A 115,343-nucleotide genomic window follows, 5' to 3' on the forward strand; every position below is an offset into this window, starting at 1 on the left:
TCTGTCAAGTTCTCATGTAGATAAAGAAAAGCGAATAGCCAAACGATTATATGAAGTCCCAGCCATATCCAGTATGATTTCATCTTCTTTTCTCACTCCTTATCTTTCATATATCGTACCAAACAGACAAATTTTCAACAACTGGTATTAGAAAAGTGCTATTGCACATCCATCATGTTATTTTCTTTATCTAAAAGGGATCAATACCAAAATCAATAATGGAAATATATGATGAAATGTGGTAGGACAACTAGCTGGCGAAGGAAAACACGGAGACTCCTGTGGGAAAGCGTTGTGTTTTTCCGTAGCGGTGCCTAATATCAAATTCAATATAGTTTGTCAACTATAGATTTTGGTGAAGAGCTCTAAAAGAAGTATAAATCTTTGCCTTATCCGTTCTAATCATTTCCCGATTTTTGTTATAATAAAGAAATGAATGTAATAATGGAGGATCAGTAACTAATATGAATATAAATGAATGGAAACATATGTTTAAATTAGATCCGGCAAAGGAAATATCTGATGAGGATTTAGATAAGGTGTGTGAGTCCGGTACGGATGCGATTATTGTCGGCGGCACAGACAATGTCACATTGGATGGTGTTTTAGATTTATTGTCGAGAATTCGCAGAGCACACATGGTACCGGTAGTTTTGGAAATATCTAATGAGGAAGCATTAACGCCGGGATTTGATACTTATTTTGTACCCATGGTATTAAATTCGAAGGAGAAAAAATATGTGATGGATATCCAGCAAAAAGCGATCAAGGAATATATCGACATGATGGAGTATAGTGAGGTATACTTTGAAGGCTATTGCATTTTAAATCCAGAAGCAAAAGCTTTCCAGCATACGAATTGTGAGCTGCCGGAAACAGATGATGTGAAAGCATATGCTTATATGGCAGAGCACGTTTTTCATCTGCCGATTTTTTATGTGGAATACAGCGGTACTTATGGTGATCCAGAAGTCGTTCGTGAAGTAAAAGCAGAGCTTGATAAGACAAAGCTTTTCTATGGCGGCGGTATTGAGACGCCGGAGCAGGCGAAAGAAATGAAAGAGTACGCTGATGGAATTATTGTTGGAAACAGCATTTATACGAATTTAAATCAAGCACTCAAGACAGTGGAGGCAGTTAAAGCAGAATAAGCTCAGGAAGGAAGATGTAACATGGAGCAAACGCTGGAAGCGATGATAAATACATTGAACCCGGAGCAGCAGAGAGCTGTCCGGCATACAGAAGGCCCGCTCTTAATAATGGCAGGAGCTGGCAGCGGAAAAACACGCGTATTAACGCATCGGATTGCTTATTTGATGGGGGAAAAGGAAGTAGCTCCACGAAATATATTAGCGATTACCTTTACCAATAAGGCTGCCCGGGAAATGAAAGACCGTGTAGCGAAATTAGTTGGTCCCGGAGGTGAATATATGTGGGTTTCTACATTCCACTCCATGTGTGTCCGAATTTTACGCCGGGATATTGACCGGATTGGATATTCCTCAAATTTCTCCATTCTGGACAGTGGAGATCAATTATCCGTTGTGAAGCAAGTCCTTAAAAATTTAAATATTGATCCAAAGAAATTTGATCCCCGGGCGATGCTTGGACAAATCAGTGCGGCAAAAAATGAGCTGATTACCGAAGAAGAATTTGCGAAAAATGCCGGTAACTTCTATGATCGGCAAGTAGCACAGGTCTATGAAGGCTATCAAAAAATGTTACGGAAAAATCAATCTCTGGATTTTGATGATTTGATTATGCAAACCATCCATTTATTTGATCGTGTACCGGAAGTATTGGAATATTACCAAAGGCGGTTCCAATATATTCACGTTGATGAGTATCAGGATACGAACCATGCCCAATATTTTCTGGTAAAACAGCTTGCCGAGAGGTATCAAAACCTATGCGTTGTCGGTGATTCAGACCAGTCTATTTACCGTTGGCGCGGAGCTGATATTACAAATATCCTGTCCTTTGAAAAAGACTATCCGTCTGCGAAAACGGTCATGCTGGAACAAAATTACCGTTCTACCAAGTCTATTTTGCAGGCAGCGAATAAAGTGATTGGAAATAACTCTGGACGTAAGCCGAAAAATCTTTGGACGGATAATGATGATGGAAAAAAGATATCCTATTATAGAGGAGCAACGGAGCAGGAAGAAGCTTTATATATTGCCGATACGATTCAGCAATTAACCCGCAGCGGAAAATATCAGCCGAGTGATATTGCCATTTTATATCGTACCAATGCACAGTCCCGTGCGATTGAAGATACATTTGTAAAGTCTGCTATCAGCTATCAGATGGTGGGCGGTACGCGGTTCTATGACCGGAAAGAAATCAAGGATATGATTGCTTATTTAAGGTTAATTACCAATCCAGATGATGATATCAGCTTCCAGCGTGTGGTGAATGAACCGAAAAGAGGGATTGGAAAAACATCCATTGAACGCTTGCAGGCGTATGCGGCGACGCATGATATTTCTCTCTATGAAGCTGTGAAGGAAGTTGATTTTACAGGTGTTTCCAAAAAAGCAGCCAACGCATTAGCCGGGTTCCAGGATCTGATCCGTTCGCTGACCCAGCAGCAGGAATTTTTAACAGCGACAGACATGGTAGAAGCTGTGCTGGAGCGGACCGGCTATGAGGAAATGCTGAACAATGAACGTTCCATAGAAGCGCAATCAAGACTGGAAAACTTAGAAGAGTTTAAAACCGTTACACAGGAATTTGAAAAAGCAAATGAAGATAAAACACTCATTGCCTTTTTGACAGATTTGGCATTGATTGCAGATATTGACCGTGTCGATGAAGAAGATCCGGATCAATCTCAAAAAATCACGCTGATGACACTGCATGCAGCTAAAGGATTAGAGTTCCCTGTTGTTTTCTTAATTGGAATGGAAGAGAATGTCTTTCCCCATAGTCGTTCCATGTTTGATGAAGAAGAAATGGAAGAGGAACGTCGTCTGGCCTATGTCGGCATTACAAGAGCAGAGGAAGAGCTCTATCTGACCCATGCACAAATGCGTACACTATATGGACGTACCAATATGAATCCGGTCAGCCGTTTTATTAATGAAATCCCTGAGGAATTGCTGGATGGGATGGAAACGGCTCAAAAATCTTCATTTGACGGTGGCAGCAGAATGCGAAACAGCTTTGGTACGCACCAGCAGCAGGAGTTGCCTCCGAAAAGACGTGCTGAAAAGATGCAAAGCCCTAAATCCAGCGGTGCAGAATCTAAAAGCTGGTCCGTCGGGGAAAAAGCAGTCCATAAAAAATGGGGAACGGGTACAATTGTAAGAGTGCAGGGAGAGGGAGATAAGCTGGAATTAGATGTGGCGTTTCCTGCTCCAGTCGGCATCAAACGTCTTCTTGCAAAATTTGCCCCAATAACAAAGGAGTAAAGACGAATGAGCACACAAGAAATAAAAAAACAAATGGATTCGCTGGTTGAGATTCTAAATAAATACAGTTATTCCTACCATGTGTTGGACAATCCGACTGTACCCGATGCAGAGTATGACCAGAAGTTACGGGAGCTTGAAAAGCTAGAGGAGGAATATCCTGAATTCGCAAGAGAGGATTCTCCTACCCGGCGTGTTGGCGGCGAACCGCTCGATGCTTTTCAAAAGGTGGCGCATGAAACACCAATGCTCAGCCTTGGCAATGCTTTTAACGAACAGGATTTACGCGATTTTGCCAGACGGGCATCAGAAGGGGTATCCGGTAAGGTTACTTTTGTATGTGAATTAAAAATAGATGGATTAGCCATTTCTCTGAAGTATCAGGATGGGAAATTTGTTTTAGGCTCCACCAGAGGAGACGGAAGAATTGGTGAGGATATTACATCTAACCTGCGTACAATACGCAGCATTCCATTGAGTATCCAAGAGACAGGAACTTTAGAAGTTCGCGGCGAAGCTTTTATGCCCCATAAATCCTTTTTAGCGTTGAATAAAGAGCGTGAAGAAAAAGAAGAAGAACCCTTTGCCAATCCAAGAAATGCAGCAGCAGGGTCGTTGAGGCAGCTGGATCCGAAAATAGCCGCAAAGCGTCATTTAGACATCTTTCTATATGGAGTCGGTGAATGGGATAATAACGAGATAACAAGCCATAGTGAGCGTTTAGAAGCTTTACATCGTCTTGGCTTTAAAACAAATAAAGAATGGAAAAAAGCAGAAAGCATTGAAGAAGTCTTGGAGTTTGTTGCATACTGGACGGAGCATCGCAAGGATTTAAATTATGAAATCGACGGCATTGTTGTTAAAGTAGACAGCCTGGATCATCAGGATGAACTTGGTTTTACTGCGAAAAGTCCACGTTGGGCAGTTGCTTATAAATTTCCGGCCGAAGAGGCGATAACGACCTTAAAGGATATCGAACTGAGCATCGGCAGGACAGGTGTTGTGACACCGACAGCTATTCTTGAGCCTGTCCGGATCGCAGGCTCAACTGTTCAGCGGGCATCCCTGCATAACGAAGATTTAATTCGTGAGCAGGATATCCGGATTGGCGACCAGGTAGTTATCAAAAAGGCGGGAGATATTATTCCTAAGGTTGTCCGTTCGATTATCGAACAGCGCACGGGAGAGGAAAAAGAATTTCATATGCCTGAGGAATGCCCCGAATGCGGCAATGAACTGGTTCGTTTAGAAGGAGAAGTAGCTTTACGGTGTATCAACCCGAATTGCCCGGCGCAGTTAATGGAAGGTCTCATTCATTTTGTGTCCAGAAATGCGATGAATATTGATGGCTTAGGAGAAAAAGTGATCATCCAGCTTTTCCGCGAAGATTTAGTTCATACAATTGCTGATCTATACCGATTACAAAAGGAAGATCTTTTGAATCTGGAGCGAATGGGTGAGAAATCTGTTACCAATCTTTTGAATGCGATAGAGGCTTCCAAAGAAAATTCTTTAGAAAGATTATTATTTGGACTTGGCATCCGTTTTATCGGATCAAAGGCAGCACAGACATTAGCAATGGAATTTGAAACCATGGAACGGCTTCAGCATGCCAGCCTGGAAGAACTTGTAGCCATTGAAGAAATAGGCGAGAAAATGGCAGACTCGATTGTGCATTATTTTGAGGAAGAAAAAGTGACACAGCTATTGAAGGAATTAAGTGAGTTAGGTGTGAATATGACCTACACTGGTCAGCGAAAATCAGAAGTGGCAACAGACAGCTTGTTCTCTGGAAAAACAGTTGTATTGACTGGTAAAATGGAACAATATACGAGAAAAGAAGCGAAAGAGCTAATTGAATCCCTGGGCGGTACAGTAACAGGCAGTGTAAGTAAAAAAACAGACTTAGTTATTGCCGGAGCAGATGCCGGTTCAAAGCTGGAAAAAGCTGAAAAACTTGGTGTAGAAGTATGGAGCGAAACAGAGTTAAAAGAAGCAGCTCAAGGAGAGGAGTGATTTGCTTTGAAAAAATGGATCATGTTAATTGTTGTCGTGGCATTGTTTTTAAGCGGATGTGTACAGCGATCAGCAAATGAGGAAGAAGTTGTCCAAGAGGATACTGGTGAGGAAGAGACCTCCATTGTGCCGAGTCACAGACTTTCCGGGGAAAATTATCGTATGATTTTACCATATAAGCCGAGTGAAGCAAGAGGAGTTATTACAAGACAAATAGCGAATCGTGTAGATATTGACGAAATGGAAGAGGGACTGCGCCGTCTGTCAAGAGATGTATATGATCCTGAAGATTATTATTTCCAGGAAGGACAGTATTTTGACAGTAGCCGTGTCAATAATTGGATTGATGACTTGAATCCGGAAGTGAACCTTGGCGCAGATGAAGAAACATTCCGGGAGAATCCACGCTATTTAACACATGTATTAGAGCAAAATTATTTGAGACAGACAGAAGAGGGGGGAAATGTTCGGTTAGAAGGAATTTCCATAGGTCTTGCCATGAAATCTGTCTATCAATTCCAGACGGATGTCGGAGAGCCTTATCAATATGAGAATATCTCTGAGAGTGATATGATGGATAAAGCAACTGAGATTGCACAGGATATCGTCAATGATATTCGTGAGAATGACGAGGAATTAAATGATATCCCAATTATGATTGCCATCTATCGGGAAGAAGAGCAGTCTTCTCCTGTACCGGGAAATTTTGTTGCTAAAACAAATGTCGCAGGAGGAAGCAGTTCGGTGGATGGCTGGGAAGAGGTAGACGAAGAAAATATTCTGTTCCCATCTGATGAAGGACAGGAAAAGTATTATGATGATCAAGAGCGGGTAACCAATTTTGGAAATGAAATACGCGATTTCTTCCCTAACTATGTCGGCATGGTAGGAGAAGGCTTCTATATGGAAGGTGAACTGCAGAAATTACGTATTGATGTTCCGATAGAATTTTACGGCAAGGGAGAAGTTATCGGATTCACTCAATATGTACACGGTCTGATTGAGGATATGTTCCCGAACTATTACGATATCGAAATTAATATTACCTCCAGCCAAAAGAATGAAAGCTTACTTTACCGTTATGCCGGTGAAGACGAGATTCATGTTCATATTTATGATTAAAACATTAGAAAATTTACTGTTACTAGCAGTTTTATCAGCTAGTGACAGTGAATTTTCTTTTTTTGAGAAAATTTTTCAGAAGAACGAGCGTTAATTAACGTTTTTACTGTTTATTTTCCCAAATTGAAGATACATAGATTATGATACAATAAGTGTATAGAACTTATAACACAAAGGAAAAAAAGCAGTTTTTATCTGGAGATATTTTTCAAGAACTATTGAACTATTTTCCTTATTTACGAAAAAAAGGTAGACATGGTAAGCTATCAGCCAAAAATTTGAAAGGAAAGCTTAGCGGAAGGTTATTCTGTAATAAAAGTTTAATAATGGTGAGGTGAAAGAAAACATGATAGCGATTGGGACATATATTAAAATTCAACGTACGAAGCAAAAAATGACTTTGGGGGAGCTGTCGGAGGGGATTGTCTCTCTATCCTATTTATCAAAGATCGAGAATCAAAAAACAGAGCCTAATGAAGATATTATTAAAAAGCTGTGCCACAGACTTCGTATTACCATAGATCAAAGCCAGGATGAGAAAATTGGTGAGCTGTGCAAAAATTGGTATGAGATACTTGACGAGAGCAGCGATAAGGAAGATATGGAGCAGGCATACAGAGAAATTCAGACGTTAATGGATAAAAATTATTCCAATCATCTTATTATGTTTGAAATCCATAAGATTAAATATTTTTTGCTGATTGATAGGAAAGATTTAGCTGCCAATAAAATTAGCCAGTTAAAAGAGGCTGTGAGTACATTCAGTGTGGACGAGCAATATTACTGGTATTTATTTAATGGACGCTACAGCTTTTTGGAGAAGAACTATTATCACTCCATGTATCAGTATAAAAGAGCAGAAAAGGTTACAGAAAGCTATCGCTTAAGTGAAAAAACAGAAGCAGATTTAAAGTACTATATTGCTATGACGCATTCTAAATTAAGGAATTCTCTGGAAGCCATTGAATATGCAAGTGAAGCGCTGAAAATGTATATGGAGCAATATAGCTTCCTGCACTGTGCACGTGTTCACAATATTTTAGGGATTTGTTATTGTCATATTAAGCTTTATGATAAGGCAATTAAAAATTTTACACTAGGGCTGCAGCTGGCAGAAACGGTAAGCGATAAAACTGTTATTCAAACCATTCATCAGGACTTTGGTTATCTGTATGCTTCGAAGGGTGATTCGGCACAAGCGATTAAATACTATAAAATGGTTTTGAACAATCCAGACGTACCTGCCGCTATCAAGGTGGAGGTAACTTCTTCTCTGGTACGTGAATATTACCTTTCGAATTATTATGATGAGGCGGAAGAGTATATTAATTATGGATTGAAGACATTCTTTGACTTAAAGGATAAAGAGCCGTATCTCGTGTATAAATACATCCTGCGCAGCTACATTTATTTGCTGGATGAGCAATTTGATCATTTTGAACCACTGTTAATTAATGATCTTTTGCCACTGTTAAAGCAGGAAAAGTACTACGGGCAGTTTATTTTTTATTCTGAGCTTCTGGCTAAGCACTATGAAAGCAATGCCAATTACAAAGATGCTGCAAAATATTATAAACAAGCAAGTCAAATGTATAAGCATGTAGCACATATTTAAAGAAAAAACTTGGCAAGCTATGCCTGAAAGGTGCAGGGTTGATCGCCTTCGTTATACTTATATCTGGTACTTAAAAATCAAAATCTTGACTATTTCGAATCACTTCTTTGGGACTGGGATTACTCGCCCCACCGAAGAGCTTTTGTGATTATTCGCCTCAACAAAATCATCGTTAAAATGTAATATTTTCTCGAAGTGCATTCAAATTCTAAAACCAAGTTATTCTATACTAATTCTAAATTATAGAATAACTTGGTTTTTTCTGTGCAAAACGGGCTGATAAACTTGCTTTGGATCAGTTGATTTTGCTATTATCAATAGTGTTAAATAAAATGATATAATATACAAGAGAAATTATGATATAATATTGATTTGTTGAACATTATAAGCAATTCTTAGATCTACGCTGGAATATAAGTGCTATTTCTATAGCATATTATAAAATATAAATACTCTTTACTGGAGGTTAAACGAATGGCAGAAATTTCAAAAGAGCAAGTGAAGCATGTAGCTAATCTGGCACGCTTAGAATTTGATGATGAAGCAGTCGAGCAGATGGCAAATGAGCTAAGTTCTATCATTGGATATGCTGAGCAGCTGAATGAATTAGATACAGAAAATGTAAAGCCGACAACACACGTATTGGATTTGAAAAATGTAATGCGTAAAGATGAGCCAAAAAAATGGATTACGCAAGAGGAAGCATTAAAGAATGCTCCAGACCAAAAAGATGGACAAATTCGTGTGCCATCTATTCTGGAATAAAAGGAGGTAGCACTATTCATGTCTTTATTTGACTCTACTATCAAAGAATTAGAAGCAAAATTACATAATCAGGAGATTACTGTAGAAGATTTAGTAAAAGAATCCTACGGGCAAATAAAAAAGGTGGACGGGGATGTACATGCATTCTTAACACTTGATGAAGAAAAAGCATTGGAAAAAGCCCGAGAATTGGACAAGCGCGAGGATAAATCTGGTGTCTTATTCGGTATTCCAGCTGGGATTAAGGATAATATCGTAACAAAAGGGCTTCGTACGACTTGTGCAAGTCAGTTTTTGGATAATTTTAATGATCCATTATACGATGCAACGGTTGTTGAAAAATTAAACGCTGAAAATCCGGTTGCTGTCGGTAAATTGAATATGGATGAATTTGCAATGGGGTCTTCCAATGAAAATTCCGGATATGAGCCGACTCGTAATCCATGGAATACAGACCATGTTCCCGGCGGTTCCAGCGGCGGTTCCGCAGCAGCAGTAGCGGCAGGAGAAGTATTATTCTCCCTTGGGACTGATACAGGCGGGTCCATTCGTCAGCCGGCAGCATTTTGCGGTGTTGTGGGAATGAAGCCGACATATGGCCGTGTATCCCGCTTTGGTCTGGTTGCATTTGCATCTTCTCTGGATCAAATTGGACCTTTAACCCGCACCGTGGAAGATAATGCACGTGTACTGGAAGTGATTGCAGGGCATGATAAAATGGATTCTACTAGTGCGGATGTAGAAGTTCCGGCTTATACAGAAGCATTAACCGGTGATGTAAAAGGTTTGAAAATTGCAGTTCCAAAAGAATACCTGGCAGAAGGTGTTTCTGAAGAAGTGAAAAATGCTGTTTTGGAAGCATTAAAGGTTTATGAAAAACTTGGTGCAACCTGGGAAGAGGTATCTTTACCACATTCTAAATATGCACTGTCAACCTATTACTTATTATCATCCTCTGAAGCATCTGCGAATTTAGCCCGTTTTGACGGCGTCCGCTACGGTGTTCGTTCAGAGAATGCAGAGAATATGCTCGATATGTTTGTAAAGTCCCGCAGCGAAGGCTTTGGTGATGAAGTAAAACGCCGTATTATGCTTGGAACGTTTGCACTCAGCTCAGGCTACTATGATGCATACTATAAAAAAGCACAAAAAGTACGTACATTAATTAAAAATGACTTTGATAAAATATTAGCCGACTATGATGTGATTGTAGGACCGACAACACCGACACCAGCATTTAAAGTAGGCGAAAACACAAGTGATCCATTAACCATGTATCTCAATGATATTTTAACGATTCCTGTCAATCTGGCAGGTGTGCCCGGCATTTCCATTCCGTGCGGTTTCTCTCAGGAAGGATTACCGATCGGTTTACAAATTATCGGAAATTACTTTGACGAAAGTACGGTTTACCGTGCAGCACATGCATTTGAACAAGCAACCGAACATCATAAAAAACGACCTCAACTGGGAGGTGCCAAGTAATGAATTTCGAAACAATTATTGGACTTGAGGTACACGTAGAATTAAAAACAGCATCAAAAATCTTCAGCCCGAGCACAAACGAATTTGGCTCCGCACCGAACACGAATGTGAATCCAATCGATTTGGGCTATCCGGGTACATTGCCTGTTTTAAACGAAGAGGCAGTAAACTTTGCAATGAAGGCAGCCATGGCGCTTAATTGTGAGGTTGCTACTGATACGAAATTTGACCGTAAAAACTATTTCTACCCAGATAATCCGAAAGCTTATCAAATCTCGCAATTTGATCAGCCGATTGGTGAGCATGGCTGGATTGAAATTGAAGTGAATGGCAAGAAGAAAAAAATCGGTATTACCCGTCTGCACCTGGAAGAGGATGCGGGAAAACTGACACATGGAGAAGATGGCTATTCTTATGTCGATTACAATCGCCAGGGAACACCATTAATTGAAATTGTGTCTGAGCCGGATATGCGCTCTCCGGAGGAAGCTTATGCATACTTAGAGAAGCTGAAAAATATTATTCAATATACTGGCGTTTCTGATGTGAAAATGCAAGAGGGCTCCCTGCGCTGTGATGCTAATATTTCTCTCCGTCCCATCGGACAAGAGGAATTTGGTACAAAAGCAGAATTGAAAAACTTAAACTCCTTCTCCTTTGTACAAAAAGGATTAGAATTTGAAGAAAAACGTCAGGAAAAAGTATTATTATCAGGTGGAGAGATTTTACAGGAAACACGCCGCTATGATGAAAAAACAAAAGAAACCATTCTTATGCGCGTCAAAGAAGGTTCGGATGACTATCGTTATTTCCCGGAACCGGATCTTGTCCCGCTGTACATTGACGAGGCATGGAAGGAACGGATTCGCAGTGAAATCCCTGAGCTTCCTGATGCAAGAAGAGCACGCTATGTGAGTGAATTAGGATTATCTGAATACGATGCTAATGTCTTAACTGCATCGAAGCAGATGTCTGATTTCTTTGAAGAAGCAGCAGGTCTCGGTGCAGATATCAAACAAGTATCCAACTGGTTAATGGGAGAAGTTTCTGCATACATGAACAAGCATTATAAAGAAATTGAAGAGCTTGCCATTACACCAGCTGCCTTGGCAAAAATGATTAAACTGATTGAAGATGGTACAATCTCTTCTAAAATTGCGAAGAAGGTATTTGCCGAGCTGGTTGAAAATGGTGGCGATCCGGAAAAAATCGTCGAAGAAAAAGGTCTGGTTCAAATCTCTGATCCGGAGCAATTGAAACAGGTTGTAAATGACATTCTTGATCAAAATGAACAATCCATTATTGATTTCAAGGATGGAAAGAAAAAAGCAAAGGGCTTCCTTGTCGGACAAATTATGAAAGCAACGAAAGGGCAGGCGAATCCACCGCTTGTTAATGAGATTCTTGCAGCTGAACTGGAGAAAAGATAAGCTCCTGCAATAAATAGTAAGTAATTGAATAGAAAGAATGGAAAATAGGCTGTCGCGGGAATTTTATGTGGCAGCCTATCCAGTAGATAAGCTTTATTTTATTTTTTCTGCGTTCAGAAAAAAGTCATATTTTATCGAAACCGGTTATTTTTCTGTTCATTTTGCTTTTCAAACATATAAAAAAGGTCTATGATATTGGCTAGATGAATTATATATCATGTGCGCTTTGTACAATGAAAATAAGGAAGAGAAAAATTTCAATAATCGTATAATACGTGTCTGAAATGGAATCGTTTGTGATCTGGACCGTATGGGGAGGAAAGAACATGAAAAAGGCCCGAATCATTTATAACCCAACTTCGGGACGTGAAGCAGTCAAAAGGGAATTACCAAATATCTTAGAAAAGCTGGAAACAGCCGGTTATGAAACATCAGCACATGCAACAACCTGCGAGGGGGATGCGACTGTTGCTGCAAGAACGGCTGTGGAACGGGGCTATGATTTAATTATTGCTGCTGGCGGGGATGGTACGATTAATGAGGTTATTCACGGAATGGCAGAACAGGAGCATCGTCCCAAGCTGGCCATATTGCCTGCAGGAACTACAAATGATTTTGCCAGAGCACTCCATATTCCAAGGGATATTAATGCAGCGGTAGATATTATTTTAGAAGATAATTCCATGAAATTAGATATAGGAAAAGTCAATGAGCATTATTTTATTAATATCGCCGGCGGTGGAAAACTGACAGAATTAACATATGATGTTCCGAGCAAATTAAAAACAATGTTAGGTCAATTAGCATATTATATGAAAGGTATTGAAATGCTTCCTTCCTTAAAAGCAGCCAGGGTCAAAATAGAATATGATGATCAGGTGCTGGAAGAGGATATTATGCTTTTTCTAATCTCTAATACGAATTCTGTCGGCGGCTTTGAAAAGCTGGCACCGGATGCACGCTTAAATGACGGATACTTTGATGTTCTCATTTTGAAAAAAACAAATCTTGCAGAATTTATTCAAATTGCTACACTGGCACTGCGGGGAGAGCATTTGAAAAGTAAGAACATCATCTATACACAGGCAAAACGAATTAAGGTTACGAATGAAGATAAAATGCAGCTGAACATCGATGGGGAATATGGCGGGCTGCTTCCAGGAGAGTTTATTAATCTTCAGGAGCATATCGAATTTATGGTTCCAGATGATTTTATCGAGCATCAGGAAAATTTAAAATAATAATCAAAGTCTCTAAACGTGATGGTGTTTGGAGGCTTTTTTGTTTGCAGGTTGGATAACTTAAAAATAAAACCAAATAAAAATGAAAAAAGATTGAATGCAGCTGATTTATGACGATATATAATAATAGATCTTGTTTAAGAGAGGCGGAGAACGCATTGAAAATTCGAAAGTTATTAAAAATCAGCAGTGTTCTTATTTTGATTTCGATAATCGTAACTATAATCAGTTTGAGTTATTTGAATAATTCGATTAATGAAGAACGAAAAGTGAAAAATACGCAACTGGAGTTAGAACGTCAAGCATATCTGTTATATGATGCTTCGGAGTATTTAACAGAACAGACACAGCGCTTTGTGCAGTACGGAGAACAGGAATATTATGATAATTATTGGCAGGAAGTAACTGAAACACAACGGCGTGAAAATGCCATTGAACGTTTGCGGGAGCTGGGAATAAGTGAGGAGAACTTTCAAATCCTTCAGCAGGCACAAAATGAATCAAATGCTTTAGTAGAAGTGGAAGAAGAAGCGATGCGCTTAGCTCAAAATGAAGAGTTTGAAGAAGCGCGCGCATTAATATTTGGTGACAGCTACAATAGTGTGAAGAACGACATTAGCAATTTAACAGATGAGTTTATTGAAGCAATAGAAGCAACAGCATTAGCAGAGGTAGAAAATGCAACAGAAACAGCTATAGTCTGGATGTTCGTTGTATATGGAGCACTTATCCTGTTAACCATTGTTATTGTGATCACCTTTTTGGCGTTGGCTAAGAAAGTAAAAGGGCTGACTCTCATCACAAATAAATTAAAGGAATTGGCAACAAGTGATGGAGATTTAACATCACGCGTCGATATACAGAGTAAAGATGAAGTGGGAGACATTGCAGCGAGTTTTAATACATTTGTGAAAAAAGTACATGATATTGTGGTGCATCTGGCTGAAGTAGCGGAAACGGTTGCCGCCTCGGCAGAGCAATTAACAGCCACAACAGATGAATCTGCACGTGCTGCTTCTGATGTGGCAAGGGTGATGGGAGAAATCTCAGAAGGCGCTGAATCACAGGCACTTGATACAACAAATGGAGCCGAGGCGATTCAAAACTTAGGAGAACAAATTGAATTTGACCGCCAAGTTTTAGAGCAGTTTAATGAGCAATCGGCAAAAATGAACAAAATGGTTGAAACAGGACTTCAGGCAATTGAGCAATTGAACAAATCTGCAAAAGAGAATGAAATCATCGCTACCAATGTAGGCGAAACGATTATGGAAACAAATCAATCGGTGGAAGCTATTGCGAAGGCAAGTGATATGATTCTCAATATTGCTGAACAGACTAACTTGCTTGCTTTAAATGCAGCAATTGAAGCAGCACGCGCCGGAGAATCAGGAAAAGGGTTTGGCGTAGTAGCTGATGAGATTAGAAAATTAGCGGAGGAGTCCCGCAGTTTTACCGATGAGATTATGAGAACGATTGATAAGCTTACGGATAAAACAGGAAGTGCTGTTCATTTAATCGGACAGGCAAAAGAAATTGTCGATGTACAATCAAATAGTGTGCAGGAAACAACGTCACAGTTTAATACCATTCGACATGCGATTGAGGCAATGGAGGATCACGTAGGAGCATTAAATGGAAGCTCAGAAAAAATGAACAGTCAAAAAGACAATGTTATTCAAATTATTGATAATCTGTCTGCAATTTCACAGGAAAATGCTGCGAGCACAGAAGAGGTTGCCTCAACCGTTCAAGAGCTGAATGCATCTGTAGAGGAAATTGCCAGTGCCAGTGAGGAGCTGTCGCGACAAGCAGAAGAAATTCAGGATAACGTCAATCAATTTCAATATGAAAAATAGCATAAGGAGGAGCAGTTGTTGATTTCTAAATTCCTGTGATAAAATAAGGTAAACAAAATCGATTACGGAAACAGAGGAAGATGAAAATGACGAAATCAACTGGTACACGCACACCTGTCCAAAAAAATGAGCAAATAACTATCACGATTGAAGATATCACCCATGAGGGAAGCGGTGTAGGAAAAGTAGACGGTTATCCCTTATTTATTCCGAAGACCCTGCCAGGAGAAGAAGCAGTGATTAAAGTAGTTAAAGTAAATAAAAACTATGGCTTCGGAAAGCTGTTGGAATTAAAGAAAACAAGTCCTGAACGTGTAGATCCGACCTGCCATGTGTATTGTGGCGGATGTCAGCTTCAGCATATGAGCTACTCCCTTCAATTACAGATGAAACAGAATCAAGTGCATAATGTGATGAAAAAAATAGCGCATCTGGAGCATGTTCCTGTCCATCCAATTATCGGTATGGAGGACCCGGCTCATTATCGAAATAAGATACAAATCCCTGTCGATGAAAAAAATGGCGAATTAATTACAGGCTATTATCAAAAAAGAAGTCATCGGATTTTAGAAAATCAAGACACATGCTATGTACACAATCAGGCAATGAATGAAGTGCTGCCGTTTGCCCGGCACTTAATGAATAAATATGGCATCAAAGCCTATGATGAAAAAACGCATCGCGGAGAGCTGCGCCATATTATGATCCGCACAGGTCATTATACAGGTGAAATGATGGTTGTTTTCGTTACCCGGACTGCCAAATTGCCTGCTAAGGAACGAATTGTGGAGGAGCTGACAGAGAAGTTTCCATTTATTAGTTCCATTGTACAGAATATCAATGACCAGCGCACCAATGTCATTTTAGGGAAAAAGACAAAAGTGCTATGGGGAGCAGCCTATATTCACGATACAATAGGCGACCTGACCTTTGCAATTTCACCAAAGTCCTTTTACCAGGTAAATCCCGTTCAGACGAAAGTGCTTTATGATAAAGCTTTGGAATATGCAAACATTGATGAAAATGATGTCGTGATTGATGCATACTGTGGAATAGGGACAATTTCTCTTTTCCTGGCTCAAAAAGCAAAAAAAGTCTATGGGATTGAAGTGGTTCCGGAAGCAATTGCAGATGCAAAGAAAAATGCGGAGCGTAATGGAATAGATAATGTTGAGTTTACAGTTGGACAGGCTGAAACAGTCATGCCGACATGGAAAAAAGAGGGCTTGAACCCGGATGTGATTGTCGTAGATCCGCCTAGAAAAGGCTGTGATCCAGAATTTTTGGATGCGATGATTGGAATGGAACCGGAGCGGATTGTTTATGTTTCCTGTAATCCTTCGACACTGGCACGGGATTTGCGGATTTTGGAGGATGGCGGGTATGAGGCGAAAGAGATTCAGCCGGTTGATCTTTTTCCGAATACTGGGCACGTGGAGGTTATAACGTTGCTATGTCGTCAGAATACGTAGAAATCCTTAGTTTCAAGGCGTTTTACAAGCATTCCTACTTTGAGACAAATGGTGAAAATGGCAGAAAAAAAGTGATAAAAAACCACATTAATGTTTCAGTAGGAATTGACCTGGTGTGAGGAGACATGTGAAACTAAATATTCTATCATGAATTGATTTTATCTATTTAGACGTTCAAATAAAATGAACGTCTATTTTTTTATGTCAAAATTGGAAATTACTTTGGGATTTAATGGATTTTTAGTGCAAAAATGAATCTCAAATAAATTAGATAAAGGTCGTGAACTTATATGACACTTCTTACATTAGGAAGTTTATTTGATGGAATTGGAGTATTTCCTTTAGCTGCTACATGTTATGGAGTAAATCCGTTATGGGCAAGTGAAGTAGAGAAAGCTCCTATTACAATTACGAAACGTCATTTTCCTAACATGTTTCATCTTGGAGATATTACAAAAATTGATGGCGGGAAAATACCGCCAGTTCACGTTATTACATTTGGTTCACCATGTCAGAACCTATCAAATATAGGAAAGAGAGAAGGCCTTGAAGGGAGTCAATCCAGTTTGTTTTATCAAGCATTGCGAATTATAGAAGAAATGAGGGAAGCAACCAATGGAGCATATCCAGTTATCGCTGTTTGGGAAAACGTCATGGGAGCATTTTCATCAAATGACAGGATGGATTTTAAAGCCGTCTTGGAGTCCTTCACAAATACCGAAGTTCCAATGCCTGCTTCTGGAACATGGGCAAACGCAGGAATGGTCCGAGGGAGTAAGATTGATATGTGCTGGCGGCTCTTGGACGCCCAATATTGGGGAATACCCACTCTCGCTCAAAGAAGAAGACGTATCTTCCTCGTGGCAGATTTTAGAGGAAAGCGTGCCAAAGAAATACTATTTAAAGCCCGTGATTTGCAATCGTTTCCTGCGTCTGGCGGAGAAAACAGGCTGTCCACCGCCGGAACCGGTCGAATACCTTTTAAAGAAACAAGGGGGAGAATACCCGTCATCTGTCCCTTTCAAGAAAGACGCATGCGAAGTGCGGCAAAAGCCAAAAATCAGAAAGGGTTCATCGGAAGTTTCGGACGATCAAGTGACCCTTTTCCAACTTTGCTAGCAGCAGGCGTAAATTATTTCTCTTTTTGGTATGAAGGGAAAGAAAAAGAAGGATTTATCCGGCAGCTGACACCATTGGAATGCGAGCGTTTAATGGGGTTGCCTGAAGAATGGACCGCCTATGGTTATGAGGGAAAAGTCATTAGTGATAATGCCAGATACAAAGCACTTGGAAATTCGATTGCTTTACCATGTGCGCAATATATAATGGCTGGAATTGCAGAAAGTTTATAGGAAATCAATCTCTTTGTTTGTTGGATTAATCTCACCTGACAAGCTTTTTTTAATGGTGTAAAAGTAGGAAAGGAGAAAGATATATGATGTCTTTGGAGGAACAGGAAATATATGAAGAAAAGGTAATGGAGTGGATTGAGGACCATTTTGTGCTGAATGAGATTGAGATTGAAGAGTATCCGTTTTTTCTTCATGGAAAATTAGTGCGGGATAAAAAAGGAGAATCCATGATTGTTTTTTGGTGTGTAATATACGGACGTGTTGATTATCATTTTCAAAACGCATAAGGAGTGATTTACATTGACTATTTTTCGCTCTAGTTCACCTTCAGTAAATTTCTTGGTCTTAGCTGGAATTTTTCTGGACATAAAAAGCCTTCTTTCCGTTTTAATTTGAAAGCAATTGCTTTCAAATTAAATATACCGAAAAGAGGCTATGAAGTGGACTTGAGTTGTGAAACAGTGAACTTCAAAAGCGGAGTCAATCAGATGTACAGGTGGACTCGATAGGGATATTGGTGGACCTATTTATGTGAAATAATCAGCGTAAAAGCTAATGCAGATAAACAGTTGGGATAAGCGAAGAAGGCTGGATTTAAAGATGCGTTTGTGAAGTATGAGTAAATTGAAAAACCCCTGTAGCTAGTTTACTAACTAGGTAGGGGTTTAAAAATATTTATTAATAATAGAATTAGTATAACAAGAATAATAAAGATAATAGACATTAATAATATGTTAAGTAGTCTGTGTAAACCGGTTTTGTTTTTCAAATTCATTATGTAATGACTAACGTGGTTATTTAAATAGCCGTATCCATTACTTTGAGAAATTATATGGTGTAAGAAATAAGCGATAGTTAAAGTTAATCCTAATAATAAGGAAATACTCCATAAATTTTGAATTAAAAAATCCGGCATATACGCTGGTGGATTTGTTTTAAAATAATGAGTTAAAGTTGCTGCTGAAATACCAAAGATAAACAACAACGTATGTGAATATACCGGGTATTTAGAGAAAACTGTTACTGGGTGATAATAGATAGCAAGATCTTTATCCATTAACTTGGAAATACTATGTAACAAAATAAATAGTATTGAAATGAGCCCAAATAAACCAAAACAACTTATAATAATAATAATTGTTAAACTATAATTGTTTTCATTAGAGAAAATGGCTGTGAATCCTTGAATTGCTCCAAATGTAGCCATCATAATAGCTGCAAAAATCCCTAGGATAGAGATGAAATTGCTCATCATATTATTGTATTTTTCAGTTGCAGAATATACATTGTCAGTTAAATTATCAATATCATCTTTTAAACTTTGATATAGACTTCGTTTTTGAGAGATTGCAAGTTCAGCATGTTGTATGATTTTATAAATAACTAGAAGTGCATTTTGATAATCTTTGTCAATAATTAATTTAGTATTTTCGTGTTGGCTAATAGATGTGAAAATATCATCATTTTTCTGTAGTTTATTTTCTGTTTTTTCAATTGAAAATTTAGTGATGATATGTTTTTCAAATCTGCTCTTAAAAACTTCACTAAAAGATGTTTCATTAATACCGTTATCATAATAATTTGCAAAAATAACGTTCGTTAATTCAGAATAAGGTATTAGTGTAGGGGTGATTTCTTTCGAAGCTTCGAACAGTTTATCTATTAATTTATTAACCTCTTTTTCTTCAAATTCATAGTATTGGTATTGCTCAAAAATTTCTTTGAAAATGAAGGAGATCTCACCACCTTTATTATCAGATATTTTGTTAAATTCCTTAAAGTCATTTAAAGAATTGAACTCCATCATTGGGTGAACTCCTTTCTTAAAACCTTATATGGATATATAGGTTTTTGATTTTTAGAAATTTGTTGCTTATGTTCTCTCCAAAAATAATGATTGTGACTAATTTTTACTAAATCAAAAACATCATGATTTACTAGATTTAATATCATTTCGTTAACTTTAGGGAGTTTATCAACTTCATCAAACTTTTTACCTTTACTAAGTATAGGCATGTTATTATACTTTTTAAATTTTTCATACACACTTGGTATTACAGGACCATATGTCCATGCTTGAAATTTTTCATTGTTATATAATTTTTTTGCAATAGACTCATGACCTTCTCTGATTAAGTATCCAAAAATAAAATAAGATATTTTATGAATTTGTAAGTGGGTAATTTTTTTGTGATTATTTTTTGCAACATATAAAATATGATCAACTAGTTGCATCATTTACGATCACCTGCCTTTATCGCTTTAGAGAATAGTCTCTAAATCAATTATATGATTAATTATCCTTTTTAGCTATATTGAAAGCCTATATATTCCGTTGTTTTTAAGGAGTGATATGATGGACCCCATTGTCAAGACACAAATTAAATATTTTTAAGGTGGGGGCAGAACCAACATAAAAGGTATCTGCTCAAGGAGCTAGAGGTGCTCACTGGGGCGTTCGTGGTTATAAAATTCAAGATAGTGATCAATGCCTTTTCTAGCTTCTCTTGGATTGGCGTACGCTTTTAAATACACAAGCTCATGTCGAATCAGGCATGGGCTTGTTGTTATATTTAATTGACCGAAAATTTTAATAGTTATAGAATATAGTAAATGATATTAGGTGGGGTGGTATTTTTGTTGTCAATTTCTAGGGAAGATTTATATGATGAAGTCTGGTCAATTGGATTGACAAAAGCAGCTAAGAAACTTGATATACCTTATGATAAGTTGAAAAAAGCATGTGTTAATCATGATATTCCATTACCAACTCAATCATATTGGAGTAAATTATATATGGGAAATGAAAAGCCATCCCAGCCTGAATTGCCGAATGCAGAAGATTATCTAGTGATTACAATTGAGAAAGTGAAAAAACAACAAGTTAAATTAGCACCAAAGAAGATTGTTAAATCTGTTAAACCAGAAAAACTAGAAGGGAAAGAAGAAACACCCTCTTTAAAAACAAATCATGATAAATTATCAGAACAAGAAAAGGATTATTTTGCTTACTTTAAACAATATGAAGATAAGTTAATAGGAGTATATAATAATTTAAAAATAAATAAAACTCTATCTTCAAAACCACACAAGGCAATAGTTGGATACCGTAAAAAACCTCAATATTATCGAGAGGATAAATTGAGAATAAAATCAGCATCTGGAGAAATATTTCCAGAAGTATTACCTTTTGTTGATAGTTTATTTAAAGCCTTCGAAAAAGCAGGTGCCAAGATTGTTCCAAAATATGATGAAACTGAAGTTATACTGAAAAATAAATATATCATTACACTAAATTTTAAATTGCCATGTAGGAGAATTAATTTATCGCCAGAGGATGAAAAATATTCTACATATCATACTTTTGAATATGAAACTAAAGGAACAATAAATGTGGAAGTTGGTTATAAGTTATATTGGCATAGCTGGGGTAGAAGTGAAAAGTCTATCAATCAAACAAAAAGAATGTCGACAGAAGATCTTCTAAGAAAAGTATTTGTCTATATTTTTTCATTACCAGAAATAATTGATGAACGAGAAAAGGCATATATAATAAAAGAAAAACAACGTCTAAAAGAGGAAGAAGAAAGGTTAATATTACAAGAAAAGCGAGACAATGAATATGAAAAAACACAAGAACTAATAAACAATTCCTTGAATTATTTTTATTCTAAATTAGTCCAGGAGTATGTTGCTGCTGAACTTGATGAAGAATCAGAGGAATATGAATGGGCAATGAGAAAAGCGAAATGGATTCGTAACTCAGGAAAATATCCAGATGAGTTGTTAACAGAAAACGAAAAAGAAAAACTATTTAATAAGAAAACCAACCGTACGAATCTTTAGTGAAATAACCCAATCAACTCCAAATGAAAAGTATGAATATATATATAAACTAGCATGAGGTGACAAACAAATTGAGAATTGATAAAGCATTAGAAGATATTGATAAAAAAATTTGTAAGAATATTGAACACTTTAAATCAATTGATCGTGGGTTTTTATCGCAAAATATTTTGTCTGATTTACGAAATTTAGTAGAACATACCTCTCTAAAGGCATTTAGTAATGGAGTCGACATAGAAACTACATACGAAAATATTCAAAAAGCTAATGAATATGTTAAAACAATTAGCTATTTAAATTTTTTACACAAATTTCACAGGTTCCTTCAAACAACAACCTCACATTACACTCTTGATGAAGGAAGTTCTGAACGATTAATGCTTAAATATTATAAATACATGATACAAATAAAAGAACTATTAGAAAAGAGATATAATATAAAAATTTTATCGAATATTGAGGAATTTCCATTAAAACTTGATCCACACTTAAATGAATATTACGAAAAAATAGCGGAAAAGATCAATGTTTCTACAATGAGCGGTTATAATGATGAATACAATGACAGATATTATATACGGAAAATAAAGCCATTTTTTGCAAACCAAAAAGTATACTATGAAGTAACATTTACAACAGCAAATGATTACGTAAGTAAATTTGATAGAATTATAGCCTTTACTGATATTGATATAATATCTAATTATGCAGTAAAATTTTGGATTAGGCATGACGTTATAGATGTCTTAGGAAAAAGAATGCCAATTAGGATTATAGAAAGTTACGAGGTATCTATCCGACCATGTGAATTAAACAATTTTGCTCGTATTTTTGATTTGGAACTGAAAATTTCAACGGGTCATGTTGAGTATAAAGAATTAATGTTATTTATATTCAGCTCTGGTATGGATCTGAGTCAATTTGTAAGTATGCCGAAAAGTTACTATAGGCAAATAAAAGAGAAAATAAATTCAAAGTCAAAGAGTTCAAGAATTTTCGATTTGTTAGATAAGTGTAGAGGAATAATACTTAACAGTTCTCCTGGAGCAAATATGTTAAAGTACTTACTATATAAAATGAACAATAAAATAATAAAAAATCAAATAAATTACAGAACCTGTCATCTTTTATCGGACTTAAATTTAGATTATGGATGTATACCGTTTGACCAGATGCCATTTAATACTTCTTTAAAGAGTCATAATCCTAGATTAGTTGATTTATTTGCTTGTATCGATATTGAAGATAGAGAACATGAGTTATTTGCTAGAATGGTTAAAAATAATACTGAGATAGAAGGACAATTGTTTACAAGTAAAAAGGATATAATTAACTTTGAAAACATTGATTATTTGATATCAAAATATAATAACAGACTATACTACAAACATGAAAATCGCAAAATACAAGAATATAAGGAAAATCTTTTTATTAAAGGCTACGAGGAGAATGCAGTAAAAATCATTGAAGAGTTAAATGAGTTAACTAATCAAGGTATCGGGGGATACGAGTTATCTGTTGATTATTGGCTAGACAGTACTTCTCACGTGATTGATTGTGAAGAAAAGAAAAAAGCTTTAAGAAGTATTTTTGATAAATCTAGCGTTGCCTTAATATATGGTGCAGCTGGAACGGGTAAAACTACTTTAATTAACCATATTTCTAATTTTTTTAATGATGAAAAGAAAATATATCTAGCCAATACTAATCCAGCAGTAGATAATTTAAAACAAAAAGTACATGCTTCAAATTGTTCACATTACACAATAGCGAAATACTTAACATACTCTCATAATGATACAGATTGTGATGTGCTGTTTATTGATGAGTGTAGTACGGTCAGTAATGCCCAAATGTATGAGGTTATAAGTAAATCAACGTTCAAATTACTTGTGTTAGTTGGCGATGTATTCCAGATAGAATCAATAACTTTTGGAAATTGGTTTAATATTATACGTTCATTTGTTCCAAAAACATCAGTTTTCGAGTTAGAAAAGCCATATCGAAGTAAAAACGATAATCTCCTTAATGTGTGGAAAAAAGTTAGGAAACTTGATGATGATATACTAGAACATTTAGCCCGAAATAATTATACATCTAATTTAGATGAATCAATTTTTCAACGCACAATAGATGATGAAATTGTACTTTGTTTGAATTATGATGGGCTTTACGGAATAAATAATATTAACAAATTCCTTCAAAGTAGTAATCCTAATACTGAGATTATATGGGGTGTGCAATCATATAAAATAGGAGATCCAATACTTTTTAATGAGTCTAACAGATTTCATCCCTTAATATATAATAATTCAAAAGGGAAAATAGTAGATATTAAGGTATTTGATAGGGAAATCGAATTCGACATATTATTAGATCGGCCAATTAATGAATTACAAGCATACGGATATGACTTTGAACTAATAAATAAATCTGAAGATGCAAACTCAATTATCCGATTTACTGTAAATAAATATAAAAGCACTGATGAAGATGATGACGGGAGCACCGATGATATTGTTCCATTTCAGGTAGCATATGCAATATCAATTCATAAAGCTCAGGGCTTAGAATATAATTCGGTAAAAGTTGTAATAACTGATGAAGTTGATGAACAAATAACCCATAACATATTTTACACAGCTATAACACGAGCAAGGGAGAATTTAAAAATATATTGGACCCCTGAAACAGAAAAAACAATTCTGTCAAATTTTAATAAAAAGAAGATTGAAAAAGATGTCGCTTTAATTTCAGCGAAAAATGATTTAAAAAAACAAAAAGTCAGATAACAATTTTTTGGACATGTTTCCATGAATGAACGTACAAATTAGTCGATATGTTTCTGCATACGACCATTTCGTTAAAAATCACAAATACATCAATTCTATCAATTCGTCCCACGTGAAGGGTATAGTTTCGATACAACGGAAGAATACGTCGAAATCCTTAGTATGAAGGTGTTTCACAGGTATTACCAATTTTTACCTGATGGTCAAAATGGACGAAAAAAAGTGCTGAAAACCCATGTTGACGTTTCAGTGGGAATCAATCTGGTATATGGAGACACAACAAAATAAAAATTCCATAATAAGCAAGTTTAAAAATTTTAGGCGTTCAGAAAAATGAACGTCTATTTTTTTATTGGTCGAGAGAGAAATCTACCACCGTACTCGGTTTCAAACTCATTGTAATTCTTTCCCTATTACAAAAGAGCACACAAAGCCTTCTAGACATGTAAGAGAACTACTGCAAAACAATGAAAGCTTTGTGAATTCAATTGACAAATCAGACATATACCTATAATATAATTAATAATGATAATCATTATCAATTGAGGTGAGTACATGATACATATAGAAGATGTGCAAGTCGGATACGGTGATGCACTTATTATAGATTCTTTGAACCTTACAATTCCAAAAGGGAAAATCACCACAGTGATCGGACCGAATGGATGTGGGAAATCTACATTAATCAAAACAATTGCCCGAATATTAAAAGCGAATAGTGGTGTGATTTACTTAGATGGAAAAGTCATTAGTCGAACTTCTACAAAAGATATCGCACGTAAAATGGCTATTTTGCCACAATCAGCGGAAGCACCTGCTGGTTTGACGGTGAGAGAACTGATTGCATACGGTCGTTTTCCTCACCAGTCAAAGTTTGGTAAACAAAAGCGGGAAGATTTGGATGCGATCGACTGGGCTCTTGAAGCAACCGGGTTAACGGACTTAGCAGCCCGTCCAGTTGAAGCGTTATCTGGCGGCCAACGTCAACGTGTATGGATTGCTATGGCACTTGCTCAGGATACCGAAGTCGTGATTCTGGATGAACCGACAACATACTTAGATATGGCTCATCAGCTTGATATTTTGCAGTTGCTGGATAAGCTTAATCAGGAACAGAACAAAACCATTGTGATGGTGTTACATGACTTAAACCATGCTTCAAGATTCTCGCATAATCTTATTGCGATGCGGGACGGAAAAGTATTACAACAAGGAGCACCACATGAAGTGATGACAGCACCGAATCTGCAGGATGTGTTCCAAATTCAGGCTATGCTGACTGTCTGTCCATTTAGTCAAAATCCAATATGTCTTTCATACGGCATGAAGGAGGCATAGCCCATGTATGATGTAACCATCATAGGTACCGGTCCAGCAGGTTTATACGCATCTTTTTATAGCGGATTGCGTGGCATGAAGACGAAGCTCATCGACAGCCAGGCTGTGCTAGGCGGAAAGCTGCATGCTTATCCAGAAAAAATGATTTGGGACGTTGGGGGGATGCCGCCAATATTAGGTGAGCAACTTATTTCCCGACTATCTGAACAGGCCGTTTTATTCGATCCAACTGTCGTACTAAACACAAAAGTCGAAGGGATTTCACAACAAGAAGGTGGATTTCTATTGTCTACCGCAAAAGGTGAGAGTCATACTAGTAAAACGGTTATTCTCGCAACAGGCAGTGGGATTCTTACACCGAAAAAAATCGGCCTAGCAGGTGAGGAGAAATTCATTCAAACAAATTTACATTATACAGTGAAATCTTTAGCCCGCTTTAAAGATAGAGTCGTGCTGATTTCTGGTGGAGGAAATTCTGCAGTTGACTGGGCAAATACCTTAGAGCCAATTGCTAAAAAGGTGTATGTCACATACCGTAAGAATCACCTGACAGGCCATGAAGCAGAAATCGAAAGACTCATGAATAGCTCCGTAGAAGTAATCTATCAATCTGTTATTACAGGATTAAATGGTACAGAGTATATTGAAAGTGTGACCTTGAATGGGACAGAACAGCTCCCAGTTGAGGAAGTGATTATTAATCATGGCTACGATAGTCAAAACGATTTGCAGAAGCAAAGTGAAGTGGATATCAAGATGCACCCTGAATACGGGATTCAAGGAACCAGCATGGCAGAGACCTCTGTTCCGGGAGTGTTTGCAGCAGGAGATGCGATTAATTATGATGGAAAAGTCCATTTAATTGCGGGTGCGTTCCATGATGCAGCGAATGCTGTAAACCGTGCAAAGCAATTCATTGAGCCTACTGCTGTTAAAACAGCGATGGTTTCTTCTCACCATGAATCATTTAAAAATAAAAACAAAAAAATATACGCAGAATTGGAGTTATAAGAAATGAAAAAGATCTTATTTATGTTATTAGTTGGGGTTCTTGTATTAGCAGGGTGTATGCAAAAAGATGAAGAGGATACTAGCTCCTCCAAGTCAGAAGATACAGTAAGTGAAAAAATTGTTATTGAGGATGGCTTTGGTGAACAGGAGTTTGATCAGGCACCAGAAAGGGTTGTTGCAATAGAATGGAGTATTGTTGAGGAATTACTGGCCGTTGGTGTACAACCAGTCGGAGTTACGGATATTGAAGGCTTTAATAAATGGGTTACCATTGATGAGCAGTTAGATGACAGTGTAACAGAGGTTGGACTAAGAACAGAACCAAATATTGAAGAGATTGCGAAGCTTGAGCCAGATGTCATTATAGGTATGAAAGGGTATCAAGGCGAACTAAAAGAAGAGTTAGAGAAGATCGCGCCAGTTGTTATGTATGAAAACACAACTGATGAAGCAATAGAAGAAGACTTATATGCTGATATGTTAAAAACATTTAAGCAAACTGCTAAGTTAGTTGGGAAAGAGCAAGAAGCAGAAGAACAGATTACCCATTTAGAAGAACGTATGGCTGAAGCAGCTGAGAATATTGAAACAGCAGATTTACCAACGAAGGAATTTGTTTTCACACAAGCCTATACTGTAAATGAAGCACCTACGTTTCGCTTATTTACTGAAAATTCTACTGTAAGTCATGTATTGGAAGGTCTAGGGCTAACAAATAAAATCCAAGATCAGGATCCTCAGCCGAGTGGTTTTATTGAAGCGAATGCAGAGGGCGTATCCAATTATGACGAAGCACTCTTTATCCATACGGTGCAGGAGGATGATCCATTATTCGATAACCTTGCAGAAAATAAGGCGTGGAACAGTCTGAATTTTGTGAAAGAAGATGCCATGTATGATGTTGGGGCTGGAGTATGGACGTTTGGTAGTGTCTTATCAATGGAGACATTAATTGAACATGTAGAAGAAGCACTTGTGGACTGATGCTATGAATGTAAAAGCTACGATATATTTCATTGGAAGTATCCTATTGTTTCTTGTCCTTGGGCTCATTCATGTGAGTCAGGGACAAGCTTCAGGTGGTTTTTTTACATTTTGGACAGAGGTTTGGCATGATAAGAAGCAAATGGATTTCTTAATACATAGTCGCATGCCCCGCTTCGTGATAGGTTGTCTGGCTGGTGCTGCATTAGCGGTAGCTGGCATGCTGCTGCAAACGATGACGAAAAACCCCCTTGCAAGTGCAAGTACGTTAGGTATCCACGCAGGCGCCTACTTCTTCGTTGTCTTTTTTGCCATTTTCCTCCCAGGAATTAGTGGTGCTTTTCCAATTGCTGTTACGATGGCGGGGGGCATATTGGCAGCACTCTGTGTGACATTTCTTGTCGGGAAGTCATTGGACCCTGTTCGTATCGCATTAACAGGGATGATTGTGACAATGTTGTTTTCTTCGTTTACAAGCGCATTGCAGCTACTATTTCAAAATGAAGTTTCCGGACTTTTTCTTTGGGGAGCTGGGACTCTCCTGCAGCTTGACTGGGGCGGGGTCCAATTCGCAGCACCATGGATTCTCATTACGCTCTTAATAGCACTGCTAGTAAGTCGACGGTTTGATATTTTGTTATTAGGAGATGAAACGGCGATTGGGCTAGGACAGAATATTACCTTAAGTAAGTTATTGGGCTGGGCGATTGCTATATTGCTTGCTGCAGTTACAGTAACCGTTGTGGGACCGATCGGGTTTGTCGGCATTATTGCGCCACATTTAGTACGCCTAATGGGATTCAGAATGCATCGAACCATGATCTTTGGCAACATCGTCATGGGGGCAAGCTTGTTAATTGCGGCAGATATTTTAGTCCGTATCATTTCGCAAACTTCTGAGGTGCCAGTTGGGGCCATGACGGCTATTGTTGGAGCGCCATGGCTTGTCTACTTAGCATTGAAAATGAGCTCACAGTCCCGAGCGGCAGGTAACGCTTTAGAAGGAAAAATACGTATTACACGTTACAAATTGTTTTATCCAATCCTGGGTGTTGCAACACTTTTAATTGTTATTACAAGTCTATCCTTCGGTGGAACAAGCTTTACGAAATTACTAGCTTTACCTCACGAGATTATGTATAACAGCTTTGTTTGGGATTTGCGTGTACCTCGAGTATTCGTAAGCTTTGGGGTAGGGATGATGATGGCAGTAAGCGGGCTATTATTGCAAACAGTATTGCGTAACCCGCTTGCGGAGGCTTCAGTATTGGGGATAACATCAGGGGCTAGCGTATTTGCGATGTTATTTATTATCGTCTTCCCACAAGCCCCCTTTGTGTTAGTCCCAATCGGTGCATTACTTGGTGCTTTTATCACCATGGTCATTGTCTTAGCAATTAGCGCGCGTAGTGGATTTCAACCTATGATTCTCCTATTAATGGGGATTGCGATCTCTGCTGTTGGATCTGCTATCATTCAGGTTTTGTTGGTTAAGGCAAATGTGCATGCCACTCAGGCTTTAACATGGTTAGCAGGTAGTACATATGGTGTGGACTGGGGTCACTTTATTATATTTCTTATCGCAATTGTTATTATCCTGCCAATTGTGGTTTCCTCGGCTACAACATTTGATATTATGTCCTTTGGCGATGCTATCTCAATTGGCTTAGGGGTTAAAACAGATCGTACGCGATTACGGATGATTGTCCTTGGGGTTGTCTTATCAGCTGTTAGTGTATCGATTGTTGGGGCAATCAGCTTTGTTGGGTTATTGGCACCACATATTGCCAGGCAGCTTGTCGGCCCTAAGTTGCTGCGTTTGTTGCCATTAACATTAGCTGTCGGTGGGATACTACTTCTATCTGCTGATTTCCTTGGTCGCTTTATTCTTGCACCTAAAGAAATTCCAGCAGGGATAATTGTTTCCTTAATCGGTGCACCATACCTTCTTTATTTATTAAAGAAAACCAATTCTGTGAAGAGTAAATAAAAGAACATACTATAGAAAAAATCCGCCGACTGGTGATCTGCACCCTGTCAAGTAGACAGTGAAAAAAACAAAAAACCGATGCAACGGTCTGATGCTGATATTCCAACGGTGTCAGGCTGTTTAATTTCTCCTGATAACGTTCTTCAGAATGGTTTTGATGGAGCGGGTAATCGCAGTCTCAGTCCTAAGGAAGTAATTCAATGTAGTTATAAATATAACAATGGCAATCCAGGCCTTGAAAAGACCCAGGATTGCTATGTTTTTTTACTCTACTACTTCAAAGCCTTGGTTTTCCAGCATTTCCACAGATTCCTCTAAGCTGATAGAGTCTACATCACTATCAACGGAAGCACCTGGAAGATTTGCTGCTTCAGAAAGATCTACTACAGTAAGGTCGACTGACATCGTTTCAACCGCTTTATCGTCCTGATAATCGATGTTGTGTTCGATTCCTTCCACTCCTTGAAATTCGGCAACAATCGGATCGAGAATAGCCTGAGCCTCTTCTTTTGTTGTTACCATTAAAGAAGAATAGGGTATTTCACTCTCAACAGATTGTTCAATGACTTCGTCTCCATTAGCTACATAAGTCACTTCCAAAATGATTCCGTTCTGTTCTCCTTGAAGTGTAACCGATTCTTCGGAGCTGCAAGCCATTAGTCCAGCTAAAGCAATGAATAAAACTAGTAATCCGGCAATTCTATACGTTGTCTGTTTTTTCATGATGATTCTCCTATCCAATATGTAATAGAATAAGCTTACCGGTCTTAGATGCTAAAGTCAAAGCAAATATTCTCTCTGTCCGATGCAAATGTTGTTCACAAACTTTTTGAAAAGGTAAGTGGGGGAGGAATTTTAATTGAAACCTCACAATAAATAAGTAAACAAAAATTCTGCAATGATAATAGGATTGAATAATAGTCTTAATCTGATGAATGATGTTCACTTCAAGATAACAAGGGGAAGGATACATGGAGGCTGTATGTTGACACAACAAAAGCTATATAGAAATGCTTCTCACTCGGCTCTTTCACAAATATGATTACTTATAACGGTTGGTGAAATTGGATGAAAAATATGATTATCCAATTATTTTTTACGTAATTAATTTCTATTATTAGATTATTAGGTTAATATAGCATTGTAAGAACAATTTAATACAGAACAAACCCTTCATCCTGGATGAATAATTTCAGATGAGGTAAGTTCCATCGGAGGAGAGTGTGCAGCATGTTCAAAAAGATTGCTAGTGACGCATTAGGATTAAGTGATATTGGTAAAATTATTCGACCGGATGACTTTGATAAAACGGAATCAGATGACTACGTATTACATGAAGAAGGGGAACAAATTCATTTTCTGATTAAATCAAAATCAGATGAATATTGCTTTACAAATCGTGCTCTCATCCACTTAGATGGGGAAAAGGCAACAAGCAGTAAACGGAATATTTATCGCTACGATTACTATCGCTACCCCATTCAAAATGTTTCCGTTGAAACGGCTGGTACGATTGATTTGGATCTGGAAATAAAATTTACAATTGGCAGTCAGTCTATTTCTGTAGATATTGAGAAAAAAGAAGGCGAGGCTATTGCTGATTTATATAAATCATTAGTTACTATTTCACATATTCAGGACAGTGATGCACGTGTTAAAAGCTATGCAAAAGATAGTCTTGAATTATCCAAAACATTATTCACGGATAACCGTTTCCAGGAAGGTACCATTGCTAATGAATTTGAAGAAGCTACTAAATTTGCTTTTGATTGGCTAAATACAACATACAATGATAATACACGAAAGGATTTTGGGGATATCTTTAATAAGTATATTCAAAATTAACAAAGAAAACTTCTAACGTTGAAAAGAAATTCAATGCCTCTTTAAGAAAGCTGTTGCTGCCTTTCTTAAAGAGGCATTTTCACTAGCAGAATTTATTCAGAAAAGCTTAAGTTTATAAAATTCTGTATCTGGTTCATCTATTCCTAAGCTAACTCGATGAAATAATTACTTCACAATGACAGCCGGGCATTGTACACGTTTCATCACTTTATGACTGACACTGCCGATAACCATTTCTTGAAATTTATTTAACCCCCGGCTTCCAATCACGACTAAGTCTACTTGATTGACATTCGCATACTTAATAATTTCTGGTCCTGGAGAACCATGTAATATCGTCACCTTGTACGTCACATTTGCTTCTCTTAAAACTTGCTCTGCATTCTGTACCTTTTTACGCCGTTCTAACATTAATGCGTCATTGGAATTTGCATGTAAAACATCTGATTTTGCTTTTTCAAAATCGGCTACATACACGATATCAACAAGTGTCTCCGTGGATAACCGGGCAATTTTTACAGCTTCTTTGGCAGCACGCACAGCATTTTCAGAGCCATCAGCAGCTAACAAAATATGTTTATACATATCGATTTCCCCTCTCTAGTGTGATGATGACATATGATCTAATTTTTGCATGATTTGTTGACTTGACGCATCCAGACCAGTCACTTCTACTTTAATCCCTTTTTCAGCTAATAACTCCTTCACTTTGATGAAGGCGGCTACACCTGAATCATCCCAAATATGACTGTTTGAAAAGTTAATGATGATACTTTTCTCATGAATATCAGCATGTTTAAAGTAATCAATAAAACTATCAGCAGAAGCAAAAAATAATTGTCCCTCTACTATATAGTGTATGTCCTGTTTGATCACTTTTACAGTAGAAATTTTAACAACGAAGAAAATCGCACTTAAAAGAACACCAGCAATAACGCCTTTAGATAAGTCATGTGTCCATACGACAATCACAACCGTTGTTAACATTACAATCGCATCTGTGCGGGGAGCTTTTACTAAATATTTAAAAGAGCCCCAGTCAAATGTGCCGATACTGACCATAATCATAATACCGACTAAGACCGGCATCGGAATTTGTACTACAAGATTTCCTAAGACAAGAATTAAAAACATAAGGAACAAGCCTGCTATCAGTGTTGATAATCGTCCCCGGCCGCCTGATTTCACATTAATGACAGATTGGCCAATCATCGCACAGCCTGCCATACCTCCAAAGAAACCATTAATGAAATTCGCAATACCCTGACCGCGTGCTTCTTTATTTTTATCACTTTCTGTTGCAGTCATATCATCCACAATTCTTGCTGTTAATAAAGATTCTAATAATCCAACGATCGCTAAAGCTAAAGAATATGGAAAAATGATTTGTAATGTTTCTAAGCTGATTGGTACATCAGGAATTAAAAAAGCAGGCAGAGATTGAGAAATATTCCCCAAATCGCCAACTGTATGTAATTCAACACCGCCAAAGATGGCAATAGCCGTCAGAGAGACAATCGCAATTAGTGGTGCTGGAATTACCTTTACAAAACGTGGTAAAGTATAGACAATGATTAAAGTAATGGCTACAAATAGATAAGTCATGGTTGAAATGCCTAAAAAGTGAGGCACTTGGGCCATAAAAATAAGAATTGCTAATGCATTGACAAAGCCAATCATGACGGCATTTGGAATGAATTTCATGATTTTAGCTATTTTAAAGATACCAAATAAGATTTGAATTATCCCGGTTAAAATAGTGGCTGCCAGCAAATAGTCCAGCCCATACTCTCTGACAAGCGGTGCCATCAGTAATGCCATTGCTCCAGTAGCTGCTGAAATCATACCGGGACGTCCGCCGACAAAAGCAATAATGACAGCTATACAGAATGAGGCATATAACCCTACCATCGGGTCTACGCCGGCAATAATTGAAAAGGCAATGGCTTCCGGGATAAGTGCCAGTGCCACGACAATTCCTGACAGAATATCTCCCCGGATGTTGCCGAGCCATTGTTGTTTTAATGTTTGCATGATAATCTCCTTTTATTAAAATTCTTTGATTATCATACCACTTATTGTTCTAAAAGGGAACCATTTTGGGAAGAATTAAGGAGCGATATATATGATTTTTGGCTATAAACGCCCTATTCATAATGATAAATCCTGTCAAAATCAATTAGATATAGAGCATATTTCATTCGATAAAATATACGAAGAAGCGCACCATTTACCGAAAAAGCGTGAACAGCTGGAAGAATTATTAATAAGCTTAAGCAGAGGGGATCAAATATTTGTACAAAGTTTCTTCGTGCTTGCTGATTCTACACTGCATCTGATGGAAATACTGAAGCTATGTGAAAAAGATGGAGTCATCATTCATTTTCTACAGGAGGGGATGAACAGCTCTGATGTATTAGCCTGTACTTTATCAGAAATGCTGGAGCATATGATTACGTTTCAGGCTGATATTACCAGACATTCCACCATTATTGGCATGGAACGTGCAAAGGAAAAAGGTAAAAAGATTGGCAGACCAAAAAAAGCAGACGAAAATGTGAAAAAAGCTATGTTGATGTATCATTCCGGGAATTATACGCTGAGGGATATTAAAATGGAGACAGGTATTAGTAAATCAACATTGTATCGTTACCTTGAAAATGAGGATAATCTGTAGGTGTGGTCGATATGTGTATTACGAAATGCAGGTAAAGTTTTTATGGATGCCAATCATTTTTATCAACAGACATAGAAATCATTTCTAATGCTTTTTCATTAAATATATTTACTCTATTTAGCACTTGCTGTATTGACATAGAATGAAAATATATTAAAATTAGCCGTATTTCAATTTTAAGTACAAATCTTGTCAAACTTGGATTTCTGCTTTTGTTTTGGTCACAGCAAATTTTTTCAGCCATTTTGTGCTTTTAATCTTCTGATGAATGGTGCTCTAATGGTAGATAGTATAAAGGTGTTTGGTGATAAGACCGAGGAGGTGCCACATCACAACTATGCGTTTGATTAGTTTACAGCTAAATGACATAATATAAGAAATGATTAATAAATAACAAGGAGTGTGTCGAATGTTTAAAGGAGTAGAATTTGATTTTGTTGTAAAAGACAGCAAAGCAGCACTGGAACAATATAAATCCATTTTTGATGTAGAAGTAGTAGAGGAGACAAGTTTTAAAACCGGGAATAATGAAGCAGTGTTCACCATTTATGATACGCGTTTTCACATGCTTGATGAGAATCCTGAATATCAATTATTTGCACCGAAAGAGGGACATCCGCAATCGTTCTGGTTTAATGTAGTAGTTTCGGATATTCAAAAAACCTTTGATAAAGCTATGTCAGCTGATGCAACGGAAATTCAGCCTGTTACAAAAATGGAGGAAATGGGTATTTCCAATGCAATGTTTTTGGATAGTTTTGGTTATGTATGGATGTTACATGAAATTCATCGTGAGGTATCCTTTGAAGAACGGATTGACATTTTAAGTAAAGATTTTGAATGACTGTATTGGCTATTGTTTAGAAACGCCAGTTAAAAGCATCACAATCGTCTGGGATCTTTACGGTAATAATGAAATACAGAGGGAACAAAGGCGTTTACCGATTTCTACAGGGAAGAGGTGAACGTTTTTTCACATAGGGTAAAAAAATTTAATAAAGCCCTCAAGAGCTATTAAATAAATATGAAGTAATTGTTCGAAATATGGCAATTCATACATCGACCGGAAACAATATCAGGAGATTGTAAGGGAGTGGCAGTCTCTTTATAGATACCGCCGGGCAATGATGGATGAACGAAGTAAATTATAATGCCGTGTATCATTTAAATTGCGATTGTGTTTGGCTAATTACTGCTTTAATTTTGCACCTATGCCATTGATACTAAAAAACAAGGAGCTACCGAGGTGTCTCCTTGTTTTTTTCTATTTATTCCGAGCTGCCGTCTGTCAGATGAGATTCTAAGAACCAGAGACTTTTATCCAGTTTTCGGGATATCTCGGTAAATAAATCAGATGTGTTCGGATCCTCGTCAGCGGAAATTTCAATTGCTTCCCGGACATTATTGGCTACAATTGCCCAGCGTTCTGTCAGGTTCTCAAGCACAAGAATATCTTTTGTATTTTGAAGCTCCCAAGCAGGAAGGCTTGTTTCTGATGCAATAAATTGTACGGGCTTTCCAACTGATCCGCCTAGGCTCGCAGCTTGCTCTGCAACAGAGTCAATTAATTCCGGAATACCTCCAGCCAGGTCATCGAAAAATTGATGGTAGGCAATGAAATGAGGTCCGCGAACATTCCAATGAGCCAGCTTTGTCTGGATAAAAAGGTCTGTTAAATCGGTTACCTGCTGGTTAAGAAGTTCTATCATATGTTCTCTGGATTTTTCTGAATGTGCTTTTCTAAATGTACTCATTTGTGTTCCCTCCTAAAAGTTTTTTTCAACGTTCTCTGGAAAGCTGTAACAGACGGGCATTTAAAAATACAGGGGTATCTTATACAATTAACTGCAGAAATAGATAACAAAAGAGTACTGTTGTGATTTAACGCATAAGTATAGAGAGCTTTTCCTTTTGTTAAAAATCCTGTTTAATGCATAATATGCTATTGTATCTCAGTGAACACTTGAAAGGCATATAATAAAAATACCCTTAAAATTACTAATACCCAAATTCATCAAACAGTAAACATCTGGAATTAGAAATAGTCAGGGTGGTTTTGGTTATATGAAATGCAAAGAGGTATATGGTTTTCATTAATTTATAAAAAATATAGTAAAACAGATAGCCGTTAGGTAAACGACGCTTTTAAAGCAAGAATTTTTCTTGTAAATCTGTTTCCTGCCGTACTATTTAATTTTGATAAAGCCGACATCGTATTTTACTTCCACATTTTTGTCAAGTGAACGTCTCGCTCGAAATAATTTATTTCTTCTCAGAATAAATCCAATTAGATTTATGAGCTTAATCATGAAACGCATTTACAAAAACGAATAAATCTATTAACATAGCCAGAAAATAAAAGAATAGATAGAATATAGAAGGTGAATAAAAACTAGATGGATCGACTTTGGACAAAATCATATATTTTATTATTAGTTGGAATGTTTTTCTTATTTACTGGATTTTATATGTTCTATCCAACGTTACCGCTTTATATAAAAGAACTTGGTGGCAATGCGTCTCATGTTGGATTGGCAATGGGGATTTTCATGTTTTCGGGAATGGTATGCAGGGCTTTAATTGGCGGATTATCAGATCGGTATGGAAGAAAAATTTTTATTGTTTCAGGTTTAGTTTTGTTTATTATAATTACCTGTTTATACCAATGGACTGCAGGGATTTTTTATTTACTTATTCTTAGAGTGTTTCATGGAATGAGCTGGGGAACGACAGCAACTTCTATACATATCATTTTTGCAGATATGATTCCTGCTAATAGACGAGGGGAGGGACTTGGCTGGACTGGAGTAGCAATGACATTAGCAATGGCAGTTGGTCCCATGATTGGTTTTGCAGTGATGGATTATTTTTCATTCTCTGCCTTACTTTATCTTATTATTATACTGGCGGCGATTACTTTAATCATATCAGTATTTATAAAGCTGCCGTTTGAAGTGAAGCAGAAGCAGGGAGTAATACATTTTTTTGAAAAATCGGTATTTCCAGTTACGTTAACAGTGTTCTTTTTATATGTTTCTTATGGTGGAATTACTATTTTCGTACCTTTGTTTTCAGAAACAGTTGATGTAAATCCAGCTACTTTTTTTCTGATTTATGCGATTACCTTGCTGGGATCTCGTCCAATTCTGGGAAAGTTTTCAGATAGATATGGAGGAAAGGTAATTATTATTCCTGCATTAGCTGCCTCTGCTATTGCATTAATTGTATTAGGCTATGCAACAAATAACTTTATGATGTCTTTGGCAGCTATTTTATATGGTCTTGGTTTCGGCGGGGCAAATCCGGCCTTGCAAGCAACTATTATCCGGATGGTTCCTAAAGAAAGAATCGGCGTAGCCACTGCATCGTTTGGGACCTCTACGGATTTGGGAATTGGACTGGGAGCAATTATCCTTGGCTGGGTAGCCAGATATACAGACTATACAATTTTATTTGCTATATGTGCATTTTCTGTTATCCTGTCATTTTTAACATTCACCATATTAGTAAGGAGAAGATTAAAGGATTAGCTGTATCATCCAGTATCAAGGAAAAGGTGAAGTGAATGGTGAAAAGCTTTCCTAAAGAGGGATTTCATTATTTTCTTTTATCACATTTCATTTTAGCATGTGATAAAATAATAAATTGGTTGTATTTAATTGCTAAAAGAAGCTAAACCATAATGCAGCTACAATCATATTAATATACTATAGCCATGTTCTGCTTTGTTAGATAGCCATTATACATCATTATACATCATTATACATATAAAAGGAGGCAGTGAAATGTATAAATCACTCTCCTGGACTGCTGTTATATTTTGGATGGTACTTATTTTTTATTTATCACATCAGCCTGCCGCTGTTTCCAATGAACTCAGTTCAGGAATTACAGAAATGATTGTAAATACTTTAGAAAAACTTGCTTCCTCATTCCAGCTTAACATTGGAGAACTGCATCATATCGTTAGAAAAAATGCACACTTTTTTGCCTATTTTATATTGGGCGTTCTCGTTTTGAACGGATTAAGAAGAAGTGGCGTATATGGCAAGAAAGGTGTTGGTATTGCGCTGTTGATTTGCATTCTGTATGCAATAACGGATGAGGTACATCAGCTATTTATCCCCGGAAGGTCAGGAGAGATAACGGATGTTTTGATTGATAGTGCGGGTGCAAGCGTGGGGATGGCTGTTTATTTAGTTATTTCCAGATTAACAGAATGGCGTAGAGATAGGCGCACCCTTTGACTTATAGTTTGGGGTATTTTTGATAGAGTAGGAGAAATAGAATAAACGAGTGGATCATTGTGAAACGGTCTCTCCGTGGAAAATAGTGGAGATTCAATGAAGCCTTCCTCTTTGTACATCTTCTTTAAGAGGTTATAAAGGAAATAATATCTTTTTTCGTGTAGGCTATTCATATAAACATTTCCAAATAGAGAGGAGTTTGCTATGAGAGAAGCAATTATGCTGATTGTAGATTTAATCAATGATATTCATGATATGATTGCCGGTACATTTGGTACAAACATGACGGATAAAGAGCTGCATTTCTGGATTTTTGGAATTTTGGGTATTGTGACTTTCTTTATTGTTTATTTTGTATTTAAAGTATTATCAAAATTAAAGTGGAATATTGCTATTTTAGCATTTCTATACACCTTTACTATGATGGTTGTTCTTGTATTTGCTGTGGAGATTCAGCAGGCATATACGCAGCGGGGAAATATGGAGTTCGCAGATGCAGTTATGGGCTTGTGGGGATTTGTCGTCTTTTTTGCTGTTTATGCAGTTATTGGTATTATTGGTTACTTTATCTATAAAGCTGTTAGAAAATAATTGAAGCACCTTGTTAAGGAGAGTGGATAACAAGGTGCTTTTTCTGTGCCTATCATTTCATTACTCGATACCCACAGAAACAGACTCTGGTAACGTGCTTCCTCCATCAATAACATATTGTCCGCCTGTGATATAGCTGGATTCATCACTTCCTAAAAAGGCAGCAAGCTCTCCAACTTCTTCAGGCAGTCCGAGACGCCCCATTGGAATGGCTGATGCCATCTCTGTCAGCGCAGCCTCTGGATTATCAGGATTGGATGTTTTAGCAATACTTTCAGTATTGGCGTACGGGCATATCCGAGCTGTATAGCGTTCACCCGAATGTTTTTAGGAGCGTATTCTACTGCCAATGCTTTGGTAAAGCCGATTTTGAAAAGGCATAAGCAACTTCACCTGGATCAGCAACGATATCACCTGTGACAGAGGACATCACAACAATATTACCGCCGCCATTTTCCAGCATATGTGGCAGGACAGCTTTTGTTGTATTCCATACCCCTTTAATATTTACATCGATATGGAAGTTCAGGTCCTCATCACTCATTTCCAGAAAATCGCCTAATTTTGCTACACCAGCAATGGCTGCCAGCACATCAATGCTGCCAAATTGGTTTACAGTATTTTGAGCAGCTGCGTGACAGGCTGCTGCATCTGTAACATCAACAATTTGTACAGCCACCGGTACACCATATTTCGTTGATATTTCTTTGGCGGTTTCCTCTACTTTTGAACAAAAAGTGAAGGCGCAGTCCCCTTCAAATTGCCAAGCAATTAGTAGGGGACTGCGCCTTCACGGTCTTGATTTTCGATATAGTTTTTGATTACTTCTAAAGAAGCTCATCCTGTCGAGAGGATAAGATACCTTCTGCTCCAAAAATAAGGTTTCCAAGTAATACGGTGCTAAGAATTCAGCAAATTCCTTTCGTATACATCCTGAGGATACCGTTTTAAAACGGATTGCTTTATAATGTAAGGATGACCTAGATAAGGGAGGGTTGGTTGATGCAGCAGACAAAAACGATTAAACATAAAATAATCTCTCAAAGTTCGAAAACCTTCGAACCTACACTTGCTATTTATCGGGAAGCACTTTCTTTTCTGGTAGATGTTATCCATACGGAATGGACTGTTTTAGAAGGTTTAAGTACGAAAGAGCTGGTAAACGCTGTAGAAAAATTAACACATCACACCAAAACGAACTCTTGCCCTAAATATGATTTTGACGCAGCATTTTATAAATTTCCTTCTTACCTTAGAAGGGCTGCCATTTCTAAAGGTTATGGAATAGTGAAAAGCTATCGTTCCAACTACCAAAACTGGCTGGATGCGAAAAGCGAATCCGTTCTAGGTGGTAAGTGTTTTAAGAAAAAGCCTCCCGTTTTATCTGTGAAGCATCAAGCATTTCCGGTGTTTTATAAAGGAAATATGTTTCAACAGGTATCTGGCAATCAAGCAAGGATAAAGGTTTTCCTGGATAATGATTGGATGTGGGTAACGATTACTTTCCATAATAAAAATAGGAAGAATCGTGGAATTGATGGTTGGAAAGAAAATAATCCTGTCTTAGTAAAAACAGGGAAAAAGTATTTCATTCATTTTTCTTATGGGAAAAATATTAAATTAAATAAAACAAAATTAAAAGAGCAGGTCATCGTTTCTGTAGACTTAGGTATAACGAATTCTGCGGTTTGTTGTGCCATGCGTTCAGATGGAACTGTCATCGGCAGGAAATTTATCAATCAGCCGGTAGAAAAAGACCGTATGTACACAAAAATCAACAAACTAAAGAAAGTGCAACGTCATTCCGGGTATGTCCATGCACCAAACTACTGGAGACGAATTAATGGTCTAAAGAAGCATATCGTGCATCATACATCTTCAGAAATAATCAAATTCGCTGTCGATCATCAAGCAGATGTGATCGCATTTGAGTATCTTGGTAACATGAAATTTCCAGAGGGAATGTATGGTGCTAAAAATTTACGTCATAAAGTACACCATTGGAGTAAGCTGGGCATTCAAAGGAAAGTCGAAGAGATGGCTCATTACAAGGGCATGCGTATTCGACGGGTAAGTGCTAAGTATACTTCCGCACTTGCTTTTGATGGTTCTGGAGAAGTGAAACGGAATCATAAAAAAGACCTTGCCACCTATCCAAATGGCAAAGTCTATCATGCGGATTTAAATGCTTCTTATAATATAGGAGCACGATATTTTATAAGAGAATTTCTTAAATCCTTTTCTGAAAAGAAAAGGTTACTATTGGAGGCAAAAGTTCCTTCCTTAGTAGCTGGAACCCGGCTGACATTGGCTTCATTGATTAGCTTACATCAGGCGTTACGTACCAATGGTGCGTGATGATGCGTGATGTCTGCTGTATTTAAGTCAATAGAAGCCCCTTTCAAATCTTAGATTTGGTGGGGGAGGTTCGCATAAAGCGTGTTATAATCAAACGTAACAGTCTAATTTTCAAGAAGAGGTGACAGAAACATGATAACAGTAAAGGGAAAAACGATGGAGGAATGGATTAGAGAATTTCCGGATCTGGGTCCTGTCCTGAATTACACCCCTTTTTATTGGAGTAATCCATATGTGGAAGATAATAAGACAGCATTCGAAAATCAGCCGCTTCATTTAGAGGATATACAAGAAGCAGAGGAACGATTAAAACGATTTGCTCCTTTTATATCAAAAGCGTATCCTGAGACAGAAAATGCAGGAGGTATAATTGAATCGCCGTTGAAAAAAGCGGATCAGATTAAAAATAGATTGGAAACGATTACAGGTCAAAAGATTCCTGGTATGTTTTACATCAAATTAGATAGTCATCTGCCTATTTCCGGTTCGATAAAAGCGAGAGGCGGTATATATGAAGTGCTCAAATATGCAGAAACCTTGTTGCGGGAGCATCAGCTACTATCAGAAAAGGATGACTACAGCAAAATTGTAGAAGATACGTACCGGAAGTTTCTCTCACAATATACGATTCTTGTTGGTTCCACAGGTAATTTGGGACTGAGTATCGGTGTCATCAGTGCGAAGCTGGGTTTTCGTGTGATTGTTCATATGTCTGCCGATGCAAAGCAATGGAAAAAGGATTTATTAAGAGAACGGGGAGTCCAGGTTGTTGAACATCGATCCGATTACAGCAAAGCAGTAGAGGAGGGAAGAAAAGAAGCAGCAAATGATCCGAAAAGCTATTTTGTTGATGATGAAAATTCAAAGGATTTATTTTTAGGATATGCAGTGGCGGCTATTCGTTTGAAAAAACAATTAGAAGAGCAAAACATTCAAGTCAGTCCAGAGAAACCGCTGCATGTTTACTTACCATGTGGTGTCGGTGGAGGTCCCGGCGGTGTGGCATTTGGTCTGAAGGTTATCTTTGGCGATACCGTAAAATGTTATTTTGCGGAACCGACACATTCTCCTTGTATGCTTATTGGAATGATGACAGGGATGCATGATGAGATTTCAGTGAATGATTTTGGTTTAGATAATCAAACCGCCGCAGATGGGTTAGCTGTAGGAAGAGCCTCTGGTTTTGTCGGAAAGGTGATGGAGCCGCTGCTGGAGGGAATCTATACAGTAAGCGATGAGCAGATGTTTCGCCTTATTGCAGAGGTGGCTGATGCAGAAGGGATTCATTTAGAGCCTTCTGCTGTTACAGGATTCATGGGCCCTTCTTATGTTGTCCAAAATAATCCGAAGATAACAGAAGAGGACACACATATCATCTGGGCTACCGGCGGAAGCATGGTGCCGGATGAAATGAAAGAAGCAGAGTATCAGAAAGGATTGCAGTATAAAACCAATCCGGGTGGAAAATAAGTTATTTTTACTATTAAGAAAACGCAAATCAGAAGCAATTATGATTTGCGTTTTCCGGCGGTTCGTACTATTTTCTGAAATATGGTGCGGCAGATAAACAAAAATAACCGAAGTAGGAGGCTGCCGATTTTGGATAGAAATTGTTGCATATCGTACAGCATATGAATAGGCTTTGTAAGAGATGATTTTCATGTGAAGATTCCTATTAAAATGGTGAAAACAATGCTTAAGCTGGGGAGTAACCTGATGGATAAAATTCCTGTTTCAGCAAACTACAGAAGTGAAGTGGATATGGATGTAATCATTCATGCGATTGATAATCAAATAGAAGGTACTATTATTGAAATGGAGTCAGACAGCGGGGACTTTATTGTTGTTTCCATAAAATAAATCTGCTCAGTGAATCATTGGATTATGAAAGCATGGTCAGAGCGTTTTCTTTCTAAATGTAATTGTGAAAGGGAACGTTTTTTGATGATGTATAAAGGTTTGAAAACAATTTTTTAGTCTGTATGGTTGGATCGCTATTTACATTCTTGAATGCACTGTTGTATAATATCTTACATAGATTAGATTTCAATGTTATTCAAATAAATAAGGGGTGCATTGCGTGAGTAGTGTAGCAGATTCTAAATAGGGAAAATTAAAAGGGAATAAATAGAAGACAATCAGGGAAGTCAGACCCTTTCTTTGTCATGTATTTATTTCTGCCTATGAAGATACCTGCTGAACTTATAAGCACCTGATAGGACAGGTCTGTCATTACAGTCATTTTTTACACAGCTGTAGATGACATATGCCTTATCCTGTTAAAAAAGCTGCGGTATCCCTGCGGCTTTTTTTATTGGGAAAATGCAGTTTCAAACTAGATAAAGATGCACATTGAAATCTAATGGGCAGGTATCTTTATTCAAATTTCTCTTTTCCAGTTGGAGGAGAATCAGACTGGCTTTGTCATGCAGTCAACTAACCTTGTGAAGGAGATTAGAAAATGAATGAGATAACCTTTGAAAAATTACAGTATAACGAATTAAAACAAATAATCAGATCTTATTGTGCCAGCAGTCTCGGAAAACAATTAATAGATAAATTAACTCCAAGCTCCAATATCAATATAGTAAAAAACCGATTAAATGAAACGACGGAAGCAGTAGCAGTGCTAAACACAAATAGCCGTGTACCTTTCCTGGGAGTTTCAAATATTGAAAATATCATGCAAAATCTGGAAAAAGGTATTATCCTGCAACCGGATGATTTAGTAAATGTATCTGATTTTCTCCGGGGCTGCCGGAAAATCAAAAAATATATGCTGGATAAAGCATTTATTGCACCTGTTTTAGCTTCCTATGCAAATTCGATGACAGTCTTTCCATATATTGAAGAAGAGATTGATTTTTCGATTAAAGGAAATCGAATTGATTCGGCAGCCAGTAAAGAATTAAAACGAATTCGAAATAACATGCAAGCTGTTGAAGCAAAAATGGAAGAACGTTTAAATCGATTTTTAAAAAGCAGCGCTACCAAAAAATATATTCAAGAGGCTTTTATCAGTAAAAAAGAGGATCGCTACACCATTCCAATTAAAGCGGCTTATAAGCATCATGTCGAAGGAGTAATTGTGGATACTTCTTCCAAAGGATCGACGGTTTTTATCGAACCAGCTTCCGTCAGCAAATTAAATAATGAATTAGCTGTACTAAAAGTAGAGGAGCAAATGGAAGAATATCAAATTCTAGCGACTTTATCCGGGATGGTTTTGGAAAATATCAGTGATATAAAAATAAATATGGAATTGATCGGGCAATATGATATGGTGTTTGCTAAAGCAAAATTTAGTAAACAGACCGATGGTATTGAACCCAAATTAAATGACCATGGTTTGATAAAGCTGATTAATGGGAAGCATCCGCTTTTATCCGGTGAAGCAGTACCTTTGAATTTTGAGATCGGAAAAGATTTCCGGAGCCTGATTATCACCGGACCTAACGCCGGAGGAAAGACTGTTGTGCTCAAAACCATTGGTCTTTTAACTCTGTCTGTGATGTCAGGATTTCATATAACGGCTGATAAGGAAACGGAAATCGGCTTATTTGAAAATATTTTTGTCGATATTGGCGATAACCAAAGTATCGAAAATGCGTTAAGTACCTTCTCTTCTCATATGCAAAATATTGCGGGTATTATGCAGCAGGCAGATAATCATACTCTACTGCTTTTTGATGAGATTGGGAGCGGAACAGAGCCTAATGAGGGTGCAGCTCTTGCTATTGCTATTTTAGAGGAATTCTATCAAATGGGCTGTATTACCGTAGCTACAACGCATTATGGAGAAATCAAACGCTTTTCAGAAAAGCATCCGGATTTTATGAATGCTGCTATGCAGTTTAATAGCGAAACGTTAGAGCCGTTGTATAAATTAGTTTTAGGAGAATCAGGAGAAAGTAATGCTCTGTGGATCTCCAGAAAAATGAATATGAAAGAACGCGTGCTTCAAAAAGCAATGGAGTATATGAATCATAAAGAGTATGATTTAGAACGAATTGATAAAAGTAAAATGAGAAAGCCTGAGTCTGTTAAAAAGAAGCCAGAAGTATTTACCGGATATGAAAAAGGAGACCGTGTAAGGCTGCTGGAATATGATGATTTTGGGATTATCTATCAAGAAGCAGACTCGTATTATAATGTGATCGTATTTTATAATGATGAGCTGGTGGAGGTAAATGTAAAACGAATTTCCCTGGAGATGAAAGGAAAAGATTTATATCCGGCAGGGTATGATTTAGACACCTTATTTGAGGATCATCGCAGCCGGAAAATGCAGCATGATTTGGAGCGGGGATCTAAAAAAGCATTGCGTAAAATTGATAAGGAAATCAGGAAGGGGAGAGAATAAGTATAGAGATAGGCAGGCAGTTACGATTTTAGCAGTGAAATAAGGTTAGTCTTCTCCAGTTTTCAAGGAGCGGACTAACCTTTTGCTTTGAGAGAAAGTATAAATGAAAGGTTAATCCAATATCTTCGGATAAGCTCTCCACTATCGGAATAACCGTAAGAAGAATTGAGTAAAAATTTATCGGATCAATTTTACCATTTAACATAACGTGCGCTAATGAAGAGTTTTTACACCTGCTTCACAAGCATAAAAAAATATTTTTAAATTTCCCCTTTCAATTCACTGATAAATCTGATAAGATAATGGAAATATTAAAATTGCAAAGCGAAGATAAGGAATAGTACTTGCTGAAATGTTTTCAGAAAGTTGCTGGCTGATGAGAAGCAACAGCGGGAAAGCAGGGAACTCACCTTAGAGCAGCCTTAGTGAAAATGGATTTTTTGTCACAGTAATTAAGGACGGAGCCCCGCCGTTACAAGGGAAGGATATAAGACAGATTTGTCTGTATCTGGATAAGTGCATGATAATGCGTCATTATCATGAAACCGGGGTGGTACCGCGTAAGCATAAGTCTTTCGTCTCCAAGCAAATGAAATTGCTGGAGAAGGAAGGCTTTTTTAATTTTTACTTAAGCCAAGGAGGAATGTATCATGTTTAATCATCAAAAATACGGAAAGCAATATTTTATGCCGCCGACCTTATCTTATGACTGGGTCAAGAAAGAAACGATCGAGAAAGCGCCAATATGGTGCAGTGTGGATCTGCGTGATGGAAATCAGGCCTTGCCGATTCCGATGAATTTAGAAGAAAAGCTGGCGATGTTTCAGCTGTTAGTCGATATTGGTTTTAAAGAAATCGAAGTTGCTTTTCCGGCTGCTTCGGATACAGAGTTTAAGCTGTTGCGGACATTAATTGATAATCAGATGATCCCTGATGATGTGACAATTATGGTAATTACTCAGGCAAGGGAGCATATAATCCGCCGGACCTTTGAAGCAATTGAAGGTGCTCCTAGAGCTATTGTTCACTTATATAATTCAACTTCAGAGGCACAGCGCAGGCAAGTATTTAGAAAATCGAAGGAAGAAATTAAAAAAATTGCTGTTGACGGAGCTGTTTTAGTAAAAGAGCTGGCTGAACAAACTGAGGGAAATTTCTATTTCCAATATAGCCCGGAAAGTTTTCCTGGAACAGAGGTAGAGTATGCACTGGATATTTGTAACAGTGTGTTAGATATTTGGCAGCCGACACCTGATCATAAGGCAATCATCAATATACCAACAACGGTTGAAATTGCGATGCCGCATATTTTTGCCAGTCAAATCGAGTATATTCACAAAAATCTGGCTTATCGTGAGGGTGTTACGTTATCTATTCATCCGCATAATGACCGTGGAAGTGGCGTAAGTGATGCAGAATTCGGTGTATTAGCTGGTGCAGAACGAGTAGAAGGTACGTTATTTGGGATTGGAGAACGAACAGGGAATGTAGATTTGATTACCTTGGCAATGAATATGTATTCTCAAGGCTATGACCCTGAACTGGATTTCAGTCAGATGAATGCGATTCGTGAGAAATATGAGCAATTAACGAGAACAGAAGTACATGAAAGACACCCTTATTCAGGAGATCTTGTTTTTACAGCCTTCTCCGGCTCGCATCAGGATGCAATATCCAAAGGAATGAAATATCGTCAGGAAACCAATGCAGAAACGTGGGATGTTCCATATATTCCAGTAGATCCAATGGATATAGGAAGAAACTATCAGGCGGATGTTATTCGAGTAAACAGCCAGTCTGGAAAAGGCGGAATTGGCTATATGCTTGAAACAAATTATGGTATTAAGCTGCCGTATAAAATGAACGAAGCAATGGGATATGCAACGAAAAAGGTGTCTGATGAAACAAATAGAGAGCTTTCTGCGGAAGAAATCTATCATGTTTTTAAAGAAAACTATGTTGATTATCATCCCCATTTTGAGCTGGCAGACTATCATTTTAACAAAGGAACAGGACAGGAAGTTACATTAACCGTTCGAACAGATAAGGAGCAGGTAGAGATACAGGGAGAAGGTGCGGGAAGCTTAGATGCAATCAGTAATGCATTGAAAGCCTATTTTGATATTGATTATGCTTTAGAGGTCTATGAGCAGCAATCTTTAGGGAAGGATTCTGCTGCAGAAGCCTGTGCACAGATTGGTATTTCCCATCAGGGAGAGATTTACTGGGGGGCAGGAATTCATGAGGATATTACCGCAGCATCCGTCTATGCTTTAGTAGTAGCAGTGAACAGACTGGAAGATTCCCTGGCAAGCCAAAAAGAAATTGTGAAGTAATAAGAAAATATTTAGTTCGGAGGGTTTGCCGTTTAACCCTCTGAAGCTGGCCTCCATTAATCAGCCTTGTTTGAATGATAGATGAAATAAAACAATCAGCTGTAGAAGATTTTAATATAAAACAGAGCCTTATTTCTTAGCGTTGAATGCAGAAATGAGGCTCTGTTTTATTATTCTTTTCTTGGAATGATCCTTGCTGCGTAATCGAAGTAAAAGGTACGATTTCCTTTTTTAGCAATCACGAAAATAGCATGAATAAATAATACAATCCAAATGATAACCAGGAGAGCAAATACACCTGTTGTTATCAAGGCATGATAAGCGTATAGGCTCGAATCCATATCCAGTTCGATACCTGTTAATATATTTAAGAATGCGGATAGCACCCAAGGTAAATATAATGCAAGAAAACGTCTAAGCAGAGATTGCCATTTAGGTACATCACCATTTATATTCGTCAGTTTAAATCGTAATATATTGCTTCCTGCTGTTTTCCCCTCCAATAAAAGAGGTACAACAAAATATAGAATGATAAATCCAATTGTTTTATAAATAAACTCTGTCAATCCATTGGATGTGAAAAGACCGATTGTCAGATTCCAACTGATATGAATAATCATATAATCAATAAGAATTGCTAACAGCTGTGCTAATGGACGAACAAGCTGGCTTTTTTCCAGTCTTTCTTTTTTCGCTAGAAGGCTTTGTCTGGATGGGAATAAAGCTAATATCAATGGTGCACTAAAGAATCCAAGCAAGGCGCCAGTCGTATTTAACAAGAGATCATCCACATCAAATAATCGGTATGGACAGTTATAAATCCCATAAATTCCGGTTAACTGTGTTATCTCAAAGAAAAGAGACAGTCCGAAACCTAGTACGAATGTGCGTTTCCAATAGCTTTTCTTCTGAAAAAAGTATCTTAGATAGACTCCAAACGGCAGTAATAAGAATATGTTAAAAGCAGCCTGCCAAAAAGCACTTTGATTAAAAATCTGGATATAGGTGGACGGCTGTGACCAGATAATATGACTGCCTCTCATTGTGTCTGTTACAAAAGCAAATGGCGTAAGTGAATAGTGTACACTGTCAGCTGGCTGCAGCGCACAAGTATTACGTGTTTCAGGCAGCGGCAATAATACTAAAAATAAGGCAGATAACATATAAAAAATAAAGGAAAAGGCTATAATAGATGCCCAAATGCTTAAATAACCATATTTCCTGTAAACATAGATTAACCATGGAATGGTAAGCAGAAATAACAATAGAATAAAAATAAGAAAAGCTGTTTGGATTGGCATAATGTAAATGGACATGTGTATCCCTCTTTATTAAATGAAAATAGTACATTTAATTTACCATATAATGCTTGTAAGTAAAAACCTTTGAAAAAATTTTTATATTGTCTCCCAGAATTTCTTTCCTTTCATGCTTATTTATGTTCTTAATTAAGAAAAAAGAATATGCATCATAAAGAATGAAATATTTAATTTGTATTGAGCAGGGTATGTAACCTTCATCGATAATCAATATGTTAACGAAACAACCATTTCAAAAGGGAATGTTTTTTGGTGTATAAGGCGCTTTTACAAGGACGTCTGTACCATGAAACCATGCTTTTTCATAAGAGAAAGCTTCCATACTATAACCACCGTGAAACCGCCTTATATGCCAGACTTTTACATTGCAAAAAGATACAAATGAATCATTGTAAACCTCTTATGATTATGATATTTTTAAGTTAGTTGGTTGACTAACTTAAAAGGACGGTGTGAAAATGGCAAAACCAAATAGAGTCAGTAAGCAGGAATTAATTCAATATGCAAAGCAGTGTCTGGTAGAAAAGGGGACGGAGAAATTTACTTTAAGAACAGTAGCGGATACAGCTGGAGTAACTCAAGGGACGATTTATTATCATTTTCGAACAAAGGAGCAGCTGCTGTTAAGCATTGTCGAGGATATTTGTGAAACAAGCTGGGAAGAAATTTCTAAAAGCAATACCTATGTGCTAAAACAGGCGATTGCTTCGGCTAAAAGCCGCTGTTCTTATGATTCTTTTTTTCATCAGCTTTTTATTTTAATGACAGCAGCAAGCTTTAAAAATGATAAGATAAGAAATCAGCTGTCAGAGATTATACAGGCAGAAAATCAGGCTTTATCAGAGAATCTGTTAAAAATATGGACGGCATCTCCTGTGAAGGGTGTTTCCATGGAAACATGGGGAATTATGTTCAATGCAATGGTTGACGGCTTAGCAATGCAGGCTTTATTGCAAAAGGATTTGCCTGTTGAAAAAGTATATCAGGAATTTGAGCAGCTTATAGAAGCTCTTACAAATTTAGGTGAGAAGGAGGCAAATGCATGAAAACCTATTTGTTCACAGCTGCCTGGGGCGTATTTGTCTGGATAGTTGCCACATTATTTTTCCGGGTTTTTGGAGAAGCTGTTCTTTTCACTCCTGGTACAGATGCATTTATGTATAGTACCGCAATGCTTCTCGTTGGAACAGCCATTTTATTAACGCTGGTTATCTATCTCTATACATTATTTGATAAAAAGGATTATGCAGCGATCCGGTTTGGAATTGTAGGAACCATGATTGGATTACTATTGGACAGCTTTGTTTTTTCAAATTATCAATTGATATTTCCCAATTTAGCTGAGACACAAATTATTGCTTTTTCCTCCTGGATGTCCTTTGCTTATGCCTTATATTTAGTAATTCCCTATTTATTTCAACAGAAAAGCAGGCAAAAACAAGTTGTAAAGGGGAAATAGAAGCTTTCATATCTTGCTTTTTAATTGGGTTAGCCTTTATTTCTTATCTTTCAGGTGTACAATGAAAGAAGAGGTGGTTGCCGTTGGATACAAAAATAACTGCAGAGCAGCGAAAGGCAATTATGGAAAATGATAAAACGTATGACGGGCAGTTCTTTTATGCTGTGAAAACAACAAAAATCTTTTGCCGGCCTTCCTGTAAATCAAGAGTTCCCAACTTCGATAATGTTACGATTTTTAGAGAGGCGGAAGATGCTTTACAGGCTGGATATAGACCATGTAAGAGATGTAAATCTGGAGGAAGCAGCCTGCCGGATGAGGAATGGATTATGCAGGCTGAAAGCTATATTAAAGAAAATTATGCCAAATCTTTTACATTAAGTAAGCTTGCAGAAGCTTGTCACGGCAGTCCTTATCATCTGCATCGTGTCTTTAAAAGACTAAAGGGCCTAACCCCTTTGACTTATTTGCAGCAAGTTCGGATGGAGAAAGCAAAGGATTATTTAATAAAAACGGATTTATCTGTGAAGGAGATAGCTCATCTTGTCGGAATAACAAATTCAACCCGCTTCACAACACTATTTAAAGAAAAGAATCAGCAAACGCCGCGTCAATTCAGAAAAGTAAACAGGGAGAAGGTGTCTGCATTGAAGAATAAACAAGAGGAAACAATTTATTATGGGAAGTTAGAGCACAACGGCTGGTCTATCTATCTCGCAGCAACGGATAATGGATTATGCTATGTCGGATCTCAGAATAAAGAAATAGATGAAATAGAAAATTGGGCAGCTAAAAAAAGAGCAGGTGCAGTGCTGGTTCATCATGAACAGAAAATGAACCCTTATAAAGAGCAGTTCATTTCCTATTTTGACGGGGAAAGAAAGAATTTTGATTTCCCCGTCGATTTAAAAGGAACTGCGTTTCAGGAAGCTGTCTGGGAAGCGCTGCAAAACATTCCTTATGGTGAGACAGTTTCCTATATGGATATAGCAGAGAAAATAGAAAAGCCGAAAGCTGTAAGAGCTGTGGGTGCGGCGATTGGTGCGAATCCGGTAATGATGCTGGTTCCATGTCATCGTGTGCTTGCAAAGGATGGTAAGCTGACAGGATTTCGCGGCGGGATTCCGATGAAGGAAAGGCTATTAGCTTTGGAATCGGAGTGATAATTCATTTTTGGAAGAACTGCGTGTGGAAAGCCTTGTTATGTCAATGTGCCAGCAGGTTCACGGGGAAGAATTCATATAACCGCTTCCGGGTAATAAACAGATAGAAAAGTCAGATTCTGAATGAAAGGGATCTGACTTTTTATTTTTTTATGAGATATTTTTGTTGATTTTCGATAAATTTATATCTATAATCAATGTAAATAAAAAATATATGGAGATGGAAAAATATGCAAGCAATGAAGCAATTTATCCGCTTTGGTTATGAACAGGCCCTATCTTGCCTCTTTCCGGTGATTATTTTTGCCTCCCTGGCAATAACAAAGTTTATCGAGCTTCCTTTCTTGTCAAGGTATGATTGGCTGTTAATCATCTGTTTGGTAGCACAAATTTTTATGATAGTATCAGGACTGGAAACCAAAAAGGAGCTTGTCGTCATCACATTATTTCATATCATCGGGTTGAATCTGGAAATTTTCAAGGTGAATATGGGATCTTGGGTGTACCCGGAAGAGGCCTATACAAAGGTTTTTGGTGTTCCGTTATACAGCGGGTTTATGTATGCCAGTGTAGCCAGTTATCTTTGTCAGGCATGGAGAAGATTGGATATCCGTTTAGTAAAGTGGCCGTCTATTCTTTTAGCAGGTCCGCTGGCCGCTGCCATTTATCTGAATTTCTTTACCCATCATTATTGGCTGGATATCAGATGGTGGCTATCTGCACTCGTGGTTATCATATTCTTAAGAGCATGGGTGGATTATAAGATTGGCAACAAACGCTATCGTATGCCAATTATCCTTTCCTTTTTCTTAATAGGCTTTTTTATTTGGATTGCCGAGAATATAGCAACCTTCTTCCAGGCATGGGAGTATCCGAATCAGGCAGAGGTATGGAGCATGGTGCATTTAGGAAAAGTAAGCTCCTGGCTGCTATTAGTGATTGTCAGCTTTTTAATTGTGGCGATGTTAAAGCAGTCTCAGAAGAATATTGAGGGATTTTGGGAAAGGAATAAGACTTTTGTAAGAGTAAATCAGGATTAGTAAGAATGAAAAAAATGAGGTGTTTCGATGCAAAAAAGTTCTACAGCATTTTTGAAATCAGTTATCTATATGATGGGATTAATTGTCCTGGCTGCTTCTGTTATCATTATCCCGCAAATTATAATCAATCTGTCAGATAGTCCATCTATTGTTAAATGGGTGATTTATCCAATTATAATTGGTGTTATGCTCACAACGATTCCTTTTTATCTGGCACTTTATCAAGCATTAAAGCTGTTACAATTGATTGATAGGAATGAGACATTTTCAGAAGCGGCCGTCCTCACATTAAAAAGGATTAAACAATGTGCTTTAACTATTACCGGCATTTATATTTTGACGATGCCATTTATTTATATATTTGCCGAAAAGGATGATGCTCCAGGTGCAATTCTCATGGGAATGGTTCCCTTATTTGTGGCATTTGTTATTGCTGTATTTGCGTCCCTTTTACAGAAGCTGTTTAAGAGTGCGTTTGAAATTAAAACAGAAAATGATTTGACTGTGTGAGGTGAGGATATGGCAATAGTGATTCATATTGATGTGATGCTGGCAAAACGTAAAATGAGCGTGACAGAATTAACAGAGAAGGTCGGTATTACCATGGCGAACCTTTCTATTTTGAAGAATGGAAAAGCAAAGGCGATTCGCTTTTCAACGCTTGAAAAGATATGTGAGGCTTTGGAATGTCAGCCTGGAGATATTTTAGAGTATGTTCCGGATAAAGAAGGAGGAGAAGCGACATGAATAAACCTGTTATTTATGTCGCTGTCCTGATTATATTATCGATGGCTGCATTATTGAATTTTTTATTTGTGTATCCATTTTTGCTGATACAATATACGATTTATATTTTTATTTTAACGGGTTTATTTTTTAATATTCTTTTTAGCTTTTTTGCAATTAGAAAAAAATATCCGCTGATTATTGTTAGCAATATTTTTATACTTATTTTTCTTACTTTATTTATTGTTTATGTGTATTTGGTTCCAGAAGGATTATATCCTGCAGCAATTGATCTTTTCAGTGATGAAGTAAATCCATAAATATTTAATATTCGGGTAAAAGGGTTATCTTTATTTGGTGAATAGTTATAATACAGCTAAAGATAACCTTTTATACCTTTCATTCGTTCTTTTCCTTTAACAATTCAATCAATTTATACAGATAATAAGCTCCTCTTAATTGCTGCTCGATTTGATAATCCATATAATCCAGTGCATCGATGACAATTTTTCTGGCATCGGTTAAACTGTGGTGCTGTATCTTATCCAGCACATCACGAACCTTGTCTAATAGATAGACAGAGGACTGAACAGTCTTGATAATTAATATTCTTCTCATATCCTCCCGTGTGTATACCCGGTAGCCGTTTTCCGGATTTCTTTCCGGTGTGATCAGCCCTTCTTTTTCCCAATGTCTGAGGGTTGTCGCAGCGACATGTAATTCCTCTTCTACCTCTCCAATTGTATAAAATTTCTTTTGTTGTTTTTTCATAAAATCCTGCATGTTATCAGGACTTAAAATGGTAACGGCATCCATAGCCTGTTGCTTCCTCTCAAATAACTCAGCCTGTACCTGATTCACTTCCCACAATGCTTCAATAAACTTATTTTCCTGTAATAAAGGCATGATTCTGCGAACGGTTCCCATACCAAAGCCGGGGTACATTGCCCGGATACATTGAAAATAGGCCTCGTGAACCTCGGTATATACCCGGTAGCCGTTTGCTTTCCGGGTGGCTTTTGGTACAATGCCCCATTCCTCGTAGTGTCTTAGTGCGCTTGTTCCTACATCGAGCTTCTTAGCAATATCAATCGGTCTCAGTTCCATGATTACCTCCAAAGATTAAATTAAAACATTATAGTACCATGACGGATTTTTGTATGTGAATATGATTATAGCTTATCATTAAATCCAAAACTTTGCACTTGCACCAATGTTGTATGATGGGAATAGATGCTTTAAGGGAGGGATACCAAGATGCAATTAGTTATTAAGACATTATTTCATCATGTCACTTTGAAAAAAACATTGCACTTGCAAACAGAATGCACCAATAAAACGGAAGCTACAAAGGAGGAAAATCGATATGCATAATGTGATGACTGTAAAAGGAGCCCGAGAGAATAATCTAAAGAATCTTTCTGTCTCCATTCCGAAAAATAAATTGATTGTTGTTACTGGTCCCTCAGGCTCAGGTAAATCCACATTGGCACTGGACACCTTATTCAATGAATGCCAGCGTCAATATTTAGAATCGATGGGAATGCAGGGAATCAAGAAGCCAAAAGTGGATTCGATCAGCGGTCTGTCACCTGCTATAAGTATTAACCAGCATATTACCAATCGAAATCCACGTTCCACCGTCGGAACAATGACAGATATGTACACCAGTCTGCGAATGGTATTTGAAAAGCTGGGAGAAAGAGAATGTCCAAACTGTAAGCACAGAATCAATCCGACGACTTATGAAGGAAGGGTGGAAAAAGAAGAAGACAGCTTTACAGAGTATCTATTTTGCCCGAATTGTGACGAAAGAATGGAAAAGCTGACGCGAACCCATTTTTCTTATAATAAAACAGAAGGAGCCTGCCCGACCTGTAACGGCTTGGGGGAAACGGTGACGATTCATTTACCTTCCGTGTTTCATGAGGACCTTTCCTTAGAGGATGGAGCAGTAGATATTTTTTCGGGACGTTACGGAGAATACCAGATTGCTGTATTAAAAGCAGCCTTTCGTTATTATAAGCTGCCAGATGCAGATGGTGTTCCTATCAAAGATTTTGAGGAAGGGCAGAAGGCAATTCTGTATCATGGTGTGGAAAGCGATGAGGTGAAAGAGCTTTTCCCAGGTGTAAAGCCGCCAAAAACAGTGGAGAAAGGGAAATTTCCCGGTGTTCTGACGTCGATGTGGCGGCGATACACAGAGCATGATGGATCTTCAGCAGAAGCAGATGCCTATTTCTATTCACAAACCTGCCCAGATTGCCATGGAGATCGTTTGAATCCGGTGAGCCGGGCAGTTACGGTGGATGGCTGGACCATTCCACAATTAGTCGTTCATTCATTAGAAGAGATGGCTGTATGGGCTGATAAGTTAGAAGCGTCATTGGAGCAGACAAGTTATCAGCTTGTTGAAACATTTATTCAAGATATAAAAACAAAGCTTTCCCGTATTATTAAAATAGGATTAGGCTATCTGACACTGGATAGGCAAGTCATTACTTTATCAGGCGGGGAGGCACAGCGAATACGTCTGTCTGCTCTTTTGGATTCTGCACTTACCGGTGTACTATATATTATGGACGAGCCGACAGTTGGTTTGCATCCTAAGGATACAGCTGGTCTGATCGGTGTCTTACAGCATCTGCGTGATTTAGGTAATACCGTTTTATTAATTGAACATGATGTTGATGTGATGAAAGAAGCGGATTATATTATAGATATTGGGCCGGGTGCCGGCAAGCTTGGAGGTACGGTGGTTGGAGAAGGGACTTTACCGGAATTAATCAGGCAGGAACAATCCATTACAGGCCAATATTTACGACAAGAAAAGTCACAGAGAGCCGATTATCGAACCGGGAAAGGCAGTATAATCATTCATCATGCTACGGTAAATAATCTTCAGGATGTGACAGTCGCTTTTCCGAAAGCTTGTTTAACAGCTGTAACAGGTGTCTCCGGTTCCGGAAAATCATCGCTTATATTTGAAGGACTGGCAAAGGGGAATGATACCATTCATGAAGGCTTTGAAAAAGTAACTGGTCTGGATGCGTTTGATCAGATGATTATTGTCGGACAGTCTCCGCTCAGCAGAATGAAACGCTCGAATACAGCAACATATATTGATTTATTTACACCAATTCGTTCGCTGTTTGCTAAATTGCCTGCAGCAAAGGAACAGAAACTCTCGGCGAAGCACTTTTCTTTTAATACGGCAGGAGGACGATGTGAAAATTGTCAGGGACTTGGCTATGTAACGACAAACATGCTCTTTTTCCCTGATCTGGAGGTAGTCTGCCCGGAATGTCAGGGAAGAAGATTTAAACAAGAGGTATTAGCAGTGAAATATCAAGGCTGTTCCATTAATGATATTTTAGAAAGCTCCGTGCATGAATGCCTTACTATCTTTGAAGGAGAAAAGAAGATACAAGCTATTTTAAAGCTTTTAACAGAAATCGGTTTAGGTTATTTGAAAATGGGACAATCCTTAACCACCTTGTCAGGAGGGGAAGGGCAAAGACTCAAGCTTGCGAAAGAGTTAATGAAGCAGGGGAAAAAGACTTCTCTTTATTTGCTGGATGAGCCGACTACTGGATTACATCCGAATGATACCATTCAGCTGCTGAAGCTGTTAAACCGTTTAGTTGATGCAGGGAATACGGTCATCATGGTGGAGCATAACAGTCAGGTGATTGAGGCAGCAGACTGGGTGGTTGATTTAGGTCCTGAAGGCGGGGCAAAAGGAGGAAAGGTGATTGCTGAGGGAACGCCGGAGATGATTCGGGGGAATAAGGATTCATTTACGGGGCAGTATTTGTAGATAAAATATATTCTATTTTGAAAGGTCATCCAAAAGAAGGGTGGCCTTTTAAGCTATGCAGACCTTCATACATCGTATTTATTGTTAAACACTAAAATGAAAATGGGCTGGCATGAATCTTTAGAAGGGGTAATAACGTAAATAGGGAGAAAGGGTTATCAATAAGTGAACACAATTTTTACCGAATGATTCTGCACTGTAAAGAAGGTGGAATAAGATGAACTACGAATTTCATGCTGTATCCATGGCTATCGTCGCCTTCATAGCTATAGCAGCAATATTTTTATTACGTAAATCCAACAGACTATCTATTCGAATTGGTCTGATCAGCTGGATTGCTTTAAGCGCCTACTTTTTTATCGAAGCGATTGTTATTCGGGCGACCACTGCTCCCTATAGCTTTATGAATCAGCCAATGAGTGATCTCGGGATAACTACCTGTGGAACGGATACTTACGTACTTGCAAGTTACGCTATTTGTTCACCTTATCATTGGCTGATGAACTGGACATTTTTTTTAACAGGCCTGATTATCCTTCTTGGTGCTGTTTTCCTTTATCCTCTATGGCCAAAGGTTCGCTCTGCTAAAATAGCAAGTTTTTTCATTGGTATTTTTGGGGTGAGCTATGGCATCTCTGGAATCGTTCCGGCAGATATTAATTTTAATTGGCATACGTTAACTGCGCTTCCGGGAATGGTTGTGCAGATTCCGGCAATGATTTTAATCAGTATTGCTATTTATAAAAAGATGCCCTGTATCTTCTGGTGGACGATTATTTGTACGTCAGTCACTACAGCAGCTCTTATAGGTATTTTTCTGCAGTCTGTATTTACAGAGCTTCCCGGCGGATTGCTGCAGCGTATCCTGTATGCTTCGGTGTATATATGGCTGACTGGTACGGCTGTTGGTCTTTGGAGAAAACGTTTTTAATGTTATGGTAAATGATGTCGAATACAGGTATTCAAAATGGTTTCATATGAATAAGCCAACGTGCAAAAAACTCCTGCCGTATGGAGAGACCAGGCGTTTTTTGAAAGAATTGATTATATAATAATCTTCAAGGTGTCACTCAGCTCCCTTTTGAACACGCACTATAAATTATATTGAATCCACGGATGCTTAGTGCTATGATTTTTAAATAAAATAGTTGTTGATGGAGGGAAGAAAAGAGCTTGAGTAAACAGAATGAAAAAATAAAAGAATACATAGACTCACCTGAAAAACAGCAGCAGTTGTATAAACGGACATTGATTGTCGTTATTATTGCTCAAATTTTCGGAGGAGCCGGACTGGCTGTCGGTGTGACGGTTGGAGCTTTGTTAGCACAGGATTTGCTAGGCTCTGACAGTGCTGCTGGTTTGCCTTCCATGTTATTTACACTGGGAGCTGCCGGAGCTGCATTTCTGGTCGGAAGGGCATCACAACGTTATGGCCGGAGATTTGGGCTGACTGCCGGATTCTTAGGAGGAGCACTTGGAGCTGTTGGTGTTATCATCGCAGCAGTTTCGGAAAATATTATCCTGTTATTCTTTACTTTATTAATCTATGGAGCAGGTTCAGCAACAAATTTACAAGCGCGTTATGCAGGGACAGACTTGGCAAGTTCCAATCAGCGTGCAAAAGCGGTTAGTGTAGCGATGGTCTCAAGTACGCTGGGAGCAGTAGCTGGCCCTAATTTAGTCAGTGTGATGGGAAGTTTTGCTGAGTCTATCGGAATACCAGCTCTTGCCGGACCATTTATATTAGCAGCAGCGGCATATTTTCTTGCCGGTCTGATCTTCTTTATACTGCTACGACCAGATCCGTTTATGGTGGCAAAGGAAATCAAACTGGCAGAGGATTTAATCAGGAATCATTCGGAAGGAAATGAGGAGACATCCTTAGAAAAAGATAAAAAAGGAATTTTTGCAGGCGGCTTTGTGATGATTATCAGCCAGTTTACCATGGTTTCTATCATGACTATGACACCCGTACATATGGGGCATCACGGTCATGGATTAGGTGATGTTGGGTTTGTCATCGGACTGCATGTTGGGGCTATGTATCTTCCATCCTTAATTACAGGCTATCTTGTTGATAAGGCTGGACGAATGAATATGGCATATGCTTCCGGTGTAACACTTATGCTTGCCGGGATAGCAGCAGCTTTTGGACCGGCGGAATCGACAATGGCTCATGTGATTTCTTTAGTCCTGCTTGGGCTCGGCTGGAATTTTGGGCTGATTAGCGGAACAGCAATGCTGGTAGATGCAACTCCCGCAAATACACGTGCTAAAACACAAGGATCTGTGGATGTCTGGATCTCTCTTGCCGGTGCAATTGGCGGCGGGGCGTCTGGAGTAATTGTTGCCAAAGCTGGTTATATGACGTTAACATTGACTGGAGCATTGCTTGCTGTAAGCATTATTCCTGTTGTTATTTTAACAGCAGGTTATTTAAAAGGCTGGCGCTGGAATCATTAAAGAGGATGTTCAAAGCCTCCCAATGATAAGCAGCGAAGTAATGACCTTCTGCTGCGAGGGTCCAGGTCATGTGGGCAACGTGGAAGTCACCACATTCTGTTCTTGTGGAAGCTTGACGTGTTTTTTCGATGGGATTAGGCTGTGACTACTCATCCCATCAAAAACAGTTAGCCCTTTTTGAATACGGGTCTAAATGCATTTTACTAGAAATGAAGCGTGTAATATAGTATTCTAGCATGATAATTCACAGACTTTTCAATCAGATAGAGGGGATCTAGAAATGGAGAATATTGTTTATTTTAATCAAGTAACATGGCGCAGAAATAATCAGGAAATTTTAAAAGGAATTAATTGGCAAATTAGAGAAGGGGAGCAGTGGGCTATTTTAGGTTTAAATGGCTCAGGAAAAACCTCTCTCTTAAATATTATAACTGGCTATAACTATCCGACGTCTGGAAAAATGACGGTGCTGGATCAGCTTTTTGGAAGAACGGATTTATTCGAATTGCGAAAGTCAATTGGCTATGTCAGCAGTGCGCTGGAACGGTTTCAGGAAACCATCCAGCTGGAACCGGTCGAAAATGTGATTGTCAGCGGAAAATTTGCTTCCTTTGGCATCTATGAAGAGGTGACAGCAGAGGATTGGCAGCAGGCAGACCAGATTCTTTCCGACCTGCGGCTGTCATATTTAAAAGGAAAAAAATATCAAGTACTTTCTCAAGGAGAGAAGAGAAGGGTTCTTATTGGTCGTGCGCTGATGAGCAGGCCGGAGATTTTGATTTTGGATGAACCCTGCTCTGGTTTAGATATTTTATCGCGTGAAGAAGTGCTGGAATTAATGGATGATTTAAAAAAGAATACGCATTTGCTTTATGTCACACATCATATTGAAGAAATTACTGAAGCAATTTCTCATGTTGCATTAGTTCGTGATGGTGAATTAGTTGCGACAGGAAAAAAGCGGGATGTTTTAACAGATGCTTTATTAAGTGACACATTTAAGATTCCTGTGCAAGTACATTGGGATGCAGACAGACCCTGGTTAACCATTGAAAAACGGAAATAGCTGAGAACAAAATGTAATCGACACTCCCATTGATAGATGTTTCTAATTTTAGGAAAAAGGTGTATGATGAAAGAAAAAGTATATGAATGGGGGAAGGTTAATTGAAAAGCAGATTTTTTATGGCTATTTTCATAGCTATGGCGCTATTATTGGCAGCATGCAGTAAGGATGATGATGGTCAAAAGCCGGCGCCGGAACCGGAAGAACAAACAGAGGAAATTCCTGAATTAGGGGAAGAAGAAGCAGTAGAGATATTACAAGTCTATGAAGAAACATTCCGGAATATTATTGAAAATGCGGAGGAAGATGGAGAGTTAACAGATTTTCATTCTTGGGAAGAGCTTCATCAGGAATTTTTAACAATTATGTCAGAAGCATTAGCAGAGGACATAGAAGATACGTATTTTGAAGAAAATGAAGAAGGATCTATCTACATAGCAACTCCAGAGGAGCCAGTCTGGTTTGATGAAGAAGAAACATATGCGTTTGAAAAAGTGGAAAATAATTTATATAAACTGGAGCAAGAGCAGACAGATCAGATGCTTATCGTTACTTACACGATTTTCTGGGATGAAGAGAAGTGGATTGTCGCAAATGTGGAACTGGAAGACCTTGCAGCGGAGGAAAGTAATGCGCTAAATGCCGAAGCGGATACCAACACCGATCAGACGGAGCAGGAAAATAATCCGGATACAGAAACGACAGCAGAAACTGATGAGACAATGGATGAACATCTTTCTGATGATACGGATGCTAACACAGCAGAGGAAGATGTCCAGGCGAATGACAGTGAAGGAAATGACCCGAATCAGAGTGGTACAAATTCAAACAATAATGGCACATCGAATGGTACGGATGCAGATTCTTCGGAGGAGAGCCAGAATTTGGAATCCGTAGAGAATGAAGGAGAGAATTCAGAAGAAGCGTCATCCATAGATGAATCAACAGCTGAAAATTTGGTTAAAGCACATTTGAATATTATAGATGATAATAGCTTACAAGCTGTTGCCAGTCATCAGGATGAAGATGGGAACTTTGTTGTTCAGGTATTTGAACTTGTGGATCAGGAAGATGATATAGCACATACAGCTACTTATGGCTGGTATACGGTAGATAAAGATACGGGCGAAGTGAAAGAGACACAATTTTAAATGGGAAAAAATAAGTATAAAACTGGCGGAATGCTCTTATTAAAAGAAGTATTCCGCCAGTTTTTTGTTATAAAATAGCGTCCGGTAAAGAAATGAGCCGGCTAAGAATGCAACGTTACCGAGGCTGTCATGTTGTTAGTCTGTAAGGGTGTTTTATACTACCGTTTAAGCTTTTCCATCAAATGGTCTGCTTCCTTTGCATGGGGTGTATAGCTGTTATTTTTCCAATGATTCCAGATTTCTGATACCAATAGAGCGATAAGAGATAATACGGATACAAGTTCTTCATTTGACAGAGGAATAAGCCTGTAGCCGAAAAGCATGGCGGCAGTATTAACAAAAACGATAATTAGAACAGCCAGCCGTACCCATTTGTTATTAATTTTTGCTAAGTTTTCGCTCATGAAAGTAGCCCCCTTTTTATAGCTTATGGGCTTGGGCAGATAATTATGAGAGAGGAAATAATCTAATATAAAGTTATAATGTTACATTAATATTAAAAATGTTACATTTGTATTAAACATTATAATCTATGTTGGCGCTTTCAACTTTTGGTGATAGTATAAATCTAAGATGGTCGTAAATGAAGGATATAATGATTTTCACCTGTGAGAATACCTCTCTCATTTATAACTGTCTAAACAAATAAAGGAGGAGTTTTATGCAAAGGTTATTTCAGGGCAAGTCATTGAAGTATCTAGGAACATCTATTGTTTCACTCGTCTTTTTAATGTTTATTGGGTTAGAAACAGCAGCTGCACACGGATATATTGAGCAGCCAAAATCAAGAGGATTATTGTGTAATGAGCAAGTCAATACAGGTTGTGGAGGCGTTCAATGGGAACCGCAAAGCCTTGAAGGGCCAAAAGGATTTCCAGGGGTAAGTATTCCGGATGGAGAAATTGCTTCCGCTGGAGGCGTTTTTCCACAATTGGATGAACAGACGGCAGATCGATGGGCAAAGGTGAATTTGAATTCTGGAGTAAATTCATTTACCTGGCATTTAACAGCTAAGCATGCAACAACGAAATGGCATTATTATATTACAAAGCCTGATTGGAATCCCAATCAGCCATTAACAAGAGATCAATTTGAACTGGTTCCATTCTATGAAGTATATGATGGAGGAGCAAGACCTGGCGAAAAAGTAACGCATCAAGTAACAATTCCGGAACGGACAGGCTACCATGTCATTTTAGGAGTCTGGGATGTGGATGATACGGCGAATGCTTTCTATAACGTCATTGATGCTAACTTTGGCGGTACAGGAACAAATCCAGATCCAGACCCGGCTCCTGAAGAACCAAATCCAGAAGTTCCTAATTATCCAGCATGGGATGCTAGTTTGATTTATCTTGGAGGAGACAAAGTTACGTACAATGGCAAGGTCTATCAAGCAAAATGGTGGACAACAGGAGAGACACCAGGAAGTGCTGGTGTCTGGCAGTTGATAGAATGAGCGAATCGAAATTCTCAAGAGATTCAAACAGTTTCATAAGGTAGATATATTTATATATTTACCAAAATAAAAAAAGAATGTTGCATAAATGTAAAAATTTTAGTATGATACTCTATAATTTATTAATGAAAAGCAATGAAGAGGACACGAATTACTTGGAAGGCTTAAAGAGAGGAGAGCAGAAGCTGAGAGCTCTCTAGCCAGGAAGGGTAATTTACCGCCTCTGAGCTGCGTCAGGGGAGCAACTGACGTCGTAAAATGCAACGTTACTGCAAAATGAAGCCGTCAATGTTTGACGGGAATTTGGGTGGAACCGCGGAGATAACACATTCGCCCCTTCTTAGGAAGGGGAGGATGTGTTTTTTTAATACGATAAAAAATGATTAGACAAGAAAAAGCGATGAAGAGGATATGAATTATCTGAAAGGTTTAAAGAGAGGAGAGCAGAAGGTGGGAGCTCTCTAACCAAGCAGGATCATTTACCACCTCCAGAGTGCGTCAGGGTAGCAACTGACGCCGTAGAATGCAACGTTACTGCAAAATGAAGCTGTCAATGTTTGACGGGAATTTGGGTGGAACCACGGAAAAGCATATTCGTCCCTTTGTAATAGAAGGAGGAGTATGCTTTTTTCTTTGTACCACTTTAAGGTTTTGATGGGGAGAGTAATCGCAGCCCCAGTCCCAACTAAGGCAATCCTGGCAATCCTGCGCCTTTCGGACTTGGCTTGCCAAGTTTTCTTTAAAAATTTAGAAGGAGTGTTTAGAAAATGAATAATAAAGTAAAAATTGTATTTCCAGATGGCAGAGAGAAAAAGGTCGAAAAGGGTATTTCATTAAAAGAAATTGCAGAACAAATATCAGTGAGTTTGGCAAAGAAAGCTGTTGCAGGAAAAGTGAACGGCAAGCTGGTGGATGTAAGTTATTCTATTTCAGAAGAGAGTGCGATTGAACTCTTGACACTAGATTCGGAAGAAGGGCTCGGTGTTATGCGTCATACTGCTGCACATATTTTAGCACAGGCAGTGGAGCGTCTTTTTGGGAAAGGGAGTGTTCAGTTTGGTGTTGGTCCTGTTATCGAACATGGCTTCTATTATGATATGAAATGTCAGGTATCGATAAATCAGGCCGATTTACTGGAAATCGAAAAAGAGATGCAAAAGATTATTCAGGAAAATATTTCGATTCGTTCTTATGAGCTTTCGTTAGAAGAAGCGGAATTGTACTTTAAAAGTCAGAATCAGCCTTATAAGCTAGAGCTGCTAAAGCGTATTCCGGTAGATGAAGGCATCACAATCTATGAGCAGGGAGATTTCGCTGATTTATGCCGGGGGCCTCATTTACCATCTACTGGCTATGTAAAAGCATTTCGCCTTACAAAACTGGCCGGAGCATATTGGCGTGGTGACAGTAATAATGAAATGCTCCAGCGTATTTATGGCATTGCATTTGCAAAGAAAAAAGATTTAGAAGCGCATTTGCGCTTCTTAGAAGAAGCTGAAAAAAGGGATCATCGTAAATTAGGGAAACAGCTGGAACTATTTATGTTTTCTGAGGAAGCGCCGGGTATGCCATTTTATTTACCTGATGGTCAAATTATCCGTCAGGAGCTTGAACAGTTTTCCAGAGAAGCACAGCTAAAAGCAGGGTATCAGGAAGTACGTACGCCGCTTTTAATGAATCAGCAGCTTTGGGAGGAATCCGGTCATTGGGATCACTATCATGAGAACATGTATTTTTCCGAAGTAGACCATACAAACTTTGCTCTGAAACCGATGAATTGTCCGGGACACATGTTAATTTATAAACAAAAGCTGCGCTCTTATCGTGATTTGCCGATAAGACTGGCTGAATTCGGGCAAGTACACCGTCATGAATACAGTGGAGCTTTAAATGGATTACTTCGGGTCCGCACTTTTTGTCAGGATGATGCCCATATTTTTGTAAGGGAGGACCAGATTGAGGCGGAAATGGAAAAAGCGATTCATTTAATTGATGAGATATATGGAGTGTTTGGTTTTTCTTATACTATTGAATTATCCACTCGGCCGGACAACTCAATGGGAGATGATGCAGCCTGGGAAATGTCAGAGCAAGCTTTAGCAAATGTTTTAGAGCGTGTAGATCTGCCTTATCAGGTAAATGAGGGGGATGGTGCATTTTATGGACCGAAAATTGATTTTCATATCAAAGATGCTCTAGGACGCAGTCATCAATGTGCAACATTGCAGCTGGATTTTCAAATGCCGGAGAAATTTGATTTAACTTATGTCAATGCTGATAATGCAAAGGAACGTCCAGTTGTTATCCATCGGGCTATATATGGGTCCATTGATCGCTTTTTGGGCATTCTGGTAGAACATTTTGCAGGTGCTTTTCCTGTTTGGCTGGCTCCTGTTCAAGCTATTATTCTGCCGGTTTCCTCCGTGCATCAGCCTTATGCTGATCGATTAAGGAAAACTTTTAAAGCAGCAGGTATCCGTATTGAAATAGATGACCGGGAAGAGAAGCTTGGATGGAAGCTCAGAGAAGCGCAGATAAAGAAAATACCTTATATATTTGTTGCTGGTGATACGGAGGAAGAACAACAAGCGATAAATGTCAGGAAATATGGGGAGAAACAGAGTAACAGCTTATCTGTTATGGATGTATTAAAAAATGTGGAGAAGGAAATTTTAGAAAAGCACGTATAATTTTACGAAATGAGGAATTTCCTGTCGGATATCTTTGTATAATTACTATTCATTCTCTCTCCTTTCGTATAAAATGGAAGTATCATCTAAAGCTGAAGGGGATGAGTGAGGATGACCATTACATTTAAGAAAATTGACAGCTCGAACTATAAAAAATGCTCGCTATTAAAAGTGAATGATAATCAAAAAGATTTTGTAGCTCCTAATTGGTATTCTATTTTAGAAGCGGTTTATGAAGGGGAAGAGAAACATCCATATGCCATTTATCATGAAGAGGAAATGGTCGGGTTTTTAATGTATTCTTATTATCCGGCAGATGAAGAATATCATAAAGATTCATGGTGGATGGAACGATTTATGGTTGCCAAAGACTTTCAAGGTAAGGGATATGGAAAAGCATCATTAAAGAAATTTATAGAAGACTTTCAAAGCGATTATCCAGAAGAAGAATTACGAACATCTGCTGTGAAGGATAATCATGTTGCTATCACATTGTATGAGCATAGCGGCTTTCAACGGACAGGTGAATTTGTTGAAGGAGAGGCAGTACTGTTGTTAGGTAGTTAGAAGTGTCCCAAATATTAGTAAAGGGCCGATGATTAATTTAAAATCATTGGCCTTTTCGTAATTGGAGAATTTCCTTCCTTTCAGAAAAATTCTTATTAAAGAGATTCATAAATCCTCCGTTCTTAATACTTTTCCAGGAATTAATAAAAATTATTGATAAACCTAATAAAATTTTATAATAATGTAATTTTTCTTAAAATATTGATTTGTTGTTAAATTAATGTTTTAATTTTTAATAGCGATAACTGGTAGTAACGTCACAACCAAAGAGGTGCAAAGCAGATGATTGATGAAACATTATATATTCCACTACACGTTCAACTTAGTAAAAGTTTAGAAGAAAAAATAAAAGCACAGGAGTATATTGAAAGAATTCCAAGCGAACGAGAATTGATGGATATTTATTCGGTAAGCAGAACTACGGTAAGAGAAGCAGTAACAAAGCTTGTAAATGATGGATTGTTAATTAAAGTGCATGGAAAAGGAACTTATGTAAATAAGAAGCCGCCGATTCAAGAGTGGTTATCTTCATTAAATAGTTTTACAGAAACAGTAACAAGAATGGGGTTGATACCTGGCAGCAAACTATTAACTTCTAAAAAGTTAGCAGCGGATAAACATGGAATAGATGTGTTTAAAGAAGATGTATTTATGATAGAAAGACTTCGTTACGCAAGTGATAAACCTGTTGCAATTGAACAGCATTATTATCCAATTTCAATCGGAGAACGTTTATCTGAATTTAATCTTGATAAAGAAACCATATATGATTTATTAGAAAACGAGTTAGGTATTGTTCTGGATGAAGCAGAACAGTATATAACAACAGCTATAATTGAGGATCACTTAGCGCAATATCTAGAAATACCTTATGGCTCAAATGTATTACTTGCAGAGAGGACAATAGTTGATGGTAAAGGGAATGTCATTGAGTATTATATTGGGCAATACCGTCCTGATATGTACACCTTCCGAATAAAAACCAAAAGAAATATCAATAAAAAATAATTGATAGTGCCAATTAATTTTTATGAACTCCTAAATGTAAACGCTATCAAATGGAGGTTGTTATGAAAAAGCTATTTCTACCGATCCTCGCTGTTTTCGTATTTTTTTTAATGGTTTTTTTAGGTGATGAAAGGTTAGCCAGACTTTCCGGGTCGACAGAACTAGATGTTATTACACTTAGAGCTGCTCAGTCAAAGGCATGGAATCACCCCGTTTCACAGGGGATTGATAAGTTTGCAGAATTGGTAGAGGAAAAATCCGATGGAGAAATAATTATTGAAACATATCATGATGGATTGATTGGAGATGACCGGGAAGTTATTGAAAGCGCTCAAAGAGGAAGTATTGCTTTTGCCAGCTCATCTACACCGAATATGACCAGTTTTACAAATTACTTTACGGCTTGGGACCTGCCTTACATTTTTGAAAATAAAGAGGAAGTATATAAAGCAATTGATGGAGAGCCTGGAGATATCGTTCGTGAAGAGATGGAAAAGTCAGGATTTAAAGTTGTTTTCTTTCCAGACTATGGTTTTCGGCAAATTGTCAATAACAATAGAGCTATTGAGAAGCCATCAGATCTTAACGGGATGAAAATCAGAACAACCAATTCAAGAATAGAACAAGCAGACTTTGCAGCCTTTGGTGCAAACCCGACTCCGGTTGCCTGGTCTGAAGTTTTTACAGCATTGCAGCAAGGGACAGTAGATGGAGAGGGAAATACGTATTCTCTCCTTTGGGATTCAAAGCATCAGGAAGTTCTCTCCTATGCAGCAGAAGTAAATTATAACTACAGTTCAGATATTCTTGTTATGAATAAAGAACTTTACGAAGAGCTTGAACCGTACCAGCAGGAAATTATTATGGAGGCTGGTCAGGAAGCAATGGAGTGGCAAAGAGTCGTTGCAACAGAAAGAGATGAGGAGGCAAAGCAGCAATTTATTGATTACGGGATTGAAGTATATGAACCTACAGAAGAAGAATATCTGGAATGGAAGCAGGCGACAGAAATAGTCTGGGATCAATACGTCAGGGAAGGATACGCTGAGCCGGATTATGTTGACATTATCTTAGAAACCTTAGGAAAGACAAGAGAAAGTATTTTTGAACAATAGGGGTGAGATAAGTGGAAGCAGCTTTAGACAGTAAAGTAAATAATCATTCCAATAAACCGCCAAATTTCTGGTTGAAGGGTCTTTCCGTACTTGATCGCAGATTTGAAGAAATACTTATTGTTTCTGGATTTTTGATGTTTATTATTCTAATCAATCTTCAGGTAATTAACCGCTATTTACTTCCGTTTTTAGATATTGGAAATATGACTACATGGACGGAGGAACTTTCGAGATATTTATTTATATTCGTCTCTTTTTTAGGAGCCAGTCTGGCAATACGAAAAAGAGAATCTATCCAAGTCAGTATATTAACGGATAAACTGCCTGTAAGCATTCAAAAAGGCCTTCTGCTATCAAACACACTATTTATGTTTTACTTTAGCTATATGATGGTAGTTAATGGTTTTGAGCTTATATCCTTTCAGATTGATACGCATCAAACAACACCAGCCTTGTCGATACCGATGGCAGTTCCTTACAGTGCCGTACCGATTGGATTTGCATTAATTATGATTCGTTTAATTCAGATGTTTATGAAAGATACCAAAGAAATATCTATGAAAGAAGGGTTATTAGGAATTGCTTTTGCTATTGTAATGATTCTTCCCGTTGCTTTTTTAGGTGAGGCGGCAATTGCACTTGTCTTATTTGGTTACTTTGTTCTATTTATTCTAATCGGGATGCAAATTGCATTTGCGCTGGGAGCGAGCACGTTAGCAACCGTTCTGGCTACCGATGCAATCCCGGTTGATTTCTTTCCACAAACAGCATTTACAAGTATTGATAACTTCCCCATTATGGCAGTCCCATTTTTTATTGCAGCAGGGATTATTATGGGCGGAGGAGCGATTATCAAACGATTATTATATTTATCAGATGAATTGATAGGATTTTTGCCTGGCGGATTAGCGTTAGTAGCAATCATTACTTCGATGTTTTTTGCCGCAATAAGCGGTTCAGGACCAGCTACAGTGGCTGCTATCGGGACCTTGCTTATACCAGCGATGATTAAACAAGGATATAATCCAGGCTTTGCCACTGGAGTTGTGGCGACAGCTGGAACAATTGGGGTCATTATTCCACCGAGTAACCCTTTGGTTATTTATGGAGTAGTATCACAGGAGTCTATCTCTCAATTATTTCTTGCCGGTATTCTCCCAGGTGTTTCTACTGGTATCGTTTTATTAATCGTAACTTTTATTATTTCCAAGAAAAATGGCTGGCGGGGTGAGCGAACATCATTTAATCTCAAGAATTCTGCAAAGGCTGCTTGGGATGCCAAACTTGCCTTATTAGTCCCGGTTATCATTTTAGGGGGGATTTATGGCGGATTTATGACCCCTACTGAAGCTGCAGCAGTAGCTGCTGCTTACGGTATTATCGTCGGTATGTTTGTATATAAGGATCTTGGCTTAAAAGGTGTTTATCAAAGCCTTGTTAAAGCAGGGGTTACTTCTTCTGTGATTATAATGTTAATGATTATGGCGAGCATATTTGGCCGGTTAATCACATTGGAAAAGGTGGCAGAATTTGTAGCAGAATTTGTCTTGTCATTAAGTGATAATAAATTCGTTATTCTTTTACTCTTAAACCTATTTTTATTACTTATCGGTTTAGTTTTGGAGGCATTGGCTGCCATTGTGATACTGACGCCGATATTATTACCGATGGCAGTAGCAATCGGTCTTGACCCAGTTCATTTCGGGCTTATTATGATTTTTAACTTAGCTATCGGGTTTATTACCCCTCCAGTCGGAGTAAATTTATTTGTAGCAGCAAGTACTGCAAAAATAAAAATAGAAGAAATTATCAAAGGAAATAAGTACTTACTCTTAACGATGATTGCTCTTCTTCTGCTATTTTCATACATTCCGGCGATTAGTATGTGGCTGCCGGAATTAATAAGGAACTAGATAATAAAAGCTATATTAGGGAGGAACTTTTATGTATATGACATATCAGCCGAAACAAATCACAATAGGTGAAAACAGTCTGGGGAGTTTGGGAGGAAGCGCAAAAAAACTCAAGACTACAGATTTGTTGGTTGTAATCGATCAATTTTTAACAACAGAGCCATTAAATTATGATGAAAAGGTCAATCAAATTTTAAAACAGGAAAATATTGATGTTACCTTCTTTTCCGACTATCAAGGAGAACCGACTACGGACCATTTAGAGGCAGCTTTAACCATTGCGAAAGAACAAGGGGTTAATGGAGTAGCTGCAATTGGAGGAGGAAGCGCTATTGACATCGCTAAAGCAACAGCTCTCTTTTATAGGAATCCTCAAATGGAATGGGATGCAATAACAGATCAGAACAGCTTGGAAAGATTGCCTTTAATTGCGATCCCGACTACTGCGGGAACAGGTTCTGAAGCAACAAAGGTTATGGTTATCACAGATACGGAAAAGGGCATTAAAATGAATCCGGGGCATCCCGATTTAATTCCTGATATAGCCATACTTGACCCTGCTTTAACAAGCAGTCTGCCAAAAAATTTTACAGCATATACAGGGATTGATGCCTTAACGCATGCGATTGAAGCCTTTGTATCAACAAAAGCCAATATAGCAACGGATCAATATGCTTTAACAGCGATTCAAATTGCAGGGAGATCTTTACCAATTGTATATAACAACGGAATGAATATGGCAGCAAGAGAAGAAATGCTACTGGCCAGTACGTATGCGGGAATTGCATTTTCTAATGCTTCTACAAATTTAGCTCATGCTGCCGGAAGAGCCTTAGGAGCCAGATTCCATATTCCACATGGATTAAGTGTAGCAGTGTTATTGCCATTAGTTATGCGTTTCGGATTGCAGGCAGCTCCCGAAAGATATGCGCAAATTGCTGTTGCTTTAGGGGAAGATGCAACTAAAGACATAAATGAACTGGCAGAGCAATCCATACAGGCTATTGAAAAATACTGCGATGATTTTCAAATATGGAAGGATGTGTTGAACTATATTGATCTTCAGGATTTAGAACGTAATATTGATTTACTTGCAAAGGATGCTTTGGATGGAAATGGCATTTTAACGAATCGTATTGTTCCCTCAAGTTCTGATATAAAAAAACTATTTTTAGATTTAGTTGGTAAATTATCTAAGGTGAAAGGGGTTAATCAAGTATAAGTATACAAATGTTAATCAAGCAATTCATTCTGGAGAGCGATAGAGAAAAGATATTTAAATTATAAATGCTTATTTCTTAACTGGTCGTAATGTCAGTATATCTATCAAAAATATAAGTTCCTGACATGTATAACGAATGATTGATGGGATGGGAAAAATATGAACTATGAAAAATTAAAAACCTTTATAGTCGTTGCTGAAAAGAAAAGTTTTTCTGAAGCTGCAAAGCTATTATTTGTCACCCAGCCTACCATTACAGCACAGATTAAAGCTTTAGAAGAGGAATTGAGCACGAAATTATTTGAACGGACCACCAAAAAAGTGAACTTAACTCAATCGGGAATAACCTTGATGAATCATGCAAAGGAAATTGTCCGATTAAATGATACCGCACGAAAAGAGATCCTGGAAATAGAGAATACAGTCCATGGGGAATTAAGTATTGGTTGCAGTTTTACTATAGGCGAGTATATTATGCCTGAGTTTCTAAAGAAATTTAAAGATATGTATCCACTTATTCAAATAAGAGTAGACATTACAAATTCTAATAATATTATTTCTGATATTAAAGATCAGCGTGTAGATGTTGGTTTGATTGAAACGCCAATTGATGATGCGGAAATAGTTGTTGAGCCCTTTTTAGAAGATGAGTTGATTCTTATTGCTTCTCCGCTATCTTTTTCATCAGAAGACCTTGTCATTTCAGTAGATGAATTGAAAGCATTGCCGTTGATCGTAAGAGAAAGGGGATCAGGTACAAGAGCGGTAGTGAATCAATATTTAAATCAATCTGGTGTGAAGGAGGAAGATTTGAACATTGTAATGGAGTTAGGCAGTACAGAAGCAATTAAAGCAGCAGTAGAAGCAGAATTGGGTATATCTATTACTTCCAAAAGTGCAATAAAAAAGGAACAGAAACTGAATTTACTAACAGCATATAAAGTCAAGGATGTCTCCTTCTATCGATTTTTTTATACTGCTTATGGGAAAAACCATGTTTTGAAAGCTACAGCTGAGTTATTTATAGAAGAGCTATATAAAATGACCAAAAAAAGGGGAGAACTTGCTTTATAGTGCGTGTTCAAAAAGATCGGTAAAAAGGACCAGTCGGTTAAGAACGCGACGTCCCGGTTCCATCGGAAAAATGACGTCAACGCAGCAATTCGCCGTGTCATTTATAGTGGACTTTTTGAAAATCCTTTTATAGCAGTATTTTTCAAAATAACTTCTTAAAGGAGGTGTTTGTAAAAACAAGATGGAAGAAGATTTTTATAGTGTTGAATTATTTGTAGATTAGTTATTCGAAGCGAAGCAATTTTTAAGTAAAATATAAAATAATCAAGGAGGAATTACAATGGCAAAGCAATCTTTGGATCTGGAACAGGCGGCAAATCAGAAAGTGAAGATGACTCCGAGTGAAGCAATCGTTGAAACGCTGGTAGCAGAAGGTGTAAAAGAAGTTTATGGTATTGTAGGCTCTGCATTTATGGATATGCTCGATTTATTCCCGACAGCAGGAATCCGATTCCTTCCGGTAAGACACGAGCAAAGTGCAGCACATATGGCTGATGCCTATACACGCGTTTCCGGTACTGCGGGAGTTGTTATCGGTCAAAATGGACCGGGGATTACAAATATGGTCACATCTGTTGCAGCTGCAAATCAGGCTCATACACCAATGGTAATTATTTCACCATCTGCAGGTACACCGACAATCGGTTGGGACGGGTTTCAGGAAGCAGATCAGGTATCTATTTTCCAGGCAATTACAAAAGAGACAGTAAGAGTTACGCATAAGAGCAGAGTTGCAGATTGTTTACGTACAGCATTCCGGATAGCGTATGCCGAGCGCGGTCCAGTGCTTTATGATATTCCTCGTGATTTATTTTATGGAGAGCTGGAGGATCAGATTTTACAGCCGTATCAGTATCGTGTAGACTCTCGTGGCAGTGGAGATTCCGTATTATTGGATAAAGCAACAGATTTATTAAAAAATGCGGAATATCCTGTGATTATTTCTGGTCGTGGAGCCGTTGATTCTGATGGGATAGAAATTGTAAGACAGATTGCTGAATATTTAACAATTCCAACAGCTGTATCCTATATGCATAATGATGCCTTTCCGGCTGAGCATCCACTGGCTGTAGGACCAATTGGGTATATGGGCTCTAAGGCAGCAATGCATACTCTAAAGAAAGCGGATGTTGTATTAGCAATAGGAACACGGTTATCTGTGTTCGGTACACTGCCCTGTTATGATATCGATTATTTCCCTAAAAGTGCTAAAATTATTCAAATTGATATCAATCCAAGAAATATTGCCAGAACGCATCCGGTGGAAGTTGGAATTATAGGCGATGCAAAGGCAGCAACGGAAGTATTATATGAAAAATTAACAGAAGCAGTACCAAATGTTTTAGAAAATCAGACCAGGCTTGAGGAAATTGCGAAAGTCAAACAAGAATGGGAGCAGGAACTGATTGATTTGGCGATGGAGGAGGGGAATCCGATTAATCCGCGCCGTGCCTTGCTGGAGCTGACAGGAGAACTACCTGAGAATACGATTATTTCCACAGATATCGGAAATGTTTCCTCCACAGCAAATGCTTATTTAAAGTTTAATCAAACCAGGCGCCACATTGCTGCTCTAACATTCGGAAATACAGGCTTCGCATACCCGGCAGCACTGGGAGCACAGCTGGCAGAGCCTGATGCACCAGTAGTTGCCATCATTGGTGACGGAGCATGGGGAATGAGCTTACATGAAGTAAGTACGGCAGTAGAGCAAAACATTCCTGTAGTCGCTTGCGTATTCAATAATAAATCATGGGCAGCAGAAAAGAAAAACCAGGTAGATTATTATGACGATCGTTATGTTGGATCCGATATAGAGGCTCCAGAGTTTGCAGAAGTAGCTAAATCAATGGGAGCATTAGGATATACTGTTGAAAAAGCGGAAGACATTAGACCAATAATCAAGGAAGCATTAAGTCTGCGAAAACCTGCTGTAGTGAACATTTATGTTGATGGCACACAATTAGCACCTCCCTTCCGGAGAGATGCGTTGCAAATGCCAACCCGCTACCTAGATAAATATAAGCATTTGGATTACGAAGTGTGGGGAAAGGAATAGCCTTTTATAATACATTTCCGCACCAATTTATTCGGTGCGGAAATATTAAATACATTTAAACAGTTGTTTAAATGTATTTAATATAAGAAAATAGAAAAAGTGCTATGTTAGGCTGAACAATTTTTAAGCCGTATTGAAGTATTATACATAAAGGAGCTGATAACTTGGAAGAATCAAGAGAAAAGAACAGCTTATTAGACATACTGCCTGGGTTATTGCTCTGTATTGTTGTGATGTTTTTAGGTATTTATGGCGCTGAATGGATTGGATATGTAATGAAATTAACAGGTTTATTATCAGAAGGAAGCAAGACACCAGTATCCGGCATATTTGTTGCCATTTTAATTGGAATTATTATCCGGAATGTGATAAATTTTTCAGACATATTTACAAAAGGAATCAGCTTTTCAATGAAGTATGCATTACATGCCGGTATTATTCTGTTAGGTTTAAAGCTTAGTCTGATGGAAGCCTTAAAGCTTGGTGCGTTTGGCATTCCATTGATTGTTTCCTGTATATCTGTCGGGTTATTTCTCACACTGTACTTGACAAAGAAAATGAATCAGTCCAGGAGACTTGGAACGTTGATTGCAAGTGGTACAGGTATTTGTGGAGTAACTGCGATTATGGCAATATCTCCTGTTATTAAGGCGAAGGAGAATGAGATTTCTTATGCAGTAGCGAATATTACTGTTTTTGGCTTAACCGGCATGATGCTTTATCCTTTTCTCGGCCATTTTTTATTTGCAGATGATCCAATAAAAGCAGGCTTGTTTTTAGGGACAGCCATCCATGATACCGCCCAAGTGACTGGAGCAGCATTAATTTATGATCAGCTCTTTCAAAATTCTACGGTAATTGAAACGGCGACAGTCACAAAATTGACCAGGAATTTGTTTATTATTGCAATTATTCCGCTTCTATCTTATATATTCTTTAATCATTCCAGAAAAGAAGCTGGGGGGGATAAGAAAGAAAAGGATGCATTACCGAAGTGGTATACATTTATCCCGTTATTTGTTATCGGATTTTTAGTGCTTTCGGTTATTCGAACCGTTGGGGATGCTACGTTGGGAAATATGGGAGTAGCCTTTGGCATATTTGCAGAGAATACGTGGGAATCAATTTATACGAATCTAAGCACATTTGGAACAACCTATCTTCTGGGAGCTGCCATGGCAGGTGTAGGTTTATCCACGAATTTTAAAAATTTTAAAGGAATGGGACTGAAGCCGTTTTATATCGGTTTTATTGCAGCAGTGGCAATTGGTATCGTAAGTGTTGTCCTTGTTTTCTTCTTTGGCGGGCTTATTAAGGTTTAACGATGAAACAGATTTTAGATGCTTTTCTCATGTTCCTGTTATAGAATGAAAAAAGTACAGCTAACAGGAGGTTTTATTATGGATTGGTTCGAACGATTAAATGGATATTTTCCGGTAGAGGAAATGAAAGCAAAAGAACAAATGAAAGCTTTGCTGAAGGACAAGCCAAATCATTATTATAAGGATGAAAGTGACCTGCATATTATGATGTATGCGGAATTTGCAGAATTTGTTTTTGTTGATTTTCTATGGGTTTCTGAAAAAGCCCGTGGGAAGGGAATTGGTAAAAAATTGATTCAGCAGTTAAAGGACAAGCGGAAAACAATTATTTTAGAGGTGGAGCCGGTAGATGAAAATAATGAGGATACTGAAAAACGTCTTCGTTTTTATTTTCGTGAAGGATTCAAGGTGTCGAAAACCATTTCCTATACGTTTCAGGCATTAGTATCACATTCGGAAACAGAGCTGGATATTATGTATTGGGATGAAAGGGACAAGACAGATGAACAATTATTTAATTATATGATAACAATTTATGAAGAAATTCATTCTTACAAGCAGAAACAAATCTACGGATATGACCCGAAACCGACAAATGAAGTATTGAAAATGGTGAATTAAAAGGAGGATTTGATGCAGATTCAAGGAATAAATCACCTTCTATTTTCTGTTTCCGATTTAGAGAAGTCTATCGCGTTTTACCGAGATGTATTTGATGCAAAATTACTTGTAAAAGGGCGCTCCACTGCTTATTTTGATTTAAACGGAATCTGGCTCGCATTGAATGAAGAAAAGGATATTCCTCGTAATGAGATAAAAGCCTCTTATACACATCTGGCATTTTCGGTTAATGATATAGAAATGCCAGCGTGGGAACAGCATTTGAGGCAATTGGGAGTCAATATATTAGAAGGCAGAGAGCGGGCTGAAGGAGATAAACAATCCATTTATTTTACGGATTTGGATGGGCATAAGTTTGAGTTGCATACTGGAACACTTCAGGATCGTTTAGCTTTTTATCAAAATGAGAAGAAGCATATGACCTTTTATCCGGAACATTAAAATAATAAAGTGAAACTTCATTCAGTGGAGGGGCGACGCACAACGATTTTCGATGGGACGAGTAATCGCAGTCCCAAATGTTTTTCGGTGGGACGAGTAATCGCAGTCCCAGGAAGCCGCTAACATAGTCTGCTTTCTTTCCCCGCAAATGTTCGTGCCATAAGGCATGTACTAAAGGTATGACAAAAAAAGTCCCCTTGAGCTAAGCGGGCCATTATGTGGTGTCTGGCTCCCACTTAGAAATTTCTTTTCCCCTCTATTCTTAAAGTGGAGCCTTACAGCCAGTTACACTGCGATTAAATTTATTGTCACACATTTCTAAAGGAATATAATATAATTTGCCGGGCATAATAACCTTGATCAATTTTTGGAAAGGGGTTTGTCTGATGAGCCAATTAACGCAAACGGAACTGGAAACATTGCGAAAGGTTATTGGAGAGCATGGCATGATCGTCAATAAACTGGAGGCTTATGCGGAGCAGGCACAAGATCCGGAATTTAAATCGATTCTGCAATTCGATGCTCAGGATGCTCGCAATGCTAAGCAACAATTAATGTCATTTTTACAATAGGAGGGTGATTTGAAAATGTTTCAGGATAAAGAGATGGTCAATGATTATTTAAATGGTCTTAATGCAAGTTTGAAAGGTTACGCTGGTTATATTTCGGAATCAAATAATCCTCAGCTGCGCCAAAAATTTGTGGAGTTGAGAAACCGGGATGAAGCACGTCAATTGAAGGTATATCAATATGCACTGCAAAATGGTTATTATCAGCCTGGTCAGGCGGCAAGTCCTCAAGAAATTCAACAAGTACAGACTGAATTATCTCAGGGCAGTTAATGAAACAGCGAATGTGCGTATAGTATAACAACCCACTGTACTTTCATAAAAAACGAGAAGTCTAATTATTTCATAGGCTTCTCGTTTTTTCGTTATTAAATCCAGCCATTACGATACGCTAAAAGCATCGCATTAGTGCGGTCATTCACATTTAACTTCCGTAACACAGTAGTTACATGGTTTTTCACGGTTTTATCGGAGATTTCCAGATTGTTGGCGATCATTTCATTATTATTCCCTCTGGATATTTCAAGTAAAACATCCCATTCCCGTTTAGTGAGAAGACCCTCTGGACGGGATTGTAATGTAGAAGAAAGTGTTAAAAACTCATCATGCAAATCTTTGGCTAACTCAGGGTAAACATAAATAGATCCTTCATGAATGAAACGAATGCCCGATACGATTTCATTTTCGCTCATATTTTTAACAAAGTATCCATCCAGGTCAAACTCGTATAAGCGGATGATATCTTTCATATGCAAATTAGGCAGGATGATTGCAGTTTTAACATCCTTTAACTGTTCCTGCTCAAGGATACGTGTAATATCGTTGTATTGATAAATTGGGATCATAATTAAGTCTGGTATATTAGATGAATCAAGCTGAAAATCATCCAAATCTCTTAAAGATAGGATATAAATATTTAAATTTGTTTTTTCAGATAACGTAAATGCGTCGATAAAATTCAAAGTTGTGTTTGAAGTCGGTGTTATACTCAATGTTATCATCTCCTGTCATTTGGGTGAGTAGTTTCGTGATGTTAATAAAAATGAATAATTATACGTTTGAGTCTTGAATCTAATCTACAAGGTTCAGAAGGGTCATTCAAAATTGATTTATGCTATAAGGTTAAAGATATGAACTTTGTTACCTGTTGAACGGTGAAACTCCATCTTTAAATATAGCATAGGATAGCATGAATTTAAATCTTGTAACAGATTTTTAATAAAAAATGATAATTAAATCCCGGATCAAAGAAGTAGAAATACCTACTAATGCATGAATATCCAATTAAAAGACTATTTATGAACCGAACTTAATATTGAGGATTCATGATGTCTTAACTTTCGTGTATCAGCAACAAAGCAATCTTTTCCCAGTCCATACCATCTAATTTCTGTACTTAATATAGGAAATTATTGAGACTGGTATTGTGATAAATTACCATTTAAATGAATGGATGCATTGATAAAGCTGGATTCTGGAAAAATAAATGTCCAAGGCATACTGGAATCTGGAGGGACAACAAGCCTTTTTAAAGTGAATTTTTTCATTGCTTTGACAGTATCGCCTTCTACATATTCTAATATTGTGTTATCGAATGAACACGTTTGCCCGCTACAGTTATTAATTAAAACAGTAACCAATAGATCTGACCGGTGATTTCTTGCTTGCCATAAGGGAGTAAATGTAACTGATTTATCAGCTAAATCTGATTTCAATATACTTTTAAATTTTTGCTGAATCCTTTGGCGATCTATATCGGGAAGGGCTTTATCCCATTTTGGTTCAAAAACAAGGTTCATAACAAATCCTCCTTATAGATACCTTGATTATATAAGATTCGAGCATAGAAATAAATTTTTAGCGTTTCTTTTGAAAAAAAATATAATTCCTTTTACACTTATGATACGATAAGTAGGGTGAATTAGTAGTCCGCTTTGAATTAAGGGAGGTTAAATCATGGAAGAAGAAAATTTAGAACAACAGCCGGTCAAGCAAGAGGATATTGCAGAGGTTGGTGAAACCATCAGTATCGTTCGTGGTGAATTCAAAGGTAAGAAGGCAGAAGTGCTGATTATTCGCGAGAATTCTGTCATTGTTCGTATCGGGAATCATCCATCTACAGGTGAGCCGATTAAAACAGTAGTAAACCATAAAAATTATAAAAGAAAAGGCTGAGTTAAAAAATTAAAATACTGGCATCTCCTTGAGGCGCCAGTATTTTAATTTTTTAAACAGGGAAGGGGAAGTCCGGCATTTATCGAATTTCCTCTTGCATGTTAGGAAAGTATAAAATTTTAGCTAAGAAGTTATCCAACGTAGTAAAACTTATTAGGTGCCAAGTATAAGTGCAACGGTTTTGATGGGACGAGTAATCGCAGTCCCAACGGTTTTGATGGGACGAGTAATCGCAACCCAAACTAAGGCATTCGCCATGCCTTTCGGCGAATGCCAAGTTTTCTTTAAAATATAACATGTTCTTTCTTTTTTACGAGACTGGTTTTTTCCAGACACCCAGAATGACTCCTGCGATAACGGCACCGATAATTAACGATAGCAGGAAGAAGATTGGTGCATCACCTAATGGAACAACGAAAATACCGCCATGTGGAGCTGGAATGGTGCTTTGGAATAGTTGTGTCAGCCCTCCGGCTGTTGCTGCTCCGATCACAGATGAGGTAATAACTCGTAATGGATCAGCTGCTGCAAATGGAATAGCACCCTCTGTTACAAAGGATAGTCCCATAATATAGTTAGCTGTTCCGGATTTACGTTCATCTTCGGTAAATTTATTTTTAAAGAAGGATGTCGCCAATGCAATAGCTAATGGCGGTACCATCCCGCCAACCATAACAGCTGCCATAAACGCACCATCTCCAGTATCTGTGAAGATACCAATAGAGAATGCGTATGCTGCTTTATTAAATGGTCCACCCATATCGATAGCCATCATTCCGCCAAGTAAAATACCAAGTAAAACAATATTTCCTGTACCAAGCCCTTGCAGAAAGTCTAAAATAAAATTGTTTAGTGTTGAGAAAACAGGTCCGATTGCAAAATACATTGCAGCTCCGGTTACTAGCAGACCGAGTACCGGGAATAATAAAATTGGTTTAATACTTGCCAGAGATTGTGGCATATCTTTAAGCAGATGCTTGATTAGTACCATAATATAACCAGCTGCAAAACCACCGATAAGTCCGCCGATAAATCCGGCATCACTTTGTACTGCCATCATACCAGCTACTACACCAGGCATTAAACCAGGTCTATCACCAATACTCATGGCAATATAACCAGCCAGAATCGGGATTAAGAAGTTAAATGCTGTGTCCCCAACGCTATTAAAGAATAAGAATACCTCTGATTGATCTCCCAATACATTTTCAAATAAGAAGGAGATAGCCAGTAAGATCCCGCCTCCAATAACAAATGGAAGCATGTGGGAAATTCCGTTCATTAGATCCTTATAAATTTTGCCCCAAGCAGATTTTTTCTCTTCGTATTGTCCATCAGAGCTTCCTGAACTCTCACCTGAAGCACGATAAACAGGTGCTTCCTGTTTAACAGCCTTGGTAATTAACTCTTCTGCTTTTTTTATGCCATCTGCTACCGGACGATCAACTAGATGTTTTCCATCAAAGCGATCCATGTCCACTTTTTTACCAGCTGCCACAATTACTCCAGAAGCACGTTCAATTTCTTCTGCAGTCAGGAGATTCTTTGTACCGTCTGAACCATTTGTTTCTACCTTTATATCCACATTCATTTCTTTTGCTTTTTTCTTCAAAGCATCCTCTGCCATATAGGTATGTGCGATACCTGTCGGACACGCTGTTACAGCAACGACAAAAGGTCTTTCATCATTATTTGCTGGACTGCTTTGCTCAGATGCGTCTGTTTCTGCTGGTGCCGCATCTTCTTTTGTTGCATCAAGGAAAAGCTGCTGTACTTCATCCGGAGTAGCTGCTTCTTTTAATTTTGCTACAAACGCTGACTCCATTAATAGTTTAGAAAGAGCTGCCAGTGTTTGTAAGTGTGTGTCATTACCGCCTTCAGGAACAGCAATCATAAAGAAAAGATGAGCTGGCTGTCCATCTAAAGAATCATAATCCACTCCATTTTTACTTTTCGCAAATAGTACGGTAGGTTCTTTTACTGCTTTTGTTTTTGCATGCGGCATTGCGATGCCATCACCGAGACCGGTAGAGGACTGCGCTTCACGAGCCAGAATTGCTTCCTTAAATGATGCTTGCTCTGTCAGAATACCGTGTTTATAAAGACTGGCAATCATTTCATCAATGACAGCTTCTTTGGATGATGCTTGTAGATTTAAAAGCATAACTTCTTTTTTCAATAAATCTGTTACTTTCATCTCTTCATTTGTTTCTTCTTTTACTTCCTCGTCAGAAACCTCTTCTTCGGTTGCTTCGGTAAAAAGTGCATGTACTTCATCCGAAGTTGCCGCTTCTTTTAACTTGCCTATAAAGGCTGGCTCCATTAAAAGACGGGATAAGGCTGCAATTGTTTGTAAGTGTGTGTCATTACCGCCTTCAGGAACAGCAATCATAAAGAAAAGGTGAGCGGGCTGCCCATCTAAGGAATCATAATCAATTCCTTCCTCACTTTTCGCAAATAGGACAGTAGGTTCTTTTACTGCTTTTGTTTTTGCATGCGGCATTGCGATGCCATCACCGAGACCGGTAGAGGACTGCGCTTCACGAGCCAGGATTGCTTCCTTAAACGATGCTTGCTCCGTCAGAATACCGTGTTTATAAAGACTGGCAATCATTTCATCAATGACAGCTTCTTTAGATGATGCTTGTAGATTTAAAAGCATAACATCTTTTTTTAATAAATCTGTAACCTGCATGTTTTTCATCCTTTCTATTATTTAAATTAAATCGCTACTACTTGAATTTGTGAGCGTAGATTTTCAATTGTTTCTGTTGCAGCTAAATCTTCAGAGAAAGCAGTTGCACTGCCTGAAGCAACAGATGTTTTAAATGATTCGACAGGGTCATTTGTTCTTAAAAGGGTACTGATAAATCCTGCAACCATTGAGTCGCCGGCACCAACAGAGTTAATGAGCTTGCCTTTAGGTGCTTCTGCTTTATAGTTTCCCTGATTTGAGATAAGCAATGCGCCATCTCCACCCATAGAAATAATAACGTGCTCTGCTCCTTTGTCTAACAGCTTTCTGCCATAAGATATCACTTCTTCATTTGTTTCCAGCTTTACACCAAATAATGCTTCAAGCTCATGAATATTCGGTTTAACCAACAGCGGTTTATAGCTTAAAGATGCTTCCAGTGCAGAGCCTGTTGTATCAATGGCAAACGCCGCACCCTGACTGGTTACTTTCTGGATTAACTGCTCGTAGAAGTTATCTGGCAGAGAAGGGGGCTTGCTTCCAGATAAAATAACGGTATCTCCTTCTTTTACCTCTTCTAATTGATTTAGGAACTGGGCAACTTCTGCATCTGATAAAGCAGGACCGCATCCATTTATTTCCGTTTCCTGGGCGGCTTTCAGTTTGATATTGATGCGGGTATCTTCCTTGATATTGACAAAGTTTGTCTGAACATTTAATTCATTTAAAGCATCTTCAATGAATTTACCTGTGAAGCCGCCTACGAAGCCGAGGGCAATAGAGTCTGTTGCAAGTGCTTTTAAAATTCGTGATACATTAATACCTTTTCCGCCAGGGAGTTTATAGTCGTTATTCATGTAGCTTAGTCCGCCCAATTCTAATTTGTCGACAGGTACAATGTAGTCAATCGATGGATTTAAAGTTATGGTATAAATCATCTAATCTACCTCCAAAATTGTTGAGTGATTTAAATAGGGCTGATGTATATTTGAAATTTTATCAGTAATGAACGTTACATCGGAAAAATCGCATATCTTTGCAAAGCTGACTTTATTCCATTTACTATCATCTGCAAGAAAATAAGTGTCTGAAGCTCTTTCAATTGCTAACTGTTTCATTAATGCTTCCTCAGGATCTGGTGTTGTACAGCCATATGTCATATCAATACTGTCTACGCCGAGAAAGGCTTTTGTAAATTGATAATTCATTAAAGAACGTTGACTGGGTGCGCCTACCATCGCTTTTGTAGAATGCTTTAATTTACCGCCTACGAGATAAGCTTCAATTTGTCTGTCTGCCAGCATAGAAGCATGAGCAACACCGTTTGTAACAACGGTAATAGACGAATTAGATAGAAATGGAATCATTTCAAGCGTTGTCGTACCTGCGTCTAAATAAATAACATCATTCTCTTCTAAAAGTGAGACAGCATACCTCCCTATATTCTTTTTTTGTTGACTGTTTTTGACCGTTTTTTCCTGGTACGTCAGCTCTGCTCCAAAGGTAGCGTTTAATTTTGCACCGCCATGAATGCGTAACAGGAGCCCTTTTTCTTCTAGATACGCAAGATCTCTGCGGATAGTGGATTCAGAGCAGTTAAGGCTCTCGATTAAATCAACAGACTTTACTACACCGCTTTCATTTAAACGATGTAAAATAAATTGATGACGCTCATCTGTTAGCATTATCCTCACCTCTTTAAATTATCATAGCATTAAATTCAATCGAAAACAACCAAAAACATTCATTTTCATCTATTAAAATAACATTCAGAAAGTAGTGTTGTCTTTAAAAGGGGGAACAGGATACTTTAGATATGGAAATGTAATGAAAGTTATGCAGGTATTTTCCATTTGTGAATCTAGTGCAAAAATTTCACATAAAAAAGACAGCATCTCAGAGAAATGCTGTCTCTAGCATACAGGATAATAATGTTATATTGCCTTTAATAACAGCCGCTTAAGGAGAGGAGTGAACTGCTCCGGTAAGGTACTCACATCGGGAACCATGATACGTTCTTTGCCATAAATATTTTGCATCATAGTATCATCATTTTCTTCAACATGCCCGTTAGCAAGAAACATTCCGACCACATCAATTTGGTGCTTTCGAGCATTGGCGACAGCCTGATACGTATCGACAATGCCGTTCTGATCATAGCCTGAGGCTGCCGGCTGTCCATCAGAAAAGACGAGCAAAAATTTATTCTTCTCGCTTCGGCTCATTAATTTTTGGGTAACATGGCGAATGCTGAACCCATCCCGATTATCCTCCTGTGCCTCCAGCTGCATAATTTTAGCGCCCTGGTCTTTATAGAAGGAATCCTCCAGCGTTTGAATATACTGCAGATAGTTTGGCTGATAATTGTCACTTACTTTATTGGCATCTTCCCAAAAGCCGATAATTTCATGCGGGATGCGCAGTTCTTTTAATACTTCATGAAAAAGCGTTACGCCGCGTTTGGTTTCTTCGATTTTGTTTTCCATCGAGGCAGAGCAATCAATTAATAGGGTAAAGACAGCATCAAATTCTTTGGATTCCTGTTCTTTCTTATAAAAAGCCCGTGGAGAATCGTCTAAGAAGACAGGGAGCAGCTTTTTGGAAAGGCGGCCAAACAATAAACCGGTTCTAGGTGTATTCTGCTTATGCTCCAGAGTTAGTTGAATGGTTTTGGCGAGTTTTCGCTTGAAGGGATCAATTTCCTCCACAAACTGCTGATATTGCAGCTCTTCATCCTCTGTAGGTGTTTCTGCATATTCAGTAAACATTCGGGCATGCTCATTCTCTTTGCCGAAGCTCGATTCACTGCCGTTTTCAGAAGTATTTTCTTCCTTGTTCAATGATTCCTGATCTGAATAGTCATTTTGCTCACTTTGGCCAGTTGCTCCTTGAATTGCAGCCATCGCCTGATCGCCGTCCTCTGTTTCACGTGCACCGCCTCCGAGCATAGATGTTTTTGTTCCCTGCTCTAACTCAAATTGCAGGAAATTTTGCTTGCGCTCATCATTTTTATTTTCACGATGCCAGGTAGAGAAGGTCTCATCAAAGTATTCATTTTCTTCGTTTGTTTCTTCTTGCCGGTCATTGTTCACCAGCGGATCTGTGCGTGTTAATTCATCAAAAAGTGTACTTTTCTCATAGGCTTCCACGTGCCCGATTGGCAGGATAAAATATTCATGAATGGAATCTGTATAGCCTGCTCTTTGCATTTTCTGTACAATTTGCTCTGTTAAAGCAACATTATCCCGGGTATGCCTTGTCTCAAAAACACTGTATAGATTAGGTTTTAAGCTGTCGAGCATATCCAGCTGTGCTTCTTCTACACGTGGAAAGCCCGGATCTGGACGGCTTGCAAACAGTAGTAAATAAATCATACAAAACATTTCATCCGTCGCATAACTGCGTGTTATATTGGATTGCAGCTGTGTCGTGAAAAAATGATGGAAATATTTTTGCCGGTACGTAAAATTCCGTTTTGTACCGGGTCGTTCTTTACGGATAGCGTCTTCCAGACGAATATCCTCTAATAACGTCATCAGCTGAATGGAAAATTTAGGAAGAAGAGAATCTTGTACGTTCTCTTTAAATTGCCGCAGGCTTTTTACATCTGTCTGATGCAGCGTACCTAATGTTCGCAGGATCACATCTGATTTGGCACCGGCTTCTTTTGTTTCCAAAGGGAGCCGATCCCAAAAACGGCTGGCTGTTACTTTATTTTCGACTAAATCAATAAAGGAGCCAAAGCTGGACTCAAATTGCAGCTGTTCATTCTTTGCCAAAACAGCAGTTAAATCCTGCAATTGCATAAATAGATGGGTATCGACCTTTGTCTGATGAAATCGGTACATATAGAAGGCTCCTTTAATTAAAATAACGTGTCTGCCAGATTGACAACAAACGCTTTTTCACGTTCTTCCTCAAGCTTATCAACAATGCTGCGTAAAATAGCGCGTTTAGGCGGGAGGTAAGCCGAAAGATCACAAGCATCGAGCAAAGCGCGAATCGAGGCGGCATCCTCTGACAATTTTCCTTGACTTACCGCTGTAATTAAATCATTAGACAACGTAACAAAATGCCCGATCAGCTGCTTGTCTGTCAAATTAGTTGAATCTGTAATTAATTGCTCCAGCTGCTCTCCCTGAATATAAGGCACATCAATAACGATAAACCGGTTTTTTAATGCTTCATTTAATGGAACTGTTCCAATATAGCCTTCATTAATGGCTGCAATCACACCAAAGCCATCTATAGCAGTAACCATTTCATTGGTAAATGGGTTTGTAATCGTCCGGCGATAATCTAAAACACCATTAATTAATGGCAAGGTTTCCGGTTTAGCCATATTAATCTCATCAATATATAGAAAAGTTCCTTGCTTCATCGCGTTGATCACTGGCCCGGGGACAAATTGAATCGTTTGCTTCTCATCTTCATAGGCAAGTGTTTTGAAGCCCATTAAGCTTTCTGCATCCAAGTCTACAGAGCAGTTTACACTGTACATCGGACGTTCAAAAAGAGAGGAGAGGGTCTCTGCAAATTTTGTTTTTCCTGCACCGGTCGGCCCCTTTAATAAAATATTTTTACCCATGCTCAATGCAACAATCGCATCGATTAATAATTCCTCGCTGGGAGGCAGGTAACCGCCGGAACGGATCAGCTCCTGTTGGTCTGTTATTTGTTTTTTATTATTTTCAAGCAGTCCTTGAACTGCTTCTGGTAATTGGTTTGCCTTCATGATTGGTTCTCCTTTTGAAATCAACTGCATTGATTCCGTTTTTATTGGCATTAAGCCCCGTTCACATTGTATTACTACTTGTACAAAAACACAAAGAATGCGCAGGCGTTGCGATGCAGAGAAGCAATTGCTAAGATAAATATAACAATAAAAAAAGGACAGGTGCCATCAATAGTTATAAGAATGGTGTCGGATAGGAGGATATATGGCTAAACGGATAATGGCGATTCATTTAAATTTAGAGGATAAGTATGTAGAAGAAATTCAGAAGGCTGCTCCAGATTGGGATATTCATACAGGGAAAGAGCTTACAGACGATATTCTCAAAAAAGCAGAAATTCTTCTTCATTGGCGCAAGGATAAAGAAAGCATCTATCTGAACAGCAATCAGCTAAAATGGGTGCAATCATGGAGTGCGGGTGTTGATTCCTTAAATCTGAATAAAATTGCTGAAAAAGGCATCCAATTGACAAGTGCAAACGGGGTACATAGCTATCCGATATCAGAAACAATTTTTGCTTACATTCTTGGTTTCACCAGGTTAATTCATACCTATGTCAGACAGCAGCAGGAAAAGGTCTGGCATCATGCAAAGCTGCGCGGTGAAGTTCATAACAAAACGATTGCAGTGCTTGGTGTCGGGAAAATAGGGCAGGAAACAGCTAAAATAGCAAAAGCCTTTGGAATGAGAGTGCTTGGCGTCCGGCATTCAGGAAAAGCAGCAGAGTTCGTTGATGAAATGTATCAACCACACCAGCTGGATAAAGTACTTCCGCAAAGTGACTATGTTGTGGTTACTTTACCATTAACAGAGGATACTCATCATCTTATTGGTGAGGAACAATTTAAACAGATGAAAAAAGATGCTTTCTTTGTCAATATCGGACGTGGGCCGATTGTGGATGAAAAGGCACTAATTGCAGCGCTTGAGAATAATGAAATTGCCGGTGCCGGACTGGATGTATTTGAAAATGAGCCATTAGATAATTCCAGCCCGCTCTGGGAGATGGAAAATGTTATTCTGACACCACATACAGCAGGTGCAACGGAGTTTTATAATCAGCGTGTCATTGAAGATATATTTATTCCGAATTTAAAAAGCTATTTAAATGGAGAAGCGCCATCGATTAATCTATATCGGCATGAACGCGGATATTAATCGCTTATAGAGACTGCTTGAAAAGAGAAATGAACAAAGAATATGGATGAAGGTAAGGATGCAGGAAATGAAAAAGATACTTATTTTGCTCGCATTTCTGTTTGTGTTAACAGGCTGTGAACTGCTTGATTTTATTGATGACAGTGAGCCGGCTGAGGGAAGAGAGTTTGTAACCATCGAACGTGTAGTGGATGGAGATACAGTTATTGTGCATTTGGAAGATGGAACAAGAGAGCGGGTCCGTCTGCTCTTAATTGATACGCCCGAGAGTGTGAAGCCGAATACAGAAGTACAGCCATTTGGCGAGGAGGCAAGTGACTTTGCCAAAGAGCTGATGCCTGAAGGGGAGACGGTTGAATTGGAAAGAGGGAATCCGGATCGGGATGATTATGACCGGATGCTTGCCTATATCTGGGTGGATGATGAAAATGTGAATCAGAGATTGGTAGAGGAAGGCTATGCAAGGGTTGCTTTTGTGTATGAGCCGAATACAAAATATTTAGATGAGCTGGAGGAAGCGCAGGAAGAAGCAAAGGAGAATGGAGAAAATATCTGGTCGATCTCCGGTTATGCAGAAAGCAGGTTTACTGAATACTAAAGAACAATTACGCGGCAATGTCTATCCAACATACTTTGCCGCGTTTTTAACACTTTTAGAAAGTATAAAGAATTTAAGGGAAAAGGTATAATTGCAGCGGTTTTCTTGGGGTGAGTAATCGCGACCCCAGCAGTTTTGATGGGAGGAGTAATCGCAGTCCCAGATCCCGATTAAGGCATTCAGTGGAAGGCTTAGCGGATGCCAAGTATTCTTTAGAAATTTAGTTAAGCTTTTCCCATGTTTCTCTGTCCATTCATTTTCTGTCAGATGGTAATAATTGTCGGATCATAGTACTCATGAAACCACCTTAAAGTCCATTATAAGAAAGAGCCTTCTGTATCCTCCGGCAATTCATTCCGAGAAAAAGAGCTTAATTTCGCAATATTTAAAACGCTTACAGAAATAATGTCTTGAGACAAGAAACTGGAAAGAGTATAATGAAAGATAATGTTGACATTTAGGAGGGCTAAAATGGCTACAATTCATAAAGGAGAAACAAAATTTTACGTCGGGGAGGATATTCGTGACCCGAAAGCAGAAATTACTTTTGTACAATCAGGCTCGAATCGCTTAGTTATTGATCATACGTATGTGGCAAAAGAACTCCGAAGCCAGGGAATTGCTCAACAGCTGCTGGAGCAGGTTGTTTTATATGCAAGAGAGAATAATAAATATATTATCCCTTTATGTCCGTTTGCAAAAAATCAAATGAAGAAAAATGAAGCGTATCATGACGTCCTTCAAAAACAATATATTTAAATGTATCTGACAATAGAAGAAACAGCGGCATATTTATCCATAGATGAATCGATTGTACGTGCTTATGTATTACAAGGGAAGATTCGTGCAGTTTATGATGGGGAAAATTATTTAATCAACAAAGAGCAATTTACAACATATTTTGAACAGGTTGAAAAGTATAGAAAATTAATACAGGCATACTTAGATGAGCCAATTCCGGAAGATATTGATGTGAAGGATGAGGATTGAGTTCCTTCACGAGGCTGCATAATAGATCATGATTTGCAGAAAATGAAATTCTATCCTGTGAAAGAATAAAGGAGATTTTAAATGAAAAATAAAAAACGTCCCCGATCGAAAAAAACTGCCCCTTTTTTAACTTATGAGGTTACAGAATCAGGAGAGCTGTTCCCTTTCCTAAGAGAGGTTTTGGCAAATCGCAGCCGTAATTCGGTAAAGTCTATTTTAACGAGAGGGCAGGTCTCTGTGAATGATCGTATCCAAACACAGCATAATTACATGCTGGAAAAGGGACAGGTTGTTAAAATTTTAAAAAACAAAGAAGCAGTAAAGCAAGAAGTCTTTATTGGTATGTCCATTATTCATGAAGATGAGGATATTATTGTTATTGATAAAGAAGCAGGCCTGCTTTCCATTGCGACCAAGGAAGAAAGGCGGCAGACAGCTTTTCACCAGCTGATGGATTATGTGAAGCAGGATAATCCTGCGGGTCGTGTTTTTGTTGTGCATCGCTTAGATAAAGAAACCTCTGGTGTGATGATTTTTGCAAAAAGCGAGGAAGTAAAGCGTAAACTGCAAAACAATTGGAAAAATATTGTGAAAGAAAGAATCTATATTGCGTTAGTAGAGGGACAGGTTCAAAAAGAAAAAGGTTATATTGTTTCCTGGTTAAAGGAAAGCCCGACACATAAGATGTACTCCAGCCGTGTTAAAAATGACGGACAGCGTGCAGCGACACGTTATCGGGTGATTCAATCCAATCAACAGTTTTCTTTATTGGAAGTAGAGCTGGAAACAGGAAGGAAGAACCAGATTCGTGTGCATATGCAAGAGCTTGGTCATCCAGTTGTAGGTGATAAGAAATACGGCGGCGGTCATCGGCGGATGATTGGGCGGTTAGGCTTGCATGCAAAAGCATTGGCATTATATCATCCGAGAACAAATAAACTGATGTTTTTCCGTTCAGAGGCTCCAAAGTCTTTTTATCATAAAACGAAATAATATAAATGAGCGTGTTCAAAAAATGTGATAAAAATAAACTGCCGGTTCACACTCGGACTTTATTTTTATGGAACTGTTTAAACAACCTCTAAAAGCCATTATCCATCTGAACTGTTAGGATGATGGCTTTTAATATGTCAGAAATTCGTTAAATGGGAGCTTTCTCTAATATTCTTCCCCCACGCCCGACTGTTGTTTCTGCCTGCTGTAAAGATCGGTAGATGGCTTCTTCAATCATCTCTGCAGCAGCCTGGAAAAATTGATTCATGATAGGATGATCATCCCGAATCATTGTTATGGATTCGGTCACTTGACTAGAATGATGATTAATTTTTGCGGCTGTAGAAAAAGCAATGGCGATATCACCGCTTCCGTTATCGATTTTACTGCCTGTTCTGCTGAGCCCGACTGCACAACGCCTGGCAAGTCTTTTTAACTGCCGGTCAGAAAAAGGAGCATCTGTTGCAAGAATCATCATAATGGAGCCGTCTGGTGTATCGGGGTTTTCATCAGAGTCAGTGAGAAACAAAGCCTGTTCCCGTTTGCCAAAGTTACTTACCACAAGTGCGCCAAGCGTATAAATATCTTGTTCAGCAGGAAGAATTCTGGAAGCAGTGCCAATGCCACCTTTATACCCGAAGCACTGCATGCCGGTTCCAGCCCCGACAGCTCCCTCCGCGCTGCTTGCAGATGTCGCGTTTTGAATGGCTAGTGCGGCATGCTTCGGCTGTACTGCTTGCAGACGGATACTGTTTAAATACCCATCATTACATTCTCCGACGACTAAATTAATTGTTCCTGTCGTATCACCGATTTCCTTCGTTTCCTCCAGCATATATGTTAATGTTCCCTGCATAACAGCTCCGACACTTAGTGTATTTGTCAGCATAATCGGGGACTCTAAAACACCAAGCTCATCCATTTGTACTAATCCGGTTGTTTTTCCAAAACCATTAATGACCGCGTTCCCCGCTATAACTTTTTTTCGAAATATATTTTCCGTATGAGGCAAAATGGCCGTAACTCCGGTGCAAATCGTGTCTTTATCATTTACATGCTCATACAGCGTAACATGACCAACCTGAACGTCAGGAACATCGGTAATGCAATTTTTTTCTCCTTTTGATAATGTCATCCGTTTCAAAACCTTTCATTATTATTAATATTCTTTTTTATCAAATTATAACAAATGAAATATCATTTGTATGAGATAAACTGTATCGGAGAAATTAAAACAGAGGTGATTATATGGGGAGATATCGAATTAAAATTTTTATGCTTAGTCTGTTTATTTTGTTACTAACCCTGCAACCTGTATATGCTGAAGATGTGCAGGAGGGATTAGAGATTGGTGATAGAGCACCGGATTTTATGCTGGAAACACTGGATGGGAATGCAGTACAATTATCTGATTTTCAAGGTGAACGGGTCATGATTAATTTCTGGGCAACCTGGTGTCCGCCATGTCGTCAGGAGATGCCGGATATGGAGCGATTTTATCAGGAGCATGACCCTGTTATTCTTTCTGTAAACCTGACGGATGGAGAGCTGAACATAAAGCAGGTAGAGCGTTTTATTCAGGAGCTCGAACTGACCTTTCCTGTTTTATTAGATAAAGAAGGAGAAGTCAGTAATTTGTATCGTATTCAACCGATTCCAATGACGTATATGGTTGATGCAGATGGAATCATTCAATTTAAGTCGTTTGGTGCTTTAAGCTATGAGCAGATGGTGAAGCAGTTTGAGCAGATGGAGGGAGAAGAATAAGGTATTTTTCTTTATTAAATACCACTAACAAACAGCCTCTCTAATAAGAATAAATAATTAGGATAGAAAAATGCCTGCGTATACGATAAAATATACGTTAGGCGTTTTTTTAGAGTATTAAATAACTAATACATAGATAATTTAGATCTTGAGGAGGCATTAAAAATGAAATTACTGCTTGGGCAGTTTGTTGTTATTTTTATTGTGTGGGCTGGTTTATTTACCTTTTTCCAAGACATGAACCAGGTAAGTCAACTTATTTTCTATTTAGTTACCTCGTGGTTATTATTACTGGTTGTTCTAATTATCAAGACATGGATTCGGGAAAAGAAAGGAACTAATCAAAAATAATCCATATTTTAAAAGGAAGTGTTGTGTTATGCTGCGTATTGAAAATATCAGCAAATCCTATGGAGATAAAAATCTGTTTACCAATATAAATACAGCCATTGGTGAATTTGAGCGGATCGGGTTAATTGGTGTGAATGGCACTGGGAAATCGAGCTTTTTAAAAGTGGTTGCAGGAATAGACGAGCCGGATCAGGGAGAAATAAAGCATGCAAAGGATTACAGGATCGAGTATATTGCCCAGGAAACAGTGCTTTACGAGGATTTGACTGTTATCGAACAGATCTACTATGGTGAATCCGAGCAAATGAAGCTGATGCGCGCTTATGAACAAGCGCTGCTTAATTTGGAGCAGAACCCGGAAAAGGAAGCATTCCAGGAACATTTATTACAGCTGCAGCAAAAGATGGATCAGGCAGAGGCGTGGGAAGCCAATGCCAATGCGAAAACGGTTTTAACAAAGCTGGGGATAACATCATTTGATAAAAAGGTTTGTGAGCTTTCTGGCGGTCAACGGAAAAGGGTCGCCATTGCGAAAGCACTGATTCAGCCGGCAGACCTTCTTATCTTAGATGAGCCGACGAACCATTTGGATCATGAAACGGTGGAGTGGTTGGAGAAATATTTACAGAATTATCGTGGCTCTATCCTTTTAGTAACCCATGACAGATATTTTCTGAACCGGGTAACCAATCGTATTTTTGAGCTGGATAAAGGAACCCTCTATACATACACGGGAAATTATGAGCTGTTTTTAGAGAAAAAAGCAGAGAGAGAAGCGCTGGAAATCAGTGACGAACAAAAGCATCGTAACACTTTAAAACGTGAGCTTGCCTGGCTGAAACGAGGAGCAAAGGCAAGATCAACAAAGCAGCGTGCCCGTGTAGAGCGTGTAGAAGAAATGCAGGAAAAGAAATTTGATACAAAAAAAGAGAACCTTTCTATCCAAGCTGGATCAAAACGGCTAGGGAATGATGTGATCGATCTGGAGGGTGTCTCGAAATCCTTTGAACAGCAAACACTAATTCACGACTTCTCCTATCAAATTATTCCAGGCGACCGAATTGGAATTATTGGACCTAATGGTACGGGGAAAACAACTTTACTCGATATGATGGCACAGCGTATATCACCTGATACGGGAAATGTAAAGCTTGGTGAAACGGTTCAAATTGGCTATTATACACAGGGTGATGAGGATCTGGATGGAGATTTACGTATTATTGAGTACATGAAAGAAGTGGCAGAGGTCATGCATACCGCAGATGGACAAGTGATTACAGCGGAGCAGCTGCTGGAGCAGTTTTTATTTCCCAGATCGCAGCAATGGTCCTATATTCGTACGTTATCAGGAGGGGAGAGGCGCCGGCTTTATTTACTTAAAGTATTGATGCATGAGCCGAATGTCTTGTTTTTAGATGAACCGACCAACGATTTAGATACCCAAACATTAGCTGTTTTAGAAGAGTATCTGGAAACATTCCCGGGTGTGGTTGTTACTGTTTCGCATGATCGTTATTTCCTGGATCGAATTGTTGAAAAGCTCTTTGTCTTCAAAGGAGAGGGAGAGGTTTCTATTTATTATGGAAACTACAGTGAATTTCTAGAGACCAATGCTATTCCTAAACAAGCAAAAACAGCAGCTGTGAAAGAAACAAAATCGGAGGCTCCTGTTAAAGTAAAGAAGAAACTATCTTACATGGAACAGCGTGAATGGGAAACAATAGAGGATGAAATTACACAGCTGGAAACACGGTTAACGGAAATAGAACAGGAGATTGCAACAGCAGGAAGTGATATCGGAAAGGTTCAGCCGTTATTTACAGAGCAGCAGGAGCTGGAAGATAAATTAGAAGAAAAAATGGAACGCTGGGAGGAATTATCCTTGCTTAAGGAAAGCTTTGAATCAGGAAAATAATTAGGCAGGATATAATTTTTAGGTTATACAAAAAACTGGGTAGCATTCATATGTTTGGCGTGTTATACTTACGTTGCACTTTAAGGAAATATAAGATATTTAAGGAATAAAGTATAAGTGCAACGCTTTTAATGGGGCGAGTAACCGCAGACCCCAACGCTTTTAATGGGGCGAGTAATCGCAGACCCAGTTCCCAATTAAGACAATCTATGCCTTTTTGGCTTAGCTTGTCTAGTTTTCTTTAGAAAATCACCAGATAGGTTAGGGAAACTCTAGAGTAAGGGCGCTGATCGCACTTGTGACTGATAAAGTTTCTTTTGAATTAGTCCCTGCTGCTGAATAAAAATAGTCTTATCTCTTCAGAATGGAAAAGAAAGCTTATAGAGGATGTTCAAAAAGATCAACAAACATGACACGACGGGAAAAGGATTTTCTACTAAGAAGACCCGCGTTGTGCTTATATACGTTTCATTTTTACGAGTATGAGGGAATATAAAGAAGAAAAGCGTACCTTATTTTGGGATTGATTAATCAAGGAGGTCATTAAATGAAGCTTTTTCAAGTAAGAAAAGGGCAATTTGTATTTTATGAAAATGAATTGCATAAGGTATATTCTGTGAAACCAATGTTTAAAAAATCTGTTCATATGTATCGGTTAAAGGATATGAAGCAGGTTTTAACAACAGCGAAAGATATTAACTTTTATCGTCCGAAGCACAATGATACATTTATTTTTTATGGAAAGCGATATACGATTGATCAATATGCAAAACCAAAAGCCGGTGATTATATTTTAATCGTGAAGCCGACTCCTGATTTCTTAGATCATTATTCATTAAATGAAATTGAGAAGGTGGAGCGTGTAGAAGACGGAAATGTAATTACCACGCGTGATAATGGTGTAAAACATAGTGAATATGTTGTGATGGTCCCTGGGAAGGCCGAAGCAAGCCAGGAGATTGCCTATTTCGACAAGTCCCTTGTTCCGGAAGAAAAGCAGTTGCAAGATGAATCTATTTCTTATTTAGCAGAAAATGATGAGACATTAAAGCCGGCTGTTGGTGATATTTATTTGGACGTTAACAACAATACCCGGGCAATGATTGTAGCAATGACTGATGATGAGATTGTATTCGGTCATGGTGTCCGAGTTCATGTAGCAGAACTGCTGGATGAAACAAGGTATGAGTTAGTTTATCAATTTGAAGATCATTAAGAATAAAGCCGGCTGAATTAGTCTTCAGCCGGCTTTATTCTGCTGTTTGCGTATTTTATTTTTTCCATTGCTCCCGGGCTTTATATCCCAGAATGTTAATAGCATCCTTTGAGCTTGAATAAATAGGGTTATAGCCAAGCTCCAGGTCTGTTAAGTCATCAACTGTAAGCTTTCCTTTAATCGCTGTTGCCAGTACAGCCATGCGCTTATCTGCCCCTTTTGCACCGATAACACTGCCTCCTAATAACTGCCCGGATTTTGGATCATATACGATTTTCATCCAGAGCTTTTCGGAACCAGGATAATATCCGGCGTGAGAGAAGCCTTTTGATATGACAGCTTCATACGGAATAGCTAATTCATCCAATGCTTTACTATTTTGCCCTGTGATCGCAACTGTTAAATCAAAGACACGGAAAAGAGATGACCCTAAAATGCCATCACGCTGAATCGTTTCACCGTTTAAATGTGAGGCAATGACAAACGCCTGCCGATGTGCGGGCCATGCTAAGGCTACGTGAGCTGGCTTTTTAGTGATAAAATCGACTTCCTCCACAGCATCTCCCAAGGCATAGATGGAAGGATCACTGGTTTGCATCACATGGTTGACTTTAATGGCGCCGGTTTCTCCTAATTCCAGCCCTGCTTTCTTGGCTAATTCAATATTTGGTCTGATACCAACAGCCATAAGTGTCATATCAGCTTGAATCGTCTTTCCGCTTTGCAGGTGCAGGGTAGTACCATGATCTGAATAGCTTTCCAGTTTATCATTTAGATAAAGTGTAACGCCATTTTCTTTTAAATGTTCATCTACATGACTGGCCATATCCGGATCCAGCCGTTTCATGACATGCTCTGAATGATCGACAAGAGCGCAATGAAGTCCCCGTTTATGCAGGTTCTCGACCATTTCTAAGCCGACAAAGCCTCCCCCGATGATTGCTGCTGTTTTTGGATTCTTATCCGCAATAAATGCTTCAATCCGGTCCATGTCTTCTATCGTGCGCAGTGTAAAGGTGTTGGACTGAAGTCCTGGCAGATCTGGCAGAACAGCCCGTGCTCCTGGAGAAAGAATTAATGTATCATAGTCTATCTCATAAGGCTTATTATTTTTTTCAAAGAAAATCGTTTGCTTTTTTCTCTCAATATGGGTAACTTCTGCATAGGTTTCAATAGAAAGATTATATTTCTCTGCAAAATCGTTCTCGGAATAAATAATCCGATTTCGATTGGTAATATCTCCGCCTATATAGTAAGGCATCCCGCAGTTAGCAAAGGAAATATAACCGCAGCGGTCAAGGATATGAATTTCCGAATCGGGATCATTTCTCCGTATCTGTGCTGCCACCGTAGCCCCGCCGCCGACACCGCCAACAATTACAATTTTATTTACCATAATATAATGACTCCTTTCGAAATAACCTGGAATTGGTTCATTAATATAATAGTTCCCCATATTACCTTAATCAAAAAGTGATTTATATAAAATAAAGGATTTTATCCCTAAATACACTACACACCAGAGGAGTCTCTGTGTATTTCCGGATTACTACTTCCGCTAAAAAACATCGCTGGTTATAGTGTAGATGCAAAAGATAGATTCAATAATTCAACGTATATAGCTATAAGATTATAAATAGAAAAGTTCTTATAAAAAAACTCTCTACAAACAGCAGAGAGTTTTCAGCTTCTTTATTTATAGTACCCCTAATGAATAAAGAAAAACGATAATGATGGTAATCGGGGCAAGCCATCGTAATATCTGGTACCATGCCTGGAATAATCCATTGTTTAATTGATTACCCGCATGAAACTCTTGCTCAACCAATTTGCGATCCATTTTAAAGCCTGCAAATAAAGCGATAAGCAAACAGCCGCCAGGGAGCATGATATTACTTACTAAGAAATCACTTGCATCGAATACGGTTTTTCTGAAAATATGAAAATCAGCAAGCGCATTCGACGATAAAGCAGCTGGTATCCCGAAAATAAATACAGCCAGACCGGCAATCCAGGCAATTTGTTTTCGCGATGCTTTTACTTTTTCATTTATAGAAGAAGTAATTATCTCCAGCATACTGAACGAAGAAGTTAATATCGCAAAGAGGAATAAGAACAGAAATAAACTCAAGAATATTTCCCCAAAAGGCATTTGCGAAAATGCTTCTGGAAGAACGATAAATAATAGTCCCGGTCCTTCTGTCGGTTCAAGCCCAAAGGAAAACACAATTGGGAAAATGGCTAGACCGGCAAGGAGAGATACCATAATATTCATAATGGAAACAGAAGCCGCTGATTTGGTTAAGCTGATATCCTTTGCAAGATAAGAACTATAGGTGACCATGACAGATACCCCGACTGCAAGCGAGAAGAAGGCCTGCCCTAATGCATATAAGATATTTTCTCCGTTTAACTGTGAAAAGTCAGGCTGAAGGAAAAAACGTACCCCCTCCATTGCACCTTCAAAAGTTAATGCACGAACAACAATAATGATGAAAAAGATAAATAATAAAGGCATCATTATTTTATTGTACTTCTCAATACCATTTTGAATGCCGTTAGAGATAACAAATGAATTGATAAATACAAAGACAGCAAGACCTGCAACTGTCAGCAGCGGATTACCGGTAATTGTATTAAATAGAGCTGCATAATCGGCATTGTCTGTAACAACCATGCCGGGAATCGACATCAGGCTGTAAATTAATACCCAGCCGCCGACTACGCTGTAAAAGGACATTAAGATAAACGCACCGATAACTCCCCAATGCCCAATAAAGGAGAAGATGCTCCGTTTTGGTGCAAGCTTTTGGTAGGCGCTGACTGCTTCCTTCTGAGCACCGCGGCCAATTACAAATTCAGCGATCAGCAGCGGAAGACCGATTAGAACGGTAAATAATATAAAAATAAAGAAAAACGCACCTCCGCCATTCATTCCAGTCATATATGGGAACTTCCAAATGGCACCTAAGCCTACTGCAGCACCGGCAGAGGATAAAATAAATCCAAGTCTTGTTGACCATTGTTCAGTCTTTTTCTCCATATTCGTAAAATCCTTCCTATTAAAAAATCAAAATCAAGTATATCATAAAACGAAATTACATTCATCGGCTTATCATTTTTAATGAATAGTATTTTCCATTTTCTGAATATTATTTGAAAATACTTGTAAACATATTTGAGCTTCCATTATACTAGAATTAGAAAGGATAGCATTATTTTTATATAGGAAATAAAGTCGGAAGGGAAATCAATTTATCGCAGTGTCACTGGCTGTAAGACTCCCGCTTCAAGAATGGAGAAAAACGAAAATACTAAGCGGGAGATCCAACAGCCAGTAACGGCCCGATTCGTTCGACTAAACATTCAGTGGGGGATGAAAAGAAAACCCCCACTGAATGAGTTTCACTTTATTTCATCTGTAGCAAGGAGGAACTAAAATGATAACGCTTACAAATTCGGAGAAAGATTTAAAAAACTTTATTAACGGGGATTGGATAGAGGTAACGAATAAGGAAAAGGTGTATAATCCCGCGAATGGAGAAGTACTTGCAGAAGTTCCAAACTCTGAGGCGGCAGCTATTGATGAGGCTGCAGAATCTGCCCGTATCGCCCAAAAGGAATGGGCGCTTGTACCGGCGCCTCAGCGTGCTGAATTACTTTATAGAGTGGGGCTAAAGATGAAGGAGCAGAAGGAAAGGCTGTCTCAGCTGCTAACATTGGAGAATGGAAAGGTGATCGAAGAAGCGCGGGGAGAAGTACAAGAAGGAATCGATATGGCTTTCTATATGGCGGGAGAGGGAAGACGTTTATTTGGACAGACGACGCCATCTGAATTAAAGGATAAATTTGCAATGAGTGAGAGGCGCCCGGTTGGAGTTGTAGGGATTATCACGCCATGGAATTTCCCGATTGCCATTGCTACATGGAAGTCATTTCCTGCTATCGTTGCTGGAAATGCTGTTATTTGGAAGCCCTCATCAGAAACACCGCTGATGGCAAATGAATTAGCGAAGATTTTTAAGGAGGCAGGGTTACCCAAAGGAGTGATCAATGTTGTATATGGATCAGGTGCTACCATTGGGCAAGCGATGATTGAACATGAAGCTATCCGTGTTATTTCTTTTACCGGCTCCAATGACACAGGCAGAAAAGTGGCAACAGAGTGCGGGAAACAATTAAAAAAGGTTTCTTTAGAAATGGGAGGGAAAAATGCTGTCATTGTCATGGAAGATGCCGATATCGATTTAGCAGTGGAAGGAATTCTTTGGAGTGCGTTTGGAACAAGCGGACAGCGCTGTACTGCCTGCAGTCGTGTCATTGTTCATAAAGCTATCCGGGTAGAATTGGAAAAAAAGCTGCTGGCGGCAATGAAGGATTTAACAATAGGGGATGGACTGAATCCAAACAATAAAGTTGGTCCGATTATTAATCAGGCTGGTTTAGATAAAATCTTGAAATATATTGAGATCGGCAAAAAAGAAGGGGCGAATTTAGTTACAGGAGGCAAACAGCTTGCAGTAGAAAATTATGAGAACGGCTTTTATTTTGAACCAACATTGTTCACCGATGTTACGATAGACATGCGAATTGCTCAGGAGGAAATTTTTGGTCCAGTCGTTTCACTTATTGAGGTAAACGATTTTGAAGAGGCTATTGCTGCAAATAATAAAGTGAAGTATGGCTTATCCAGCTCTATCTTTACACAGGATGTTAATCGCGTTTTTAAAGCACAGCGCGATCTGGATACGGGAATTGTTTATGTCAATGCCGGAACAACAGGTGCAGAGATTCATTTACCTTTTGGGGGGACAAAAGGGACAGGAAATGGGCATCGTGACTCTGGGGTGCAGGCGCTGGATGTTTTTACAGAATGGAAGGCAGTCTATGTCGACTATAGCGGGAAGCTGCAGCGTGCCCAAATTGATACGGATGCATAAGCATAAACTGTGAGAGGCTTTAAAAGCAGGAAGCGACTAGGAGGAATGAATATGAAAATAGGTGTATTGGGAACTGGTCTCATGGGAAAAGAGGTTGCAAGAGATCTGGCGAACAGTGATGGTATCAAAGAAATTGGTCTTGCCGATATTGATTTGCAGCGTGCCCAGGATATTTGTTATCAGCTCCAGTCTCCATTAATGACAGCCTACCAGGTAAATGCGAAGAATGAAAATGAGCTTGCCGATTTTATGAGCCGTTTTGATGTTGTTGTAAATGCATTATTTTATACCTTTAATGAAACAGTGGCTAAGACAGGTATCAAAGTAGGTACTTCTGTGGTTGATTTAGGCGGACATATTGATCATATTACGGATAAAGTACTGGATTTAGATGGAGAGGCAAGAGCTGCAGGTGTGACGATTATCCCTGATTTAGGCGTTGCTCCGGGGATGATTAACATATTATCAGGCTATGGTGTCAGTAAATTAGAAAAAGCAGCATCGATTCAATTATTTGTAGGCGGAATTCCGGTTCATCCAGAAGCTCCCCTGAAATATAATCATGTATTTTCTATGGAAGGTGTGCTTGACCACTATACAGAACCATCAGAGATTATCCGTGATAATAAACTCATTACTGTACCATCTTTATCCGAAATTGAACCCATTGACTTTGCTGATTTTGGAGAATTAGAGGCATTTCATACATCGGGCGGCACATCGACATTGACAAAATCCTTTTCTCATTTAGAGACATTAGAATATAAAACAATACGATATCCAGGGCATGCGGAAAAATTCAAGCTATTAGTAGATTTAAATTTAACGAAAAATCATTATGAGGTGATCATAGATGGTGTAAAGGTCAGTCCGCGAAAAGTTCTGTTGAAGGTACTTGACCCGATTGTTGATTTAAAAGATAAAGAGGATGCCGTTTTATTACGTGCAATCATTAAAGGATATAACAAGCGGGTGAAAACAATATTCACTTACGAAATGGTGACATATAAGGATCAGCAGACTGGAGTAACTGCCATGGCTAGAGCTACTGCCAATACGATTTCGATTGCTGCCCAAATGATTGCCGATCAAACAATTACGAAAAAGGGTGTATATCCACCTGAAAAAATTATTCCTGGTGAAGCTTACATTAAGGAAATGGCAAAAAGGAAAGTAATTATTAAAGAAACAATATCGATGGAGAGCCATTCAACCGTTTCTTGATATAAGAGCACGACAAATAAGACTCCCTGCGATCATTTAAAAAAATGGAAGTTTATTGGGTTTTATTTAAAATCGATTGTACGTTCACGTTTTATAGATCGAGCAAGTGAGCCCACCGCTTGCTCTCTTTCTATGGCAATGTTTTTAGAAAACTCTAAGAAGCCTTTTAAAATTTCATTTTTAAAAGGTTACTTTATTTTATACAGAATACGGGAAATCCGAAAATCCCCGCATTCTGTAAATAAAAAAGTGCCGACAGTATAATGTTTTAAGAGTACGTATTCTCTAGAGAAATAACAGGTGTTTATTTTGCTGCTTTTTGCAGTTTATGAATCATTTTTAGCGCGCGTCCCGTACCAATTGCTACCGATTCTAACGGATTTGGAGCGATGTGAACAGGTACACTCAACTCTTCTGCAAGCCACTCCTGCATACCATTTAACAGGGAACCTCCACCTGTAAGAACAACACCATTGTCAACAATGTCACCACTTAATTCCGGTGGGCATTCTTCTAAGGTTGCACGGATGGTTTCTAAAATTTGTTCTAAAGATTCTTTTAGAGATGCATAAATCTCAGTGGAAGTAACTTCAATTGTTTTCGGAAGCCCGGTAACCATATCACGACCACGGATTTCCATAGTTAATTCTTTGTGATTTGGATGGGCATAACCGATTTCCATTTTAATATTTTCAGCAGTACGTTCACCGATTAAAATATTATATTGCTTGCGGATATGCTGGATAATTTCTTCATCCATTTTATCGCCGGCTGTACGCACTGAGTTACAAGATACAATACCGCCAAAGGAAATAATACCAACCTCAGAAGTTCCGCCGCCAATATCGACAATAACATTTGCATAAGGCTCATCTACAGGCAAATCTGCACCAATAGCTGCTGCAACAGGTTCTTCAATTAAATGAACTTGTTTTGCACCGTAGCTGGATACAGCATTATGAATCGCTCTTCTTTCTACACTTGTGCTGCCGGATGGCGTACATACAATGACATTGGGCTTACGCATGGACATACCTAATGTTTTACTTACCTTTTTAAGCAATTCTTTTAGTAATTGAGCTGTAACGTCATAATCAGCAATCACTCCATCTTTTAAAGGGCGGATCGGGATGATATTCTTCGGTGTTTTACCAACCATTTCTTTTGCTTCTGTTCCTACAGCCATCACCTGTTTTGTATTGACGTCAATTGCTACAACGCAGGGTTCGTTTAAAACAATTCCTTTTGACTTTGAATATACCAAAATATTTGCAGTTCCTAAATCAATTCCAATTTCAGCGCTTGAAAACATATATAAAATCCTCCATTATAATTTCTTTTTAGTTTGATTGTAGACAGAAAAGACACGTGTATGTTCAAAAAGTAATCAAATTAGAAGCAAGAAGATTGAGGCAACGGGTTTTTTACGAACGGGCTTCTCATGTATTGTGGTGATTTCTGTGTTGTCGACAAATGTTTCCGGCGGGGCGGGTATAATCACAACCCCAGTCCCATCAGAAAAAACACGTTAACCAAAGATTCGACACTTATCATTTGGAGACTTTTTGAACATCCTCAATACGACACTTTTCCGTATGAAAGAATACATTTCTTCATTCTATTAAGTATTCATTTTTATCTATTATGCTTCATACATATAATTTGAGTTATTAAATCACATTTCCTGGTACTTTGTCATAATGACACAATTATTTCAGTTTCTTAAAATACTATTCTATCAAATAATTTCTTTTTTGGGGGTAGTGAGCGCCCTTCCATATTATATTGAAAGAACTAGTCTATAAAATAAAACATAAATGAAATGAAATCAAGTAACATTTTTGTTACATTTTTGTCTACAATGTAACATTAGACCTGCTGTAGAAACTTGTCAATAATCATTTTGTAGAAATGATTTCCTATGGATTGATTAATTTCCAAGGCAGGGGAATTATACTCAATTTAGAATAGTAGATTTGATAAGGTTTTACAAGTTTGAAAGCAAAAAAATAGAATGAAAAAAAAGAGTTTGGTAAACCTTTCCTTCATTATTTCAAATATTACAGAAAACTCCATGTTATGATCATTTTGCACAAAACAAAACAACAAAAACAAAGGAGTGTATGTGCATGTTTAAGAAAGTAGGCATTGCTGCTGTCTTGTCAGCAACTGTATTATTTGGGGGAGCGTTCGTTTCTGATGCAGAAGCATCTGCAAATGCTGGAACTTCTCCTCAATTAAATAATGAGCATTTTGAACAAGGAAGTTTCAATTGCTTTGATATAATAAATAAAACGGCTTCTCCAAACGCTGAAGCTGGGGCACCAACAGAAAATCAGCCATCTGAACAAGCAAATCAGGAAGAGGCTGGTAACGCAGAAGACGCACAGCAAAATGCAGAAGATAATCAAGCTGCAGATGGTGAAGTTAGTCAATTTGAACAGGAAGTAGTTGACTTAACAAACCAGGAAAGAGAAAAACAAGGACTTGCTCCGCTGGAATTAGATACAGAGCTAAGTAAAGTGGCCCGTGCAAAATCAGAGGATATGCAAGCAAACAACTATTTTGATCACAATAGCCCGAACTATGGCTCTCCATTCGATATGATGCAAAGCTTTGGTATTGATTACAATACTGCTGGTGAAAACATTGCTCAAGGGCAGCGTTCTCCGGAAGAAGTAGTAAACGCATGGATGAACAGCCAGGGTCACCGTGAAAATATCATGAACAGTGATTTCACGCACATTGGAATTGGACATGTAGAAGAAGGTAACTATTGGACACAGATGTTTATTGGAAAATAAGTGAAGTCTTCTAATTGAAAAAAGCCTATCCATTTAAAGGTATTTTTTAAATGGATAGGCTTTTTCTATTATGTATGGTTCTAATAGCAGCTTGTTTTGAAGTTTTCCCTTTGTTTTCATGAGGACAATTTCGTTTATATTTACGTCGATGAAAGAAAACATTGGTTTAGATATCAAATCAGCTTTAAACTAAACATATAAGTGAATGATTTAGAATATATCGCATTACATAAAGAGGAAGTTCATAAAGTGAAATTTCATTCAAGGTGAGATTTTACGGGTAAAGAATAGAGAGAATGGGAATAGTTCATATAAAGAATGAATAGATGCGGGGTGGCAAAATGGTACAGGGGTTTATGAATTTAAATACAGAAAGAAATAAACAATGGCTGCAAGAATATGTAGATGGCTGGGTGGAATTTTTTAAGAAGCAGACAGACACTGGAAAGGTCGCTGATTATATACCGAAATTAGAGGAGGCAGACCCTGATGCTTTAGGTATTACCATTATCGGAAAGGGGGGGATGCAGATCCGGTCGGGTGATTTGGATCATTCCTTTTCTATCCAAAGTATATCCAAGGTTCTCAGCTTTATTGTTGCGTGTATCGACAGAGGAATAACGTATGTCCTGCAACGGGTTGACGTTGAGCCGACAGGGGAAGACTTTAATTCTATTATGCATTTGGCGATTAATCGTGCGAAAAGACCATTTAATCCAATGGTGAATTCAGGAGCTATCACGGTATCCTCTTTGTTAAGCGGCAATACATCGGATGAAAAACTGGAGCCATTATTTCAATTAATGGAAAAAATGATCGGCTATCGTCCGGAAATAGATGTTGATGTCTATGTTTCCGAACGAGATACGTCCATGCGTAATCGGGCGATTGGTTATTATTTATTAGAAGAAGGCTATTTAGAATCTGACCTGGGGGTAACCTTGGAAACCTATTTTAAGCAATGCTCCATTAATATTACAACGGATGATTTAGCTCGTATTGGATTGGTTCTATCCAATGATGGTATTCATCCAGAAACAGAAGAGGTGATTATTCCGAAGAATGTAGCACGAATTGCCAAATCGTTGATGCTGACCTGCGGCATGTACAATGCTTCTGGAAAATTTGCTTCTTATGTCGGAATCCCTGCCAAGAGCGGTGTATCGGGCGGGATTTTAGCAGTTGTTCCGCCGAGAGCTCGTGAAAATGATTTGCCATTTTTAGATGGCTGTGGTATTGGTGTATATGGGCCGGCTTTGGATAAGCAGGGAAACAGTGTGGCAGGAATTAAATTGCTCCGTCATATCGCAAATAGCTGGGATATGAGCTTGTTTTAGCCTTGTATTTTTTCGACAGAAATGGAAGCGGAATAACAACTTTCTACAATTTATTCTTTGCTTATCAGGCTAAGTTGCTTATAATGGAGTTAATGTAGAGTATCCGAAACTTTATAGACTGTTTTGGATATTTAAGTAGGAAGCGCTTCTTTAGTAAGCAAACGAGAAATAAATAATGAGGTGTATAGTGATTGGTGCGTGTGTTATTTGTTTGTTTAGGTAATATTTGCCGCTCTCCAATGGCAGAAGCGGTATTCCGGGATCTTGTTAAGAAAGAGCAGCTGGAAGATCAGATTCAAATTGATTCTTGTGGGACTGGTGACTGGCATCTTGGAGAAGCTCCCCATGCTGGAACAAAGGAAATACTCCATCAGCAGGGCATTTCCTGTGATGGTATGAAATCAAGGTTGCTAACAGCAGATGATTTTAAGCAATTTGATTATATGGTTGCGATGGATCAGAATAATTATCGTACGCTTATTCAGACAGGCGGCCAGGAAAGAGCAGCAGTTGTGAAGTTAATGAAGTTTGTAGAAGACATAGAAGATGATGATATCCCTGATCCATATTATACAGGAGACTTTGGTCAGACATATCGCTTAGTTTCTGAGGGATGTAACAGGTTACTACAGTTTTTAAAAGAAAAGCATCATTTAGCTTAAATAGGTAAAGGAGAGATACGAATGGGAAAACGTAAAATTATTTTGGGTGTTGTTGCAGGAGCCGTAGCAGGAGGAGCCGTAGCATTATTGGATAAAGAAGCGCGCAGTTACGCTTGTAAAAAAGTAAAAGATGTAAAATCAGCTTCATCTTATTATATCAGTAATCCATCTGAAGCGATCCAAGGCTTGCAAAGCACAGTGGACAAGGTGAACCAAGTGTTTGAAAGCGGATCTGCGAATGCTATGAATGCTTTAGAACAAGTAGAACAAACTTTAGATAAAGTGACGAATAAATTTTCTGGTAAAGAAATAGAATAGTACAGGTGCTTGTTCAAATGGAAGAACGTAGGAAGGGTAAAAGTTAAATAATGGAATGTTTATTTTTGTTAACATCTGCCTTCTCTTTTTTTGAACAACCTCTAAAAGTGAGAAGGGTGGGTGAAAGGGATTCGAAATCTGCAGAGTATAAGTGAAGATTTTTGGGGACGTTACCGGGAAGTTGATGTATTTGGCTTAGCAGCCCAGTTGTCTTATTTCTTTATCTTATCCTTATTTCCTTTTTTAATCTTCTTACTTAACTTAATTCCATATTTGCCAATTGATATGAATGTAATTTTAGAGACTATTGGCGACTTTGCTCCGGAGCAGGTAATGGGGCTGATTACTACAAATTTGCAGGCATTAACTGTTCAAAATAGCGGATTGCTTTCTATCAGTATAATCGGAACATTATGGGCAGCCTCTAATGGTGTTAATGCAATTACAAGAGCATTCAATTATGCTTATGGGATCAGAACAGACCGGTCTTTTATTGTTGCAAGGCTGGTAGCAATGATACTTACCATAGGTATGATACTAATCATTATTTTAGCTTTACTGCTGCCGGTGTTCGGGAGAATGATCGGTTCGTATCTGTTTTCCTGGATCGGCTTTACAGAATCCTTCTTAGCAGTATGGGGAGCCTTGAGATGGGCAGCCTCCTCTCTTATCTTTTTTATTGTGCTGCTTTTTTTGTACAAGCTTGCACCGAACCGGCGACTCCGATTTTCGCAGGTCATATGGGGCACAGCATTTGCAACCCTTGCCTGGCAGCTCGTTTCCTGGGGATTTTCCTTTTATGTGAATAACTTGGGGAATTTTTCTGCAACGTATGGCAGCCTGGGTACGATTATTGTGTTGCTGATCTGGTTTTATTTATTTGGTATCATTGTCATTACAGGCGGTATTTTGAATGCAACGATGCTGGAACAAAAAATTGATAAAAAGAAACGGTGAGATAGCTTCCCGTTTCTTTTTTTAAGGAAAATGAATTCGGTGGTCTATGGGTCGGTCTGTTCTAGTGGATATTTTAGGATTCATCATACAGAATAGTAAATTATTTTCATGTAAACCTTTCTTTGTTATAATATTTTTGTGTGAAGTTATAATACAGGGAGGTTTTGTGGTGAGAAGGTCTATATTTATTTTTAGTTTTATTCTTTTAGCAGGATTGTTTTTGACTGCTTGTGGTCCGGGGGATAGTGAAGGAAATACAGCAGGGGAGGAAGAAACAGATGGGCACTGGGAAAGTATTCAGGAAAAAGGAGAAATAGTAGCAGGAACTTCTGGAACATTAATCGGTGCATCCTATTATGATGAAAATGATGAATTAACGGGCTACACGGTTGAGATTATGAAAGAAATTGGAGAGCGTCTGGGCCTGGAGGTTACATTTGAAATTATGGGTGCAGATGATTTAGCTTCGGCGATAAATAGCGGCAGAATTGATGTTGGAGCAAATGATGCAACCATAACGGAGACAAACCAAGAAAAATTTGGATTTTCTGATCCATATAAATATTCGTACATTGTCGCAGCAGTTAGAGAATCAGATAATTCCGGAATAGAAACGTTGGAAGATTTAGATGGTAAAAAAGCAGGCGGGGCAGCATCAACAATTTACAGTCAGATTGCTGAGCATTATGGAGCAGAAGTAGTAACCTATGGAAATGCTCCAAATGAAGCTTATCTGAGTGATGTCAGTACGGCAAGAACGGATTTGGTTTTAAATGATTATTATTTGACTAAATTTGGGGTTGCAGCATTTCCTGATTTTGATTTACATCTTCACCCGACATTGAAATTTAATCCTACGGAGCAGGCACTTATGATGCCAAAGGAGGCAACAAAGCTTCAGGAAGAGATAAACAGAGCATTAAATGATATGCGTGAAGATGGCACATTGAGTGAATTGGCACAGGAATTTTATGAAGAGGATGCTTCCAAAGAACCGGATGTAGAAGTTGAAGTTGTCGAAGGTCTGGATTTTTAGAGGTTGGCATGAATATAACAGAGATAAATTTTGGTGGGTTTTTTGATGTTCAATTAGCTTGGGAGAGTTTACCCTTTGTTCTCGGAGGATTGCCGATAACACTGCTGATTTCGATTGGCAGTATGCTGATTGGACTTGTCTTAGGGCTATTATTAGCGTTGGCAAGAGGCTCTAAAAGCGTACTTTTGAGATGGCCGGCCAGACTTTATATATCCTTTATGCGTGGAACGCCAATTATCGTGTTTTTATATATTTTATATTTAGGCCTGCCTTCTGCAGGGATTCAGCTTGTAGCTGTCCATGCTGCCATTATTGGACTGGGATTGAATAGTGCTGCCTACATTGCTGAAATTGACAGGTCTGCATTAAACAGTGTGGAGAAGGGACAATGGGAGTCTTCACGGGCGTTGAATATGCCTTATTGGCTTACATTGCGTAAAATCATTCTTCCTCAGGCTACACGCATTGCTATTCCGCCTTTGACCAATGTTTTTATGGATATTGTCAAGGCAACTTCTTTAACAGCTGTTATCACAGTACCAGAGCTGTTTCAAAAAGCGCAGATTGTTGCCGGGAGAGAGTTTGATGCGATGACGATGTATGTGCTGGTTGCACTTATTTATTGGCCGGTGTGTATTTTAATTGGAATATTGCAGGATTATTTAGAGAAGAGATACAGTGTATTTGTAAAATAAGCATGGTGGAGCAATAATATAGAGGCATCTAAAAGCAAATAGATGTCTCTTTGTCATGCTAATTTCCATAAAGTCTCAGGGGCTTCATGTGCATAGTTTTCTTCCTTTCAGAAAAAATAAAACAAAAAGAAAGGAAGATACGGAAATGAAAAAATGCAATGGTGCTTATTTTTTTACAATTCTCTTCTGCTTCACATGGCTGTGGATACCGGGCGATAGCTTGGCGGAAGAAGTGAAAGAAGAATCAAATATACCTAGTCATGTATTAGATATTTCTAAAGAAAATACATTTCCAAATTCAACAGAAGACCAAGAAATTATTGAACCGAGCAAGTTAACAGAAGAATTAATCAAAGAGGTTGACATCCCAATTGAAAATCCAGAGCTGATTAAGGTTTTAAATGAAAGTAATATTAAACCATCACCGATAGCGATTGGATATCGCGGTATGGTCTATCTGGGCAGATGGCCAATTAATTATCAATCTGCAGAGTCAAATATAAATTGGGAATACCAGCATATTAATAAAAATGAAATGAATAATGCAGGCGGTGACCAGGTGCAGGAAATGAGCTATTATCAACAGGAGCAGAAAGAAATAAAAGGTGCACTTACTGGTAAAATAAGCAATCCAGAACAAATCAAAACCATGATGCTATTAAAGGCAAGTGAAAATACAAAGCTGCCTCTTTCCTATGAAACCGTCATTGGTCATAATACAAAATTGCCGAATTCGTATAATGTCCCTGTTCAAAAGTATGGGATGCTCGATGCCTATGCACCTGCTGTTAATGAGAAAGGGCAAGTGACATTTGGAGAAGTATATATTGAACTAAAAGGGTCAAACAAAGCGATTCAAATTAAAAATGTGACCAAGCAGGGGATTGGAGCCTGGATACCAATACAGGATTATTTATCCTTTTCTTTTAAAGTAAGATGAATAACAAAGGATTGTCGGGGAGACAGTCCTTTTTACTGTGATAAAGAATAAAAACTCTTGCATTTTAACCTTTAATGCTTTATCATAATAAAGTGTTAAAGGGAGATAGTAATTGTTATTGGGGGAAGTAAAATGGAATGGGTTGTTCTTTTAGCAGTTTTATTAATGACTGTTCTATGTTTAATAAAGGTAAATGTTATTTTATCAATATTAATTTCAACGATTGCCGCTGGCTTAATGGCAGGATTAGGTGTTATTGAATCTGTCGAAGTCATGGTAGCGGGGATGGGGAATGCGGCAAATACAGCACTCAGTTATATTTTGTTAGGTGCTTTTGCAGTTGCCATCAGCTATACAGGAATTACAAAGATATTAGTGAATTTCTTAATTCGAATATTAACAGGAAAGAAAACAATGATGCTTTTAGCATTAACTGGTGTTGCTTGTTTATCACAAAATGTAGTACCGGTACACATTGCTTTTATTCCGATTTTAATTCCTCCGTTATTAAAATTATTTGATCAAATGCGCGTAGATCGCCGTGCTGTTGCATTGGCATTAACATTTGGTTTAAAAGCACCCTATGTTATGATTCCAGCTGGTTTTGGATTGATTTTTCAAAATTTAATTTTGAACGGGTTAGAATCGAATGGTGCAGAAATTACACTTCATGAAGTAACATTATCTATGCTGATTCCTGGTTCCGGGATGATTATTGGATTATTAATTGGGCTGTTCATTACTTATCGAAAAGACAAAACACCTAAAGGTATCTTAGAGAAAGATAATATCAAAACAGAAGCTTTAGCAGAAGAGGCAGTTTTTAGCAAACAGCATTTATTTACGATTATTGCAATTGTATTAGCACTTGCCGTTCAAATTATCACACAGAACTTGATTTTAGGTGCATTAACAGGAATTATCGCTATGTTCCTGCTCGTGGCTTTACCATTTAAAGACTTAGATCGTGTGATGACAAGTGGAATTTCCATGATGGGAACCATTTCATTTGTTATTCTGGTGGCGGCCGGTTTTGCAAATGTTTTACAGGAAACGGGGGCAGTAACAGCATTAGTCGAAGTATCCAGTTCTGCTCTCGGGGATAATAAGCCATTGATTGCGTTTATGCTATTATTACTGGGATTAATTATTACAATGGGTATTGGTACTTCCTTTGGAACAATTCCGATTATCGCAGCACTGTTTGTACCAATTTGTTTAGCAGCGGGCTTTTCCCCGCTGGCAACAGCTGCGTTAGTTGGTACTGCGGGAGCGTTAGGAGATGCTGGATCACCGGCTTCAGACAGTACGCTTGGACCGACTTCCGGTTTAAATGCAGATGGAAACCATGACCATATTTGGGATACATGTGTACCGACATTTATTCATTATAATATTCCGTTATTTATTTTTGGCTGGATGGCAGCAATGTTTTTATAACAAATACGTATAAAATAGAAGCAAAAAGAAAAGATAAGAGAAAAACTGGGTGGGATTTGAATGAAACAACTAATCGCTTTCCTGTTATCACTTGTCTTTTTCTTTTGTGCTTTCACATGGAATACAGCTTCCGCATATGGATGGGGCTATCAGAAAAATAATCATCATACACCTCCGGAGATAGGATCATACCAGGAAGTATTGGATAAATACAATGCGTTCTATCTGGATGACAGCGGAGAGAAGAATATTTACCTCACCTTTGATAATGGCTATGAACAAGGGTTTACCTCTGACATATTAGATGTATTGAAGAAGGAAGAAGTTCCTGCAGCCTTTTTTATAACAGGACATTATGTAGAAAGTGAACCTGATTTAGTCAAAAGAATGGTGGAGGATGGACATATTATTGGAAACCATTCCTATCATCATCCTGATTTTACAATTATGGATAAGGAAGCCATTAAAAAAGAATTGATTGACTTAGAACATGCTGTTGCCGAAGTGAGTGACCAGGATGAATTAATATATGTCAGGCCACCGCGGGGGACATTCAGTTCAAATACCTTAAAATGGTCAACAGAGCTTGGGCTTGTTCATGTGTTCTGGTCGCTGGCTTTTAAGGATTGGGAAACCAACTCGCAAAAAGGTGCAGATTATGCTTATGAAGAAATTATGAAGCAGATACATCCCGGCGCAATTATTTTATTGCATGCTGTCTCCAGCGATAATGCAGCTGCCCTGGAAAAAGTCATTCAGGATTTAAAAGCAGAAGGCTATCAATTTAAAAGCTTAGATGATTTATGGATGCGTAAGCAATTGCCAAAGCAGTTTGTCTATTAAAAAAAGCTGTCCTTTAAAGAAGTGACGGGAGAAGATCAGAAGAAAATGTTCTGATAAACCGTTGTACTTCTAAAAGGACAGTTTTTTTGATATACTGCAAAAACAAATCTTGATGATAGAAAAGAAAACCGTTCTTTTAATTAAGGAAATTTTTGATTTAATCCTCTTTGACTAAAAATCGGATTAACGCAGGTTGCTAAATCCTTTATAAAATGAGGTGTTAGCCTATATTTAATCTATGATTGAAGCTAAAGGTCAAAAAAAAATAAAAAAATTTGACTAAAATACTTGAAAGTCAAATAAGGTCAGAGTATAATAAAAATATAGTCAAAGATAGTCAAAGTCAAAAGAACAATGAAAAGCTATCTGACTAATTCAGAAGGAGGAATGAGAAATGAAATGTCAAAAATGTGGTCAAAATGAAGCAACGATTAATGCACAGATGCAAATGAATGGTCAACGTATGGAAGTGCATTTATGTCATGATTGCTTACAGGAAATTCAAGGTAATATGATGAATAGCGACTTTTTCTCTAATTCTCCATTTGGCAATATGGATCAATCATTTGCCAACAACTTTTTCCAAGGTAACGGGCAAAGCGGTGCAAATGCCCGTACAAGAACACAACAAAAATCAAACAATGGAAATGGCTTGATTGATCAGTTAGCAAAAAATATTACTGATCAAGCGCGAGCAGGGAAGATTGATCCTGTCATTGGCAGAGATAAAGAAATTAAACGAGTGATTGAAACATTAAATAGAAGAAATAAAAATAATCCGGTCTTAATCGGGGAACCGGGTGTCGGTAAAACAGCAATCGCAGAAGGACTGGCAGTAAATATTGTAGAAGGTAATGTTCCGACAAAATTAATGAATAAAGAAATTTACTTGCTGGATGTATCTTCTTTAGTTGCCAATACAGGCATACGTGGTCAATTTGAAGAGCGAATGAATAAATTGATTGCTGAATTGCAAGAACGTGATGATGTCATTGTATTTATTGATGAAATTCATCTTCTTGTCGGTGCAGGCACAGCAGAAAGCTCGCAAATGGATGCCGGCAATATCTTGAAACCAGCTCTTGCACGGGGAGACCTGCAAGTAATCGGTGCAACAACATTAAAAGAATATCGT

The 115,343-nt window shown here is 38.3% G+C and carries 101 protein-coding genes, 4 pseudogenes and 2 other annotated features (2 of these 107 running past the window's edge); of the genes and pseudogenes, 80 read left to right on the forward strand and 25 right to left on the reverse strand.

Features of this window, described 5'->3' with window-relative positions:
- Window positions 1-83 carry the 5' end (the start) of a sensor histidine kinase gene (locus FLK20_RS11370; RefSeq protein ID WP_152656684.1) on the reverse strand. Its footprint begins 1,129 nt before the window's first position, so only the first 83 of its 1,212 coding nucleotides appear in the window; its start codon is at window positions 81-83; the stop codon falls past the left edge of the window.
- Between the two features lie 381 nt (window positions 84-464).
- On the opposite strand from FLK20_RS11370, the gene pcrB reads away from it, so the two are divergent.
- From pcrB to FLK20_RS11435, 13 genes are all read left to right on the forward strand, one after another.
- Entirely contained in the window at window positions 465-1,151 is a 687-nt protein-coding gene (gene pcrB, locus FLK20_RS11375) for a heptaprenylglyceryl phosphate synthase (protein ID WP_152656685.1), read from the forward strand.
- A gap of 21 nt (window positions 1,152-1,172) precedes the next feature.
- On the forward strand, window positions 1,173-3,416 hold the full coding sequence (gene pcrA, locus FLK20_RS11380) for a DNA helicase PcrA (protein ID WP_152656686.1): 2,244 nt from the start codon (window positions 1,173-1,175) through the stop codon (window positions 3,414-3,416).
- Between the two features lie 6 nt (window positions 3,417-3,422).
- Window positions 3,423-5,432 (forward strand): NAD-dependent DNA ligase LigA, encoded by a 2,010-nt coding sequence (ligA, locus tag FLK20_RS11385; protein WP_152656687.1) that lies wholly within the window; start codon window positions 3,423-3,425, stop codon window positions 5,430-5,432.
- Between the two features lie 6 nt (window positions 5,433-5,438).
- Window positions 5,439-6,554 carry a CamS family sex pheromone protein gene (locus FLK20_RS11390; RefSeq protein ID WP_152656688.1) on the forward strand — a complete coding sequence of 372 codons (1,116 nt, stop codon included), beginning with the start codon at window positions 5,439-5,441 and terminating at the stop codon, window positions 6,552-6,554.
- Window positions 6,555-6,900: 346 nt separating this feature from the next.
- A complete protein-coding gene (locus tag FLK20_RS11395; protein WP_152656689.1) occupies window positions 6,901-8,169 on the forward strand; it encodes a helix-turn-helix domain-containing protein in 1,269 nt (422 codons plus the stop codon).
- 474 nt (window positions 8,170-8,643) lie between these two features.
- Window positions 8,644-8,934, forward strand: coding sequence for an Asp-tRNA(Asn)/Glu-tRNA(Gln) amidotransferase subunit GatC (gatC, locus tag FLK20_RS11400; protein ID WP_152656690.1), 291 nt, complete (start codon window positions 8,644-8,646; stop codon window positions 8,932-8,934).
- An 18-nt stretch (window positions 8,935-8,952) separates the two neighbouring features.
- Entirely contained in the window at window positions 8,953-10,419 is a 1,467-nt protein-coding gene (gene gatA, locus FLK20_RS11405; RefSeq protein ID WP_152656691.1) for an Asp-tRNA(Asn)/Glu-tRNA(Gln) amidotransferase subunit GatA, read from the forward strand.
- A complete protein-coding gene (gatB, locus tag FLK20_RS11410) occupies window positions 10,419-11,849 on the forward strand; it encodes an Asp-tRNA(Asn)/Glu-tRNA(Gln) amidotransferase subunit GatB (RefSeq protein WP_152656692.1) in 1,431 nt (476 codons plus the stop codon). Before gatA ends, gatB begins: the two co-directional genes overlap by 1 nt.
- 326 nt (window positions 11,850-12,175) lie before the next feature.
- Entirely contained in the window at window positions 12,176-13,090 is a 915-nt protein-coding gene (locus FLK20_RS11415; RefSeq protein WP_152656693.1) for a diacylglycerol kinase, read from the forward strand.
- 158 nt (window positions 13,091-13,248) lie between these two features.
- Complete coding sequence (locus FLK20_RS11420; RefSeq protein WP_194165608.1) at window positions 13,249-14,949, forward strand: methyl-accepting chemotaxis protein; 1,701 nt, start codon at window positions 13,249-13,251, stop codon at window positions 14,947-14,949.
- A gap of 86 nt (window positions 14,950-15,035) precedes the next feature.
- Window positions 15,036-16,421: a 23S rRNA (uracil(1939)-C(5))-methyltransferase RlmD gene (gene rlmD / locus FLK20_RS11425; protein WP_152656695.1), complete on the forward strand. Its 1,386-nt coding sequence runs from the start codon at window positions 15,036-15,038 to the stop codon at window positions 16,419-16,421.
- A 290-nt stretch (window positions 16,422-16,711) separates the two neighbouring features.
- On the forward strand, window positions 16,712-17,773 hold the full coding sequence (locus FLK20_RS11430) for a DNA cytosine methyltransferase (protein ID WP_152656696.1): 1,062 nt from the start codon (window positions 16,712-16,714) through the stop codon (window positions 17,771-17,773).
- Between the two features lie 83 nt (window positions 17,774-17,856).
- Window positions 17,857-18,060: a hypothetical protein gene (locus FLK20_RS11435; RefSeq protein WP_152656697.1), complete on the forward strand. Its 204-nt coding sequence runs from the start codon at window positions 17,857-17,859 to the stop codon at window positions 18,058-18,060.
- A gap of 362 nt (window positions 18,061-18,422) precedes the next feature.
- Here FLK20_RS11435 and FLK20_RS11440 read toward each other — a convergent pair whose 3' ends face one another.
- Window positions 18,423-19,580 (reverse strand): hypothetical protein, encoded by a 1,158-nt coding sequence (locus FLK20_RS11440; RefSeq protein ID WP_152656698.1) that lies wholly within the window; start codon window positions 19,578-19,580, stop codon window positions 18,423-18,425.
- On the reverse strand, window positions 19,577-20,011 hold the full coding sequence (locus tag FLK20_RS11445) for a Panacea domain-containing protein (RefSeq protein ID WP_152656699.1): 435 nt from the start codon (window positions 20,009-20,011) through the stop codon (window positions 19,577-19,579). The genes FLK20_RS11440 and FLK20_RS11445 overlap by 4 nt, the downstream gene beginning before the upstream one ends.
- Window positions 20,012-20,413: 402 nt before the next feature.
- Between FLK20_RS11445 and FLK20_RS11450 the strand changes: the two genes are divergently transcribed.
- The 6 genes from FLK20_RS11450 to FLK20_RS11475 all read left to right on the forward strand — a co-directional run bounded on the left by FLK20_RS11450 (window position 20,414) and on the right by FLK20_RS11475 (window position 29,734).
- Complete coding sequence (locus FLK20_RS11450) at window positions 20,414-21,619, forward strand: hypothetical protein (protein ID WP_227994999.1); 1,206 nt, start codon at window positions 20,414-20,416, stop codon at window positions 21,617-21,619.
- 71 nt (window positions 21,620-21,690) lie between these two features.
- Complete coding sequence (locus tag FLK20_RS11455) at window positions 21,691-24,411, forward strand: ATP-dependent DNA helicase (RefSeq protein WP_152656700.1); 2,721 nt, start codon at window positions 21,691-21,693, stop codon at window positions 24,409-24,411.
- Between the two features lie 555 nt (window positions 24,412-24,966).
- Window positions 24,967-25,749, forward strand: coding sequence for an ABC transporter ATP-binding protein (locus tag FLK20_RS11460; RefSeq protein ID WP_152656701.1), 783 nt, complete (start codon window positions 24,967-24,969; stop codon window positions 25,747-25,749).
- A gap of 3 nt (window positions 25,750-25,752) precedes the next feature.
- Window positions 25,753-26,760, forward strand: a complete 1,008-nt coding sequence (locus FLK20_RS11465; RefSeq protein WP_152656702.1) for an NAD(P)/FAD-dependent oxidoreductase — start codon at window positions 25,753-25,755, stop codon at window positions 26,758-26,760.
- Window positions 26,761-26,763: 3 nt separating this feature from the next.
- The gene (locus FLK20_RS11470) at window positions 26,764-27,744 is read left to right on the forward strand and encodes an ABC transporter substrate-binding protein (protein WP_152656703.1); all 981 of its coding nucleotides are present in this window, start codon (window positions 26,764-26,766) and stop codon (window positions 27,742-27,744) included.
- Between the two features lie 4 nt (window positions 27,745-27,748).
- Complete coding sequence (locus FLK20_RS11475; RefSeq protein ID WP_152656704.1) at window positions 27,749-29,734, forward strand: iron ABC transporter permease; 1,986 nt, start codon at window positions 27,749-27,751, stop codon at window positions 29,732-29,734.
- A gap of 264 nt (window positions 29,735-29,998) precedes the next feature.
- Here the strand turns inward: FLK20_RS11475 and FLK20_RS11480 are convergent, their stop codons facing one another.
- The gene (locus FLK20_RS11480; protein WP_152656705.1) at window positions 29,999-30,457 is read right to left on the reverse strand and encodes a YehR family lipoprotein; all 459 of its coding nucleotides are present in this window, start codon (window positions 30,455-30,457) and stop codon (window positions 29,999-30,001) included.
- 507 nt (window positions 30,458-30,964) lie between these two features.
- On the opposite strand from FLK20_RS11480, the gene FLK20_RS11485 reads away from it, so the two are divergent.
- Window positions 30,965-31,579, forward strand: coding sequence for a PH domain-containing protein (locus FLK20_RS11485; RefSeq protein WP_152656706.1), 615 nt, complete (start codon window positions 30,965-30,967; stop codon window positions 31,577-31,579).
- Between the two features lie 165 nt (window positions 31,580-31,744).
- On the opposite strand, the gene FLK20_RS11490 is transcribed toward FLK20_RS11485, so the two are convergent.
- On the reverse strand, window positions 31,745-32,164 hold the full coding sequence (locus FLK20_RS11490) for a universal stress protein (RefSeq protein ID WP_152656707.1): 420 nt from the start codon (window positions 32,162-32,164) through the stop codon (window positions 31,745-31,747).
- Between the two features lie 15 nt (window positions 32,165-32,179).
- On the reverse strand, window positions 32,180-33,616 hold the full coding sequence (locus FLK20_RS11495) for a SulP family inorganic anion transporter (RefSeq protein ID WP_152656708.1): 1,437 nt from the start codon (window positions 33,614-33,616) through the stop codon (window positions 32,180-32,182).
- 88 nt (window positions 33,617-33,704) lie between these two features.
- Between FLK20_RS11495 and FLK20_RS11500 the strand changes: the two genes are divergently transcribed.
- Both FLK20_RS11500 and FLK20_RS11505 read left to right on the forward strand, forming a co-directional pair.
- Window positions 33,705-34,256: a recombinase family protein gene (locus FLK20_RS11500; RefSeq protein WP_152656709.1), complete on the forward strand. Its 552-nt coding sequence runs from the start codon at window positions 33,705-33,707 to the stop codon at window positions 34,254-34,256.
- 409 nt (window positions 34,257-34,665) lie between these two features.
- Window positions 34,666-35,100, forward strand: a complete 435-nt coding sequence (locus FLK20_RS11505) for a VOC family protein (protein ID WP_152656710.1) — start codon at window positions 34,666-34,668, stop codon at window positions 35,098-35,100.
- A gap of 424 nt (window positions 35,101-35,524) precedes the next feature.
- Here the strand turns inward: FLK20_RS11505 and dps are convergent, their stop codons facing one another.
- Window positions 35,525-36,010 carry a DNA starvation/stationary phase protection protein Dps gene (dps, locus tag FLK20_RS11510; RefSeq protein WP_152656711.1) on the reverse strand — a complete coding sequence of 162 codons (486 nt, stop codon included), beginning with the start codon at window positions 36,008-36,010 and terminating at the stop codon, window positions 35,525-35,527.
- Between the two features lie 642 nt (window positions 36,011-36,652).
- On the opposite strand from dps, the gene FLK20_RS11515 reads away from it, so the two are divergent.
- From FLK20_RS11515 to FLK20_RS11525, 3 genes are all read left to right on the forward strand, one after another.
- The gene (locus FLK20_RS11515) at window positions 36,653-37,786 is read left to right on the forward strand and encodes an MFS transporter (protein WP_152656712.1); all 1,134 of its coding nucleotides are present in this window, start codon (window positions 36,653-36,655) and stop codon (window positions 37,784-37,786) included.
- A 255-nt stretch (window positions 37,787-38,041) separates the two neighbouring features.
- Window positions 38,042-38,503, forward strand: a complete 462-nt coding sequence (locus FLK20_RS11520; protein ID WP_152656713.1) for a VanZ family protein — start codon at window positions 38,042-38,044, stop codon at window positions 38,501-38,503.
- 204 nt (window positions 38,504-38,707) lie between these two features.
- Window positions 38,708-39,094 carry a hypothetical protein gene (locus tag FLK20_RS11525; RefSeq protein WP_152656714.1) on the forward strand — a complete coding sequence of 129 codons (387 nt, stop codon included), beginning with the start codon at window positions 38,708-38,710 and terminating at the stop codon, window positions 39,092-39,094.
- A gap of 60 nt (window positions 39,095-39,154) precedes the next feature.
- Here the strand turns inward: FLK20_RS11525 and FLK20_RS22120 are convergent, their stop codons facing one another.
- Together FLK20_RS22120 and FLK20_RS22125 are read right to left on the reverse strand one after the other, a co-directional pair.
- Window positions 39,155-39,391 (reverse strand): SDR family oxidoreductase, encoded by a 237-nt coding sequence (locus tag FLK20_RS22120; RefSeq protein WP_370453188.1) that lies wholly within the window; start codon window positions 39,389-39,391, stop codon window positions 39,155-39,157.
- Window positions 39,322-39,866 (reverse strand): annotated as a pseudogene (locus tag FLK20_RS22125) (SDR family NAD(P)-dependent oxidoreductase). The gene FLK20_RS22120 and the pseudogene FLK20_RS22125 overlap by 70 nt, the downstream one beginning before the upstream one ends.
- A gap of 230 nt (window positions 39,867-40,096) precedes the next feature.
- Between FLK20_RS22125 and FLK20_RS11535 the strand changes: the two are divergent.
- The 5 genes from FLK20_RS11535 (at window position 40,097) to FLK20_RS11550 (ending at window position 48,151) form a co-directional block, all read left to right on the forward strand.
- A complete protein-coding gene (locus FLK20_RS11535) occupies window positions 40,097-41,452 on the forward strand; it encodes an RNA-guided endonuclease TnpB family protein (RefSeq protein ID WP_152656715.1) in 1,356 nt (451 codons plus the stop codon).
- A gap of 132 nt (window positions 41,453-41,584) precedes the next feature.
- The gene (locus FLK20_RS11540; protein WP_152656716.1) at window positions 41,585-42,922 is read left to right on the forward strand and encodes a D-serine ammonia-lyase; all 1,338 of its coding nucleotides are present in this window, start codon (window positions 41,585-41,587) and stop codon (window positions 42,920-42,922) included.
- 246 nt (window positions 42,923-43,168) lie between these two features.
- Window positions 43,169-43,312: a hypothetical protein gene (locus FLK20_RS21635; protein ID WP_194165609.1), complete on the forward strand. Its 144-nt coding sequence runs from the start codon at window positions 43,169-43,171 to the stop codon at window positions 43,310-43,312.
- Between the two features lie 601 nt (window positions 43,313-43,913).
- Complete coding sequence (locus FLK20_RS11545; RefSeq protein ID WP_152656717.1) at window positions 43,914-45,815, forward strand: endonuclease MutS2; 1,902 nt, start codon at window positions 43,914-43,916, stop codon at window positions 45,813-45,815.
- A gap of 318 nt (window positions 45,816-46,133) precedes the next feature.
- Window positions 46,134-46,401: a binding site (T-box leader), on the forward strand.
- 64 nt (window positions 46,402-46,465) lie between these two features.
- On the forward strand, window positions 46,466-48,151 hold the full coding sequence (locus FLK20_RS11550) for a 2-isopropylmalate synthase (RefSeq protein ID WP_152656718.1): 1,686 nt from the start codon (window positions 46,466-46,468) through the stop codon (window positions 48,149-48,151).
- A 170-nt stretch (window positions 48,152-48,321) separates the two neighbouring features.
- Here the strand turns inward: FLK20_RS11550 and FLK20_RS11555 are convergent, their stop codons facing one another.
- The gene (locus FLK20_RS11555) at window positions 48,322-49,467 is read right to left on the reverse strand and encodes a VanZ family protein (RefSeq protein WP_152656719.1); all 1,146 of its coding nucleotides are present in this window, start codon (window positions 49,465-49,467) and stop codon (window positions 48,322-48,324) included.
- A 461-nt stretch (window positions 49,468-49,928) separates the two neighbouring features.
- Between FLK20_RS11555 and FLK20_RS11560 the strand changes: the two genes are divergently transcribed.
- The 8 genes and pseudogenes from FLK20_RS11560 (at window position 49,929) to FLK20_RS11590 (ending at window position 54,178) form a co-directional block, all read left to right on the forward strand.
- Window positions 49,929-50,516 carry a TetR/AcrR family transcriptional regulator gene (locus tag FLK20_RS11560; protein WP_152656720.1) on the forward strand — a complete coding sequence of 196 codons (588 nt, stop codon included), beginning with the start codon at window positions 49,929-49,931 and terminating at the stop codon, window positions 50,514-50,516.
- Window positions 50,513-50,929 (forward strand): DUF5367 family protein, encoded by a 417-nt coding sequence (locus FLK20_RS11565; RefSeq protein ID WP_152656721.1) that lies wholly within the window; start codon window positions 50,513-50,515, stop codon window positions 50,927-50,929. The genes FLK20_RS11560 and FLK20_RS11565 overlap by 4 nt, the downstream gene beginning before the upstream one ends.
- 122 nt (window positions 50,930-51,051) lie before the next feature.
- Window positions 51,052-51,567 (forward strand): annotated as a pseudogene (locus tag FLK20_RS21940) (bifunctional transcriptional activator/DNA repair enzyme AdaA); the annotation flags it as partial.
- A gap of 45 nt (window positions 51,568-51,612) precedes the next feature.
- Window positions 51,613-52,092: pseudogene (locus FLK20_RS21945) on the forward strand (methylated-DNA--[protein]-cysteine S-methyltransferase); the annotation flags it as partial.
- A 230-nt stretch (window positions 52,093-52,322) separates the two neighbouring features.
- Window positions 52,323-53,132, forward strand: a complete 810-nt coding sequence (locus FLK20_RS11575; protein ID WP_152656723.1) for a DUF817 domain-containing protein — start codon at window positions 52,323-52,325, stop codon at window positions 53,130-53,132.
- 27 nt (window positions 53,133-53,159) lie between these two features.
- Complete coding sequence (locus FLK20_RS11580; protein WP_152656724.1) at window positions 53,160-53,642, forward strand: DUF2975 domain-containing protein; 483 nt, start codon at window positions 53,160-53,162, stop codon at window positions 53,640-53,642.
- Window positions 53,643-53,651: 9 nt separating this feature from the next.
- Window positions 53,652-53,879 carry a helix-turn-helix domain-containing protein gene (locus FLK20_RS11585; RefSeq protein WP_152656725.1) on the forward strand — a complete coding sequence of 76 codons (228 nt, stop codon included), beginning with the start codon at window positions 53,652-53,654 and terminating at the stop codon, window positions 53,877-53,879.
- Entirely contained in the window at window positions 53,876-54,178 is a 303-nt protein-coding gene (locus FLK20_RS11590; RefSeq protein WP_152656726.1) for a hypothetical protein, read from the forward strand. Before FLK20_RS11585 ends, FLK20_RS11590 begins: the two co-directional genes overlap by 4 nt.
- Before the next feature lie 79 nt (window positions 54,179-54,257).
- On the opposite strand, the gene FLK20_RS11595 is transcribed toward FLK20_RS11590, so the two are convergent.
- A complete protein-coding gene (locus tag FLK20_RS11595; protein WP_152656727.1) occupies window positions 54,258-54,965 on the reverse strand; it encodes a MerR family transcriptional regulator in 708 nt (235 codons plus the stop codon).
- A 259-nt stretch (window positions 54,966-55,224) separates the two neighbouring features.
- Between FLK20_RS11595 and FLK20_RS11600 the strand changes: the two genes are divergently transcribed.
- The 5 genes from FLK20_RS11600 (at window position 55,225) to FLK20_RS11620 (ending at window position 62,358) form a co-directional block, all read left to right on the forward strand.
- Window positions 55,225-57,678, forward strand: coding sequence for an ATP-binding cassette domain-containing protein (locus FLK20_RS11600; RefSeq protein ID WP_152656728.1), 2,454 nt, complete (start codon window positions 55,225-55,227; stop codon window positions 57,676-57,678).
- Between the two features lie 217 nt (window positions 57,679-57,895).
- Window positions 57,896-58,609 carry a DUF998 domain-containing protein gene (locus FLK20_RS11605; protein WP_227995000.1) on the forward strand — a complete coding sequence of 238 codons (714 nt, stop codon included), beginning with the start codon at window positions 57,896-57,898 and terminating at the stop codon, window positions 58,607-58,609.
- Between the two features lie 242 nt (window positions 58,610-58,851).
- On the forward strand, window positions 58,852-60,141 hold the full coding sequence (locus tag FLK20_RS11610; RefSeq protein ID WP_152656729.1) for an MFS transporter: 1,290 nt from the start codon (window positions 58,852-58,854) through the stop codon (window positions 60,139-60,141).
- Window positions 60,142-60,421: 280 nt separating this feature from the next.
- Entirely contained in the window at window positions 60,422-61,207 is a 786-nt protein-coding gene (locus tag FLK20_RS11615) for an ABC transporter ATP-binding protein (protein WP_152656730.1), read from the forward strand.
- A 101-nt stretch (window positions 61,208-61,308) separates the two neighbouring features.
- Window positions 61,309-62,358, forward strand: coding sequence for a hypothetical protein (locus FLK20_RS11620; RefSeq protein ID WP_152656731.1), 1,050 nt, complete (start codon window positions 61,309-61,311; stop codon window positions 62,356-62,358).
- 158 nt (window positions 62,359-62,516) lie between these two features.
- Here FLK20_RS11620 and FLK20_RS11625 read toward each other — a convergent pair whose 3' ends face one another.
- The gene (locus FLK20_RS11625; RefSeq protein ID WP_152656732.1) at window positions 62,517-62,762 is read right to left on the reverse strand and encodes a phage holin; all 246 of its coding nucleotides are present in this window, start codon (window positions 62,760-62,762) and stop codon (window positions 62,517-62,519) included.
- Between the two features lie 257 nt (window positions 62,763-63,019).
- On the opposite strand from FLK20_RS11625, the gene FLK20_RS11630 reads away from it, so the two are divergent.
- The 14 genes from FLK20_RS11630 (at window position 63,020) to FLK20_RS11695 (ending at window position 78,691) form a co-directional block, all read left to right on the forward strand.
- A complete protein-coding gene (locus FLK20_RS11630; RefSeq protein ID WP_152656733.1) occupies window positions 63,020-63,817 on the forward strand; it encodes a lytic polysaccharide monooxygenase in 798 nt (265 codons plus the stop codon).
- Window positions 63,818-63,943: 126 nt separating this feature from the next.
- Window positions 63,944-64,158: a binding site (T-box leader), on the forward strand.
- 426 nt (window positions 64,159-64,584) lie between these two features.
- The gene (thrS, locus tag FLK20_RS11635) at window positions 64,585-66,507 is read left to right on the forward strand and encodes a threonine--tRNA ligase (RefSeq protein WP_152656734.1); all 1,923 of its coding nucleotides are present in this window, start codon (window positions 64,585-64,587) and stop codon (window positions 66,505-66,507) included.
- Window positions 66,508-66,618: 111 nt separating this feature from the next.
- Entirely contained in the window at window positions 66,619-67,074 is a 456-nt protein-coding gene (locus FLK20_RS11640; protein ID WP_152656735.1) for a GNAT family N-acetyltransferase, read from the forward strand.
- A gap of 282 nt (window positions 67,075-67,356) precedes the next feature.
- Complete coding sequence (locus FLK20_RS11645; RefSeq protein ID WP_152656736.1) at window positions 67,357-68,082, forward strand: GntR family transcriptional regulator; 726 nt, start codon at window positions 67,357-67,359, stop codon at window positions 68,080-68,082.
- Window positions 68,083-68,144: 62 nt separating this feature from the next.
- Window positions 68,145-69,197: a TRAP transporter substrate-binding protein gene (locus FLK20_RS11650; protein WP_227995001.1), complete on the forward strand. Its 1,053-nt coding sequence runs from the start codon at window positions 68,145-68,147 to the stop codon at window positions 69,195-69,197.
- 11 nt (window positions 69,198-69,208) lie between these two features.
- Window positions 69,209-71,110, forward strand: coding sequence for a TRAP transporter large permease (locus FLK20_RS11655; protein WP_227995003.1), 1,902 nt, complete (start codon window positions 69,209-69,211; stop codon window positions 71,108-71,110).
- A 31-nt stretch (window positions 71,111-71,141) separates the two neighbouring features.
- Window positions 71,142-72,332 carry an iron-containing alcohol dehydrogenase gene (locus FLK20_RS11660; protein WP_152656738.1) on the forward strand — a complete coding sequence of 397 codons (1,191 nt, stop codon included), beginning with the start codon at window positions 71,142-71,144 and terminating at the stop codon, window positions 72,330-72,332.
- A gap of 159 nt (window positions 72,333-72,491) precedes the next feature.
- Window positions 72,492-73,406, forward strand: coding sequence for a selenium metabolism-associated LysR family transcriptional regulator (locus FLK20_RS11665; protein WP_152656739.1), 915 nt, complete (start codon window positions 72,492-72,494; stop codon window positions 73,404-73,406).
- Window positions 73,407-73,686: 280 nt separating this feature from the next.
- The gene (gene xsc, locus FLK20_RS11670; protein ID WP_152656740.1) at window positions 73,687-75,465 is read left to right on the forward strand and encodes a sulfoacetaldehyde acetyltransferase; all 1,779 of its coding nucleotides are present in this window, start codon (window positions 73,687-73,689) and stop codon (window positions 75,463-75,465) included.
- Window positions 75,466-75,629: 164 nt separating this feature from the next.
- Complete coding sequence (locus tag FLK20_RS11675; protein WP_152656741.1) at window positions 75,630-76,787, forward strand: YeiH family protein; 1,158 nt, start codon at window positions 75,630-75,632, stop codon at window positions 76,785-76,787.
- A 78-nt stretch (window positions 76,788-76,865) separates the two neighbouring features.
- On the forward strand, window positions 76,866-77,408 hold the full coding sequence (locus FLK20_RS11680; protein ID WP_152656742.1) for a GNAT family N-acetyltransferase: 543 nt from the start codon (window positions 76,866-76,868) through the stop codon (window positions 77,406-77,408).
- 12 nt (window positions 77,409-77,420) lie between these two features.
- Window positions 77,421-77,849 carry a metallothiol transferase FosB gene (gene fosB, locus FLK20_RS11685; protein ID WP_152656743.1) on the forward strand — a complete coding sequence of 143 codons (429 nt, stop codon included), beginning with the start codon at window positions 77,421-77,423 and terminating at the stop codon, window positions 77,847-77,849.
- A gap of 386 nt (window positions 77,850-78,235) precedes the next feature.
- Window positions 78,236-78,421, forward strand: coding sequence for a hypothetical protein (locus FLK20_RS11690; protein WP_152656744.1), 186 nt, complete (start codon window positions 78,236-78,238; stop codon window positions 78,419-78,421).
- A gap of 15 nt (window positions 78,422-78,436) precedes the next feature.
- On the forward strand, window positions 78,437-78,691 hold the full coding sequence (locus FLK20_RS11695) for a spore coat protein (RefSeq protein WP_152656798.1): 255 nt from the start codon (window positions 78,437-78,439) through the stop codon (window positions 78,689-78,691).
- A gap of 95 nt (window positions 78,692-78,786) precedes the next feature.
- Here FLK20_RS11695 and FLK20_RS11700 read toward each other — a convergent pair whose 3' ends face one another.
- Window positions 78,787-79,410, reverse strand: a complete 624-nt coding sequence (locus tag FLK20_RS11700) for a response regulator transcription factor (RefSeq protein ID WP_194165610.1) — start codon at window positions 79,408-79,410, stop codon at window positions 78,787-78,789.
- Between the two features lie 417 nt (window positions 79,411-79,827).
- Window positions 79,828-80,217, reverse strand: a complete 390-nt coding sequence (locus FLK20_RS11705) for an SLAP domain-containing protein (protein ID WP_152656746.1) — start codon at window positions 80,215-80,217, stop codon at window positions 79,828-79,830.
- 157 nt (window positions 80,218-80,374) lie between these two features.
- Between FLK20_RS11705 and FLK20_RS11710 the strand changes: the two genes are divergently transcribed.
- On the forward strand, window positions 80,375-80,593 hold the full coding sequence (locus tag FLK20_RS11710) for a DUF2187 family protein (protein ID WP_152656747.1): 219 nt from the start codon (window positions 80,375-80,377) through the stop codon (window positions 80,591-80,593).
- A gap of 153 nt (window positions 80,594-80,746) precedes the next feature.
- On the opposite strand, the gene FLK20_RS11715 is transcribed toward FLK20_RS11710, so the two are convergent.
- The 7 genes and pseudogenes from FLK20_RS11715 to FLK20_RS11745 all read right to left on the reverse strand — a co-directional run bounded on the left by FLK20_RS11715 (window position 80,747) and on the right by FLK20_RS11745 (window position 88,023).
- Complete coding sequence (locus tag FLK20_RS11715) at window positions 80,747-80,929, reverse strand: hypothetical protein (RefSeq protein ID WP_152656748.1); 183 nt, start codon at window positions 80,927-80,929, stop codon at window positions 80,747-80,749.
- Window positions 80,904-82,790: a PTS fructose transporter subunit IIABC gene (locus FLK20_RS11720; protein ID WP_152656799.1), complete on the reverse strand. Its 1,887-nt coding sequence runs from the start codon at window positions 82,788-82,790 to the stop codon at window positions 80,904-80,906. Before FLK20_RS11720 ends, FLK20_RS11715 begins: the two co-directional genes overlap by 26 nt.
- A gap of 66 nt (window positions 82,791-82,856) precedes the next feature.
- Window positions 82,857-83,297: pseudogene (locus tag FLK20_RS11725) on the reverse strand (PTS sugar transporter subunit IIA); the annotation flags it as partial.
- A 17-nt stretch (window positions 83,298-83,314) separates the two neighbouring features.
- Window positions 83,315-84,226, reverse strand: a complete 912-nt coding sequence (gene pfkB, locus FLK20_RS11730) for a 1-phosphofructokinase (RefSeq protein ID WP_152656749.1) — start codon at window positions 84,224-84,226, stop codon at window positions 83,315-83,317.
- Window positions 84,227-84,973: a DeoR/GlpR family DNA-binding transcription regulator gene (locus tag FLK20_RS11735; protein ID WP_152656750.1), complete on the reverse strand. Its 747-nt coding sequence runs from the start codon at window positions 84,971-84,973 to the stop codon at window positions 84,227-84,229.
- Between the two features lie 249 nt (window positions 84,974-85,222).
- Window positions 85,223-87,136, reverse strand: coding sequence for a vWA domain-containing protein (locus tag FLK20_RS11740; protein ID WP_152656751.1), 1,914 nt, complete (start codon window positions 87,134-87,136; stop codon window positions 85,223-85,225).
- 17 nt (window positions 87,137-87,153) lie between these two features.
- Window positions 87,154-88,023, reverse strand: coding sequence for an AAA family ATPase (locus FLK20_RS11745; protein WP_152656752.1), 870 nt, complete (start codon window positions 88,021-88,023; stop codon window positions 87,154-87,156).
- Window positions 88,024-88,228: 205 nt separating this feature from the next.
- Between FLK20_RS11745 and FLK20_RS11750 the strand changes: the two genes are divergently transcribed.
- The 5 genes from FLK20_RS11750 to FLK20_RS11770 all read left to right on the forward strand — a co-directional run bounded on the left by FLK20_RS11750 (window position 88,229) and on the right by FLK20_RS11770 (window position 91,763).
- Entirely contained in the window at window positions 88,229-89,182 is a 954-nt protein-coding gene (locus FLK20_RS11750; RefSeq protein ID WP_152656753.1) for a D-2-hydroxyacid dehydrogenase, read from the forward strand.
- 67 nt (window positions 89,183-89,249) lie between these two features.
- The gene (locus FLK20_RS11755; protein WP_227995004.1) at window positions 89,250-89,780 is read left to right on the forward strand and encodes a thermonuclease family protein; all 531 of its coding nucleotides are present in this window, start codon (window positions 89,250-89,252) and stop codon (window positions 89,778-89,780) included.
- Window positions 89,781-90,251: 471 nt separating this feature from the next.
- Complete coding sequence (locus tag FLK20_RS11760) at window positions 90,252-90,539, forward strand: GNAT family N-acetyltransferase (RefSeq protein WP_152656755.1); 288 nt, start codon at window positions 90,252-90,254, stop codon at window positions 90,537-90,539.
- Window positions 90,540-90,770, forward strand: a complete 231-nt coding sequence (locus FLK20_RS11765; RefSeq protein WP_152656756.1) for an excisionase family DNA-binding protein — start codon at window positions 90,540-90,542, stop codon at window positions 90,768-90,770.
- Between the two features lie 81 nt (window positions 90,771-90,851).
- The gene (locus FLK20_RS11770; protein ID WP_152656757.1) at window positions 90,852-91,763 is read left to right on the forward strand and encodes an RluA family pseudouridine synthase; all 912 of its coding nucleotides are present in this window, start codon (window positions 90,852-90,854) and stop codon (window positions 91,761-91,763) included.
- 148 nt (window positions 91,764-91,911) lie between these two features.
- Here FLK20_RS11770 and FLK20_RS11775 read toward each other — a convergent pair whose 3' ends face one another.
- Complete coding sequence (locus FLK20_RS11775) at window positions 91,912-92,898, reverse strand: P1 family peptidase (protein ID WP_152656758.1); 987 nt, start codon at window positions 92,896-92,898, stop codon at window positions 91,912-91,914.
- A 113-nt stretch (window positions 92,899-93,011) separates the two neighbouring features.
- On the opposite strand from FLK20_RS11775, the gene FLK20_RS11780 reads away from it, so the two are divergent.
- From FLK20_RS11780 to FLK20_RS11795, 4 genes are all read left to right on the forward strand, one after another.
- A complete protein-coding gene (locus FLK20_RS11780) occupies window positions 93,012-93,530 on the forward strand; it encodes a TlpA family protein disulfide reductase (RefSeq protein ID WP_227995007.1) in 519 nt (172 codons plus the stop codon).
- Between the two features lie 165 nt (window positions 93,531-93,695).
- Window positions 93,696-93,881, forward strand: a complete 186-nt coding sequence (locus tag FLK20_RS11785) for a hypothetical protein (RefSeq protein ID WP_152656759.1) — start codon at window positions 93,696-93,698, stop codon at window positions 93,879-93,881.
- A 28-nt stretch (window positions 93,882-93,909) separates the two neighbouring features.
- Window positions 93,910-95,796, forward strand: a complete 1,887-nt coding sequence (locus tag FLK20_RS11790; protein ID WP_152656760.1) for an ABC-F family ATP-binding cassette domain-containing protein — start codon at window positions 93,910-93,912, stop codon at window positions 95,794-95,796.
- Between the two features lie 547 nt (window positions 95,797-96,343).
- Window positions 96,344-97,012 (forward strand): hypothetical protein, encoded by a 669-nt coding sequence (locus FLK20_RS11795; protein WP_152656761.1) that lies wholly within the window; start codon window positions 96,344-96,346, stop codon window positions 97,010-97,012.
- Window positions 97,013-97,067: 55 nt separating this feature from the next.
- Here the strand turns inward: FLK20_RS11795 and FLK20_RS11800 are convergent, their stop codons facing one another.
- Window positions 97,068-98,408, reverse strand: a complete 1,341-nt coding sequence (locus tag FLK20_RS11800; protein ID WP_152656762.1) for a CoA-disulfide reductase — start codon at window positions 98,406-98,408, stop codon at window positions 97,068-97,070.
- Window positions 98,409-98,708: 300 nt separating this feature from the next.
- On the reverse strand, window positions 98,709-100,055 hold the full coding sequence (locus FLK20_RS11805) for a sodium-dependent transporter (protein ID WP_152656763.1): 1,347 nt from the start codon (window positions 100,053-100,055) through the stop codon (window positions 98,709-98,711).
- Between the two features lie 397 nt (window positions 100,056-100,452).
- Between FLK20_RS11805 and FLK20_RS11810 the strand changes: the two genes are divergently transcribed.
- Entirely contained in the window at window positions 100,453-101,952 is a 1,500-nt protein-coding gene (locus FLK20_RS11810) for an aldehyde dehydrogenase family protein (RefSeq protein ID WP_152656764.1), read from the forward strand.
- Between the two features lie 51 nt (window positions 101,953-102,003).
- A complete protein-coding gene (locus tag FLK20_RS11815) occupies window positions 102,004-103,176 on the forward strand; it encodes a saccharopine dehydrogenase family protein (RefSeq protein ID WP_152656765.1) in 1,173 nt (390 codons plus the stop codon).
- Between the two features lie 304 nt (window positions 103,177-103,480).
- On the opposite strand, the gene mreBH is transcribed toward FLK20_RS11815, so the two are convergent.
- On the reverse strand, window positions 103,481-104,488 hold the full coding sequence (gene mreBH / locus FLK20_RS11820) for a rod-share determining protein MreBH (RefSeq protein ID WP_152656766.1): 1,008 nt from the start codon (window positions 104,486-104,488) through the stop codon (window positions 103,481-103,483).
- A gap of 817 nt (window positions 104,489-105,305) precedes the next feature.
- Between mreBH and FLK20_RS11825 the strand changes: the two genes are divergently transcribed.
- From FLK20_RS11825 to FLK20_RS11875, 11 genes are all read left to right on the forward strand, one after another.
- Window positions 105,306-105,980, forward strand: coding sequence for a CAP domain-containing protein (locus FLK20_RS11825; protein WP_152656767.1), 675 nt, complete (start codon window positions 105,306-105,308; stop codon window positions 105,978-105,980).
- Window positions 105,981-106,321: 341 nt separating this feature from the next.
- Entirely contained in the window at window positions 106,322-107,317 is a 996-nt protein-coding gene (locus FLK20_RS11830; protein ID WP_152656768.1) for a glutaminase, read from the forward strand.
- Window positions 107,318-107,511: 194 nt separating this feature from the next.
- The gene (locus tag FLK20_RS11835) at window positions 107,512-107,979 is read left to right on the forward strand and encodes a low molecular weight protein-tyrosine-phosphatase (protein ID WP_370453189.1); all 468 of its coding nucleotides are present in this window, start codon (window positions 107,512-107,514) and stop codon (window positions 107,977-107,979) included.
- A 21-nt stretch (window positions 107,980-108,000) separates the two neighbouring features.
- Window positions 108,001-108,297, forward strand: coding sequence for a YtxH domain-containing protein (locus FLK20_RS11840; RefSeq protein WP_152656770.1), 297 nt, complete (start codon window positions 108,001-108,003; stop codon window positions 108,295-108,297).
- Window positions 108,298-108,426: 129 nt separating this feature from the next.
- Window positions 108,427-109,254, forward strand: a complete 828-nt coding sequence (locus FLK20_RS11845) for a YihY/virulence factor BrkB family protein (protein ID WP_152656801.1) — start codon at window positions 108,427-108,429, stop codon at window positions 109,252-109,254.
- Window positions 109,255-109,423: 169 nt separating this feature from the next.
- The gene (locus tag FLK20_RS11850) at window positions 109,424-110,290 is read left to right on the forward strand and encodes a transporter substrate-binding domain-containing protein (RefSeq protein WP_227995009.1); all 867 of its coding nucleotides are present in this window, start codon (window positions 109,424-109,426) and stop codon (window positions 110,288-110,290) included.
- An 8-nt stretch (window positions 110,291-110,298) separates the two neighbouring features.
- Window positions 110,299-110,985: an amino acid ABC transporter permease gene (locus FLK20_RS11855; protein ID WP_152656772.1), complete on the forward strand. Its 687-nt coding sequence runs from the start codon at window positions 110,299-110,301 to the stop codon at window positions 110,983-110,985.
- 145 nt (window positions 110,986-111,130) lie between these two features.
- The gene (locus tag FLK20_RS11860) at window positions 111,131-111,925 is read left to right on the forward strand and encodes a YfkD famly protein (RefSeq protein ID WP_152656773.1); all 795 of its coding nucleotides are present in this window, start codon (window positions 111,131-111,133) and stop codon (window positions 111,923-111,925) included.
- A 132-nt stretch (window positions 111,926-112,057) separates the two neighbouring features.
- Complete coding sequence (locus FLK20_RS11865) at window positions 112,058-113,365, forward strand: Na+/H+ antiporter family protein (RefSeq protein WP_152656774.1); 1,308 nt, start codon at window positions 112,058-112,060, stop codon at window positions 113,363-113,365.
- A gap of 60 nt (window positions 113,366-113,425) precedes the next feature.
- The gene (gene pdaA / locus FLK20_RS11870) at window positions 113,426-114,208 is read left to right on the forward strand and encodes a delta-lactam-biosynthetic de-N-acetylase (protein ID WP_152656775.1); all 783 of its coding nucleotides are present in this window, start codon (window positions 113,426-113,428) and stop codon (window positions 114,206-114,208) included.
- Window positions 114,209-114,602: 394 nt separating this feature from the next.
- Window positions 114,603-115,343, forward strand: the 5' end (the start) of a protein-coding gene (locus FLK20_RS11875; protein ID WP_152656776.1) for an ATP-dependent Clp protease ATP-binding subunit. 1,404 nt of this gene lie beyond the right edge of the window; only the first 741 of its 2,145 coding nucleotides appear in the window; it begins with the start codon at window positions 114,603-114,605; the stop codon falls past the right edge of the window.

Origin of the sequence: Oceanobacillus sp. CFH 90083, from assembly GCF_009389585.1 — a bacterium.
GTDB lineage: Bacteria > Bacillota > Bacilli > Bacillales > Amphibacillaceae > Oceanobacillus.

Bases quoted from the DNA above. Each gene is read 5' to 3' on its own strand.
- FLK20_RS11565 (WP_152656721.1), top strand. From the start codon at position 50,513: ATGAAAACCTATTTGTTCACAGCTGCCTGGGGCGTATTTGTCTGGATA.
- FLK20_RS11790 (WP_152656760.1), top strand. From the start codon at position 93,910: ATGCTGCGTATTGAAAATATCAGCAAATCCTATGGAGATAAAAATCTG.
- FLK20_RS11680 (WP_152656742.1), top strand. From the start codon at position 76,866: ATGGATTGGTTCGAACGATTAAATGGATATTTTCCGGTAGAGGAAATG.
- mreBH (WP_152656766.1), bottom strand. From the start codon at position 104,488: ATGTTTTCAAGCGCTGAAATTGGAATTGATTTAGGAACTGCAAATATT.
- FLK20_RS11810 (WP_152656764.1), top strand. From the start codon at position 100,453: ATGATAACGCTTACAAATTCGGAGAAAGATTTAAAAAACTTTATTAAC.
- pcrA (WP_152656686.1), top strand. From the start codon at position 1,173: ATGGAGCAAACGCTGGAAGCGATGATAAATACATTGAACCCGGAGCAG.
- FLK20_RS11575 (WP_152656723.1), top strand. From the start codon at position 52,323: ATGCAAGCAATGAAGCAATTTATCCGCTTTGGTTATGAACAGGCCCTA.
- FLK20_RS11800 (WP_152656762.1), bottom strand. From the start codon at position 98,408: ATGGTAAATAAAATTGTAATTGTTGGCGGTGTCGGCGGCGGGGCTACG.
- FLK20_RS11860 (WP_152656773.1), top strand. From the start codon at position 111,131: ATGAAAAAATGCAATGGTGCTTATTTTTTTACAATTCTCTTCTGCTTC.
- FLK20_RS11705 (WP_152656746.1), bottom strand. From the start codon at position 80,217: ATGAACCTTGTTTTTGAACCAAAATGGGATAAAGCCCTTCCCGATATA.
- FLK20_RS21635 (WP_194165609.1), top strand. From the start codon at position 43,169: ATGGATAAAATTCCTGTTTCAGCAAACTACAGAAGTGAAGTGGATATG.
- FLK20_RS11525 (WP_152656714.1), top strand. From the start codon at position 38,708: ATGAGAGAAGCAATTATGCTGATTGTAGATTTAATCAATGATATTCAT.
- FLK20_RS11465 (WP_152656702.1), top strand. From the start codon at position 25,753: ATGTATGATGTAACCATCATAGGTACCGGTCCAGCAGGTTTATACGCA.
- FLK20_RS11470 (WP_152656703.1), top strand. From the start codon at position 26,764: ATGAAAAAGATCTTATTTATGTTATTAGTTGGGGTTCTTGTATTAGCA.
- pdaA (WP_152656775.1), top strand. From the start codon at position 113,426: ATGAAACAACTAATCGCTTTCCTGTTATCACTTGTCTTTTTCTTTTGT.
- FLK20_RS11415 (WP_152656693.1), top strand. From the start codon at position 12,176: ATGAAAAAGGCCCGAATCATTTATAACCCAACTTCGGGACGTGAAGCA.
- xsc (WP_152656740.1), top strand. From the start codon at position 73,687: ATGGCAAAGCAATCTTTGGATCTGGAACAGGCGGCAAATCAGAAAGTG.
- FLK20_RS11590 (WP_152656726.1), top strand. From the start codon at position 53,876: ATGAATAAACCTGTTATTTATGTCGCTGTCCTGATTATATTATCGATG.
- FLK20_RS11780 (WP_227995007.1), top strand. From the start codon at position 93,012: ATGGGGAGATATCGAATTAAAATTTTTATGCTTAGTCTGTTTATTTTG.
- FLK20_RS11825 (WP_152656767.1), top strand. From the start codon at position 105,306: ATGTTTAAGAAAGTAGGCATTGCTGCTGTCTTGTCAGCAACTGTATTA.
- FLK20_RS11830 (WP_152656768.1), top strand. From the start codon at position 106,322: ATGGTACAGGGGTTTATGAATTTAAATACAGAAAGAAATAAACAATGG.
- FLK20_RS11545 (WP_152656717.1), top strand. From the start codon at position 43,914: ATGAATGAGATAACCTTTGAAAAATTACAGTATAACGAATTAAAACAA.
- FLK20_RS11595 (WP_152656727.1), bottom strand. From the start codon at position 54,965: ATGGAACTGAGACCGATTGATATTGCTAAGAAGCTCGATGTAGGAACA.
- FLK20_RS11720 (WP_152656799.1), bottom strand. From the start codon at position 82,790: ATGAAAGTAACAGATTTATTGAAAAAAGAAGTTATGCTTTTAAATCTA.
- FLK20_RS11805 (WP_152656763.1), bottom strand. From the start codon at position 100,055: ATGGAGAAAAAGACTGAACAATGGTCAACAAGACTTGGATTTATTTTA.
- FLK20_RS11740 (WP_152656751.1), bottom strand. From the start codon at position 87,136: ATGTACCGATTTCATCAGACAAAGGTCGATACCCATCTATTTATGCAA.
- fosB (WP_152656743.1), top strand. From the start codon at position 77,421: ATGCAGATTCAAGGAATAAATCACCTTCTATTTTCTGTTTCCGATTTA.
- FLK20_RS11765 (WP_152656756.1), top strand. From the start codon at position 90,540: ATGTATCTGACAATAGAAGAAACAGCGGCATATTTATCCATAGATGAA.
- gatC (WP_152656690.1), top strand. From the start codon at position 8,644: ATGGCAGAAATTTCAAAAGAGCAAGTGAAGCATGTAGCTAATCTGGCA.
- pfkB (WP_152656749.1), bottom strand. From the start codon at position 84,226: ATGATTTATACCATAACTTTAAATCCATCGATTGACTACATTGTACCT.
- FLK20_RS11760 (WP_152656755.1), top strand. From the start codon at position 90,252: ATGGCTACAATTCATAAAGGAGAAACAAAATTTTACGTCGGGGAGGAT.
- FLK20_RS11515 (WP_152656712.1), top strand. From the start codon at position 36,653: ATGGATCGACTTTGGACAAAATCATATATTTTATTATTAGTTGGAATG.
- FLK20_RS11615 (WP_152656730.1), top strand. From the start codon at position 60,422: ATGGAGAATATTGTTTATTTTAATCAAGTAACATGGCGCAGAAATAAT.
- FLK20_RS11660 (WP_152656738.1), top strand. From the start codon at position 71,142: ATGTATATGACATATCAGCCGAAACAAATCACAATAGGTGAAAACAGT.
- dps (WP_152656711.1), bottom strand. From the start codon at position 36,010: ATGAGTACATTTAGAAAAGCACATTCAGAAAAATCCAGAGAACATATG.
- FLK20_RS11475 (WP_152656704.1), top strand. From the start codon at position 27,749: ATGAATGTAAAAGCTACGATATATTTCATTGGAAGTATCCTATTGTTT.
- thrS (WP_152656734.1), top strand. From the start codon at position 64,585: ATGAATAATAAAGTAAAAATTGTATTTCCAGATGGCAGAGAGAAAAAG.
- FLK20_RS11755 (WP_227995004.1), top strand. From the start codon at position 89,250: ATGAAAAAGATACTTATTTTGCTCGCATTTCTGTTTGTGTTAACAGGC.
- gatA (WP_152656691.1), top strand. From the start codon at position 8,953: ATGTCTTTATTTGACTCTACTATCAAAGAATTAGAAGCAAAATTACAT.
- FLK20_RS11690 (WP_152656744.1), top strand. From the start codon at position 78,236: ATGAGCCAATTAACGCAAACGGAACTGGAAACATTGCGAAAGGTTATT.
- FLK20_RS11520 (WP_152656713.1), top strand. From the start codon at position 38,042: ATGTATAAATCACTCTCCTGGACTGCTGTTATATTTTGGATGGTACTT.
- FLK20_RS11435 (WP_152656697.1), top strand. From the start codon at position 17,857: ATGATGTCTTTGGAGGAACAGGAAATATATGAAGAAAAGGTAATGGAG.
- FLK20_RS11535 (WP_152656715.1), top strand. From the start codon at position 40,097: ATGCAGCAGACAAAAACGATTAAACATAAAATAATCTCTCAAAGTTCG.
- FLK20_RS11815 (WP_152656765.1), top strand. From the start codon at position 102,004: ATGAAAATAGGTGTATTGGGAACTGGTCTCATGGGAAAAGAGGTTGCA.
- FLK20_RS11600 (WP_152656728.1), top strand. From the start codon at position 55,225: ATGCATAATGTGATGACTGTAAAAGGAGCCCGAGAGAATAATCTAAAG.
- FLK20_RS11490 (WP_152656707.1), bottom strand. From the start codon at position 32,164: ATGTATAAACATATTTTGTTAGCTGCTGATGGCTCTGAAAATGCTGTG.
- FLK20_RS11605 (WP_227995000.1), top strand. From the start codon at position 57,896: ATGAACTACGAATTTCATGCTGTATCCATGGCTATCGTCGCCTTCATA.
- FLK20_RS11480 (WP_152656705.1), bottom strand. From the start codon at position 30,457: ATGAAAAAACAGACAACGTATAGAATTGCCGGATTACTAGTTTTATTC.
- FLK20_RS11775 (WP_152656758.1), bottom strand. From the start codon at position 92,898: ATGACATTATCAAAAGGAGAAAAAAATTGCATTACCGATGTTCCTGAC.
- FLK20_RS11650 (WP_227995001.1), top strand. From the start codon at position 68,145: ATGAAAAAGCTATTTCTACCGATCCTCGCTGTTTTCGTATTTTTTTTA.
- ligA (WP_152656687.1), top strand. From the start codon at position 3,423: ATGAGCACACAAGAAATAAAAAAACAAATGGATTCGCTGGTTGAGATT.
- FLK20_RS11560 (WP_152656720.1), top strand. From the start codon at position 49,929: ATGGCAAAACCAAATAGAGTCAGTAAGCAGGAATTAATTCAATATGCA.
- FLK20_RS11500 (WP_152656709.1), top strand. From the start codon at position 33,705: ATGATTTTTGGCTATAAACGCCCTATTCATAATGATAAATCCTGTCAA.
- rlmD (WP_152656695.1), top strand. From the start codon at position 15,036: ATGACGAAATCAACTGGTACACGCACACCTGTCCAAAAAAATGAGCAA.
- FLK20_RS11695 (WP_152656798.1), top strand. From the start codon at position 78,437: ATGTTTCAGGATAAAGAGATGGTCAATGATTATTTAAATGGTCTTAAT.
- FLK20_RS11505 (WP_152656710.1), top strand. From the start codon at position 34,666: ATGTTTAAAGGAGTAGAATTTGATTTTGTTGTAAAAGACAGCAAAGCA.
- FLK20_RS11585 (WP_152656725.1), top strand. From the start codon at position 53,652: ATGGCAATAGTGATTCATATTGATGTGATGCTGGCAAAACGTAAAATG.
- FLK20_RS11855 (WP_152656772.1), top strand. From the start codon at position 110,299: ATGAATATAACAGAGATAAATTTTGGTGGGTTTTTTGATGTTCAATTA.
- FLK20_RS11395 (WP_152656689.1), top strand. From the start codon at position 6,901: ATGATAGCGATTGGGACATATATTAAAATTCAACGTACGAAGCAAAAA.
- FLK20_RS11460 (WP_152656701.1), top strand. From the start codon at position 24,967: ATGATACATATAGAAGATGTGCAAGTCGGATACGGTGATGCACTTATT.
- FLK20_RS11445 (WP_152656699.1), bottom strand. From the start codon at position 20,011: ATGATGCAACTAGTTGATCATATTTTATATGTTGCAAAAAATAATCAC.
- gatB (WP_152656692.1), top strand. From the start codon at position 10,419: ATGAATTTCGAAACAATTATTGGACTTGAGGTACACGTAGAATTAAAA.
- FLK20_RS11840 (WP_152656770.1), top strand. From the start codon at position 108,001: ATGGGAAAACGTAAAATTATTTTGGGTGTTGTTGCAGGAGCCGTAGCA.
- FLK20_RS11785 (WP_152656759.1), top strand. From the start codon at position 93,696: ATGAAATTACTGCTTGGGCAGTTTGTTGTTATTTTTATTGTGTGGGCT.
- FLK20_RS11770 (WP_152656757.1), top strand. From the start codon at position 90,852: ATGAAAAATAAAAAACGTCCCCGATCGAAAAAAACTGCCCCTTTTTTA.
- FLK20_RS11550 (WP_152656718.1), top strand. From the start codon at position 46,466: ATGTTTAATCATCAAAAATACGGAAAGCAATATTTTATGCCGCCGACC.
- FLK20_RS11555 (WP_152656719.1), bottom strand. From the start codon at position 49,467: ATGTCCATTTACATTATGCCAATCCAAACAGCTTTTCTTATTTTTATT.
- FLK20_RS11625 (WP_152656732.1), bottom strand. From the start codon at position 62,762: ATGAGCGAAAACTTAGCAAAAATTAATAACAAATGGGTACGGCTGGCT.
- FLK20_RS11735 (WP_152656750.1), bottom strand. From the start codon at position 84,973: ATGCTAACAGATGAGCGTCATCAATTTATTTTACATCGTTTAAATGAA.
- FLK20_RS11665 (WP_152656739.1), top strand. From the start codon at position 72,492: ATGAACTATGAAAAATTAAAAACCTTTATAGTCGTTGCTGAAAAGAAA.
- FLK20_RS11645 (WP_152656736.1), top strand. From the start codon at position 67,357: ATGATTGATGAAACATTATATATTCCACTACACGTTCAACTTAGTAAA.
- FLK20_RS11865 (WP_152656774.1), top strand. From the start codon at position 112,058: ATGGAATGGGTTGTTCTTTTAGCAGTTTTATTAATGACTGTTCTATGT.
- FLK20_RS11745 (WP_152656752.1), bottom strand. From the start codon at position 88,023: ATGAAGGCAAACCAATTACCAGAAGCAGTTCAAGGACTGCTTGAAAAT.
- FLK20_RS11640 (WP_152656735.1), top strand. From the start codon at position 66,619: ATGACCATTACATTTAAGAAAATTGACAGCTCGAACTATAAAAAATGC.
- FLK20_RS11750 (WP_152656753.1), top strand. From the start codon at position 88,229: ATGGCTAAACGGATAATGGCGATTCATTTAAATTTAGAGGATAAGTAT.
- FLK20_RS11440 (WP_152656698.1), bottom strand. From the start codon at position 19,580: ATGATGGAGTTCAATTCTTTAAATGACTTTAAGGAATTTAACAAAATA.
- FLK20_RS11430 (WP_152656696.1), top strand. From the start codon at position 16,712: ATGACACTTCTTACATTAGGAAGTTTATTTGATGGAATTGGAGTATTT.
- FLK20_RS11485 (WP_152656706.1), top strand. From the start codon at position 30,965: ATGTTCAAAAAGATTGCTAGTGACGCATTAGGATTAAGTGATATTGGT.
- FLK20_RS11630 (WP_152656733.1), top strand. From the start codon at position 63,020: ATGCAAAGGTTATTTCAGGGCAAGTCATTGAAGTATCTAGGAACATCT.
- FLK20_RS11710 (WP_152656747.1), top strand. From the start codon at position 80,375: ATGGAAGAAGAAAATTTAGAACAACAGCCGGTCAAGCAAGAGGATATT.
- FLK20_RS11580 (WP_152656724.1), top strand. From the start codon at position 53,160: ATGCAAAAAAGTTCTACAGCATTTTTGAAATCAGTTATCTATATGATG.
- FLK20_RS11795 (WP_152656761.1), top strand. From the start codon at position 96,344: ATGAAGCTTTTTCAAGTAAGAAAAGGGCAATTTGTATTTTATGAAAAT.
- pcrB (WP_152656685.1), top strand. From the start codon at position 465: ATGAATATAAATGAATGGAAACATATGTTTAAATTAGATCCGGCAAAG.
- FLK20_RS11540 (WP_152656716.1), top strand. From the start codon at position 41,585: ATGATAACAGTAAAGGGAAAAACGATGGAGGAATGGATTAGAGAATTT.